The following is a 109898-nucleotide window of genomic DNA, read 5'->3' as shown; positions in this document are numbered from 1 at the left end:
TCACTGTGCCGAAGCGGTTGGCCTCGTCGGCACTCGGAAACCGGCCGAGGAAAACACCGTCGGTGATCTCCACTTGCGGCGCCAGTTGGCGGGCCCATACCCACACATTGATCCGGGCGCCAAGCCGGTAGGGCAGGAGCAGGATACGGTTGGCCAGTGAGACGCTACCATCGGCTGCCTTCTGGAACACTTTGGCGCCGGCCCCAGCATAGCCGAAGGCGACGATGGCCAGCGCCAATGCCGGCCACAACAGGATGAGAAAATCGGCGGAGACCAACGCGCCCTCGGCAGCGCCGGCCAGGGCAAGGGCCGCCCCCAGCCCGTAATAACCCGCCAGCCGCCGCGCCCTTGGGTCGGCGGTCAACCGAAAACCCCAGAAAGGCAATTCGCCCTTGGACGGAAACAGCCACAGCGCAAACAGGCCGAGCAGGGCGCCGGTCGGAATGTCGATGAAATGATGCTGCCAGGTCGTCAGCACCGAAGCGCCGATGAGAAAACACCAGACGTGCCAGACGGGGCGGAGAATGCCGCCGAGACGGTGGCGTGCCAGAACGTGACGCCAATGGTCCCAAATGATCACCAGCAGCGCGATGTGCAGGGACGGCGCCTGGTTGAACGGCTTGTCGAAACCACCGAGAACCGCAAACAGGAAACCCGGCAAGCCGTTGGTTTCCGGCCGCACGAAGGTCGCCGTCAGCGGGAACGCGATGAAGCAGGCGACGGCAATGATCTGCGCCGAGAGATAACGGCCGGCGAGCCGGTCGACACCGCGCCTGGTCGTGTTGAGCAGCAACGATAGGCCATAGAACAGATTGATCGACCAGTAGGGCACGATCGTCCAGGCGACGAACGGGACGGCGTGCTCCCAAGCGTAGACGATGCTGCCGACATGGTCGCGCCGCGATGCCAGCCAGTTGGCAAAGCCATAGGTCGCGTAGAAGAACGGCGCCAGCAGGACCAGCCAAAGGGCTGCCCTCAGCACGATGCCCAAATAGGGTTCCCGCGCCGGGGCAGGGTCAGTGACAGGCAGGGCCATGGTCTCAGACGCGCCGTGCGACCGAGACGGTGAAGATGCCCCATTGGTCGATCCGCTGGTCGATCTTTTCGAAACCGGCAGCAGCCACCAACTGGTCCATCTCGCCTTGCGTGCGCCGCCGCATCACCCAGGCCTGGCCGCCGCGATGCGAAGTCAGGCTGCGCGCGATCATCTCCAGTTGCGGATGCCATGGCTGGTTGGTGTAGACGAGCAGGCTGCCGGGTTGCATGGCGCTCGCCAGCCCGCCGAGCGAGCGGGAAATCATCGTATTGTCGGCGAACAATTCGTAAAGTCCGGAGACGATGGCGAGGTCCGGCGCCGGGGTCAACCCAGCCAGCATGTCGGCATCGAAGGCGTCGGCCTGATGGAAGGTAACGCTGGTCGGCAGACGCCGCTCGGCGATCAGCTTCGAGCCGAGTCCGACATTGAGCTCGGAATAATCCTGCAGCCGCACGCTTGCTGGTGGTTCAGTGCATTTGGTGACGGCATCGAGCACATAGCGGCCGTGACCGGCGGCGATGTCGAGCATGTGGACGGGACGGCCGGCTGCCTTCAGGCTGGCGGCGGCGTTGCCGATCAGCTCTTCCAGATGCAGCTTGCGCTGGCGGATGCCGCGCCAGCCGATCGCGTCGAGGAAGGTGCGGTCGATCATGCGGCCGATGAAGCCGGTGCCGCGCGCGTCGTTCTCGTAGACATAGTCGAGCGTCGAGCCGGAATCGAAGCCGGTGGCGATGCCAATCTTCATGCCCGAAGACAGCCAGGCGCCCATGCGGATCGAGGCGCGACTCATCGCCCAGAAAATTCCCTTGGGCGACAACAGCGTCAGCGGCGAGGCGAGCCTCTCGGCCTCGTCGCGGGTGTAGCCGGCGCGGTCGGCCTGAAGCAAGTCGATGGTTTTCTCCGGCGTGGCAAATTGCTTTTCGAGGAACGGCCGGATCAAGTCCAGCGCCTGCTTGCGATCGCGCTCGCCCAGCGTGTCGTGGAAGAAGCCGGGCAGCACATGCCGCTCCTTGGCGCTGCTGCCGAGATTGACGAAGAATTCGTGCTGCGGTCCATGCCGCACCACCCAATCGCTGCCGGAGATCAAGAGCTGCGTCGGCACGGTGATGGCGCGCGCGTCCGAGACGATGCGGGCAGCGTGGTCGTAAAGCTCGACCAGGATGTTGGAGGCGATCGGTCGCGTGATCAGCGGATCGGCGTCGAAGGAAGCGATGCGCTCGGCATCATGCGTCAGGAACTTCGCCTTGACGTAGGAATTGACGAAGAAGCGGCCCTTGAGCTTCTGCCACAGCGCAATGCCCTCTTTGGCGAAGGGCACGTAGAGCTTGACCGAAAAGGCCGGTGAAGCCACCACAAGCGCGCGGATGTCGGGCGCATAGTCATGCACCCAGGCAGCGGCCAGCACGGCGCCGAAGGACTGCGCGATCAGCGCGATGTCGCGCTGGCCAAAACCATCCCGGCCGATCTCACGCACCAGGCAGTCGATGTCACGAACCAGGGCGGCAAAGGATGGCGCATAGCCGCGATCGCCGGCCGAGCGGCCATTGCCGCGCGCGTCCCAGGCGTAGAAGGCATGGTCGGGCATGGCGAGTTCGTCGACCAGATGCGCCATGCGGCCGCCATGCTCGTGGCCGCGATGGAACAGAAGGATCGCACCCTTTGGCGTCGACTCGGCGGCCGGCCAGTAGCGGTAGAAGATCTCGGTGCCGTCATGGCTCTTGAACGTGCGCTCCTGCGCGATGCGCTCGAGGCTTGCCGGTGCTCCGGCTGCAATGGTCTGGTGGATCATGGTTTCCCTCTGGCGGTCGGGTGCCTGACGCTTTGGCATCATGCGCCGCCCGCTCTAAGGCCGCCGCGTATCCGGTTGATGGCGGTTACGACTGACAGTGTAGCCATGACCGGAAACACAAAGGGCACAATCGCTTGGAACCATAGGCCGCAGGCGATGAGGAAGGCGATGACGCCGAGCACCAGGGCTCGGTCGCTCTTGCCGAACGGCCCGGCATAGTTGCGCCCGCTGCCTGCGGCAACGCCAAGCACGCCGGCGAACTCGACAAGCATGGCGGTAATAGCGAAGGCAACGACACCCCAGGCCGGGAACAAGGTGGCAAAGGCCAGGATCAGCGCCAGGTCCGAGACGACGTCGCAGAGTTCGTTGAGATACATGCCGAGTTTTGATGCTTGCCCATGTTCCCTGGCCAGTATCCCGTCAATGGCGTTGAGCGCCATGCGCACGAACAGCACCACCGGCATCAACAGGAACACCAGGAGATGGAAGGCAAAGGCAGTGACCACCAGGCCGGTGGCGATGGACAGTGCTGCGGCGAGAAGCGTGATCTGGTTGGCGGTGACGCCGGCATCGGCCAGCCGGTCGGCCAGCGGCCGCAGCCTGGCCTGAAAGGCCGGTTTCAGTTGATAAAGCGTTGGCATGTGCGATCCCCCAACCGCGGCTCATGACAGTGTCGGCGAGATTGGTCAATCGGCAGGCAGGGCGCAAGGGCTCGCACCAGCATCCGCACCGTTGCGGGACTCGAAACTCCCGGCATGGATGCAGAGGCGCAGCCGAAGATCTCGGCCAAGCAGGATGTTGCGCGCTACAAACCGCCTCGCAAATGACAACTTTACAAATACTCGTATTTATGTGAAGTAAATCACTGAAAGGTCGATCATGACAAACAGTCGCTTCGCCACCCGCCTGAATTCCTTCGCCTCGCGGCCGCAAGCCGAATGGCCTGATCTCACCGGCAAGCCGTCCATGCTGCAGATGGCCACTCGCGCGGCCAAGGTCGACGGGTTGACCGATCTTGATCTTAATTTCCCCGATCATGTCAGTGAAAAGCCGGCTGAAATCGCCCGAAAGCTCGGCGGTCTCGGGCTTTCCATCAATGGCTTTGCCATGCGTTACTACTCCAATCCGGCCTTCAAGCTCGGCGCCTTCACCAATCCGGACCCGGCGGTACGCCGCGAAGCCATCGATCTGACCAAGGCCGGTATCGATGCGGTGCGCGCCGCGGGCGCCAGTTTGATGACGCTGTGGCTCGGCCAGGATGGTTTCGATTACGCCTTCCAGGCCGACTATGCGACGCTCTGGCAGCACGAGATCGATGGGGTTCGTGAAGTTGCCGCGCATGATCCCGGCTGCCAGATCAGCCTGGAGTACAAGCCGAACGAACCGCGCTCCTACTCGCTGATGCCGGATGCCGCGACCACCTTGCTGGCGATCCGCGAGGTCGGCCTACCCAATCTCGGCGTCACGCTTGATTTCGCCCATGTGCTCTATGCCGACGAACAGCCGGCCTTCGCCGCGGCGCTGATCGCTCGCCACAGCAAGCTGCTCGGCGTCCATCTCAACGATGGCTATGCCAAGCGCGACGACGGCCTGATGCTCGGCGCGGTGCACACGCTGCAGACCATCGAACTGCTGCGCCAGATCCGCCGCGACGGCTACGCCGGCGCCATCTACTTCGACACCTTCCCCGACATGACCGGGCTCGATCCGGTGCGCGAATGCGAAGTCAACATCGCCACCGTCAAGCGCCTGCTGCGCGTTGTCGACCGGCTGGAGAAGGATAACCGCCTGTCCGCCGCCATGGACAGCCAGGACGCCGTGACGTCGCAGGCCATCGTCCAGGAAGCCATGCTTGGGTCGTGACGAGGGACGTGGATGACGTTGAGCAATCTCGATCTGAAAGCCGTGGGGCCGCGCATCCGCATGATGATGCCGCATCTCACCCCGCTTGAGGCCAAGGTGGTGGAAACCGCCTTCGGCCGGCGCGTTTTCGACGAGACCATTCCGCTCAAACAGATCGCCGAGGAGGCCGGCGTGTCGGAGGCGATGGTGGTCAAGATCGCCAAGAAACTCGGCTTCTCCGGCTACCGCGACTTTCGCACCGCCGTCTATGAATATAGCCGCCTGCCGACCGCCGAGATGCACCAGGAACTGTCGGTCGACGACAGCTCGGCCGAGATCGTGCAGAAAGTGTTCCGCACCTCGATCCAGGCGCTGGAGGAGACGCTCGCGATCCTCGACATGGACGATTTCGACCGTGCCGCCGATCTGCTCTACCGCGCCAGGAACCGCGATTTTTATGGTGTCGGCGGCTCCGCCCAGATCGCCCGCGACGTCTCGCACAAATTCCTGCGCATCGGCATCCGCGCGTCTGTCTATGACGACTCGCACATGATGCTGATGTCGGCCTCGCTGCTCGGCGCCGACGACATCGCCGTCGGCTTCTCGCATTCCGGCAATACGTCGGCCGTCATCGATGCCATCCATCTTGCCCGCAAGAGCGGCGCCCGCACGCTGGCCATCACCAACTACGACAACTCGCCGCTGGCGCAGATTGCCGACATCGTGCTGTGCTCGACGGCGCAGGGATCGCCGCTGATGGGCGAGAACGCGGCGGCGCGCATCGCCCAGCTCAACATCCTCGACGCTTTGTTCGTGGCGGTGGCGCAGCGCGACTATCAGGCGGCGGAGCGCAATCTCGGCCGCACCATGTCGGCGGTCACCTCGAAACGAAAAGACCGCGGCACATGACGGTTCCGCTGGTCACCGTCTTCGGCAGCCTGCATTACGACATCATGGTGGACGCGCCCGACCGTCCGCGTAAGGGCGAGACGGTGACCGGCCGTGCCTGGCAGCCGAAATGCGGCGGCAAGGGCGGCAACCAGGCGGTCTCGGCGGCACGCGCCGGCGTGCGCGCGGCGATGATCGGCGCCGTCGGCGACGACGATTTCGGCACGGCGCTGCTGGCCAATCTAGATCGCGCCGGCGTCGATCGCCGCTTCGTGCGCGTGGCGGCAGGCGCAGGCTCCGGCATGAGCGTGGCGATCTTCGACAGCGATGGCGACTATGGTGCGGTGATCGTCTCCGGCAGCAATCTCACGCTGGACGATGATGACGTCGTGGCAGCAAGGGAGGTGGTGGTACAGACGGCAGTGCTGTTGCTGCAAAACGAAGTGCCCGACGCCGCAAACATCGCTGCCGCGCGCGCGGTGAAGGCATCCGGCGGCCGCGTCGTGCTCAACGCCGCACCGGCGCGAACACTGTCGGCCGAATTGACCGCGCTGATAGACATCGTCATCGTCAACGCCATCGAAGCGGAATTTTTGGCCGGCGTTCCGGTCGTCGATACGCTCGTCGGCGCAACCGAAGCCGCGCGGCGGCTGAGCGATACCTACCCCTCGGCGATCGTCACCGCCGGCGGCGAAGGCGTCGCCTATTGCGACCGGACGGGCGCGGCCTTCGCGCTGGGCGCCATTCCGGTAAAAGTCGTCAGCACCCATGGCGCCGGCGACGAATTCGTCGGCGCCTTCGCGGCAGGCCTTGCGCGTGGCCATCCGATGGAAGCGGCGATTGCCACGGCCAATGCCGCCGCCGCCTTGCTGGTGGCGACACCGGAGGGAGAGCGCAGCTCGCGTTGAAAACTCAGGCCGCATATTGCCGCCTCCAAAACTCGTGCCCCCGTCGATGAGCGAAACGGCAAACCGGGCGCGGCGAGAACCTGCTTGGCTTTGCCCTGACGGAGGCGCGGGACCAAGCTGCGTGGTCGAAAGTAGGGAGCTTCAGTCCGCTTCGCCGGCCGAACCTTTGCCGCACTGCGCCAGCACCTTACCGATCGCAGCGCTCGAGCCCGTCAGCGGAAAGCTGTTCTCGCCATATTTGTCGGCCGTAACCGTGACGTCGCCCTTGCCGCGCAACAGGCCGAGCAGTGGATCGTCTTTGCTCAGCTCAGCCGTGAAGTAATTATACATGGCCTCGAGGTCGAGCTTTTTGGTCACGCTCTTGTCACCGCCCTTGAACGTGAAGGAAGCGATGATGCCGGGCTCCAGCTGCTGGCCGGCCGCACCCAGATCGTAGCTCAGCACCGGCTTGTCGAAACAGACGAGCATCAATTGCGCATCGGCCTTCGGTCCGCCGCACACCGAAGCCGTCAGCACGCTGCCGCCTTCGTCTTCTTCCATCTTGGCGCTCCAGTTGCATGACGCGGCAAAAGCCGGCTGCGCGGCTTGCAGCGCGGCCAGAACGGAACTTGCCATGATGAACTTCGCCAATGCACTTTGCATGATCCCCTCCCAAGCTACATTCAACGAGATCATACAGGACAAAGGGCCTGGTGACAGCGGCATGCCGTCTTAGCCCCCGGCGCGCCCCATTGATCAAGCCTTTGAGACCGGCCTCGACGTCCAGGGCGGCTCCGGCGCGAAGCGCTTACCGATCCAGTCGGCGAAGGCGCGTGTCTTGGCGGCTTGTCCCCTGGCCGAGGGCATGACGACATAGACCGCGCCTTCGTCGGCCAGCGTCCAGTCCGCCAGCACCGGCACCAGCCGTCCGTCGGCGAGTTCGCGTCCGACCAGCCAGTCGGTGCTCATCATCAGGCCGAGGCCCTGCACCGCGGCTTCGACCAGCACTTCGGCAAAAACTCGGCCCCCGCAAATTGCCTTTGGCGTTGAATTCCCCGGGCGGCGAGACCGATGCGGCGATGGCGCTTGGCCATATGATCCGCGCCAGCGGGCTCGACACGATGGTTGGCAAGACGGAGTTCTCCGAATGCGCGCCAGACACAAAAGCCTGCGGGCCGGGCGACCTCCGCTTCGGCGTCGCCAACCCCGTCGGCGCAGTCTGTTCGTCAGCTTGTACGATGGTTCTTGCGGGCGGCGTACGGCGCTTGGCAGACAGCCGCGCCTTTGTCGGCATTCACCGGATCATGCTGCCGACCGCCAAGAAAATCCACGGCAAGAAGACCATCGTCCTCGTTCCGATACCCAAATGGTATGAACGCAAGGTCGACAGCTATTTCACCGAGATGAAAGCAGGTTCGTGGATCGTATCGGCCATGCAAAAAATACCCGACGACAGCATACGATACCTCGTGACATACGAACTTTTGGACCTGAATCTGATAACCGAAACCGGTCACGGCGACACGCGCACCTCCATCGATATCTGCAAGACCACGCCGCCGGCGGGCAACTGCCGAACGGTCAGGCAATAGGAATAGCGGGCCACGTAGGTCGTCGAAGCGCCTGTTTCTCAACAGCAACCCTTCACTTTACGCGGCACCCTTCAACAGGTCTTCCGGCCGGCCCTCGACGAGCGCAGCAATATAGCTTTCCAGGCTGGTCGTGCCGCGCTCCGGGTTTTCCGGCTGCATCGGCTTGTCCAGCGTGGCCCCGGTCATGCGGGCATAGGACTCGGCCGCCGCTTTGGAGAAGCCGAGTTTTTCGTAGGTTTCTGTCCAGCGCTCCCGCGGCACCGTGACCACGCGCACGTTTTTGCGCAACGCCGCACTGAAGGCTGCGGCGACATCGGCGGCTGAGTAGCGCCGAGGGCCCTCGATATAGTGCGTGCCGGTCTTGTCCGTCGGCTCCAGCAGACGTCTCGCCGCGGCCTCGCCGAGATCCTGCGGCGCCACCATCGGCAGCTCGAAATCCGCCGGGAAGAAGGAGGTGATGACGCCGTCGCGCCGCGCCGTCTCCAGGGCCTGATCCCAGTTGCTCATGTAATAGGCGGCGCGGTTGATGCTTGCCGGAATGGCCTGGGCCTTCAGCTTCTGCTCGAGGCCGTAAAGGACGGTGAGATCGCCGACACCCTCGCCGGCCTGCGCGCCGTAGGTCGATTCCGCCACCAGCTTTTCGAGGCCGGAGCCCTCCAGCGCCGCCGCAATGGCGCCAACCGTCTTGCGCTCCTCGGCGTCGGTGTCGGTCGATGGATCGGCCGGCGGGTTGAGCAGAAACGCCCGCTTGCCGCGCCGCAAGACTTCACGCAGTGCCTCGACATCGAGCACATCGGCAACCGCGGCCTCCGCGCCCTGTTCAACCAACCATGCGGCCTTCGACTCGTCGCGCGTCACCACCGTGACATCCTCGCCCTGCCGCAACAGCGCCATTGCCGCCGCCGAGCCGACATGGCCGGTACCTCCAAGAATGACATGCATGGTCTCGTCCTTCCCTTGCTGATTCATGCCGGATTAATGGCTGGGGCGGCGAAGGGTTCAAAAATCGGGGGACGATGCTGACAGGAGGTGACGCTGGCTTTCCTCGCAATGCACGGCGCAGGGGTCGTTCGCATCTTGCAAAATTATGGAACGAGGTCGTGCCCAGCGAGTTATATTAGCGCAACCTTGAATAGGAGGCAGCTATGAGAAAGCTCCTGCTTGCTTCGGCTATCGCTATCACTGCGGCGGCGGCGATGATCGCCCCGGCGAATGCCGGCGGGCGCGTCGTGATCGGCATCGGCAACGGCAACGGCTACTATGACGATGACTACAATGACAGCTATGGCGACTATTACGATCGCTACGCTCCTCGCCCCTACTACCAGTATAATGCCTACGATAACGGCTTCAGGTACCACAGGTATCACAGGCACCATCGCCATTGCCGCATAGAGTTGGTCAAGCATTGGCGCCATCATCACAGGACCGTCGAGGAAATTCGCGTTTGCGAACGGTGATCCGATAGGGTGAAACCGGTTCGGCCGGCATCTGCCGGCCGGCCGCTTCACTACGCGGCTGCCGGCCTTATCGCGGCTTCCGCATCAGCATCATCCCGTAATCCACGGCCAAAAGGTCGAGCCCGACCTTCAACAGCTTCACCACCACATCTCGTCCCTCGCCGGTGCGTTCGGCGAGCGCCTTCACCGACTGGCCTTCGAGGCAGATTTTGCGAACCACCTCCGCCACTTCCCAGTGGGCCATGGGGGCGACGGCGTGGGTGTGGGCGCGGCCGGCGTTGAGCACGCGGTCGGGGATGCCGCCATTGATGCGGCCGCCGTCAATGCGCTCTTCCCACGGCATCGGCCGCAGCCCGTCACGCGAGGCGCGCTCAAAATCGTCGCGAAACCGTTGGCCGGCCTCGCGTTGCTGGCGCGTCAGTGAGGTGATGCCGACCAGCGGATCGACATTGCGCACCCGCACGATGCCGCCGGTCGCGGTGTAGCCGTCATTGGAGACCTCGTAGACGCGCCGCGCCTCTTCGGTGCCGACGCTCAGCCGCTTGCGGCCGAAGCGATCGTCCTTCAGCGCGAAATCATGGCCGATCTCGCGGCGGATGCGCACCTGCTCGGCTTCGCCTATGGGGAGTTTTGGTGGCTGCCGTTTCTGCGCGGTTTTTTTGCTCATCGGGGGATCCTTGTGGGATTGGGTTGTTGAGCCGGAAGGTTGGCGTTCCTTCGCGCCCCCCTCTGCCCTGCCGGGCATCTCCCCCACGAGGGGGGAGATTGGATGTCGCGTCGGCTTTCGCCAATCACCACCGCCGTTGGAAGGCAGTGTGGGCGAGCTGCCAATCTCCCCCCGCGTGGGGGAGATGTCCGGCAGGACAGAGGGGGGCGCTGTCCCGCCGGCTTTCGAACATTGGTGGGGTCGTCCGGAGGCGAGGAACGGAGCCCAGCCGCTCACACCACCTCCGCCACAGGTCGGTGGAAACGCGTCTGATGATATTCGCAGTAGCTTTTCAGCGCCCTTGTGCGCAGGCCGCAGCACAGCATCTCGAACCCCGGCCGACTGCCGGGAGCATCGTTGTCGGGGTCTTCCACCAGCGTCAGGTCGAGCGGCGCGCGGCAGCGGTCGAACAGGCAGTCGATGAAGCGCATGGCGGCGACATGCGGCTGACGCCCGAGCGAGGCAGGGCGCGGCGCCGGCACATTGAAGCGGTAGATTTCGCCGTCCACCACCAGCCGTCCTTCGCCCGGGATCGAGGGCGCCGGACGGGCTGGCAACAGAGGCCTGGCCGATGGCTGACGGCTCGGTTTGGCGGCCGGTTTGACCGGCGCGGCCTGCTTCGAAACTCCTACTTCCCTTACGAGCTTGCTTGGCTGCGCCGGCGGATTCCTCTTGGCGGTATTCTCGTTTGCCGCAGTCTTCCCCGTCGCATTCTTCCTCGGTCGGCCGCCGGACCTGCCGCCTCTGGGGTTGGCGAAGCCGATGGTCTTCAACGCGCTGTTGCGGTGGACGATGCCGATGATGGCATTGCGCGAGACCGGACTGCCGCGCAGCGCCGTGAAGCGGACGGCGATCCCTGTGGCCGACAGGCCATCCCTCAGCCAGACGGCGATCTCCTGCAATTCGGTGTCGGTATAGGCAGTCATGTCGGTATCCATTGATTGCGCGCGCAAAGGCCGAGCGCCGGCCCCGAGGGCCCACGGGAAAAAATCAGAGCGGATGGTCGGTGAGGTCAGCCGATACTGGCGGCCGGCAGCGAGCCGGCGAGATGCCGCAAGGCGGCTTCGGCGGCCGCTTTGGTGAGGGCGGAAACCGCCCTGCCCGTCAGCCGGTCGAACAGGATGACGGTGCCATCTTCCGTGCGGATGCAGGAAATACCCTGCCCGCCGGAGACAGCCCTTGGCGCACCGGCGGCGCCATGGGCTGAAGAGGTGGCCGGAGCCGGGAGAGGATCGGCTCCGGCCGTTCCGGTCGATCGGGGGGACGACGGTTCGACCGGATCCGGGGCAGAAGCCCCGGTTTGCGTCCGGACCGGGGAGGAGGACAGCCCGGACGGTGGGAGAAAGCTGAGGATGTCTGCGGAAACGCTTGCGGTTTGTTCGATCATGCGCTAAGCGTACGGTATGTACGAAACGTACGCAAGCGAAATCGTACGTATTGGACGATAAATTTCAGGCAATTTGTACGATGCAGGAACCGAGGCACAGATTGCAGCAGGCACGGGCGGAGGCGGGTTATGCCTCGCCGAGCGACGCCGCGCGGGCATTGCGCGACATCAACAAGAACACGCTGATCAGTCACGAGAACGGCAACCGGCCGCTGTCGCGCAAGGCGGCGGAGAAATACGGCCGCCTGTTCGGCGTCGATCCCGGCTGGCTCTTGTTCAACGGTGACGGCGGCAGCCTTGCGGGGGGCCATTTCGGCTTTGACGAGTCGGGCCGGCAGATCCCGATGCCGTCGCTGGCCACCGTCGATGTGCCCATCGTCTCATGGATCAGCGCCGGCGAACTCGGCAGCCAGGATACGGTGGTCAATCTCAGCGACTATCCGACCATCCCCACCACCGATCTGGAGCAGGGCCAATGGATTGCTCTGCGCGTCGACGGCCCGTCGATGAACAAGATCTCGCCACCGGATTCGATCATCTTCGTCAACCTCAGGGACAAGCGGCTGGTGACCAATGGCTGCTACGTCATTTCGGACGAATCCGGCCAGGCCACCTACAAGCGTTACCGCCCCAACGAGAACCCGCCCTTCCAGCCGGCCTCCTACATGGACATCCCGCCGCCGGCGCTGGAAGGCGCCATCACCATCATCGGCCGGGTGAAGCGCTCGATGATCGATATGTGAGGGAGAAGGCGGTGAGGCGCAATCTCCCCCCTCGAAGGGGAGATGGCCGGCAGGCCAGAGGGGGTCGCCGCGCGTAAGGCGCTGACGTCCTCTGTCCGCGATAGGAAGTCGCGTCAGGACGTACCCACCCCCTCTGTCGCCTTCGGCGACATCTCCCCCTCGAGGGGGGAGATTACGCGCCCAAAAACTCGTTCGTAAAATACCCCCCGAAATCCGGCTTCTCCTTCAGAACCTTGCCATCGCCATCGAGCAATATGCCGGCCCTGAAGAGGTAGGTTCCGATCGCCTCGATCTTGGCCCTGGCGATGGTGCCGATGACGCCGTCCTGGCTGCGCAAGAAGTGTCCGTCGACCAGCATTTTCAGCGAAGCGTGGATCAGCGCCGGGTCGGTCAGCGCATCCCTGTTGGAAGCGATCAGCAGATCGCCGGCTTCCTGCGGGTGATCGCAGGCAAATTGGTAGCCGCGCCGCGTTGCCTCGACGAAGGCCGATGCGGCCTTCGGGTTTGCCTGGAGATATGCATTGCTGGAGGCGATCAAGGTGGTGTGCTCGTCGGGCACGCCGTAGTCGGCGTAGCGGAAGCCGCGCTGCCTGACGCCTCTCAACTCGGCAGCGACGCCTTCCCAGGTCGAGACCTCCAGCGTGAAGTCGACCGAGCCGTTGGCCAGCGCCTCATAGGCCGAGGTGCCTAATGTCACCGTCTCGAAAACGCCCTTGCCGCCATCGTGGCGGATGATGGTCGAGATCAGCGTGTTTTCCCAGGCGCTGCCGAAGCCGCCATAGGTCAGACCGTCAAGGTTTTTCGGGCCTTTAATCTCACTACGGTCCGCGTTGAAGACCAGCTGTCCGGTCTCCTGCTGGACCACGGCGTAGACCGCCTTGAGATCGGCGCCGGCAGCCCGCTGGGTGAACAGGCCGACGCCGGCAATGCCGAAATCGGCGATGCGGTTGGCGACCAGCGTGCCGGCGCCGGTATCGCCATAGGGCAGGATCTCAACATCGAGCCCAGCCTCGCCGTAAAACCCTTTGTCGCGGGCAACGAACAGGCCGACATGGTTGGTGTTGACCGTCCAGTCGAGCGCGACGGTGATTTTTTGCGTAGCCGCATGAGCGCGAGAGGCCAGCGGCAATCCGGCGGCCAGCGTCAGCAGCAAAGCCTGCCGGCGTGTGAATTCGGTCATGAAAAACTCCTTTGAGCGGTCTGCGGAAACAAGCCCCGGTCAGTCCCGGGATTGAGCAGCGTGTCGAGGATGTCGGCTTCGAGCGCGGCGGCCTGGCGCGCGGCATCGCCGCCGGTGGTGCGCGGGCGCGGCAGCGGCACGGCAATCTCGCCGATGATGCGGGCCGGCCGCGCCGACATCAGATAGATTCGATCCGAGAGGTAGACGGCTTCGCGCACGTCATGGGTGATCAGCAGCGCGGTCCAGCGGTGGCGCTGCCACATGCCTTCCAGCCAGCGCTGCACACCCGCGCGGGTCAGTGCATCCAGCGCGCCAAAGGGCTCGTCGAGCAGCAGCATGTCGCGCTGCTGCACCACGGTGCGCAAAAGCGCCGCGCGCTGGCGCATGCCGCCGGAAAGTTCCGCCGGCCAGGCGCGCTCAAAGCCGGCAAGGCCGAACTCGGCAAACAGCGGCGCGACGTGCTCGCGTGCCGCCTTGCGGCCAAGACCCTGAACTTCCAGCCCCAGCGTCACATTGTCGATGACGCGCCGCCACGGCATCAGCGCGTCGCGCTGCGGCATGAAGGCGAAGGGGCTGCCCTGCAATGGCGCGCCGTCGAAGCGCATGTCGCCCTCACCTTTCAGCGCGCCGGTCAGCAACTGGAACAGCGTCGACTTGCCGGCGCCGGAAGGGCCGAGGATGGAGACGAACTCGCCGGCCGCGACATGAAGCGAAATGCCGGCGAGCACCTCAAGCGCGCCGAAGTTCTTCCTGATGTCCCGGAGTTCGAGCCGCGTCATTGACGGTTCTCTTCTGCAGCTTCAACCTTGCCGTCGCGGCTTTCGCTCCCTGCATTCTCCCAAGGCATGGCGAAACGCTGGACGAGCACGACAATGCCGAACAGGATCAGCGTGAGCGCGGCGCTGACGGCGACGGCAGCGAGCACCAGATCGGGCCGAAAGTTGTTCTTGGCATTGAGCATGTAGATGCCCAGCCCCTTCGCCGCCCCCGCATATTCGGCGAAGATCGCGCCGACCACGGCGTAGGTGACGGAGATGCGCAGCCCGGCGAAGAAATAGGGCAGCGCCGAAGGCAGGCGCGCCAGCCAGAAGATACGCCAGCGCCCTGCCCCCATGGCGGCGAGCATCTGCGAAATCTCCTTGCTGGTCGCAGCAAAACCTTCGACCAGCGCGACCATCATCGGGAAGAAGGTGACGAGCGCCACAAGCAGGATTTTTGGCATCAGCCCGAAGCCGAACCACAGCACGATGAGCGGCGCGATCGCGACCAGCGGCAAGGTCTGGCTGACGATCAGCAGCGGAAACAGCGCGCGGCGCAGCGGGGCCAAGAAATCGACCAGCGCCGAAAGCACGAAGGCAGCGACCAACGAGCAGGCGAAGCCGGCTGATGTGGCGCGGACGGTGGGCATGGTGTTGTCGGCGAGTGCGGCGCGATGCTCCCAGGCCTGCTGCAGCACGCGCGACGGCGGCGGCAGCATGATGGGGGCAGCGCCGCCATAGCGGGCGTAGAGTTCCCAGGCCGCGAGGAGCAAGGCGAAGGCGATGGCGGCAGGGATGGTCTTGGCGATGGCTGCGGCTAATCTCCCCCCTCGAGGGAGAGATGTCGCCGAAGGCGACAGAGGGGGTCGTCTCGCATAGGGCGCCCACGCCTTGCCGATGCAAAAAGGGCGTCGGCGCTCCACGCGGTGGGACCCGCTCTGGCCTGCCGGCCATCTCCCGCTCAAGGGGGGAGATTCGTGGGCATCGCGGTCTTCGCCAATCGCCAATGGCTCCCCTCCTCTTTGTGCTGAGGGGTCAGAGGCATCTCCTCCACGCAATGGGTCAGATAAACCAGCCACGGCAACATCCTCGAGGAACGACGCTTGAGCCGCGGCTCAGACCCCGCTCGGGCTGTTCGCCGAAATCGTGATGTCGAGGGTGACGTGGCCGGCGCCGGGGCCGAAGCGGCAGAAGGCCTCGTTGAGCGTGGCAAACACCGCACCGGCATCGCCGCGCAGTTTGGTGCAGAAGTTCTTTGAGCGTTCAAAGACGCCGGACTGTTTCAGGAAATCGATGCAGCCATAGATCTCGTCCATATGGTCGCCTGTGCCCATCACATAGAGCGAGAACTGCGCCGCCACCGGCTGGCCGGTCGACGGCGTGGCCTGGACAGCGCGGATCGCGGCGATCTTGCGCTCGTCCAGCGGAATGGCGGGGCCGCCGGTCTCGTCGGAGCGGCAGATCGGATCGTCGGGCTCGCCCGGACAGCCGCGCGAGACCGCTGCCGAAAGCACGCAGTGCTTGCCGCTTCTGGCCGCCGCGACGAACAGGTCGCGCATGGCGGGAAACAGCACCTCGGGCGGCCCGACCATAAGCGTCGAGATGTCGTCGGTTTCGATCCGCAGCCGGTCGCGCCACGGATCGAGCGCGCCGAGCGCGCCAAGGATGACGCCGACGAAATCGTCGGTCATGGGATAAAGGGAAATCTGTGCGCCTGAAAACATCGCCCGCCTCGCTCCGCTGGTATTATCCAGATCAGCTTTAGGGTCCGAAGGCTTGCCGCCCTCATCTCAGCCCCGACCATACGGAGCACCCCTGTGGATGAGCGGGTTAAAGCATTGTTCGCGACATTGGGGAAGCCGTTTGTTGAAGGCACTGCGGCAAAGTGTTTTGGGCCAGACGGGCCGGGCGCCCGGGCGTTCAGAGCGACTCGTCAGTTCGTTGCGTTATGAGATTTCCACGAATTTCTTATAACTGCGTTGAAATTCAAGCTGATAAACGTAATTACAAGAAAACGGCAGAGCCTCCGCGCAGCCCTTACGGTTTCTGCATTTCCTTATCCGCGACCCCATCCGAACTGTGCTGCTGCGTCGCTAGGGCTTGCCTGTGCTGGTCCCCTCGCCCCAGCGCTACGCCATCCACAAGCTGATCGTCGCCTCGCGACTCGGGCCGAGCGCTGGGGCCAAGCGGGAGAAGGATCTCCATCAAGCGCGCCTGCTGACCCAAGCGCTCGAAGCCACGCGTCGCCAGGACGACCTTGCCTTCGCCTTCATGGACGCGTGGGACAAGGGCGAAAACTGGCGCGAGACGATCCGGCGCGGCCTGAACCTGTTCGACGCCGACACGAGGGAAACAGTCAACACCATCCTGGGAAAATCCCTCCGCGAAATTGGTGCGAGTCCTGAAGGATTCACGATGCGTGATTAGCTGAAGCGACCGCTGCTATATTCATTGTCATCGTCCCAACTGTACGAAATTGGCTTGACGCTCGTTCGTACATAAAGTACGATATCTCTTTTCGCAGAGAGGAATGTCCTTGAGCACAGCGAACCATGTTGCCTTCGCCGATCTCTCTCGTCCTTTGCTGTCACCCCCGTCATTGCCGCCGCCCTTGTTGCCGCCGCCTTTATTGCCGCCCCCTTTGTTGCCCTTGTCATTCGATCAGTGCGAACGCCTCGCCGGGGCCTGGCGAATGGCCAGCCAGGACATCGCCGACGACATCCGCTTCATCCGCCAATATCTGAAAGTCGTTGCCGAGAAGGACGAGAGGCTGTCGACCGGCACCCTTGTTCACAGCCGCGCCTATGTCGAGGCCTGCGCCGGCTGGCTGCCACAGACCGTGACGCGCTATCTGCGCCACCTGCGCCAGATCACCGAATGCGAACTGGCCATGACAGCTGCCGGCATTCGCTTTGCGCTGTCGAGTTATGCCTGGGAGGCATGAGGGCGCCTGTCGCCAAACACAAGGAATTGCGCTGCCCGTCGCAGGCGCAATTCGTCAGGTTGAGAGGCTCGGGCGCGCCTGAACGGCGGGCGCCAAGGATGGCCCGGCCAGCGAATTCCGGCCTTGCTTTATTTCGACTGGCCTTGTTTCAACTTGGCCTTATTTCGATTTGGCTTTGCCGGACTTTGCGGCGGCAGGCTTCGCTGCCTTTGACTTGGCGGCTGCCTTGGCGGGCTTGGCGTCAGCTTTCTTCGCCGCCTTTTTTGGCTTGGCGACCGCGCCATCGACTTCAGCCGTGGCCTGCTCCCAGTGTTCCTGATGCGCGCCTTCAGGCCGGCCGGCCTTTTCCCAAATCTCGTGCGCGCGCTGGCGAATGCGGTCCTGTTTGTCGTCCGTCACTTAAGCCTCCGTGGTTGGGTCCGGTCGGTTGGTCCAGATTCCACGAAAACATTAGCCGAAAATTCGGCCGGCGTCTTGAGTGACGAGACATCTCAGCGCGGGTCGGAAATCACCGCAACGCCGAGCAGCGCCGCTTTCTTGACGATCAGCCCCGCTAGGTCGGCATCCGAACGATCGGTGCCGGTGCGCTCCCGCAGGAGCGCGATGGCTTCCTTCATCGATAACAGCGCCGTGTTGCGCTCGGCCAGCAACTTGTCGCAACACGCCGCAACATTGGCGGAGTTCGGGGTCTCGACATGCGGCAACATGGCAATTCTCCTTTCATCATGTTCGTCATTCGGCCCTGCCGCCCTTTTGGGAAGAACGACAGGGCCGTATCACCGATGAATGGTTAGGTTGTCGAGCGTTACTCGACCACCTCGACAATCCTGCGCGTGCTGGGGTCGACCAACACGGTATGGTTGTCGACGACGGCGTATCTGTACTGAACGTCGGGAACCTCCTGCAGCTCGACAGTGTCAGGCAAGGCAGTGCCGACATTCAATTCGACGCCGAGCAGATTGACCGAGGCAAGCGGATGTTTCTTTACGTACTGGTGCACGACCGTGCGCTGTTCCGGGGTGATGATCACCTGCTGCTGTGCCGGCTGCGTGACGATGACCTCGTCGGCGGCGGCAATGCCGATACCAGCGATCATGGCGAGCCCGGCGACGGCGGGAATAAGGATGGTTTTCATCTTCGTCTCCTGTCGTTGTTGGCGAGCTCCGCCGTGTTCCCGCATGAGGCGAAAACAGCGCAGATCGAGGTGGCGGGCTCCTGGAGGCAAACGCAGCCGGTACGGTCTTGTTCCGCAAGCGGAGACTAAATTGATCGGCTTCTCGGTCATGCCAGCAGAACCCGCACCCGCAAGATTCGCATTGAAGCACAATCCCTCAGGAGACCTTCGACGTGGACGATGCACGGCTCCAAATTCCGGTGGCGATCGCGGCCGGCGCCGGCATTGATCCGGTGACCGCGTCGCCCGGCCAAGACCGGAACCGACCGCCTTCGTGCCACGCCGTGAAGTTTCAAGCAAAGGTCATTGCTTCGGCGGCTGCGCAGGCGCCTCGCCAGGCTTGATCACCGGCGTCTTGCCCTGGTCCGGCGGCGGCTGCGTCATACCCTGGTCACCACTGGGCGGCGGCTGCAGCACGCCGCCGCAGGGACCGAGCGTGCTGGTCGATTCGCCACCGCCATTGGCGACCGGCGGCTTCTGAGCATCGTCCTGAGGCTGCGCCTGGCAAGGCGCGGCAGGGCCGTTCCGGTCGCCATTGTCCTGCGCAGCCGCCGGGTCGGCCAGCGCCAAGAGCAGCACGCATGGGATGAGGGGGAAAGTCTTCATGGTCCAGCTCCTCTGGATTCATCTCCTTGGCAAAGCAGACTAGTCCTTGGCAAAGCAGACTGGCGGCAATTGGTTCCACGGAGATGGAGTGGTTGCCGGAACCTGACAGCCGGAAGTGAGTTCCACCTTCTCCACGCAAAGCCGCCCGGAGGAGGCAATCATGGAAGAACGAAACAGAAAACCCAATGACGAGGTCGAGGCGCCACCGAGCAAAAACGATGCCCGCGACAGGATCGCCAATGACGAGGTGGAAGCGCCGACGCCGGGTCGGCAGGATTGGGATGCGCTGCGTGGCGCAACGGTCCTGCCCGACGGAGCAGATGAGGAAAGCCTGCCGGACACCACCGGTGTCGAGAAGGAAGGCGAATTGCCCGAGGAGGATGACGACAACCCCTACCAGGACAGTGACGATGCCTTGCCCGACGACGCCGAGGAAGCCGCCATTGGTCACGATCTGGCGAGGCGCGGCGGCCCGTTCGACGACGTGTAAGGCAGCGACCGCGGACTTCCGAGAGGTTTCCCGGGACGTCCACGCCGTCACCAGTTGGACCAAGGATGAGCTGAAGGCGATGCCGGAGCATCGCGATATTTCGAAGGATCCGGCTGGCCGGATCCTTCGTTTAAGGCGCCTTGGCGGTTTGGCTTAGCCCTTGTGGTCAAGGGCTGGACGGCGACAATCTCGGCACCTTCGACAGCCGAGAAGCAGCCGAGAAGCACGAACGCGAAGCCCAATATTTCAAGCGCCGTCGAGGCCGCTCGCCTGAAATCTTCAAAGTGCGCAAGAAATCCCCGCCGCGGGCGGTGCAGACACGCTCCGGCATCGCGGCGCTGCGAACCGGGCCATCGACCGCCGGCACTTGAGTGCCGACGGGCTCTGACCTTCAATTCGACCCGGGATCGCCGAGCGCCTCGGTGACGAAGGACGCCGCGATCAGGTCGTCGGCGTCGAGGCGTAGGGAGCCTTCGACACCTCCCATGATGGCTGCGACCTTCTGGAAGGTCTGCATCTCGTGTTCAGTAACGCTGGCGTCTCGCATCCTGGCTTTCAGATCGGCGATGCGTCGGCCCAGTGAGGCCGACGTTCCGATTTCTCTGTTCGACATGGTGGCCTGCTCCTCCCCCAACCCATGCTGTGGACGTACTCAAGGCTGTCTATATATAAGGCAGCGCGAATACAGTCGCCGCAACGCGCGATATCTGGGAAGGTTCCGGCGCCAAATAGTCACGAAATAATACGTGGTGGGACTCGGGTATGTTAAGCGCCCACGCGGCGGTAGACACCGCAAACCAGCGGCTGTCCATCGGGCTGGCCAACCCGCGTCGCGGGTCGCGAACGCGGGTCGGACTTGATCGCTGCGCGAACAGTCAGCGAGAAGCCGGCACCACGCCGGACACCGAGCGCGCCGTTTCGGGCGAAAACACCACGAAAGCAAAAACCAGAACGGCAGCGGCGACGATGAGCGAGCCGCCGGCGACGATCGGTTCAAGCGCCGGGTTTCCCTGCAGCATCACATACAGCGCCGGCAGCATGATCACCAAGCCGAGAGTGTAGAGCCCGTAGTGGATCATGGCGATGCGACGCGCCGCCTTTTGCGGATTGAGCGCGTAGTAGCCGCCGAAGATGGCGCTCGTCACCCAACCGAGCAGATTGATATGCGCGTGCGCCGGAAAAGCGGCGTGGTCACCCGAGATCGCCATCTGCAGGCCGGCCGCAATCCCCAACATCAGGAACAAGATGGCAGTTTTGAAAAAGAGTTCTGAAACCCTCGGCATGTCATTTCTCCCCCTATGCGGTCTTCGACCGCTTGCGACCTGGAGAATACACCCACGCGCAGAACTTTTCCACGCCCCGGTTATGGGGCCATGCCTGCACAGCTTTTTGCACGCTGTTCGACTTTTCTGGCTGCCACAACCCGGCGCCGCCGCGCTACGGCGTCAGCAAGATGTCGGCGCCCGCTCGCTCGTCGAACACCACCGCGCAGCCGCGCCCCAGCGCCACTGCCGACAGCGCGTTGGCCACCGTCTCGTCCGGCGATACGAAATCACCGGTCAGCACTCGCAACTCCTCCACCGCCCTGGCCATTGACACGCAGTGCCCGGCAACGCGATCGCTCGTGCAGGCGTCAATGACGCTGACGAGGTCGATCATCTCGAACTGGCCCATACCGGCCTCCACAAAAACAGCGTCCCGTCGCGGATATGAACGCCGAGGCGAGAGACAATGTTCCGCAGGTCCGATGCCCAGGCGGAGCACTCGACAGCCCGACCTGGAACGGGCCGGCCGGCGACAACCGCTTCGCTTGACAATAGGCCCTGTTTGTTCTCTATTTGTTCGGCAAAAACGCCTCTCACAACAGACGCGGCTAATGCTGCAACGCCGCAAAGGGAACGGTCGGGATGGAGCCCACCATCCTGCATGCGGATCTCGACGCCTTCTACGCCTCGGTCGAGCAGTTGCTCGACCCGGCGCTCAGGGGCAAGCCGATCGCCGTCGGCGGCGGCGTCGTGCTTGCCGCCTCCTACGAAGCCAGGGTTTTCGGCGTGCGCGGCGGCATGCCCGGACGAAGTGCGCGCGAGCTTTGCCCCGGACTGATTTTCGTCGGCGGCCATTTCGCCGACTATCAGCGGCTGGGCGACGCCGCCATCAAGGTGCTCGACGATTTCACGCCGCTGGTCGAGCGGATTTCCATCGATGAAGCCTTTGCCGACGTCGCCGGCTGCACGCATCTGTTCGGGCCGCCGGCCGAGATCGCCGCCACGGTGCGTCGGCGCGTCCGGGCAGAGCTCGGCCTGCCGATCTCGATCGGCGTGGCGCGCACCAAGCATCTGGCCAAGATCGCCTCGCAGGTGGCCAAGCCCGACGGCCTGGTGGTGGTCGATCCGGACACCGAACTTGCCTTCCTGCATGATCTGCCGGTCGGGCTGATGTGGGGCGTCGGCCCGGCGACCAGAGCGCGGCTGGCCGAGATCGGCATCGAGACCATCGGCCAGTTGGCAAAGACGCATAGCGGGGCGCTGCGAAGGTTACTCGGGCCCGCCGCCGGCGAAAAGCTGGCGTCGCTGGCATGGAACCGCGACCCGCGAAAGCTCGAAACCCACAGGCGGTCGCATTCCGCCGGCGCGCAGTCGGCGCTTGGCAGACGGCCGGCCGAGGCGCGTATCTTCGGACCCGTGCTGCTGCATCTGGCAGACCGGGTCGCAAGCCGGCTCAGGGCGAAATCACGGCCCGGGCGCACGGTGACGGTGCGCGTGCGTTTCGCCGATCTGCACGCTGTCACACGCTCGCTGACGCTCGATCAGCCGATTTCGGCAACCGCGATGCTGGCCGAAATCGCCGGGGAGCTGGTGCGCGGCGTGCTGGCCGCCAACCCTCGGGAGAAGACCATCTCGCTGCTGGCGATCTCGGTGTCGCAGCTGGAAGAAAGTGCCGAGCTGCAGTTGGAGCTGCCGCTCGGGCTTGCCGATGAAAAGCAGCGGCCCGGCAGCAGGCAAGGCCTGGCGCGCTTTGGCGCCGACCGCGCCATCGACAAGATCCGCCAGCGCTTTGGCAGAGAGGCTGTCGGCTATGGCGCCGTGGCGCTGGAAGCCCGGCGCTCGGTTCCCGACGCCTTCCGCGAACTGGCGGAGAAGGAACTGTGAGTGCGGCGCGACGGCAAGGCCAATGTTTAGGCTGGACCCCTCCGCGCTGCATTGCCGCTCTGTTTGAGCAGGCCGACCAACCAGGCCAGACCCGCCGCAGTTTCGGACATTTTTCGCACCGCAACCCGGCCACGCCATGCACGCCCAAGAACAACGCTTTGTCGATGAAGGTGGACTTGCAGTTAGCGCATCGGCGCCAAGAAAAACCGGGATGGGACAGCGAGGCCGCGAAGGTTGACAGTGCCGATCCGTCTGGCATTATCGCGTAAGCTTGGAGGATTCACTATGAAGAAAACCTATTCGAAGCCTGTTCTGGTCAAAAAAGGCAAGCTTTCGCAGGTTACGGCGCTCGCCAATGGAGCGGGTTCCGGCCCGATCGAGTGAAGTCGTTGAGTCGGACTGTCGCCTGATCTGGCGGCCTCGCCTGACACTGGAGATGCGGCATGAAGAAGACCTATTCGAAGCTGGTGCTGGTCAAGAAAAGCAAGCTCTCGCAGGTTACAGCCGATAATGGTAACGGCTCCGGGCCGGTCGCCGTCTAGCAGCCGATTATCCGACGCCTCGTGCCGTCTGGCCGGGAACAGGGCTTTGGGTGCCCGACGTGGAGAGTGGAAAATGAGGAAGACCTATTCCAAGCCAGTGCTGGTAAAAAAGGGCAAGCTCTCGCAGATCACCGCGAACGGCGCTTCTGCTCCTATTCCGGGCTAAACTCGTTCCCCGGTAGATCGAGATCCTCCTGGCAGAGTCGGGCGGCTTGATCGTTTCCGGAGCATGATCTCCCGCAGGCGGCGGGACCGTTCAGCGCACAACCACCAGATCGTCGAGCACTAGCTGCCAATAGTGGCTCGTGGAGAGGCGTACGCGCGTCACCGCCGCCAGCATCGGCGCATAGTGGACGGGCGCCAGTGCCGACAGGACGATCGTGTCGCTGGCGATCAGCCGGTCGCCAAGCCAGCTCTCGACCAGTGCGGTTTCGCCTTCGGACTTCAACCATGCCGCCGTCAGCATCACGGAATGGAACCCGAACGGTTTGTCGCTCGAGAATTCGGCCGGGTGTCCGCTGCTCGTATAGCAGACATGGTCTCCCGAGATATTGCCGTTGACGTAGCCTTCGCTGCCTTCGGTATGATCGCGCGCCAGTGCGTTCAGGTTGAACCAGGTCAACCCGGCATAACCGGACGGCACCTTGCGCAGGCCGCGCGTCGTGACATCGTCGAAACCGATGGCCTGCAAGGACGCGGCGCTGTCGACAGCCGCGTTCTCGGGCGACAGCAGGCCGAGCTCGGTCGGGTAGGCCGACAAGGCCAGTCGTCGTTCCATGCCACCGCCGGTGATTTCGATCGCGTCGGCGTCATCGGGCAGATCGAGACGGAAGCCAGCGCCAGCACTTAGCGGATGCACCGCCACCTCTTGCCCTTTCGCCATCACCGAGATGCTCGTCGAAACACCGTCCGCTACGCGGCCGCTGAGCCGGCGTATCGCAAACAGGCCGACCGGCTGCAGCATTGCGTCCGACACCAGCCCGGTGGGCGAGCCTGGCAGCGGCCGGAGGTGCTGCGACTGTACTTCGTTGGCGCTGCTCGAGCGCCAGCCGGGCGGCAGAGACACGGTGAAGCGGTAGCTGCCCGGCACATGGATGAGCGCGGCCCGACGTTTCGTCGACGCCAGGAAATTGGCAAAGCCGCCGCGATTGCTCCGCGCCGCGGCGACGAAGCGGCCGTCGCCATCATGCAGTCTGACCATGATGCCGGCCATCGGGCGGTCGCCGAGCCCGTAGCGGCCGTCGCGATCGGCATCGAAATAGACAAAGGTCGAATGATTGAGCTTGCCGTGGTTGCCCGACCAGTCCCGGCGCACGGCGTAGTCGTTGGCCGGATCTTCACGAAGCCGGGCTCTGCGACGCGACCGCGCCAGCCGCCAGGCCAAAGCCGCAACGACAGCGGCGAGCCCGACAAGGAGTATTGCCTTGATCACGGACGGCTCAAGCAATGCTGTCGGCCCTGCTCATCTGGATCTCCTGCGCATACATCGATCCATATATCGATGCTGCAGGCGCTTGAGCAACCGGACACGGGACCGGCGGACCACGGCATCGGCGTCACATACCCATTTCAGGCAACTATTCCGGCGATGGCACCGGCGGCTTCGTGGTCAGCGCGGCGCCGAAGGCGGCGACGACCACGGCGGCGATGCCCGCGCATTGCAGCGGGCTCAGGGTCTCGTGCAGGAACAGGAAGCCGGCCAGCGCGCCCAGCGCCGGCTCCAGACAAGTCAGCGTGCCGTAGAGCCTGGCCGGCATCCGGGTCAGCGCCACCATCTCCAGCCAGAACGGCAAGGCGCTGGAGAACAGCCCGACCAGCAGCGCGCTGACCAGGATCGCGGGTGCGATCAGGCCGGTACCCGCCTCGGCGAGGCCGAACGGCAGGGCGACGGCAGCGGCTATGACCAGCCCGTAAGCCGTGGTCTGGCTGCCAAGCTCGGCGCCCGCCTTTTGCGCAAAGACGATGTAGAGCGCCCAGCAGCAGCCGGCGGCCAGCGCCAGCATGACGCCGATCGGATCAAGCGCGCTGCTAGAATGGATCAAGGGCGACAACAGCAATATGCCGGCAACGGCCAGCACCACCCAGACGAAGTCGGTGGCGCGCCGCGACGGCAGCGTCGCCACGAGCAGCGGGCCGGAGAATTCGAGCGCCACCGCGACGCCGAGCGGGATTCTGGCGAGCGCTGCATAAAACAGCAGGTTCAGCGCCGCGAGGTTGACGCCATAGGCGATGAGCCAGGGCAGCACGGCGCGCGACGGCCGCACCCGCCACGGCCTCAGCACCGCCGCCAGCATCAGCGCGCCCAAGGCCAGCCGCAGCGCCGTGGTGCCGTTGGCGCCGATCAGCGGAAACAGGCTCTTGGCGAAGGTGGCGCCGATCTGGATCGACACCATGGCGCCAAGCAACGCGCCGATCGGCAAGGCCTTCGCTTCAGCTGCGGCAATCGACGTCGACGTCAATTCCAGTCCCTCCCCACGCGACCAGCAGGCCGTAGCGCAGGCTGGAGATAGGGATAAAGGGCCTGGCTGTCGTGTGGCACGAGCGGGCTGTTGATAGGGCAAGGGTGGGAGGCGAACGCCGACGCATTTCCTCTCCCCCGTCGATCGGGGGAGAGGAAAAGAAGCTAGCTCGCCAGCCCATACACCAGGCTCACACGTCCATCCGAAAGCGCCTCGGCCTTGCGCAGTTCCAGTCCGTGCCGGGCGTGCACCATGCCGAACAGCGCCTTGCCGTCGCCGGCGAGCAGCGGATAGACGATCAGCCGCATTTCATCGACCAGGCCGGCTTCGATCAGGCTGGCGGTGATGCGGGCGCCGCCCATGAGGTAGATGTTCTTGCCGGGCTCGCGCTTCAGTGCCGCGACGTCGTCGAGGCGGCGCAGGAAGCGCGTCGAGGCCCAGGCTGACGTCGTCATGGTGTTCGACAGCACATAGTGCGGGGTTTTCGCGGCAAAGCGCGCCCATTCGAGTTCGGCCGGGTCGACCAGTCTGCCGGTCATCGGCAATGGCTGGTCCGGCTCGTTCTGTTGGATCGCGCTCCAGTAGCGCTCATAACCGGCATACATGACGCCGCCGAGCAGGCAGGCGTCGATCTCAGGCATCAGGCCGTATTCCTCCGACCAGTTGTCGACCCAGTCGGCGAAGCCTTCGGGGCCTTCGATCTTGCCGTCGATGGAGATCTTCATTCCGGTGATCAATTTACGCATGACTTCCTCCTTCGGGCTTGCGGGATGCAAGCACGTTGCCTGGTTTCACTTCCGATGACGCGCCGCGGTGTCTGGCGAAGGCGCGTGTTTCGCCGGCCCTTGCGCCGGCATCCGGCGCAAGGGATCGATGGTGCCCGGTTGGACCGGGCGATGCGTCAGGTCAGGTCAGGCCGGCAGGCGCCGGTCGTAGTCCGCCACGAGACGGCTAAAGCTGTCCCAGAACGGTTCGGGTTTCTCGGCCGCCACGCAGGCAACCAGGAGGTCGAGATGCACGTGCCACCCTGCGGCATGCATCATCAGGCTCGAGCGGTCCGGCAGGCGGCGGTGGACCAGGGTGAGCAGAACGTCGTCGCCGCGCTGCGCCAATTCGAAGGTGACATTGCCGCTGCCGTTCCAGGTGATGGTGAGCTTGCGCGGCGGATCGCACTCGACGATCTGGTTGTGCATCCGCTGCTCGCCGCCACTGAAGCTGGCCGGCCTGTCGCCGGGCGGGTCGGTCAGTTCGTCATTGCGCCAGACCAGATCGAAGGAAGAGCCTTCCTCCATCTGCATGTCGCCGGCCGCCAGCCATTGGCGGCGCAGATCGCTCTGCGTCAGATATTCCCAGACGCGCTCCCTGGTGCCGGGCAAAAGCCGTTCGATCCTCAACGTGGCCGGCTGGATCAGCTGGGCGTAGCCGTCGAAGCTGTTCATCTGGTTCATCGGTCGTCTCCCTCGGATGATGTTGGCCTGGATGTGTCTGGCTTGGGTGATTCCGGCTTGGATGGTTCTGGATTTGCCGGTGCCGGCGTTGACGGCGTTGTCGACGTTTTGCGCCCCGCCTCCTCGCGCAAAAGCTGTTCGAGGACATCGAGGCGGCTGTTCCAGAAACGCGCGTATTGGCCGAGCCACTGATAGGCGGTGGCCAGCGGGCGGGCCTCGAGGCGGCAGACATGGGTGCGCCCGCGCACTTCGCGCCGGATCAGCCCGGCATGCTCCAGCGCCTTGATGTGCTTGGAGGCGGCGGCCAGCGACATGGCAAAGGGTTGAGCCAGCTCGCTCACCGTACGCTCGCCGCCGGCGAGGTGGTTAAGCATGTTCCGGCGCGTGGCGTCGCCGAGGGCGTGAAAAACCTGGTCCATCTGGGGCGCCTCTAATTCAACCATGTAGTTGAATATAGAGGCGAGATTTTAGATAGTCAACTAGTTGGTTGAATGTTTTTTGGGGAGAGGCGCTGGCCCCCTACCTCCCCCTTGTGGGGAGGTCGGACCGTAGGTCCGGGCGGGGGTACTAGCGCTGACCGTGGGGGATGTGGATTTCCTCTTCCCTCACGAAGTCTGGGAGAGGAACCCAAGATGGCGGAGGTCCGCGCAGACCCCCACCCCGATCCGCTTTGCGGATCGACTTGCCGGGGCGAGCCACGGGTCTCGCCCGTCCTTCGGACCCCCACAAGGGGGAGGGTAAAGTGCCCTCACCCCGCCATGGCCAGCGGCACCGCGCTCTTGTTGGGGATCTGGATGTCGATCTCCAGCGTCGACATGGTCTCGCCGCGGTCCATCGAGACCTGGAGATAATCCTGGTCGATCTGCACATGCTTGGCGATCACCGCCATGATCTCCTCGCGCAGGATGGAGACGAGATCGGGCTGGCTGCGGTTGCGGCGCTCATAGGCGAGAAGCACTTGCAGCCGTTCGCGCGCCACCGGCGCGCTGGTGCGCCGCTTGAAGATGTCGAGCAGGTTCATGCCGCCCTCCTTCCCAAAAGACGATCGAGGAAGCCCTTGCGTTCGAAGGGCACGATGACCGGCAGCTGTTCGCCCTCGAGGCGCTTGGCCGCGTCGATGTAAGCCTTGGCAGCGGCGTTCAGCGGCTCCGACAGCGTCACCGGCGAACCGAGGTTGGAGGCGCGCAGCACATCCTGGCTCTCGGGGATAATGCCGAGCAGCGGCACCGACAGGATCTCCAGCACATCGTCGATCGACAGCATTTCGCCCCGCGCGGCGCGTCCCGCATCATAGCGCGTGACCAGCACATGCTTGGCGATCTGCTCGCCCTCCTCGGCTCGCAAGGTGCGGGAATCGAGCAGGCCGATGATGCGGTCGGAATCGCGCACCGACGACACTTCCGGATTGGTGACGATGACCGCCTCGTCGGCAAAGCGCATGGCGAGCTGCGCGCCGCGCTCGATGCCGGCCGGGCTGTCGCAGAAGACGTAGTCGAACACCGAGCGCAGCTTGCCGATGACCTCGGCGACGCCCTCCTCGGTCAGCGCATCCTTGTCGCGCGTCTGCGAGGCCGGCAGCAGGAACAGCGTCTCGACCCGCTTGTCGCGGATCAGCGCCTGCGACAGCTTTGCCGAGCCCTGGATGACGTTGACGAGGTCGAACACCACGCGGCGTTCGGCGCCCATGATCAAATCGAGGTTGCGCAGGCCAACATCGAAATCCACCAGCGCCACCTTCTTGCCGGTCTTGGCGACCGCCGCCCCCAGAGCCGCGGTAGAGGTCGTCTTGCCGACGCCCCCCTTGCCCGAGGTGACCACCACTACCTTGCCCATCAATAAAGCCTCCGTTGTTGTTCGTTATGTCGTTGTCGGGCGAGACGCATTAGCTGAAAGGGGCGATGCGCAGCATGCCGTTTTCGAGAAATGCCTGCACAGGCTTGCCCCGGACTGACGGGTCCATCTCCTCGGCCGTGCAATACCAGCCATCGACCGAGAGAAGTTCGGCTTCGTTCCTGCGGCAGAAGACACGCGCCGCCGTGTTCCCTTGAGCGCCTGCCGAAGCGCGGCCGCGCAGCGTGCCATAGACGTGGATGGAACCGGTGGCGACGATCTCGGAGCCGGACGCGACGGAGCCCAGCACGATGACATCGCCATGCGGATGGAAGATCAGCTGCCCTGAACGGATCGGCGAGCGGATCATCAGCGTGCCAGCGTCGGGTGCGGCAATTTTGGCGTCTTTCGGCTGTGCCTTGGCATCGCTCGCCGGTTTCAAATCGCCCGCCTTCAAATCGCCGGCCTCTGCCTTGATGTCACCGGCCGCCTTCATGTCGCTTACCGCAGTGTCCTCCTCCGCCCTGCCCGCCTTGCGGCTCGGCTGCAGCAGCCCGTCGGTGGTCGCCTCCTTGGCGCCGACCAGCACCGGCGGCAGATGCGTGCCAAGCTCGGCGCCACCATCGAGTTCCATGGCATAGATGCGGATTCCGCGCTGGCCGAGCAGATCGACCAGCGCTTCGATGGCCACGACATCGGGCTTGAGCACGTTCAGGTCGAGCACCACCGGGCGCCCCGCAAAATATCCCGGCGAATTGCCGACCCAGCGATCGAGGCTCTCCAGCCAAACGTCCAAAGGCGCCTCCGGCGTCAGCGTGAATGCGACGAAGGAGCGGGCGCGAAAGCGAATGGATTTGGCCTCGAGGGGAGCGGCAAAGGTCACAGCGGGCGATTCCTTACTGAGAGGTAAACGCTAGCCGTGGTATGGTTAATGAAAGGTTAACGGGAGGGGGTATTCGCGAGCAGAGGGGGCGCCTTTCTTGACAGCCCGGGCCAGGCATCCTGCCACCCTTGCAAGAGCACGAATCGACGCGATCATTCGCCGGCCGCCGGCAAGGCAAGCTGCAATCGTAACGACCGCAACGCAGCAAGTGTCGGCGCAGATTGTTGAAAATAATCATGTATTGCCGAGCGTTGAATACTTGCGCGCCGCCATGCGCCGCGTAATGTCGGCATGGGATGGGTTTAATGGGGGAATAATGAAACGTAGTTTTTGACACTATCGCTGCTGGCTGGCCTCGCAGGGTGTGCCACGCCGCCCGACAAGATTGCAGGCGTTCCGAATTCCGGCCCCTGCACGCCAGCCGAGAGACAACGCCTTGCTGTCATTTCAAACCAGCAGAACAAGTCAGCATCCGGTGATGCGCTTGGTGTCTTCCTGATCGGCGTGCCGATTGCATCCATGTCGGGTGGCGACCACGAGGCCGAGATAGCGATTCTCAAGGGATGCTGCGGGCCGCCTAAGACTTAGACACCGCCGACCACGGCATTTTAACAGCCGGGTCTGCTAGCTGGTAATGCGTCCCCATATCGATATGCTCGGTTTATGCGTTGGAATGTCTCAGGAAGCATCCCGTTAAACTGGCACCATACTGGCAGCAATTAATCATAACAACACTCTGAAATTCGGAAATAGCTCTAATGAGAGTATCTAGGATCAGAATAAAGGGCTTTCAGTCGTTTGAAGACACAGGGGATATATCCTTCACTGATGGAATTAATATCATAATAGGGCAAAATAATTCTGGGAAAAGCGCCCTACTTCGCGCACTGCTGCCTTCTATTCCCGACGACAGACATCGCACACCGGATAAATGGGAGGCATTTCGACTAAAGCGACCCGAGATAGAATTCACTCTGGAAATTAGCGGGGCTGAGATACGAGATTGGATTCTAATATCTGGATCCACTCAATATTTTCCATTGCAAACCCTGCCTGATCTTGATCAGGAGGCATATTTACAACAGCTATTCAATATTGATGAAATGCGTATTGACGTAAAAAGAAATGAAAACACAGAATTCTATTCTTCTTACCCATCCCACAATTTATTTTATTACGGCGATGGAACACCACAAACTTGTGCATCCGCGACACCAACAAACGGCGAAATAACATTTGGTATACAAAGCTCTGGAAATGACACTTTGCCTAACTTGCTTTTTGCAGCATGGCAACGCGAAATGTTCTATTTTGCGGCTGAGCGCCTAACGATCGGTGAGGCGGCATTTGGTTATGCAGGACGCCTCCAATCAAACGCGGGCAATTTGCCGAATGTGCTTCATACTTTGAACAGTGAACGAGGCGACATTTTTCGGCAACTGGTGGATCATCTTCGAGAAGTGTTCCCCACAGTCGCCAATCTCAGTATCAGAACGCGACCAGAGAACAACCAATTAGAAGTCCGGGTCTGGCCGACTGAGGTAATGGAACGAGTTGAACTTAGCTTTCCGCTCAACTCAAGCGGAACAGGCGTATCTCAGGTTATCGCGCTTCTCACTGCGATAATGACGATCGATAAGGCCGTGATTATAATCGACGAGATCAACAGCTTTTTGCACCCCGCAGCGGTTAAGGCGCTGCTCCGAATTTTGCAGACGCGATATGCTCATAATCAATACATAATTTCTACACACGCCCCTGAGGTGATCGGCTTCAGTAACCCCACGACAATTCATCTCGTCAAGCGCGCCGGATACGAATCCTCAGTCGAGCGACTGAACCTCGATGAGGTTGGGAAGTTTCGTGAGGTAGCCGAGCACTTAGGTGTCTCAATGGCAGACGTGTTCGCGGCCGAACGTGTGGTGTGGGTGGAAGGTCCGACGGAGGAGCTGTGTTTCCCTTATCTGTATCAACAGCTGGTTGGACCGCTGCCGCGCGGAACTATTATCACGTCGGTTGCGGCAACGGGTGACTTCAACACGAACAGGCGCGATCCGGCAATCGTGTATGAGGTTTACAGCCGCTTGAGCTCCGCCGCTGCTACGCTGGTTGTGTCGGTTGCTTTCAGCTTCGACACAGAGAAGCTGACCGATGCAGAAAAAACGGAAATGAAGCGGAAGGCCGGCGGCTTGCTGCATTTCTTGCCTAGGCGCCACCTGGAATGCTTCTTTATCGACCCCGCAGCAATTGCGGCCTTTGTCATAAGCAAGGATCCCGGGTCTGTTGCAACCGTTACGCCAGATACGGTCGAAGCAACTTTGAAGGCCGCGGCTGTCAAGCGCCCGCTTCTTGTTCCGGAATGGAGTGACGACATAAGGAACGTGGAGTGGCTTACCCACGTCGACGCGGCCAATCTTATCGCCAGTGTGTGCGGAACCCTCTCCGAGCACCGCGCGCCTTTCGCCAAGAAGAATGACTCTCTATTTCTGCTGAAGCACATACTTGAACATAACCCTGAGCAGCTGACGCCACTGCGGGACTATGTACAGAGCCTTGTTGCAGCGGTAGCAGCAACCTGAAACATAAATCACTATGAAAACTTGCCATTTTCGATCAGGTGTCGTTGCCAACAAGGTGAATGCTGGGGTGGGTGATGAGTGAAGTGGCTGCGGAACTTCCTGAAGATCGACAGGTGTGGCTTCGTGCTTTTTACGGCTTCAGCCCTGAAGAAGCAGGCTATCTTGGCTTTACGTATGAGCCTCAGCGCGAAACCATGCTCGAACGGATGAGGGATGGCGATCTGGTCCTGATCTATGGGGCGGTAGACCATCTGACGGATACATCGCTGAAGCGTCAGGCTTTGGGCTTTCTGGAGGTCACAGGGGAGCGCTGCTCCGATCGGGAACGCTCTGCCCCGCCGGCTATCGATTGGAAGGAGGAACATGGCTTCCTAGACAGATGGACTTTCGGCGTGAAGGTTCGGCGCGTATGGCGGGTGAGGAACCGCGTCCGTATTAACACAATCGCACCCGAAGCATACGCGAATGAGAATCGATTCGAGCGAACAACTCGCGCAATTTTGCTGACGCCTGAAGAGCGCGAACGCGCGCTGAGCCATCCTGTCTTTCAGGTCAACGTATACGGCGAGCCATCAATCTCCGAAGCTGAATTGGCCAAAGGGGTGATGGGCGAACTGCTCAAGCCTTCGCGCGGTTTCCCTCCCAGCCTTGGCACCCGGACGGCAACCCATGAGGACGGCGAAAACAACCTGTATCTAATGATGCTTGAAGGTGGCGCCGAGGCGCTACTCGGCCGAACAGGATCTCATGTCGGCAAGGCTTTGGTAAAGGTCGGACGTTCGAACGACCCTAAGCGGCGGCTTAAGGAGGTTAATGGGGGATTCCCGGAAAATGGAACATGCCGCTGGAAGCTCGTGAATAGTCAGGCCTTTCCGGATGTCTCTACCGCCCATCGCCACGAGGACGAACTGAAGGACCTGTTTAAAGTCCGTTTTAGCTCTCAAGGCGGGGAATTCTTTACAGCGGATAAGCGCGAAATCGAAAACGAATTTATGAGATTTTGCGTATCAAAGATGCCAGCGATAAAGAGCGCGCCTGGAAAGGCCAAGGGCATAAATTAGGCACCAGTTCGAATAGGAGGCCCCGCGCTTAGCGAACGAGTCCCTCAACGTCCATCGTGCAGTTTGGCCGATATCTTGGACACATTCGTCGATGTAGCGCCTCTCGACCGAATCGCCGCACACCAGCCGGATCAGCTTGATCTTCCAAGTGCCCTCGTTCTTTGAAATGAAGCGATAGACCATACCGTCACGACTTCGCCTGGCGTTTCCCCTTGATCCCCCTCGCCGCCTGCTCCACCGCCGCCCTGTTCGTACCAAGCCGGTCAATCAGCTCCTGTGCCTCGTCGCCCGATATGCCGGTGCGCACGGCGAGTTCCTCGACGGTCAGGACGTCGGTGCTGGCGATCTCGCGCGGCAGGGCGTCGTCGGCGGTCAGCGGCAGAGCGGCTTCGCGGTCGATTTCGGCCTCGGCCCGGTGCCAGTGGTGCTCGGGGTCGCCAGTGCCTTCGCGCTCCCAGATCTGGTAGGCGCGCTGCTGTATCTTGTGATGGCGGTCGTCTTCCATGGTGGTTCCTCCCCTGGGCTTCGAGGACGATCCGAACGACCCCAGAAATCGCGCGGTCGCAATCGTTCGCGGCGCCCTTCGCGCTGGCTATTCGCATTGCCGTCTCGGCCCGCCGGAATATGGCTGGTAGCTGTTGTCTTCCGGACGGTAGGAGCGATAGCGGCTGAAGCAGGAGGCGACATGGTCCGGTTCGCCGCCGGCGGCCGCGTAGGCGCCCGCGCCCTCGACATAGCTTGCCTCTCGCGGCGCGGCGAGATAGGGCGATACGCAGGTGCGCTGCTGTCCGCTATAGGACATGTAGCTGTTGTCCTCGGGATCGTAGGAGCGGTAGCGGGTGGCGCACCAGGCGAGATGCGGCGGCGGCAGTTCGGTCCGCGCGATGGCGCCGGTGACGGTGGGATCGGGCTGCTGCCTGGCCGGGTCCTGGGCTGGCTCCTTGGCGGCGATGTCGGCAGGCGCGGACTGCTCGGGCGGCACACGTTCGAAGTCCTGCGCCGTCTTGTCCACCGGCCGCGCTTTCCGGGTCCACAGTTCCGCCACGCTGACGGTCGGCCTTGCCTCCCGCGCTGGCTTGGCGGCAAGCAGCCAGGCTGCGAAAACCAGCCCGCTGCCGAACACCGCAAGGGTCAGCACGAAGCCGCCGACCAGTCCCAAAATCGCTTTCACTCGACACTCCTTGTGTCCCTGCCAATAAAATGCGGGACATCACGGCTTGTTCCAGAAAAGCAGGCGCGAGGGACCTAAGTCTGACCGACCGACAACCGGCAGCTCGCCGAGAACCGGGTGCGGCGCGATTTTTTTCGACGGTGAAAAATCAAGGGAGCGGTCGAGCAGCCATTGGGCCACGTCGCAGCCGCTATTCCGCCGCCTCGGCATAGTGCTGAGGGACATAGTTGAGGATCGCGCCGAGCCAGCGCTCGACATCGGCCAGCGGCATGGCTTTGCGGCGGGCATAGTCCTCGACCTGGTCGCGCTCGACTTTGGCGACGCCGAAAAAATAGCTTTCGGGATGGGCGAGATAGATGCCGGAGACCGAGGAGCCCGGCCACATCGCATAGCTCTCGGTCAGGCTGACGCCGGCATTGCGCTCGCCGTCGAGCAGCCGGAACAAGGTCGCCTTCTCGGTATGATCGGGCTGCGCGGGATAGCCGGGCGCCGGGCGGATGCCGCGATAGGGCTCGCCGACCAGTTCGTCGGGCGCCAGCGTCTCGTCTGATGCATAGCCCCAGAATTCCTTGCGCACTTTCTCATGCATGCGCTCGGCAAAGGCTTCGGCGAAACGGTCGGCCAGCGCCTTGACCATGATCGAGGAGTAATCGTCGTTGGCGCGCTCGAAACGCTCTGATATCGCCACCTCCTCGATCCCTGCGGTGACGATGAAGCCGCCGATGTAATCGGGCTTGCCGATGTCGGCGGGTGCGACGAAATCCGACAGCGCGACATTGGCCTTGCCGTCGCGCTTGGTCAGCTGCTGGCGCAGCGTGAAGAAAGTGGCAAGCTCCTGCGAGCGTGCCTCATCCGTGAACAGCCTGATGTCGTCGCCGACGGCGTTCGCCGGCCAGAAGCCGATGACGGCGCGCGGCGCGAACCATTTTTCCGCGATGATCTTTTTCAGCATCGCCTGCGCATCCTCGAACAGCTGGCGCGCCGCCGGTCCCTGCTTCTCGTCATCGAGGATCTTGGGATAGCGCCCCTTCAGCTCCCAGGTCTGGAAGAACGGCGTCCAGTCGATGTAGCGCGAGAGCTCGGTCAGGTCCCAGTTCTCGAACACTTTCACGCCGGTGAAGGACGGCTTCGGCGGTTCATAGGCGGACCAGTCGACCTTGTGCGCATTGGCCCTGGCCTTTGCCAGCGGCAGCCGCTGCTTGTCGGCCTCGGAGCGGGCATGCGCGTCGGCGACCTTTTTGTACTCGGCCCGCACTGTGTCGACGTAGCCGCCCTTGGTCTCGTTCGACAGCAAGGACGAGACGACGCCGACGGCGCGGCTGGCGTCGTTGACATAGACCGTCTGTCCCTTGGAATAGCGCGGGTGGATCTTCACCGCCGTGTGCACGCGGCTGGTCGTGGCGCCGCCGATCAGCAGCGGAATGTCAAACCCTTCACGCTCCATCTCGGCGGCCATGTGCACCATCTCGTCCAGCGACGGGGTGATCAGGCCGGACAGGCCGATGATGTCGACATTTTGCTCGCGAGCCGTCTGCAGGATCTTCGCCGCCGGCACCATGACGCCGAGATCGATGATCTCGTAATTGTTGCAGGCCAGAACGACGCCGACGATGTTCTTGCCGATGTCGTGGACATCGCCCTTTACAGTCGCCATCAGGATTTTGCCGGCCGTCTGGCGCTCGCCATTGTCGATGCCATTGGCGGCGTTGGCCAGTTTTTCGGCCTCCATGTGCGGCAGCAATCCGGCCACCGCCTGCTTCATCACGCGCGCCGACTTCACCACTTGCGGCAGAAACATCTTTCCAGCGCCGAACAGATCGCCGACGACATTCATGCCGGCCATCAGCGGGCCTTCGATGACATGCAGAGGCCGCTCGGCCGCAAGCCGCGCCTCTTCGGTGTCGGCGTCGATGAATTCGGTGATGCCGTTGACCAGCGCATGGGAAATCCGCTGCTCGACTGTCCAGTCGCGCCAGGCGAGATCGCGCTCCCTGGCGTCCTTGCCGGCCGTGCCCTTGAAACGCTCGGCGATCTCCAGCATGCGTTCGGTGGCAGTGCCGCCGGCCCGGGGCGCGCGGTTGAGCACGACGTCCTGGCACGCTTCGCGCAGCTCCGGCTCGATCGTGTCGTAGACGGCGAGCTGGCCGGCATTGACGATGCCCATATCCATGCCGCGCTGGATGGCGTGGTAGAGGAACACGGCGTGCATCGCCTCGCGCACGGGCTCGTTGCCGCGGAAGGAGAAGGACAGGTTCGAGACGCCGCCCGAGATATGCACATGCGGCAGCGTGGCGGTGATCTCGCCGGTGGCCTCGATGAAGTCGACGCCGTAATTGTCGTGCTCCTCGATGCCGGTGGCGACCGCGAAGACGTTGGGGTCGAAGACGATGTCTTCGGGCGGGAAACCGGCCTGTTCGGTGAGCAGCTTGTAGGCGCGGTTGCAGATCTCCACCTTGCGCGCCTTGGTGTCGGCCTGGCCGGCCTCGTCGAAGGCCATGACGACCACCGCCGCGCCATAGGCGCGCACCAGCTTCGCATGATGCAGAAAGGCTTCCTCGCCTTCCTTCATCGAGATGGAGTTGACCAGTGGCTTGCCCTGCACGCATTTCAGCCCGGCCTCGATGATCTCCCATTTCGAGGAGTCGACCATCACCGGAACACGGGCGATGTCGGGTTCGGCGGCGATCAAATTGAGGTACTCGACCATCGCCTTTTTCGAATCGATCAGGCCTTCATCCATGTTGATGTCGATGATCTGTGCGCCATTGGCGACCTGGTCGCGCGCCACGTCGAGCGCCGGGACATAGTCGCCCGCCGTGATCAGCTTTCGGAACTTGGCCGAGCCGGTGACGTTGGTGCGTTCGCCGACATTGACGAAGGGAATCTCGTCGGTCAGCGTGAACGGCTCCAGCCCGGACAGGCGCATCTTGCGCTCGATCTCGGGGATGGCGCGTGGCGGATATTTCTTGACAGCCTCGGCAATCGCCCGGATGTGCTCCGGCGTCGAGCCGCAGCAGCCGCCGACGACATTGACCAGCCCTTCGCGCGCAAAATCCTCGATCTGCGCGGCCATGAAGTCCGGGCTCTCGTCATAGCGGCCGAATTCATTGGGCAGGCCGGCATTCGGATAGGCGCAGACGAAGGTGTCGGCGGCGCCTGAAATTTCGGCCAGATGCGCGCGCATCGCATTGGCGCCGAGCGCGCAGTTGAGGCCGATGGTGAAGGGGTTGGCATGGCGCACCGAATGCCAGAAGGCGGTCGGCGTCTGGCCCGACAGCGTGCGGCCGGAGAGATCGGTGATGGTGCCCGAAATCATCACCGGCAGGCGCACGCCCTTTTCGAGGAAAATCTCGTTGCAGGCAAAGATCGCCGCCTTGGCGTTCAGCGTATCGAAGATGGTCTCGATGAGAATGATGTCGGCGCCACCGTCGACCAGGCCGCGCAACTGCTCGCCATAAGCCAGGCGCAATTCATCGAAGGTCACGGCGCGATAGCCGGGATTGTTGACGTCGGGCGACATCGAGGCGGTGCGGTTGGTCGGCCCGAGCGCGCCGGCGACGAAGCGCCGCTTGCCGTCCTCCTGCTGTGCCCTCGCCGCTGCCCGACGCACCAGCCGCGCGCCGTCGCGGTTCAGCGCGTAGACGGCATCCTCCATGCCGTAATCCGCCTGGGCGATCGAGGTCGAGGAGAAGGTGTTGGTCTCGAGGATATCGGCGCCAGCGATGGCGTATTGATAATGGATCTCCTCGATCGCCTTCGGCTGCGTCAGGATCAAGAGGTCGTTGTTGCCCTGCTGGTGGCAGGCGCAGCCGGCGAATGCCTCGCCGCGAAAATGCTCCTCGTCGAAACCGAGACCCTGAATCTGCGTGCCCATGGCGCCGTCGAGAATGAGAATGCGCTCGCGCGCCGCTGCCGTGAGCGCCGCAAGCACTTCGGACCCATCGGGTCTGGCCGCGACGGGGCCGAACAATGCGTCCAGCGATGCAGAATTCTGCGACATTTTTTATCCTTGAGGCGACAACCATCACATAAGGATATCTTTATGTCAACATACGGAATGCAGGCGAACGCGTAGTGGCGAGAGTTTGGTGCGATGGTCATCCCGATCGACAATGTGACGGCGACGGTCATTGTCGCCGCTGGGCCGTGCCTACACCACCACGTCCCGATATACCCTCACCTCGCCATCCTGGCCGCGGATGCGCCAATCCTGCCCTTCCCGCCCCTCGACATGGCATGGCCCGAGCGGCACCTTGCCGCCGCCTTCCGGCAGGTCCAGCACATAGACCGGATTGCAGATGCCCGACAGGCGGGCGCGCAGCGCGCCGGCCAGCGCCTGTCCCTGCGCAATCGTGGTGCGCCTGTGCGCCATGCCGCGCGCGAGGTCGCCGTGGTGCAGGTAATAGGGTTTGACGCCGAGCCGGTACATCAGTTCGCGGCAGAGTTCCTCCAGCACCTCGACCGTGTCGTTGACGCCCTTGAGCAGGACACTCTGGTTGAGCAGCACGAAGCCTGCCTGGCGCATGACGCGGCAGGCCAATTCGGTGGCCGGCGTGATCTCCCGCCCATGGTTGAAATGGGTGACGATTGTGACCATCAGCCGGCCCTGCAACGCGCCAACCAGCCCCGGCGTGATGCGCGCGGGCAGTACGACAGGCACGCGCGTGTGGATACGCAGCAGCCTCACATGCGCGATCGCCTCGATACGGGCGCGGATTTCGGCCAGCGCCTTGTCCGGCAGCGAAAGCGGATCGCCGCCGGTCAGGATCACTTCGCGGATTTCGGTATGGGCTTCGATATAGGCAAAGGCGTCTTCGAGCGCCTCGCGCGTGTAGCCGCGGCCGATCGAGGTCAGAGACTCCTTGCGGAAGCAGAAGCGGCAAGAGACCGCGCATTGGTAGGTCGCAAACAACAGCACGCGGTCGGCGTGGCGGTGCGTCAGTCGCGGCACCGGACTGAAGGCATGGTCGGCGATCGGATCGTCGAGCTCGCCTTCCGTTTCCGTCAGCTCATCCGGCGATGGAATGACCTGGGCGCGGATCGGGTCGGCGGGATCGTTCCAGTCGATCAGGTCGAGATAGGTTTTTGGGGCACGCACCTTGTGGCGCGTAGCCGCCTCCTGCGCCGCCGCGTGCTCGGCGGGTGACAGCGGCAGCGAGGCGAGATCGCGGACGTGGCGCACGCCCGCGCGGATGTCGTTTTGCCAGGCGGTGTCGGCATCGCGTCCTTCGTCGGCGATGGCCGCGTCATCGAAAGTTGAGTCTGGGGTCATTGGGGCCTCGGGGCAATTCTGGCGGTGCTATCGGCCGGATGGATGGTTCGGTCAACAGCTGTGGCTCGGCGCGGATTGTCGCTGCGCTGCGATCCTTCGCATTCCCCGACTATCGCCGTAATCGACCAGCGCAGCAATTTCAGGCAATCTGACCGATAAGGCGCTCCAAGGCGAGATGGGCGCCGCCTAGGGAGGACCGCGATGAGCAAAATGCCGCGCTATGAGGATGCCGTTCAGCGCTTTCGCATCGAAGATGAGATCGCGCGGTTGTATGGCAACCCTGGAACCGGCATCAATGCCTATGTCGAATGCTGCGGCCGCTACACCGGAGAAGACCGGCTGGCGCTGCGCGCGATCTCGGCCGGCGGCGAGCTTCGCGAATTCAGCTTCGACGATCTCGCCGACATGTCCGGGCGCGCCGCCAATGTGCTCAAGGCCGCCGGCGTCGGTGCCGGCGATGTCGTCGCCGGCATGCTGCCGCGCGTCCCCAAACTGGTGGCGCTGATCCTCGGGACGTGGCGCATCGGCGCGGTCTACCAGCCGCTGTTCACCGCCTTCGGTCCGAAAGCCATCGAGCACCGCCTCGGCTATAGCGGCGCCAGGATCGTGGTGACCAACCCGGCCAATCGCGGCAAGCTCGACGAGGTCGAGACATCAGCGCAAATCGCCACCATTCTTGGCAATGGCGATGTGCTACCTGCAGGCGACATCGATTTCCGCGCCGCGCTTGCCGCCGCCTCGCCCGAGTGCCAGCCGGTGATGCGCAAGGGCGACGATTTGTTCATGATGATGTCGACGTCGGGAACGACCGGCCTGCCCAAGGGCGTCCCGGTGCCGCTCCGCGCCCTGCTCGCCTTCGGCGCCTATATGCGTGACGCGATCGGCTTGCTGCCCGACGACATCTTCTGGAATATCGCCGATCCCGGCTGGGCCTACGGCCTCTATTACGCCATCACCGGCCCGTTGCAGCTCGGCATCGCCACGACCTTCCATGAAGGCGCCTTCAACGCCAAGAGCACTTACGACATCATCGAGCGGCTCGGCGTCACCAGCCTTGCCGGCTCGCCGACCGCCTATCGCCTGCTGATGGCGGAAGGCGCGGAAGCTGCGGCCCGTGTCAAAGGCAGACTGCGCGTGGTGAGCAGCGCCGGCGAGCCGCTCAACCCGGAAGTCATCCGCTGGTTCGACGCAAATCTCGCCGCGCCCATTCACGACCATTACGGCCAGACCGAGAACGGCATGATGGTCAACAACCATCATGGGCTCTCGCATGTCGTGCGCGCGGGCTCGGCCGGCTTCGCCATGCCCGGATATCGCATGGTGGTACTGGACGAGGCCGGCAACGAGCTCGGCCCCAACCAGCCCGGCATCCTCGCCGTCGACATCGCGAAGTCGCCGCTGCGCTGGTTCGACGGCTATCACCAAGCCGAGACGCCGGCGACCACGGGCGGCTACTACCGCACCGGCGACACGGTGGAGTACGAGCCGGACGGTTCGGTTTCCTTCATCGGCCGCGCCGACGATGTCATCACCTCGGCCGGTTATCGCATCGGCCCGTTCGACGTCGAAAGCGCGTTGATCGAGCATCCGGCGGTCAACGAGGCGGCTGTCGTCGGCGTGCCCGATCCGCAGCGCACCGAGATCGTCAAGGCCTTCGTCGTTCTGGCGCCGGCTTACAAGGGCAATTCGGAGCTCGCCGAAGAGCTGGCCCAGCACGTCAAGAAACGGCTGTCGGCGCACGCCTACCCGCGCGAGGTCGAGTTCATCACGGAACTGCCGAAGACCCCAAGCGGCAAGATCCAGCGCTTCCTGCTGAGGAAGGCGGAGGTGGAGAAGCGCAAGGCGTGATTAGGCGCCAATCTCCCCCCTCGAGGGGGAGATGTCGCCGAAGGCGACAGAGGGGGTCGTTGCGCGTGAAGCGCTAACGTCGTCTCGCGCTGCAAAAGGAGTCAGCGCTTCACGCGCGGCGACCCCCTCTGGCCTGCCGGCCATCTCCCCCTCATGTGGGGAGATCTGCAGCTCCAACGGCGTCTTTTTTCAGCCCAATGTTGTCATGTATCCTTGGAATCGAACGTAGAGCAGGGTTTATATCATGCGGTGGGTCTGGACGTTTCTGTTTGCACTGGTGAGCAGCGTGGCTTTCGCGGCCTCGCCGGAGGACGACTATGTGGCCGCGCGTGACAATGCGATTGCTGATATCGCAGCGCTGAACAGTGCGAACGCGGCAATCGAGACCATCGACGCTGAGAACGAGAAGGCGCTGGCCGACCTCCAGCAGCGTCTTGCCGGCATTATCGGGCCGCTGGCGGTCAAGGACTTTCCGCCAACCGGCACAATCAATATCGAAAGCCTCAGCGACTCCGATATCGGCTATGGCATGCTCGATGGGCTGCGATACACCAAGGGCGACGACGGCCCCAGCCTAGTGGCAACGACGCGAGGGCTGCTGGAGCGCTGGCTCCAGTCCAGAACCGCCGAGACCGACGAAAGTTTCAAACTGCCCGCCGGCATCGATGAGGCGCTTAAGCTGGATGCCTTCTATACCCAGGCGATCAACAGCGACGCCGCCTTCGAGGGAACGCTCGACTTTCCATTGAAGAAACCCGAAGGCGCCGACATCGCCTTCGCACGGCTCGGCGGCTGGACGCAGGACGTCGGGCCGATCTATGAGCAGGAAGTCATCGTTACGCTCGTCAAAGGCAACAGCGTGAGAATTATCGCAGCGCCGGCAGCGCCTGCCGTTCCGAAGATCGCCGCCTGCGACGCCGTGTGGGCTGCTGCGGACGCCGCCGCGCAGAAATTCCAGGAGGCCTACCAGGCATCGGACCTGAAGGACGAAAAAGCGTTCGAGTCCTCCAACGCCGCCTGGGACAAGGGCGACAGCGACTACCGGGCCTGCATGGCGCAGCGCCTGCCGGCTGACCCGGCTTTCCCGGCGCTGCTCGCCCAGGCGCAGGCGCTGGCCGATCAAATGGCTGGGAAGTAAGCCTCCCGCAAGGGCCCGCGCGGCAAGATCAGGCGGCTTGTTGCAATCTGAGGCGAATATGACTTCGCCGCTGGGTTGCAGAACGCTGCAACCTGGCGTCCTACTTTCGGACACTCATTCAGATTTCGGCTGGACCCTGGCAGCCAAAAGCTTACCGTTTGTTCTCGGATTCGTCTCGAAGCTCAAACTTAAGCTTTAGCTACTATGGTCGACCGAAGGACTACTGTCCTGGAAAGGTCTTCGGATCGAGTTGGCAGGTGCAATGCTCAATTCCGGCCGGTTGAAACGGGCCGTTTTTTCTTCCGCCAACTTGCCGGCGGCGATTGCCTTTGTCGTGCTTCTCGTCTGCGCCCTGGTTGCCGACCAGAGGAACAGAGAGGTCTCCGATCAGCTGGCGCGCGCCGACGTCCTGGCGAAGGTCAACATCATACGCGCCAAGCTCGAAGGCAACATAGGCGGCAATCTCCAGCTGGTTCAGGGTCTCGTTTCGACAATCGTTACCGAGCCTTATATGGGCCAGCAAAGATTTGCGGCACTCGCCCGTAATCTGTTCGAGCAAAAATCGCAGTTGCGCGATATTGCCGGCGCCCCCGACCTCGTCATCGCGCTGATGTATCCGCTGGAAGGCAATGAAAAAGCCATCGGGCTGGACTACCGCAAGAGCGATACGCAACGCATGGCCGCGCTTCGCGCCCGTGACCAGCGCGCGCTGGTGCTCGCCGGGCCGGTCAAACTGGCGCAAGGCGGACGTGGCTTCATCGGCCGTATCCCGGTCTTCGTGCCGACGGCGGGTGGCGGCGACCGTTTCTGGGGTATCGTCTCGGCCGTGATCGATGTCGATCGGCTCTACGCTGCCAGCGGACTGACCGACCCTGATCTGGATATCGATGTGGCGCTTATCGGCAAGGATGCGCTCGGCGGCGGCGGGGAACTGTTCTTCGGCGGCGATAATGTCGTGTCCGGCAATCCGGTGATGGCAGAGGTGCAATTGCCTTCAGGCTCCTGGCAAATTTCAGCCATACCGAAGGGCGGCTGGCCGACCGCTCCGAAAAATGAGTGGCTGTTGCGTCTGCTCATGGCGCTTGCCGGCGCGCTGGTGGTGCTGCCGATCCTCGTGGCAGGACGTCTTTTCGGTGAGCGGCAGAAAAGTGACGCCGAGTTGAGGCGCCTGTCCCGGCGGCTGGAGCTGGCGTTGGAAGCCTCTGCTATAGGCGTGTGGGAGCACGATACCGTCAGCAACGAACTCGTATGGGACGACCGCATCAACGAAATCTATGGCAAACCCGGCGGCGGCAAGACCCGTAGCTATGACGACTGGGCGCTGGCGATCCATCCCCACGACTTCGAACGGGCTAAAGCAGATTTCGATTCGGCTGTTGCAACACAAGGCCCCTACTCTTCGCAGTATCGGCTCCTGCGGCCGGACGGCACCATTCGCCATGTGCGCACCCGCGCCAGTTTCTTCCGGGACATCGACGGCACGCCAAAAATGATCGGCGCCGAATGGGATGTGACAGGCGACGTGCTGCTCAACGAGAATCTCGTGCGTGAACGTCGCCTTTCAGAATCGAAAAATGCCGAACTGAACCTGGCCAAAGCCCGCATCGAGCATGTCGCGATGCATGATTCGCTGACCGGTCTGCCCAACCGTCGGTATCTGGACGAGATGCTTGCCGAAAACCGCGAAGCCGACGGCCGTGCGGCGTTGCTGCATCTCGACCTTGACCGGTTCAAGCAGATCAACGACACGCTCGGCCATGCAGCGGGCGATGCATTGCTGGTGCATGCTTCGAAAGTCATCAAGGCCAGCGTCGGCAGTGCCGATTTCGTTGCGCGCATCGGCGGCGACGAGTTTGTCGTGCTGAGCCATGGACGCGACGACAAGGAACTCGCCGCGCTGGCCGACCACATTATCGATGCGATGCGCCAGCCGGTCGACTATCTGGGTCACCAGTGCCGGTTCGGCGTCAGCATCGGCATTGCGGCCAATAGCGGCGTCGATGCAAGGCAGTTGCTTGTCAATGCCGATCTGGCGCTGTACCGGGCGAAAGGCCGCGGCCGCAACCGCTACGAGTTTTTCAACGAAGAGCTGCAGAGCGAGATCGTGCGGACCAAGCAGACCGCCGACGAGATTCTGGGCGGGCTCGAGCGGAACGAATTCATCGTCTACTATCAGCCGCAGTTCGACGCCAAGACGCTGGAGATCGTCGGCGTCGAGGCGCTGTCGCGTTGGGATCACCCGCAACGCGGCATGCTGACCCCCGACGCCTACATCAAGGTGGCTGAAGAACTCAATGTCGTGGCGCTTATCGACCGCACCGTCCTGGAGCAGGCGCTCGATAATTTCGAGCGTTGGTCGCGCAGCCACCTCAACATCCCGCGCGTCTCGGTCAACGTTTCCGCACGGCGCCTGGAAGACAGGGACCTGATCAAGGGTTTGCGCAAGCTTCCCATCAAGGAAGGGACCGTGTCGTTCGAACTGGTGGAGTCGATTTTCCTCGACGAAAACGACGAGCTGGTCAGCTGGAACATCGAACACATCAAGGGGCTCGGCATCGACGTCGAGATCGACGATTTCGGCACCGGGCATGCCTCGATCGTCTCGCTGTTGAAGTTGCGGCCCCGTCGCCTCAAGATCGACCGCCAACTGGTCACCCCCATCACCAGCTCAACCGCACAGCGGCAGCTTGTGTCGTCCATCATCGACATCGGCAAGTCGCTCGGGATCGAAGTGATCGCCGAGGGCGTCGAGACGATGGAGCACGCGCGCATCCTGAAAGAGCTTGGCTGCGACATCTTGCAAGGCTTCCTGTTCGGCTACCCGATGGACGCCAAAGCCTTCAAGGCCTTCGCGCAGTCGCGCAAATGGCTGGCGGCGAGCTGACAAATCCTGGCTTTGCTCGACGCAAATGCGGACGCAGGACCTGCGTCAGGTCCGCAGCCCCGGCGCCTCGTGCCCGGTCCTCTCCACATATTCGGTATAGCCGCCGCCATAGGTGTGGATGCCTTCGGGCGTCAGTTCCAGCACGCGGTTGGAGAGTGCGGCCAGGAAATGGCGGTCGTGCGAGACGAACAGCATGGTGCCTTCGTATTGCGACAGCGCCGTGATCAGCATCTCCTTTGTGGCGATGTCCAAATGGTTGGTCGGCTCGTCCAGCACCAGCAGGTTGGGCGGGTCGAACAGCATCAGCGCCATTACCAGGCGCGCCTTTTCGCCGCCCGACAGCACCCGGCATTTCTTCTCGATCTCGTCGCCGGAAAAGCCGAAGCAGCCGGCGAGTGCCCTGAGCGGCGCCTGGCCGGCTTGCGGAAACGCGTCCTCCAGCGTCTGGAACACGGTGCGTTCGCCCTCCAGCACCTCCATGGCGTGCTGGGCGAAATAGCCCATTTTCACACTCGGCCCCCGCGCAACTGTGCCGGCATCGGGGTCGGACGCGCCGGCGACCAGCTTCAGCAGCGTCGACTTGCCGGCGCCGTTGACGCCCATGATGCACCAGCGCTCGCGGCGGCGGACCTGGAAGTCCAGCCCTTCATAGATCGAGCGGCTGCCGTAACCCTTGTGGACGTTCTTCAGCGTCACGACATCCTCGCCGCAGCGCGGCGCCGGCTGAAAATCGAAATTCACGATCTGACGGCGCTTGGGCGGCTCGACACGATCGATCTTGTCGAGCTTCTTCACCCGGCTCTGCACCTGGGCGGCGTGTGACGCCCGCGCCTTGAAGCGCTCGATGAAAGCGATCTCCTTGGCCAGCATGGCCTGCTGGCGCTCGAACTGCGCCTGCTGCTGCTTGTCGGCGATCGCCCGCTGCTGCTGGTAGAATTCGTAGTTGCCGGAATAGGCGGTGAGCGAACCGGCGTCGATCTCGACCACCTTGTTGACGATGCGGTTCATGAACTCGCGGTCGTGCGAGGTCATCAGCAGCGCGCCCTCATAACCCTTCAGGAACTGCTCCAGCCAGATCAGGCTTTCGAGATCGAGATGGTTCGACGGCTCGTCGAGCAGCATCACGTCGGGCCGCATCAACAGGATGCGGGCCAGCGCGACGCGCATCTTCCAGCCGCCGGACAGCTTGCCGACATCGCCATCCATCATTTCCTGGGAAAAGCCGAGGCCGTCGAGCACTTCGCGGGCGCGGCCATCCAGCGCATAGCCGTCGAGTTCCTCGAAACGGTGCTGCGCCTCGCCATATTTCTCGATGATCTCATCCATCCGGTCGGCCTGGTCGGGATCGGCCATGGCCGCCTCGAGTTCCGCCATTTCGGCCGCCACGTCGCTGACCGGCCCGGCGCCGTTCATCACTTCGGCCACAGCACTGCGGCCGGCCATGTCGCCGACATCCTGGCTGAAATAGCCGATGGTGACGCCGCGATCGACCTGCACCTGGCCTTCGTCGGGCTGTTCCTGGCCGGTGATCATGCGAAACAGCGTCGTCTTGCCGGCGCCGTTCGGCCCGACAAGGCCGACCTTCTCGCCCTTCTGTAGCGAGGCCGAGGCCTCGATGAAGACAAGCTGGCGGCCGTTCTGCTTGCTGATGCTTTCAAGACGGATCATGCGACTGGAAGAACCTTGGAAGATTTTCCCCGGCCCTTACGCGATCGGCCGCGCCAGAGGAAGCGCCCATTTGACGCCGCGCGCAAAAGCCGCTGCGGTCCGCACCTCCAGAATGCAAAACAGCCCGCCGCGCGATTTTGCGCAACGGGCTGTTTTTGAACCAGCTTCTGTACTCAGTTCGGTGCGGGCACTTCCGCTTCTATTGACGGCACCTGCTGGGCGGCGAGCGAGGCGAGCTTGCCCCGTCTGACGAGTGTCGGCTTCTCATAGGATCGTTTCATAAATTCCCCTCTCTTACACAAGCGGAGACTGTTCCGCCGAACTCGCCATGTCAATAAGCAGCGGTAGTGAGGTGCTTTGGCTGTGTCCGACGAATTGTCACTTCGCGTCGTGGAAAATGATCCCCACTGTATGCCGCCTGCCGGAGCGCAGGCGGCTGACGCCGTGCCTGAGGTTGACGCGGTAATGGCCTTTCGTGCCTTGCACCGGGCGGTTGTGGACAGCAAAGATCACCGCATCGCCCCGGGTCAGCGGCACCACTTCGGCACGGCTTTGCATGCGCGGGCGCTGTTCGGTCAGGACGAATTCGCCGCCGGTGAAATCCTCGCCGGGCTGCGACAACAGGATCGCCACCTGCAGGGGAAAAGCGAGATCGCCGTAGAGGTCCTGATGGAGACAGTTGAAGTCGCCGGGGCCATATTGCAGGAGAAGCGGCGTCGGCCGCGTTTGGCCGCTTTCGTGGCAAAGCTGGAGGAAGGCGGCGTGGTCATCGGGATAGCGCCGTGCCGCGCCCATGCGTTCGTTCCAGTCGTTGGCGACGCAGGCGAGCCTGGGATAGAGCGCGGTGCGCAGGCCACCGACCAGATCCGGCAGCGGATAGCGGAAATAGCGGTACTCGCCCTTGCCGAAGCCATGGCGGGCCATCACCACATGGCTGCGGAAATGGTCCTCATGCGGGTAGAGACCGGCGATCTCGGTGCACTCCTCGGGTGAAAGCAGCGCCGGCATGACGGTGCTGCCGTGGCTGTTCAGTTCGCCGATCAGAGCACTCCAGTCCTGCGCTGCGACGCGCGCTTCGGCCGAATGGGCTGCGCGTTTGGTGCTTATCGAATGGATGGTCATCGATGCCTCCTTTGATATGATCAAAGTGGGGCGAACGGCGGGCGTGAACCACCCGATTCCTGCGGAGGTGAAGCGCGATCTTCCCCTTTGCCCCCTGTGGGAGAAGGGAAAACGCGCTTCACCGCTTGCGATACACCTCCAGCTCCGGGTCGAGATCAACGCGCACCGCATTCGTGAACAAGCAGGTCGCCACCATGATGCCGGCGAAGGCGACGAGGTTGACCAGCAGTGTGTCGTCGTAGCGAGCCTTGAGTGCCGCCCAGAGATCGTCGGGAACGGCGTTGGTATCGGCAGCGACTGCCTTGCCGAATTCGATCAGCAAAGCTTCTTCAGCGCTGGGCTCGATCGCCTCGGGATCAAGACCGCTGTCGATCAGCGCGCGGCGGAAGAAGGTGAGCGGAATCTCGGCGCGGCATCTCTCGGAGACCGCCAGCGACAACAGCCAGATGGCGCGGTCGTCGAGCGTGGGCTTCAAGAGATCGCGCAGGGTGAACCATTCGGCATAGATGCGGTGGGCTGCCGGTGAATGCAGCAGGATGCGCTTCATGTTGGTCATGCGCCCGCGCAGGCCAAGTTCCCTGTCGTGCTCGGCGCGGATGTCTTGCGATGCCGAGGCGTAGTCGATCGGCGGGATCATGGCCATGGGACGGTCCTTGGTTGGTGGTAGCGAGGCATTGTGCGACACCCTCACCCAAGCGTCGTATGCAATTGCGGCGCGGCGCGCAGCGTGTTGGACACCGTGCAGATCGCTTCGGCGTCCTCGACGATCCGCTGCTTGGTCGCAGCGTCGAGATCGCCTGAGATGTCGAGCCTGATGTTGAGCCTTTCGACGCGCGACGGTTCGTCCTTCGCCTTCTCGCCGCTGACCTCGGCGCGTACTTCGCCAAGCTCGGCGGCGACGCCGAGGCGTGAGGCGGCGATGCGCGCGCTCAGCACCATGCAGGAGGCGAGCGAGGCGTAGAGCAGGTCGAGCGGATTGAAGCCCGGCGCGCTCACGCCGGTGACGACATCGACCGCGCCGCCGGTCGGCGTCGTGACAGCCGGCAAGCCGCCTGGCTGCAGCGTCGCCGTCGCGCCGGTGACGCGGGTTCTGACCTTCAACTCAGCCATCGCAAATCCTTCTGGCCGGCAGTCCGGCAAAGGGGTAAGGATCGCCCGTGGCGTGTCCTGTCCCGCTATATGGTATGTCCTGGGCCGATGCCGCAAGCTCCGCAGAAGCGGCACCCTGTCAGCAGTCTTCACCGCGCCCGTTTCCTCTCCACCCTGCTCTTTGCTAGGCTCGCGCGATCCGCAACAGGAGCGCGAGAGCCATGATCGTCCAGGCCTGCATCAATGGCGCGCGCGCCGCCGATTTTCACCCCACCCTGCCGCTCGACCCCGACACCATGGCGCGCGACGGGGCGGCTTCGATTGCCGTGGGCGCAGCTGAGCTGCATGTCCATGCCCGCGGCGCGGACCGCCGCGAGAGCCTTGCGCCGGAAGCGATGGACCCGACGATCGCAGCGCTGCGCCGTGCCTGCCCCGGTACGCTGATCGGCGTCTCCACCGGCGCCTGGATCGAGAATGACGATACAAGCACGCTGGTCGCCATCGCCGGCTGGCGCGAATTGCCGGACTATGCCTCGGTCAATCTCAGCGAGGCGGCGGCTCCGATCGTCATGGAGAGCCTGCGCCAGCGCGGCATCGGCATCGAGGCGGGTCTGGCGTCGGTCGCCGACGCCGAGCGGCTGGTCGGCCTCGACCATGGCGGGCGCGTGCTGCGCGTGCTGATCGAGATTTCCGAGCAGACGCTAGACGAGGGTTTTGCGGTCGCCGGCGGCATCGAACAGGTCCTGGAGCGCGCCGGCATTCGCCGTGCCATCCTGCTGCATGGCGAGAACGCGACGGTGTGGCCGTTCGTGCGCCGTGCGGCGGATCGCAACTGGTCGACGCGCGTCGGGCTGGAGGATGGGAAGCATCTGCCGGATGGCACGGTTGCGGCCGGCAATGCCGCGCTGACTGCGGCAGCGGTGGCGATCTTCCAGTCCATTCGATCAGCGTAGCAACAAACTCACCTCTTGCTGTTATTATAAATATCTCGTAGGCTATTTTCATATCAGGAAGAAATTCCACCACATTTTTCTCCTTTATGAAAGCCTTGCCTTTTGCGTGAGCATCTCGATCAAACCGATCGACGGCTGGTAAAGCTGTTGTCGCAGGATGCCCAGCCCGGCATCAACCGGCTCGCCGAGACGATGGCGATCTCGGTGCCGACGGTGCGCTCAAGGCTGCGCAATCTGCTCGACCGCAACCTCTTGAAGATCGTCGGGCTGCTCAATCTGACCGAACGCCCCGAGCTGATCTCGGCCATTGTCGGCATCAACGCTCAGGGACGTGGCCGCGCCCGGGAACTGGCGCAGCGCATTGCCGAACTGCCTTTCGTCAACTCGGCCTCGGTGGTCACCGGGCGCTTCGACATCATCGTCGACGTGACCGTCGCCGGCGATGTCGCCGACCTCTACCGCATCACCAGCGAGCTGATTCCGGGCGCCGGCATTCCCGGCGAAGTCGTGCGCAGCGAAACCTTCGTCGTCATGGCTTCATGCAACAAATGGGTCAGCCTTCCCGAAGGCTGCTGGTCGGAAGAAACACCGTCACGCAAGGAGCCGGCATGAGAATAGCTGTTCTCGGCGGTCTCGGCCTGCAGGGACGGGCGGCCATCGCCGATCTCGTCGCCAGCGCCGGTGTCGAGGAAGTCGTCTGCGTCGATACGTCGGCTGACGGCCCTGCCCGGCTTGCCGGGCTGACCGACCTTTCCCGCGTGCGTTTCGTCATGCCCGAGGGCGCGATCGGTCCGGCGCTTGCCACCGTGCTGGCGGATGTCGACGCCGCCATCGATCTGTTGCCGCAGCCATTGATGCGCGAGGCGGTGCAGGCCGCGATCGCAACGCGCACGCCGCTGGTCACTACCAATTACGGCAAGGCGATTGCCGATCTGGCGCCGGAGGCTGAACAGGCCGGCGTTTCGATCATGACCGAATGTGGGCTCGATCCCGGCATCGACCTCGTGCTCTACGCGCGCGCCGCAAAGCAGTTCTCTACGATTTCTTCGATCGAATCCTATTGCGGCGGCATCCCCGAACCGAAGGCGATGGCCAAGCCGCTCTGCTACAAGGTGAGCTGGAATTTCGACATGGTCCTGGTCAGCCAGAACCGCGACAGCGTGATGATCGAGCATGGCAAGCGCGTCGAAGTGCCGGCCGGCCGACAGCACGACAATGCCTTCATCCACGAGATCGAGGTCGCGGGCCTCGGCCGGCTGGAAGCTTTCCCCAATGGCGACGCTCTGCACTATGTCGAGATGCTGGCAGCCGCCAAGGGATTGCAACGCTCGGGCCGATATACGCTGCGCTGGCCGGGATGGTCGGCGTTCTGGGCGCCGCTGAAGGAACTCGGCTTCCTCTCCGAAGACAAGGTGCCCGGCACCGGCGCCAGCCCACGCGAATTTCTCGGCCGTCTGCTCGGCCCGCAACTGCAATATGGCGCCGACGAGAAGGACCTTTGCGTGATGCGCAATGTCTTTTCTGGTCTCGAAGGCGGCCGCGCCAAAACGGTGACGTCGGACCTGATCATCGAACGCGACCTGGCATCAGGCCTGTTCGGCATGAGCCTTGGCGTCGGCTATCCCGCCAGCATCGTGGCGCAGATGCTGGCGCGGCGCGAGATCGCCACACCAGGGCTTTTGAACCCGCTGCTGCATGTGCCGGACGGGCCGTTCTTCGACGAACTGGCGAGGCGTGGCATCAAGGTTGCCGAGACGGTGGCCTGGGACTGAGGATTTTCGAACGGTAGCTGCCGCCGGCAAACGGTGCCGCCGCTCAAAAAACACCCAAAAGGGTGGAATAACAAAGTGGAACAACAACGATAACAGGAGGAATGCCAAATGAAGATTGCCAGACTTTTCATCGCCGGACTTGCGCTTGCGGGCCTGACGGCTGCTGCCAGTGCCGGAACCCTCGACGAGATCACCAAGCGCGGCGAACTGCGCGTCGCGGTGCAGACGCAGGGACCGCCCTTCTCGCTGGTTGGCGCCAATGGCGAACGCACCGGCAGTTCGGTCGAACTCGCCGAACTGATGGCCAAGGAAATGGGCGTCAAGATCACCTTCCTCGACTATGATTGGGACGGGCTGATCCCGGCGCTGCTTTCGGGCAAGGCCGACCTGCTCGTCGCCGACATGACGCCGACGCTGGCGCGCGGCATGAAGGTCGCCTTCACCACACCTTACATGTATACGGGCAGCACCGTCTTCACGAAGGCCGACAGCAAGTTCAAGACAACCGAGGACTGCAAGGCCAAGGGCACCAAGATCGCCGTGCTGTTGGGCGCCACCGGCGAAAAGGAAGCCAAGAACGCCTTCCCGGATGCCGACATCAAGAGCTACAAGGGCGGCGGCCCGCTGCTGCTCGACGCGGTCAACAACGGCCAAGCCGATTGCGGCGTCAACGACGTCTCGGCGGTCAAGGGTCAATCGACAGCCTATCCCGCCGGCACCTTCACCATCATGCCGGACCTGTTGTCGAAGGAGCCGCTTGCCTTCGCCACCCGCTACGACGAGCCGGACCTGTTGATCTGGATGAACCTGTTCCTCAACCAGGTCAGCATCGACGGCCGCCTGCAGAAGAACCTCGACTACTGGGTCAATTCCGACGCCTGGAAGAAGGATCACTAAGCAGAGGTAAGCAGGGAGTAGTGAGTAGTGAGTAGTGAGTAGGAAGTAGTGAATGGTGAATGGTGAATGGCCATTCCGGACGCCCTTCACTGCTCACCACTCACTACTCACTACTGCCCATTCACCATTCACAATTCACCGCCATGCTCGAAAATTTCAGCTTCCGCACCATCGTCGAATATCTGCCGCTGTTCGGGCAGGGTCTGATCACGACCGTGTGGCTGTCGGCGCTGTCTTTTGCGGGCGCGCTGGCCGTCGGCATCGTGCTCGCCGCCATGAACCTGCAGCGCGGCCAGCTGTTTCGCGTGCTGGCCAAGGGCTATATCGATGCCGTGCGCGCCACGCCGTTGCTGGCGCAGCTCTACTTCCTCTATTTCGGCCTGCCGCGTCTCGGCTTCGTCCTGCCCGAGCTCGTCGTCGGCATCATCGCTTTGTCGCTGAACAGCGGCGCCTATGTCGCGGAAATCATCCGCGCCGGCATCCTGTCGATCCCGCGCGGCCAGGTCGAGGCCGGGGTTGCCTCGGGAATGACCTATGTCCAGCGCATGCGCCTGGTCATCCTGCCGCAAGCCTTCAAGGTGACGATCCCGCCGCTGCTCGGCCAGGCGATCGTGCTGGTCAAGGATTCCGCGCTTTTGTCGCTGATCTCGGTTTCCGAACTGACGCGCGCCGGCCAGTTGCTGGCGTCCGACCGCTTCATGCCGGCGGAAGGCTTTCTCACCATCGCCGCTTTCTATCTGCTGCTCTATTACTGCCTCAAAGGACTGGCGGGGCTGTCCAGTCGGTGGCTCGGTCTGCAGCCGGCAAGGAGCAGCACATGATCTGGCAACAGCTGCAAAGCCTGGCCGGCAGCTACCCCCTCGCCTTGCGCGGCCTTGGCATGACCGTGATCCTGTCGGCGATCAGCCTGGTGCTGGGCACGCTGCTTGGCTTCGGCCTCGGCATATTGCGCACCGGCGGCAACCGGCTGATCTCGAGCGTGATCGGGGCCTGGGTCGACCTGATCCGCGGCACGCCGTTCCTGGTGCAGATCTTTCTGATCTTCTTCATCCTGCCGGAATTCGGCATCGAGCTCGATGCCTTCACCGCCGGCATCATCGCGCTCACCAACCTCGCCGCGTGCTTCATCTGCGAGATCGTCGCCGCCGGCATCCGCTCGGTGCCGACCGGCCAGGTTGAGGCAGCTCTGGCGTCTGGCCTGTCGCGCTGGCAACGCATGCGCCAGGTGGTGCTGCCGCAGGCGATGCGCATCGTGCTGCCGCCGCTGGTCGGGCAATATGTACTCTTGATCAAGGATTCCTCCGTCGTCTCGGCGATCGGGCTGACCGACCTCACCCGCGTCGGCTGGCTTGTGGTGCAGCGTGTGCCCAACGGCCTGCTGGTCTTCTTCCTGGTCGGCGTCGGCTATTTCGTCGTCTGCTATCCGCTGATCATGCTCGCCCGCCGGCTGGAGCGCCGCATGGGCGCGGCGCATGGCGAGGTGCAGCTGTGACATCGAACCCAAAGGGCTGACCGCCATGACCAATCCAAGCCCGACCCAGACAAACCTGACCAAAACGGGCATGATCGACTTTCGCGGCGTCAACAAATGGTTCGGCTCGCTCAATGTGCTGAAGGACATCACGCTCAGCGTCGAGCCGCGCGAAGTGGTCGTCGTCTGCGGCCCAAGTGGTTCGGGCAAGTCGACGCTGATCCGCTGCATCAACGGCCTGGAAGCGATCAAAGATGGCGACCTCGTCGTCGACGGCCAGCGCCTCGGCGACCCCGCCACCAACATGACGCAGCTGCGCACCGAGATCGGCTTCGTCTTCCAGTCGTTCAACCTCTACCCGCACAAGACGGCGCTGGAAAACGTCACGCTGGCGCCGATCCATGTGCGCAAGATCCCCCGCGCCGAGGCCGAGCAGGCCGGGCGCGACTTGCTGGCCAAGGTCGGCCTCGCCGACAAGGTCAACGCCTACCCGTCACAGCTGTCCGGCGGCCAGCAGCAGCGTGTGGCCATCGCGCGCTGCCTCGGCATGCGGCCCAAGATCATGCTGTTCGACGAGCCGACCTCCGCGCTCGATCCCGAGATGATCTCCGAAGTGCTCGACGTCATGGTCGCGGTGGCCGAGGAAGGCATGACCATGATGGTGGTGACGCACGAAATGGGCTTTGCCCGCAAGGTGGCGCAGCGCGTGGTGTTCATGGACGCGGGCGCCATCGTCGAAAGCGGCACGCCGGAGGCGTTTTTCTCCGACCCGAAGACCGACCGCAGCCGGGCTTTTCTAAGCAAGATTCTAAGGCAATAGAGTTTAGCCAAAGCCGGTCGTCCGAAAGGCCGCGGGGCAGGAACTGTCGACGCACAGCGCCAAAAAAACGAGCCGCCGGTAGAGTGGATCGGCTACGTTTAGGTCTCCGGCTACGCCTCTGGGACCTTCCACGTGCCGTCCTGAACCTTCGCGCGTGGTCGATAGAGCCGTACCATCCAGTTCCAGCCGGGCCACCATCGGCTGTACGGTCAAGCCACCGGCGCCGCGCCGCGCCGCTCGAGCGCGGTCCTGCGGATGATTTCCGCGATCTCCGGGCTGCTGCTGCACAGCATCTGGAAATCCGCCGCGTGCAGCGACAGGAGTGAGACCGAAGTTGCGGCAGTGACGGTCGCCATACGCGGTTCGCCGCTGATCAGCGCCATCTCGCCGAAGAAGGCGCCAGGGCCAAGCTCCACCGGGTTCGGCGTCGCGACGCTGACGCGGCCCTCCACGACGAAGAACATCCGATCGCCGGTCTCGCCGCTGCGGCAGATCACGGCGCCCGCCGGCACCGTGCGGGGTCTTAACGCGCGCACGATCTCGACCAGCGTGGCCGGGCCAAGCTTCTGAAACAACGGAACGCCGGCAATCAATTGCCAATTGCGGACGAAATCCTCGCGACGGACTTCTTGATAAAAGCCGGAGGCAAGAATGCCGGCCCAGAGCCCGAAGATGCCGATGCCACACATCATGACAGCCCCGGCAAGGACGCGGCCGGCGAAGCTTTGCGGAATGTCGTCGCCATAGCCGGTAGTGGACAGCGTGACCACCGCCCACCACATTGTCTCGGGGATGCTGCCGAACTTTTCCGGTTGGACGTCGCGCTCGATGACATAGGCCGCGAGTGCGACACCGAACAGAACCAGGCCGAAGACCGTGGTGACGCCGACCAGGTTGCGCGCTTCGTTGGCCAGAACCCTGCCAAGCAGCGGGAAGAAGGTCGAGTCGCGCAGCGGCTTCAGCAGCCAGACAGCACAGTAGAGGCTCCGGTCGGGCGTGCCGTCGAGCAGAAATGCGGCGACTGGAACCAAAACCGCGAGCACATCGATCGCGATTGCCGGCGTCCTGTCCCTGAGGTCTCCCGCCCAGCGCTTGAGCAGGGTCTCGGCCATCTGCAGAAGATAGGCGGCCCAAATGACAGCGAGCACAGCAGCCAGAGCCAGTCTGCTTCGTCCGGACATGTTCGGCATCGTGAGCGCAGCCACCGCCAGAAGCCCAGGCGCAGCGAGCACCGCATTTAGCGGTGCGTAGATTCTCAGAAAAGGCAGTACCGACATTCTATCCCACCAGCGGCCACTGTGCTCCAGAATAGAGGCCTTCCGGGCAAGCGCAAAGGGTGCTTTGCGATCGCAAGATCAGGTCACGCCAATGGCTTTCGGGCGCCGCTATCGGCGCTCCCCGGTCGCACCGCAGGCGACGGATCAGCTCGGGAGCCGCCACATTCGCACGCGACCCGCACCGCGCAATTCCGTTTCCTCGAGTGGGTCGCAAGCAAATTTCGGTCCAAGCAGTTGGTAAGTTGCATCGGAAATACGGATTTCATCGGGCTCCGCGGACGTTTGAATACGTGAGGCGAGATTAACGGTCTCACCCCACAGGTCATAGGCGAACCGCCTCTTGCCTATGACGCCGGCGACGATCGGTCCTGAGTGAATTCCAATTCTCAGCCTTATCGGTTCTCCTGCGAAGCGTTCCCGCTTGACCGCTTTGCGCAGCTCAATCGCATAGCGCGTGAGGGCCTTTGCATGATCGGATCGCGCCGTGGGCAGGCCGGCGACCACCATCACACAATCGCCAATTGTTTTGATCTTTTCGCAGCCGTATCGCTCAGAGAGCCGATCCGCCGCCTTGAAGAAGTAGTTTAAAATAGCGAGCGTCGTCACCGCTCCGACGCTGCGCGCTCGTTCCGTAAAACCGACGATGTCGGCAAAAAGCACACTCACCTCTGCGTGGTTGTCGGCAATTTTCTTTTGCGCTTTCAATCGCTCCGCGATCGACGCCGGGAGAATGTTGAGGAGCAGGTTTTCGGCGCGCTGGTATTCACGCGCCAATCCCTCCTGGCTCTTTCTCAGTGCCTCGTTCGTCGATTGCAATTTTTCGTTGAGTTGACGCTCCCTCTCTTGCAGGAGCGTCATTTCATAGGCCTTCTGTTGAAGCCGCTGCCTGTTGTCTCGTTCGGCAGTGGCGTCCAGAAAAAGCAGCCACACGAACGCATTGTCAGCAAAAAAATGGAGGTCGGCGACACGCCCGCCGGGCAGTTCAACCATATCCATGCGAAACGGAAGCTCCGGGCAAGGCAGCAAACCTTCCATGAATTCAAGCTGCTCCGCAACAGGCTTGCCGATGCGAAGCGATGACAGCCCGTAATGTTCAACATTACCGCCCTTGGCAGCTATGCAAAGCTCAGCGTCGATTTTCAGATAAGCGACAGCGTGCCCGTCGAAGAAGAAATTGAAAAACCAATTTCTGACTTCTTTTGGCAATTCATGCATGGTCTATTTGGTGACCATCAAGGCAAGTTGACGAAAGGCGTCATCGACCTGCTCGCCCGAAAGCGCACTTGTTAGATAGATTTGCCATCCACGTTGCCTCAACTCGTTGATCTCACCATCCGATATCGCCCACCGATCGGCCAGATCGGACTTGTTGAACAGCAATACGAACGGCATGGCGCCGAATTCGGCCTCGACCCGTTCGCGCAGCGTGAGTGCCACGGCAAGAGTAGCAGCGCGGGTTCCATCGACGACTAGCACGAGCCCGGTTGCACCTCGAACATAGCTGACGCGGAATGAGCCGATATCGTCCTCGCCGGCCAAATCCCACAAAATCAGATCCACGGTTTTGTCCGGGAGCGCGACGCTTTTCTTGTCGATTTTCACTCCGACGGTGGTCAAGTAGGTTTCTGAGAAGATGCTCTGCACAAACCTGCGGACCAGACTCGTCTTTCCGACGGCGAAGCCGCCCAGCATGCAGATCTTTTTTTGCAACATGTTGGGCTCCGCTAGTCCAGGTTTACCGTAATCGAAACCCGGCGATTGGTGGAGCTACCGGTTAGACTGTTTTCAGGTACAGCCGGCTCAAAAGTGCCCGCGCCCCGAACCAGCAGCAGTTCGGGAGCAACGCCGCGCTTGTTGAGAAGCGCACGAACTGTCTCGGCGCGGGCGGCGCTGATCGACGCGTTGGCCGTCTCACGGCCCGTGGTGTCCGAATGCCCGGTCAACATGAACCGCGCCGTTACGCCGGAATTGCGGGCACTCTGGGCGAATTCCTTTATTTGATCCGCCAACCTGTCGAGAACCGGCGTCTGCTCCGGTCCCGGCACAACCTTGCCGGAAGAGAAGAAAATATCGGTCGTCTGGATCGCCTGCCTCAAATGATTAAGTTCTGCGAGGTTCAGCTCACGCAGCTGCGAGACATCCAGAACCACTCCGTCCGCCGAAAGTTGTTCAGCGGCGGCCCGCGCGCGGTTGATCCAGCCGGCAGGAGCCTCACCCACGGCCACAATGCGACCCTGGATGATCGAGAGCTGAACGGTTTTCGGCGGGGACAGCGCCGCCGTCAGCCGCTTCACCACAAACTTCGGATCAAGGCTCTGATAGAATTGCCACTGTGCATGAACGCGGGCAGGATCAACGTCCGTTCCGGACAGCAGGGCTTGCGGGTCGGCGGCAAGCGGGTCTCTCAAGCCGGAAATATAGAAATGTCCGCCCCTCGCCGTTTGTTGGGCGACGATGATTCCCGGTTGGGCCTCAAGTCGCGACACATAATACTGCCAGTGCTCCGCCGCGCGTGCTTCGGGGCTCACGTCACGAACCTTGGAGATGTCGAATTCGGGTCCGCCTGCCGAAAGCTGCCGGGCCGCCGCGCGCGCGCGATCGATCCAGGTGTCGGGAGCCTCACCCTCGGCAACGATGCGATCATCGACGATCGAAAGTCGTACTGTTTCCGGCGGATACAGTGACGCCGTCAGCCGCTTCAGCACGAACTCCGGCTCAAGGCTCTGATAGAACTGCCACTGCGCATGAACCCGGGCGGGATCGACCTCTGTTCCCGACAACAGCGACTGCGGATCGGCGCCAAGCGGGTCTCGCAGGCCGGCAATATAGAATTGGCCGTCGCTTATCTTTTGGTCTGCAACGATGATGCCCGGCTGGGTCTCCAGTCGCGACACATAGGCGTGCCAGCGCTCCGCCTCGCGCACTTGGGGACTTACGTCACGAACCCCCGAGATATCGAAGACCGGCCCGCCTGCCGAAAGCTGCTGGGCCGCCGCGCGCGCCCGGCTGATCCAGGTGTCGGGAGCCTCACCCTCGGCGACGATGCGGCCATCGACAATCGAAAGTCGCACTGAATCCGGCGGAGCCAGCGACGCCGTCAGCCGCTTCAGCACGAACTCCGGCTCAAGGCTCTGATAAAATTGCCATTGCGAATGAACCCCGGCCGGATCGACTCCCGTGCCTGACAACAGCGACTGCGGGTCGACGGCAAGCGGGTCCCTCAGGCCGGCAATATAGAACTGGCCATCGCGTACCTGCTGTTCGGCAACGATGATGCCCGGCTGGGCCTCCACTCGCGACACGTAAGCCTGCCAGCGCGACACGTAAGCCTGCCAGCGCTGCGCTGATTGCCAGGAAAGAAAGTACCAACCGCCTGCCAGACTCAAAAGCAGCAGGGCAACGGCCGCCACCAGCCACGGAAATCCGTCGTTTGATTCCTCCTGCTTCAGCTCGACGCAGGTCTGCAACTGCGCCTCTACGCTGGCCAGCTGCGAACCGTCGCCGTCAAACTGCTCTAAGGCCTGTGAGCTTTCCTCATGGATGCGAAGCAACACATCGCGAACGATTTCATGCAATTCCTCCGGCGGATTTCCCCGGATCACCGAAACCAGGGTCGCAAACGGTCCAACTTCCGACCAGAGACGAAGCTCGCCGAAACGGATTGTGTCCAGGCCGCTCTGCTCTTTCTCGTTAAATGAGTCTTTTACAAAATCCTGAATCGCACTGAGCATCGAAGAAATGAGCTGAGGATCTTCGCTCGTTGCATTGTCGGCCGTTACATGCGTTATCAAAAGGCCGGAATTCCGATGAATGAGAAACGCATGTTCCACACGGTAGACAAGGGAATGCTTCAGAACAACTGCCGAGAAGCTTGCCCCTGTTCTCCAGGCTTCAAGTCTCCACTTGAGCCCGTGCCAGGTGAATATGTGCCTTAGAGTTTCATTCAGCGACTGAAAGGTCTGGTCGATCTTTTCGCCGATCGACTTGCGAATTGCCGGCAGAAACACCGGGTACAATATGTCCGTCAGCGTGCGCGGGCTCTTCTGGATCGACCGTTGCACAGCCCGTTCGACAGCTGGCGCAAGCGCCTCGCCGAGTTGCGCGTAAGGCGCTCGTCCGGCAGCACTGGGAAGAACGTCGCCCACGGCCGCCGCAAGCTGCTCGGGTTCGTCGAGCAGATGCGTGACGCGTGAAAGCTCGGAGATTTCGCGGCTGACCAGCAACTGCCGCAGCGTTTCCATGCGCGGATCGGCGGTTGGAACCGCCTCGAACTGCGCACGGTAGTCCGGATCAACGTTCCGGGCAATTTCGATCAAAAGACGAGCCAGAGCCTCGCGATCAATCTCTGTATCGTTCGAGGCTGTTCTTTGCGGAAGGTTGAATGGGTCGACGGTGGACGTCAAGGTCCCATCAACTCACTTTCCAGCTACGGTCCGAGTTGCTCTTGCTCCCGACGGGATCCTGATTGAGACACTTTGCAACCTCGACAAACAGGCCAGCCAAAAGATTTCGGTCGGTCTTGACGTTGCTGAGGTCGGCAAACATCTTCTCGATCAGCATCTGAACGCCTTCATTCTTCTGCTTGATTTCCTCACGCAGCAAATGATCGTTTCTATTTATCCGGTCCGAAACATCGCGCTCGAGCGCGCTTAACTGATCCGACAACGTGCGCACCTGCTTTTCAAGAGCCTGGTTTTGCTCGCGAAGATTCCGGTCGATCTCCTTGTCGGCATCGGCTCGTGAATCTTTTTCGCTCCGCAATTGCCCTGCAAGCGAATCGATCTGCTTCTTTGCATTCGACTCGTACATTTCGAGATTGCGCTTGGCCTCGGATTCAACATCCTTGAAGCGCTGCAACACCCGTTCTTCAAGCTTGGAAAAGCGGCGGTCATAGTCCTGCATCTGGTTGCCGAACAGCAGGTCACGGATCTTGTCGACACCGACGGCGTCGCCGGCGGTTCCGTTTTCGCGGGCCTGAACTCCCATGAAGTTCAGCCCGTTTCCTTCTGTGTTACCTATCAGATTTACGTCCGCCTTCTTTTCTGAAGAAGCGGAATTCGAAGATTCCTTAGCCATCCATATACCCCCATTGAACACATGCCGTCAGGTAAGCATGTCAGCAATCGGGCCGCAAGCCGGATTCGTCTTGACTTATGCCTATTCATGGGGCAGCCGAGCGCGATGGCTAACGGCCCGGCAATGGCAATCAGGGGCGATGCCCTCTTGAAGGCGCGGAGCGTGCGGACGGTTCCGGGTATCCAAAAAGCGGCCTTCAGTCGAACGTCGCCAGCGGCTCGGCATTGATCTCGACCCACTCACAGCGCCGGCTTTCGTGGTAAAAAGACTGAAATGGCGGCGGGAACGACGGGTCGGCGAAGGCGCCGACGGGAATGGCGATCACACCGGTGATGCGATAGTGGACGGCGGCGCCGCACTCCGGGCAGAAATTGTAGATGACGCGGCCGCCCTCGTCGCCGGTGCGCGTGAACTGCTTCGCCCGTCCCTCGATCGATACATCAGCTTGCGCAAACCGGACATTGTAGCTGAAGGCGCTGCCGGTGCGGCGCTTGCAGTCGAGGCAATGACAGACCGAGATGCGCACCGGCTCGCCCGAACAGACGGCTGAAAGCTGGCCGCAGAGACATTGCGCGCGGCGCGTGACCATTGTTTCTTCCTCCCTTCACATCACTGCGTATCGGCGCTGGCCCTCAGTTCCGTCCGCTTCTGTTCCGAAACCATGGCCAGATCCAGCACCTTCTGCAGTTCGGCGGCATGGTGGAATGAAGGCTCGGCCTGCACGCCGCTGCGAACCGCATCGACGAAGCGCTGGTAATTGGTCGGCACCGTGCCGGCGTCGAGCACCTGCCATTTGGCGTTCTCGATATCCTCGCCGACACACGCCTTCAGTTCCGAACCCTCGAGATTGTGCACGACTTCGATGCCGCCCTTGTCGCCATAGATGCGCAGGCGCAATTCGTTGATGTGGCCGGTCGCCCAGCGGCTGGCGTGAACGACGCCAAAGGCGCCGTTGGAGAAATCCAGCGTCATGGCGAAGCTGTCATTGGCGTCGAGGTCGTATTCGCCGATGCGGTTGCCTGGCGCCTTGTCGAAGGTGCGCAGCCGGCAAAACACGTGGTCGACGTCGAGTGCGGCGCCATAGCTGGCGAAATCGAGGATGTGGATGCCGACATCGCCGAGCACGCCGTTGGAGCCGTGGTCGCGCGACAGCCGCCACAGCCATTTCGGGTCGGTGCGCCAGTCGCCCCAGAATTTCGAGACCAGCCAGCTCTGCAGATAGGAGGACTCGACGTGGCGGACGGTGCCGATCTCGCCGACCAGCACCATCTGCCGCGCCTTCTGCAAGGCAGCGACATTGCGATAGGTGAGATTGACCATGTTGACGATGCCGGCCGCCTCAGCCGCTTTGGCCATCTCGCTTGCCTTACCGAAGTCTTCGGCCAGCGGCTTTTCGCACAGCACCGGCTTGCCGGCCGCGATCAACGCCATGGTGGTCGGGTGGTGAATGCGGTCCGGCGTGACGTTGGCGACCGCATCGAACTCGCCCCACGCCAGCGCGTCTTCCAGGGATGTGAACCGCTTCGGTATCTTGAACCCGTCGGCAAATTCGCCAACGCGCTTTTCATCGACGTCGACAGCACCGACGATCTCGACGCCGTCGATACCGCCGAAGCGGCGGGCATGCTCCTGCGCCATCCAGCCGGTTCCCAGTATCAAAAGCCGCATTTTCTGCACTCCGAGCGAATTGGTTCGATTCAATCATATGGCGCAGATACGGTCTAGGAAACCCATGCGGAAAACCGCTACGCCTTTTTTCCTGGATTTTGCTTTAGCGGAAGCCGGCCTCGCCCGAAGCGTGCAGCTTGCCGCCGCGCTCGACGATCGGCTCCAGCGCCTTCTCGACCGGCACGTTCGGCGCCTCAAGGATCGCCGACTTGGTGCCCTGCGGATTGTGCGCCCACTTCACCGCATTGCGCAGCACCTTGTGCACATTGGCGTCGTGATAGGTCGGATAGGTCTCGTGGCCCGGGCGGAAGTAGAAGACATTGCCGGCGCCGCGGCGATAGGTCAGCCCAGAACGGAACACCTCGCCGCCCTGGAACCAGGAGATGAAGACGGTCTCCAGCGGTTCGGGCACGGCGAACTGCTCGCCATACATTTCTTCATTCTCGAGCTCGAAATATTCGCCGACGCCTTCGGCGATCGGATGGCTGGGACTGGTCACCCAGAGTCGCTCGCGCTCGCCCGCCTCGCGCCATTTCAGCGTGCAGGGCGTGCCCATCAGCCGCTTGAAGATTTTCGAGAAATGGCCGGAATGGAGAACGATCAGCCCCATGCCTTCAAAGACCCGGCGGGCGACGCGCTCGACGATCTCGTCGGCAACGGCGCCATGGTCCTTGTGGCCCCACCAGACCAGCACGTCGGTCTCGGCCAGACGGCCGGCCGGCAGGCCGTGCTCCGGCTGCTCGAGCGTGGCGGTCGAGGCGGAGATCGCCTCGTCGGCGTTCAGCGCCTTGGCGATGGTCGTGTGCATACCTTCGGGATAGAGGGCGGCGACCACCTCATTGGTCCGCTCATGGATGTTCTCGCCCCAAACGACAGCGCGTATTGTCATGATGTCCTCGTGGTGAAGCCGACCCGCAGCGGTCACTCATAGTCTGCCTGGGGGTCAAAAGGGAATAGGCAGTGGGGAATAGGCTATAGGGGCAGAAAAACAAGGAACAGGCGATGGACGCTCCTGGGCCCTACTGCCTACTGCCTTACGCTCCCCGGCCTTCCTGAGCGACCCGCGTCAGCGGCTTGGTCAGGCGCGGCACGACGACGAGGCGCTTGATCTTGCCCTTCTTGTAGGCGGCAAGGAAGCGGGCGTAGTCCTTGAAGACGACGCAGCCATTGGACTCCGCACGGCCGCCGCGCAGCATGTAGGTGTGGGCGAGCAGGCCGTCGCGGCCGTACTTGTTGCCGCCGCTGACGGGAGTGAGACGGAGCGCCTCGACGCCATGGAAGCGGGATTCGCGCAGCCGCAGATCATAGGTGTTGGGCGGCGTCGGGCCGACATTCTTCTTGTGCACGAAGCGCGGCTGGTCGACCATCGAGCCCAGCCCCGAATGGGCCTCCAGCCGCGAGCCGTCCGGCATGTAGACGGTCTTGGCCGAGATATCGTAGACGGCGACGCCGCCGCCCATTCCGGGCGTGGCGAACAGATCCTTGAAGGCGCGACCGACACCGCCCGCCGGGACGTCCGGCTTGGCATAGGCCAGCATCTCACCGGCCTGTGTCTTCGACCTTTTGCCAGGCTTGATCCGGCTTGATTGGATGCTCTGGCTGTCTGGCACGCCAGGCAGTGCGGCGACCTCCGAAGTACTGCGTGGCGAGCGCGGCGACGAATTGCCCGGCGACTGGGGTGCGGGGCTCTCGGCCGTCCCGTCGGTCTGTGGCTTGGCTGCCCTGGGCTTGCTGGCTTGCCGAGGCTCTGCAGGCTGAGCGGTTTCGGCGCGTGGACGCCAACCCGGCAACGCAATGTTGTCGGGCAGATCGTCCTGCGGCGGCAGCGAAGCGACCTGAACTTCGGCCTGCTCAGGATCCTGCCCTCCGGCGATTGCTTCAACGGCCGGCGGCGGGGCCAGCATGTCAGCGTCTTCCGGCAAGCTGTTGGCCAGCGCCAGCGCCAGGCGCGACGAGCGTTCGATCTCAGCCACTTCCGGCCCAAAGCGTTCCGAGGCTGGGCCATGCTGATCGGGCAGCCGGACTTCGGCGAAACGGGCAGCGACCGGAAGGCTGGCAAGCATGAAGGGCGCATTCGAGGCCTTGGCGAAGGCGGCAGCCAGCTTTTGCGGCGACAGCTCTGCCTTGGCCACCACGCCGTCGAAGCGCATGCCGCGCGAAGTGGCGAGAGCGATGCTGGTGTTTGGCGCAATGTTTGAGGCGACACTGCTCGGGGCCACAGCGTGCGCGGCCGGCTTCAGCCGCGCCATCTTGCCGTCATGCGCGAAGTTCGCGGCGGCATGCGCGCAGCCGGCGTCGCATTGGCTGAGCAGCGAGGCCTGTGATTTTTGCGCCGAAAGCCGCGGCGCCCACGAATTGGCGAGGCTGCGGCGCGAATCGGCAAGTGCTGCGTTCGGCAGAAGCAGACTGTGCGGAAGGCTGTTGGAGGCTGCGGTGAGCGAGGTACCGAGCGAATAGAGGCCGGCCATGGTTGCCACCGACCACAGCGCCAAGGCCGCGCCGACAACCGGCACCACCACCCAGCGCTGGCCGGATCTCTTCGAAGTCAAACCCCGTTCAGGAGTGTCGCCCCGGTCTTTCAAACGCAAAAACGCCATACAACCACTCTCAATCGGCATGCAGGCTTGCGACCCTCGCATCCGTGACATCCACAGTTCGCTGGTGCCCCCTGCACCTTTCGCGTCTGTTGCCGATTGAATCAAAAGATGGACAAAGTTGGTTAACCAATCCCTCCATCAGCCACCGATTATGCGGCGCCTGATACGAAAAAAAGAGCACTCCATGGTCTGCGCCACGGTAGAATGCTCTCCCTCACCCCCGCCTTGCTGCCCGTTTTTGCGATCCAAGTCAAGGAAACGCTGCGTCAGCCTGCTGCAAGCCTGTGCTGATTGCCCGCTGATCGGCCTTCTCAATCAGTTGACCTTCCGGTGGCTGGAAGGTCTATCCGCTCAGAGACGGAGACTTCCGGCGACGGAAATTTACCGATGAGAACCGGCATCACGACCGAAGAATCCGACTGCAGGTCGAACCCCTGCTGCGGCTGGCTGATCACAGATGGATGGGGCAAGGACATGGCGCCGTGAGATGGACTGTGAAAGCGGCGCTGCTGTGGCTGGTCTGTGCCCTTACGATGGCCGCCTCCGTCGGCGGCGGACCGATGGTCGCGGCCCGGCAGGCGTCGATGAAGGAGATGGCGGCGGCTGCGAAAACCATTGCCGGCATGTTCGACCGCAGGCAAGCCTATGACGCGGCAGCCTTCAAGGCGGCAGCGGACACGCTGCGCGCGCGTACCGGCCCTGCCCTGATTGCCGAATTTCCGAGCGGCTCGCTTGGACCGCCTTCGCAGGCCAGGCTGGAGATCGATCAGTCACGGGCGGAATTCGAGGCCCTGGCAAATCATATCGGAACGCTCGCCGACGCTCTGGCCGCCAAGGCCGAAAGCGCGCCGGCCGTCATCACCGATGACATGCGCATGGGCACCGGCCTGGCGATGGGCGGCGGCAGCCTGCTCGGCAAGCGCTCGATTCCAGAGGAAGCCGATCCGACCAAACTGCCGGCGGAGCATATCCTGCATCTCATCCTGCAGGATTGCTCGACCTGTCATTCGAAATTCCGGCAAAAGGTACAGTGAAGCGACATTATCCGGCGGAGCATTTCTTGCTGGCCTGCGCCACAGTCACTTTGCATACAAGTAAATTCGTTTGTGCTAATATATCGCCGGTCGTGCATATCCATGCATGACGAGCATCGGGAGGATGCAATGAAAACCATGAATCGCAGGTCTGCAATTGCCCTCGGTCTGACGACCGCCGCGGTAGCGCCTTTGTTCCCCTTGGCGGCATCGGCAAAAATCAAGAAATACGGCCCGAAAGAGGGCAAGGAGATTGCGCCCGGTGTCAGGGTGGTGGAGGTCGGCACCGGCAATGCAGACATTCCCGCCTACAAGAGCATCGCAATTATCGACGTTGTGTTTCAGCCCGGAGCACATGCTCCTCAAACCGTGATGGACAACGACATGGTGTGCACCATTACCTCAGGTGCATTCACGATCAAGAAAGCGGACAAGGAATTCAAGCTCAAGACGGGTGATATGTACACCTGCTCCAAGGGCAAGACCGATGAAGCGACGAATACAAGCAAGGAGGTCGGCGTGCATCGCATCGCCGTATTGATACCCGCATAGCAGATGGAACTCCGGCCGGACCACGCCGTCGCGAGTCCGGCCGGCCAGACGAGGCGATCTCGTTCCGTCGTCAGCGCGGCCATCTCACGCCAGCCACTCCCTGATCGCCGGGCGGGCGGGAACGGCGCGCATGTGGTCTTCGCGCTATGGCTTTGTTTGGGCATGATCTTTTGGGGAAGCTGGCTTGGTTTCAAAATCAACGGCTAGGTCGAATGGCTGATCAATCAGCGCATCCACGTGGCCAATACGGAGATCGAAAACCGCACGAGTTTTGCCGGCCACCAGGCGGTGTTCGAGGCGATCGAGCGCCGCGACCCGGAAGCGGCCGGCCAAGCGATGCGGGCGCATCTGGAAAACGCCCGGCGCAAGTTCAATTCAGGTTCGGGCAGATTGGACTAGCCGGCAGACGCGGCAGCGCTCTGGCGCAAAGCAAAAAGCCCGCCGTTCAAAGCCGGCGGGCTCCCTTCAATCATACAGCACGATCCGGTCGTCGATAACCAGGACGACCGAATTTCGGCCTCAGCGGCTGGTTGCGCTCAGGGGGCGGGCTTCGACGGGTTTGAAGCAACCAGCGATCCGAGTTTGCCGGCTTTGGCCAGACTCGGCTTTTCGTAAGTTTTCTTCACAGAATCCCTCCTCTAATGGCATCAATTTCCTCTGCCAGGCCTGTTTTGTCAAATCTGACAGCAGTCCGTCACAGGTCCCGGCGGCAATTCGTGCCCTTACGCCGGCTCGCGCTTGAGCGCCTGCGCCATGCAGTGAATGCCGCCGCCGGTCTTGGAAATCTCGCTCATGTCGACGGCAGCAACCTCGAAGCCGCGTGCCTTGAGCTGGCCGATCAGCGACTGGCTCGACGTCGGCGCGATGACCCTGTCCTTGCCGAGCGACATGAAGTTGCAGCCGAGCGCCATCGTGTCCTGGAAGGGCACGTCGATGATCTCGTGGCCCTTGCCCTTCAGCCAGTCGACAATGCCGGGCTCGGTGCAGGCGAGGCACACCGCGGTGAGCTTTTCAGCGATTGGCACCACCATCAGGTCGATATGGACATAATATTCGTCGATGAAGGCGAGGCGCGTTTCCCAGCCTTCCTTTTCGAACCAGTCCTGCACCTGCCGGGCGCCCTCTTCCTGCGTGCGGGCGCCGCCGCAGCCGATCAGCACCACGCCCTCCTCGATGACGTTGAAGTCGCCGCCTTCGAAGGTGCCAGCCGTGACCATGTCGTAGATGGGGATGCCGAGCTTTTCATAGGTGCGGATGGCGGCATAGTTCTCGCCGCGCCGCCACCAATTGGCCATGGCGGTGATGAAGGCGCCGTAGGGCGTCATGACGCTGGAGTCTCTAGAATAGACCTGCATCGGCAGTTCCGGCGTCGGCTCGTGCCAGTGGATGTTGACGCCGAAATGCTCGTAGGCGGCGACGAGGTCCTTGTGCTGCGCCTGCGCGATCTGGACGTTGCAGGGCGCTTCGCGCAAATGCTTGCGCGACAGCGAGCTGGTCGAGAGGTGGCGCAGGAAGTTTGGCGAGCCGAGCAACACGTCTGTCAGCACGTCGGTCTCGTTGGCAAAGCCCCATGACGTCAGCGGCTTGGTGCCGCCGGCGGGGTTGCGGCGTTGCAGCGAGAACGGCTCGGCGACGATGCGGTCATGGACGGTCATAAGGTTCTCCTCGATTATGCAGCTTGATTGGGTTGGCTGCTCGGAATCCACCAATCGCGCCCCCGCGCGGTGGTGACATATTCCGGCCAGCGGAAATTGATCGGCGGGTCATAGTCGCAAAGCGGCGCGATCCAGTTGGAGCCACCAATGCCGCCGCCGGTGCGGGTGACGAATTCGTCCATGGCCGCATCGCGCGCGGCCTTGTCCTCGAGCAGGCGGAGGGCTGCAAGCGCAACCGTCTTGGCGGCGCAAATGACCATCGGGTCGATGGTGGCCGAGATACCGCCCAGCGCGTTCATCGCCCAGGATGGATAGGCATGGCCATTCGCCGAGCGCAGCGCCGGGCGGGCGACATAGAAGCGTGCGGTCGGCGTGTGCCACGACATGTCGGTGTAGTCGTCGGAGGTCGAGTTGATCTGCGACGGAGGCAAATCGCGGCGCAGGATCGCTTCGGCCTCTTGCGGCGCAACCAGCCGCTCCATCTCGTCGATGAAAGGGTTTTCGGTCGAGGTGCCGCCGGCATTGACCTGGACCTTGCGACCGATCGCTTTCGCCGCATCGTCCCAGTTCGGAGCGCCAACGGTGGACAGCGCCTCATAGGCAATCCCTGCCATGGCGTGATTGGCGAGGCCCGGCCGCGACTTCGACACCCAATAGCGCTCATAGCGACAACCGCTGATCGCCGCGGCCGCGGCCGCATTACGGTCGAGCACCGCGGTGACCTGCTCTGCCATGGCAATGGTCGGCACGCGGATCATGTACTGGATCTCGGCCAGCCCCGCCGGCAGATTGTCGGCGGTCGCCTGCCCGGCGGTGAGGATCGCCTCGCTGATCGACCAGCCGCCCTGGTGGGGTAGCATGGAATCGCGCAGCGCCTTGGAGGCCATGTACATCGTCATCAGCGCGTCATTGGCGCCGGGCGCCCGCACCGCCGAATGCGCCTGCGGGATCGGCGCGCCATCGCTTGCGCGAACCCAGTTTTCGGGTTCGTCGCAGACAAAACGGTAGATCATCGCATAGGCGGCGCCGCAATGCGTGTCCCAGCGCGCCGTGTTGCAGAGCGGCAGCATATAGAAGGGGTGGAAGGAGATCATGCCGGCAAGGCCGTCATAGTAGCCCTTGGCCGCATGGATCGGCTTCGAGCCCCTGACCTTCTCGGCCGGCTCGCCGGTGAAGCGCAACGTCCCCTCGATGCCGTGGCGTTGCATTGCCGCCTTGGTGGCGAGAAGTCCGCCGAGGCCGGCAATGCCAAGCCCGGAATGCGGATCGGTGTGGCCGCCGGCCTCGCTGCCGAGGCCCGGCCGCGATCGCTTCACCGTTGCCGCGTCCTGGCAGTTGCCGGGCACCGCGTCGTATTCGCCGTACATGCCGATGGTCGGCCCCGGGCCATTCGTCCAGTGGGCACAAAAGGCGGTCGGCATGCCGGCCGACCCTTCCTCGACCGAAAAGCCCTCATGCTTCAGCCGCGCGACATACCAGGCCGCCGACTGGTATTCGCGCCAGGCTGTTTCGCCGAAATCGAAAATGGTGCGCGTCCACGCCGACAGCGACGGCTGGATGCTATTGAGACAGGCAAGCGCGGTGGCTTGCGCCGAGGTCGTCACCGGTTTCTCCATGCGGCCCAAGAAAGCAGTGAAGCGGCATTGCAAAAAGTGATATGTTTTTCCGGTTCATGCAAATTCGGTTCACCTGAGGCCTCTTGCGAATACCTTCCACACAGGCGCTGCGCGCCCTCGACAGTTTTGCCCGTCACGGCAGCGTCTGGCGCGCAGCCGATGAACTGCATTTGACCCGCAGCGCCGTCAGCCATCAGTTGCGGCTCCTCGAACGCGACCTCGGCTTCGACCTGCTGGAGCGCATCGGCAAGGGCGTGGCGCTGACACCGCGCGGCCAGCGCTATGCCGCCGATGTGAGAAAGGCGCTGACGGTGCTGGGCGATGCGGTGACGCGCCAGGCCGGCACGGGCGTCGGCGGCTCGTTCGCCGTTTCCTGCACGCCGGGCTTCGCCTCTCTGTTTTTATGCACGCATATCGGCGAGTTCCGGCAAATGTATCCGGACGTGGCGCTGTCGATCCTGACGCCGCGGCGGCTGGACGATGTCAGCAATCCGGACGCCGATGCCTTCATTGCCTTCGGCGTCGGCAACTGGCCGAACCGCTCGGTGGAGTTGCTGTGCGAAATCTCGTTCACGCCACTTTGCAGCCCGACACTGCTCAACAAGGTCGGCGGCTTTTCAAAACCGGCCGACGTGCTGCGCGCCAATCTCCTTCATCTCGGCGACACCGAGGACTGGGCGCGCTGGCTGGCGCTGTCCAAGGTGGAAAACCCCGACACCGAAGGCGGCATCTTCTTCTCGGACATGAACCTCGTTTTTTCCGCGGCGATCGCCGGCCAGGGCATCGCCATGGGCGACGAGCTGACCAGCCGCCGGGCGCTGAGCGAAGGCCGTCTGGTGCGCCCCTTCGACATCGCGATCCCCTCGCCGCGCTCGTATTTCCTGGTGTCGGAACATGCCAAGGCCAGCCACCCGGTGCTGGAAGCGTTCAATGGGTGGTTGAGGTCGAAGCTGTCGGAGAACCGGATCAGCCCGTACTAGCCTCCCATCCGTGAATCAAATTTGCCGATCAGGCGAAAACTATTCGGTTGCGGTGAGCCGGGGCCCTGCCCTACGCTCAAGCCACGACCAAGGAAGAGGCAGGATGCAGCAACCCGGCCGGGCCGCAGAGATCAAGGCAATCGGGATCGGCAAGAGCTTCGGCTCGTTCCGGGCGCTGGACGACCTGACGCTCAATATCGGCCGTGGCGAGTTTTTGACGCTGCTCGGCCCCTCCGGCTCGGGCAAGACCACCTTCCTGATGATCCTGGCAGGCTTCGTGCAACCGACCGCCGGCAAGCTTTTCAGCGACGGTTTCGACATCACCGATCGGCCGGCAGAGCAGCGCGCCGCCGGCATGGTGTTCCAAGGCTATGCGCTGTTTCCGCATATGTCGGTCGAGGCCAACATCGCCTTCCCGCTCAAGGTGCGCAAGAAATCGGCCTCCGAGATCAAACGCCGCGTCGCCGAGATGATCGAGCGCGTCGGGCTGAAGGGCCATGAGACGAAACTGCCGGCGCAGCTTTCCGGCGGCCAGCAGCAGCGCGTGGCACTGGCGCGCGCGCTGGTGTTCGAACCCGGCGTGCTGCTCCTCGACGAACCCTTCTCGGCACTGGACAAGGGCCTGCGCGGCCAGATGCAGGCCGAAATGAAGCGGCTGCATCAGGAGACCGGCACCACCTTCGTCTTCGTCACCCACGACCAGAGCGAGGCGCTGGCGCTGTCGTCGCGCGTCGCCATCTTCAACCATGGCAAATTGCTGCAGGTCGGAGCGCCGGACGAGGTGTATGACCGGCCGGCCAACCGCTTCGTCGCCGAGTTCCTGGGCGAGATCAACATGCTGCCGTTGAAGGGGGTCAAGCCCGCCGACAATGGCTCGACGGGCCTCTGCGAGGACCGCGCGGTCAACATGCTCTGCAAGGCCGAGAAAGTCCGTGGCGATGCGATCCTGGCGATCCGGCCCGAGCATATGTCGATCGCGCGCGAAGCCGCCGCCGGCGAGAATGGCATCGCCGCCACCGCCATCGGCTCGACCTATCTGGGTGCGGCGACCAAACTCGATCTGACGACGCGCCAGGGCGCCAAGGTGACCGTCTCGGTGCCGAACGAGGTCGCGGCGGCGGCGCTGAGCAAAGGCAATTCCGTCTGGCTGACCTGGCCGGCGGAAAAGGGTTTCCTCCTTCCGGACGGAGGATGACGAGGAGAACGGCGAAGTCTTCCAACAAAGAATCTGGAGCGCGCCATAACCACCGGAACCAACAACGAAAAAGGGGAACTAAAATGACAGACCAAAGCAAAAAACAAGCCATGGACGCGCTATCCGCCCGGGCTGTGCGCGGCGAGATTTCGCGCCGGCAATTCACCCAGCTTGCAGCCTTCGTGCTGGCCGGCACGCCGATGCTGCTGCGCTCGACCGACGCGTTTGCGCAGGCCAAGGAACTGGTGCTGGTCAACTGGGGTGGCGATGCCCTCACCGCTTATGACGCCGCCTATGGCCAAGCCTTCACCAAGGAGACCGGCATCGCCGTCAAGATGGACGGTTCGGGCCCGACCGAAGGCGCGATTGCCGCACAGTTCAAGAGCGGCGCGCCGACCTGGGACCTCGTCGACGTCGACCCGTTCTCGGCCATCACGCTCGGCGCGCAGGGTGCGCTCGAGCCGATCGACTACGCCATCGTCGACAAGAAGAAGATGCGCGAGGGGTTCGGCTGGGAATACGCGGCGTCGACCTATTTCTTCTCCTATGTCATCGCCTATGATTCCGAGAAATACGGCAAGGACGCGCCGACCGGCATGGCCGACTTCTTCGACGTGAAGAAGTTTCCGGGCAAGCGCTCGCTCTACAAATGGGGCGTGTCGAGTTGGGAAGCCGCACTTCTCGCAGACGGCATCGCGCCGGCCTCGCTCTACCCGCTCGACCTGAAGCGCGCGCATGACAAGATCGCCGCCTTCAAGGAAAACGTCGTGGCTTACTGGGGCGGCGGCGCCGAGAGCCAGAGCGTGCTGCTCAACGGCGAAGCCTCGATGGCGATCGTGTGGTCGACCCGCGCCTCGCTGATCGAGCAGGACTCGGGCGGCAAGATCAAGTTCATCTGGGATCAGGGCCTGATTTCGCCCGGCGCGCTGGCCGTGCTCAAGGGCAACCCCGGCGGCAAGGACGCAGCGATGAAGTTCATCGCCAGCGCCCAGGATCCGCAAAAGCAACTGGTGATGTTCGACAAGCTCGGACAGGGTCCGGCCAATCCGGCCGCCGATGCGCTGATCCCCGCCGACAAGAAGCGCATCAACCCGGTCGATCCCGAAAACATGAAGAAGCAGATTGCGCTCGACATGGACTGGTACGCCAAGAATTACGGGGCAGCACTCGACGAATACACCAAGATCATCTCGGCCTGACCAGGCCGGGCACGAGCTTCGATGAGAGGCACCCTCTCCGACAGGATGGGCGCGGCGGTGCTGATGGCGCCGCTGCTCCTGTTCCTTGTGCTGGCCTACGCCTGGCCGTTCCTCGGCGTCGTCAAGTGGAGCGTCACCTTGCCGACACCGGGGCTCGGCCAGTATGGCGCGCTCGCCACCGATGCCCTGGTGCAGTCGGTGTTCATCCGCACGCTGCGCATCGCGCTGATCGTCACCGTGGTTTCCGTGGCGGCGGCATACGCCATCACCATGGTGTGGGTGCGCGGCAGCCCGGCACAGCGCATAATCGCTGAATTCTGCATTCTCGTCCCCTTCTGGATCTCGGTGCTGACCCGCGCCTTCGGCTGGGTGGCGCTTTTGTCCAACCGCGGCCTGATCAACACCTGGCTGCAATCGATCGGCTTCATCTCCGAGCCGCTGGCGCTGGTGCGCAACGAGTTCGGCGTCATCGTCGGCATGACGCATTTCCTCATTCCCTTCGCGGTGTTCCCGCTGGCCTCCGCCATGCGCAGCCTCGACGAGCGCGTGCTGCTCGCGGCGCGCGGGCTCGGCTCCAGCCGCATGCGCACCTTCTGGACGGTGTTCGTGCCGATGACGCGCTCAGGCATCATCGGTTCGGCGATGATCGTGTTCGTGTTCTCGCTCGGCTTCTTCGTCACGCCGGCGATCCTCGGCGGCGGCCGCAGCGTGATGATCGCCGAGCTGATCTATCTCCGCATCTTCCAGAGTCCCGACTGGGGACTGGGCGCGGCGATCAGCGTCGTGCTGGTGCTGTTCGTCGGCGCGCTGATGGCGCTGCTGTTCCGCTATGTCAGACCGAAGCAGCTGATCTGATGCCGACCTACCGCCCCGGTCCCGTCTCGCTGATCCTCGCCGTGCTAGTGGCGCTGTTCCTGCTGCTGCCGCTGTTGGCGGTCATCCCGGTGTCGCTGACGCCAAGCCGCATGCTGGCTATGCCGACGGGCGAACTGTCGCTGCGCCACTACCGCGCGCTGATCGAGGATCCGCGCTGGCTCGACGCCATCCTGCTGTCGATCCGCATCGGCATCGTCAGCAGCGTCATCTCCACCGTGCTGGCGCTGTGCTTCAGCCTTGGCGTCTGGATGTTCCAGCCGCGCTTCACGGCCACCCTTGTCGGCTTCGTGCTGTTGCCGATGGTGGTGCCGCCGGTGGTCTCGGCGATCACGCTCTACTTCCTGCTGACGTCGATCTCGGGCATGAGCTCGTTCTTCGGCTACGACACCTGGCTTGGCGTCGCCATGGCGCATTCGGTGATGACGGTGCCTTTCGCCACGGTGCTGATCCTGGTCTCGCTCAGCCAGCTCGACCGCCGCATCGACCTTGCCGCGCGCGGCCTTGGCGCCGGTGTGTGGGAGCGCGCCACGCGCATCATCATGCCCAACATCAAGTTCGGCATCGTCACCGCCGCGCTGCTGTCCTTCGTGCTGTCCTGGGAAGAGATCGGCGTCACGCTGTTCATCACCTCGGTCAACGCCATCACGCTGCCGCGGCTGATGTGGATGGGCCTGCGCGACAACATCGACCCGGCGATCGCCGCGCTCTCGGTGATCCTGATCATCATCACTGTGCTGGTGCTGGCGGTGCGGACGGTGGTGGTGAAGATGCGCGGCGGGCACTGAGCCAAGGTGGCCAACAACGGCGATAGCCCAGCCGCTGTGTGAAGGGCGTTACGGACGGTAAGCGCCGGGTACATTACGCGGCGTCATGGGAAACCTGCCGCTGGTGACATTTGCCTTCGTGTCGGTGCTCGGAATGGCGGTTCCGGGACCGGACGTCGTGCTCGCCATTACCAACGGCTCCCGCTACGGTTTTCGACGCGCGTTTCTCGGCATGGCCGGCGTCGTACTGTCGGATTTCGTTCTTATCAGCATCGTCGCGCTAGGCTTCGGCGCTCTTCTGCTGGCTTCGGAATTCTATCTCTCGGCTCTCAGGATGTTCGGCGCTGGCTACCTGCTTTTCGTCGCCATCGGTACCCTGCGCACCGCATCCCGACCTTCGTTCAACCCTAACCTTCCCGAAACACGCCAGTCAGCCAAGGCACTCATCGGGCGCTGCTTCCTGGTGGCGGTCACAAATCCGGCGGCCTGGCTGCTTTTCCCCGCGATCCTGCCGCATTTTGTCCGCGTGGATGCACCGATCGCGATCCAGTATGGCATCCTGGCCATTATCGCCGCGCTTGCCGATGTGTTTGTGCTGACGTTTTACGCAGCCCTTGGCGCGCGGGCCGCAAGGCTTCTGGCTGGGCCAAACGCCGTGTGGATCGACCGGTTTTACGGTATCGCCCTGCTTGGTCTTTCAAGCACTTTGATCCTGCAATCCCTCGGGCATCTGAGATAGTCGGCACAGGAAAACACAGGGCCGGATTTAGCAATCGGTCCGCCGTCAGCTTGCGAAGAATCTCGACAGCCTTGCAGCCGTGGCTTCGGGCTGCTCTTCCGGGAAGAAATGCCCACCCTTGACCGAGCCGCCTTCGACGTTATCAGCCCATTGCCGCCAGATCGCCAACGGGCCGCCCTCCTCCACATACCAGTTTTCAAGCCCGCCCTCGCCGCTCCAGAGCGCAAGCAGCGGGCATCTGATGCGACAGCCATCAGCCTGGTCCTGCGCGTCGTGCTCGCGGTCCATGCCGGCGGCGGCGCGATATTCCTCGCAGATGGCGTGGGCATGGGCGGGATCACGCAGCGCCTCGATATAGGCGGCCCTGACCTCAGCGGGAAAAGCATCTGGAGCCGAGCCCCAGCCGGCGATCGCATTGTCGACAACTGCGTCGGGTGCTGCGGACAACAGACGCTCCGGCAGCGGATCGGGCTGGGCAAGCAGGCTCCACGGCCAGAAGGCCAGCGCCAACCTGGCATCGGCACGATCCCAGGCGGAGGCCGTGGGGATGACGTCGAGAATAGCGACCTTCGACACGGTTTCGGGATGGTCGAGCGCCAGCCGGTAGGCGACGCGGCCGCCACGGTCATGGCCGGCAACCGTGAAGCGGTCGAAGCCGAGAACGTCCATAACCTGCACCATGTCGCGCGCCATCGCTCGTTTGGAATAGGCGGCATGATTGGCTCCGGAAGCCGGACAGCCGCTTTGTCCGTAGCCTCTCAGATCGGCGGCAACCACGCTGAAGTGCGGCGCCAATGCCACGGCGATGTCCCGCCACATAACATGCGTTTCAGGAAAGCCATGCAGGAGCAGCAGCGGCGGCCCTGAGCCACCGGCCCTGACGAAGATCGATGTCTCCTCCATTTGGACGGTCCTGGCGTCAAAGCCCGCAAACATCAGCTGCCGCCAACCATTCCGTGGCTGGAACGGATTCGCAGCACCTGGACACCCTTCGGCAATTCGATCAGGAACTCCTTGTCGCGGTCGAGATGGTGGATGCTTTGCGGATCGCCGCCCGTAAAGGCGGCCATTGCTTCGACGCTCTCCCAATAGGAGATGGTGATGAATTCCGAATGTGTCGGCGTGTCCTCGCGAAAAGTCTGCACGCCAAGCGCTTTCTCGATCAGCGGCTTGATACCAGCCTCGTAATTGTAGCGCTCATAGGCGTCGGCCCTGTCGGGCGAGGTCCTGCCGCGCCAGATGCGCGCAATGGTCGGGGTTTTCGGTGCCATCTCCTATAACACCCGAAGGCGCGCCGCGTTCCGACTATCCTGACTGGCCGCACAACTGGCTGATAGTCGACGTATGGCAAAGGTTCCGTACAGTAACTTGCACTGGACACGCGGCTATCCTGTCAAGTCCAAACGTGCTCTCTTGTGCTCAACTTGGGAGGGCACAATGAAACTACGTCTAGCTTTCGCTGTATTCACCGCAGGAATTTTCTTCGCATTGTCGGCTGCCTCGGCCGGACAAGGGGAACAGCAAAACATCAACTTCCTGGCTCGGATGTCCGATGCAAGGTTAAATTCGGCCGCCAGAATGGCCGGTGACCTCGTTGGCGTAAGGCAAAGATATCCGGCGTTGAGGCCAACGGAAGACGGAAAAGCAATTTTCGCCGTCCCGGTCCTTTTGTATGATGGGCGGGACAAACACGTGACCCCAGACCCCCGAAAGTTCAACATGGCCATCCATACCTATGAGAGGGCTTTCGCAATGGCGGCCCAGAGATCGGCAAGTTGCCAAAGCGAGAGGGCCAAATACCCGAAACTTTACCGGTAGATGGCTAACAAGGACGACCTTCAGTCTCCGGCGCCGCGACGCCTCACCTGACCATCGGCTTAGAAGGCCGGTGCGCGGAGCTACGGGACCGCTGCCGTCAGCGAACGCGCTCTACCTTCAGGCAGCATGCAGGGTCGGGATGGCGCTAACGTCAACTTCGCGCTCCGCATGCCAGGCATCATACGCGGCCTGCATCCTGAGCCAGATCGCGGCACCATCGCCGAACATCTTGCCAAGGCGGGCGGCCACGGCAGGCGATACCGGCTTCTTCTCACGGATGATATCGTAGAGCTGCTGGGCGCGAGATTCCGAGCAGATTGGCGATTTCCACCTTGGTCTTGCCGGCGGCGGGAACGATGTCGTCGAGCAACGCGCCAGGATGGGAAGGGCAGCGCTCGGTCGTTCTGTTTCGTTCGTACACCTTCAGAGTGCTACCCATATGCCAGGTACAAACCGTAACCTATGTGTCCGGAATGGACCCCGGCAAAATTGGCGATCCCGACAGGATTCGAACCTGTGACCATCGGCTTAGAAGGCCGGTGCTCTATCCAGCTGAGCTACGGGACCGCTGGCCGGCATTTGATATCTTGGCCGGCTGATGTCTATGTGCCAGGCGCTGACCGCCGGTCAATGCGTCCAGGGTATCCTGCGGTCATAGCGGAAATTTTCCGCATAGGAAATCTGCCGGCGCTTGGTCTCTTTCGGCTCCTCGACACGGAAGGCCAGCCCCTGCTTTTCGGCATAGGCCACCGCTTCTTCCCTGGTGTCGAAGGTCAGCCTGATCTGGCTCAGCATGTCGCCCGATGTGGTGTAGCCCATCAGCGGGTCGATCTTCTTGCGTTGGGCGGGATCGAATTCCAGCACCCAATGGCCGGTCTTGGCCTTGCCGGACTGCATCGCGGTTTTGGCTGGGCTGAAAATTCGCGCGGACATGGGCACCTCGTAGCTGCGTTGGCGGTAGCGCCGCCTTATTTCAGTCAATACTGTGCAACACTGCCGACGGCAAGGCCGAAGCGGCCTGCAACCAGGCCGCTTCGGCAGCGGCATCGGCCCGATACACTGGCGTAGCATCAAAAGTCATGGTCATGATGGCGACACAAAGAGGCATGGACGCAGGGATTTTGCACGCCGAGGCCGACAGCCAAGCGATTTTCGACGGCGCGATCGTGATCGGCGCCGGGGCAGCCGGCTTGACCGCAGCCCATGCGCTGCTCAAGACCGGCGTGCCTGTGATGGTGTTGGAAAAGGAAGCCCGGCTGGCCGAGCCATGGCACGGGCGGCACGAGCGACTGCATCTCAACACGCATCGCGACCTTTCGGCGCTGCCGGGCGTTTCCTTTCCTGCCGGCACCCCTGCCTTTCCGCACCGAAACACCATCATCGGCCATTTGAACGAATTCCACGCCATGCACCGGCTGCCGGTCGAGTTCGGCATTGCGGTCGAGGAGATAGGCTTCGAGGGCGACCACTGGCTTGTGCGGACCAGTGCCGGGCCGCGGCTGGCGCGCCATGTCGTCATCGCCACCGGGCGCGACCGGCAGCCCTTCATTCCGGCTTGGAAAGGCATGAAGGCCTTTGCCGGACGCATCATCCATTCGGCCGCATTCGGCGACGCCAAGGCCTATGCGGGCAAGAAAGTGCTGGTCGTCGGCGCCGGCAATTCCGGCTTCGACGTGCTCAATCACCTGGCGGCAGCCGGCACCGGACAGATCTGGCTGTCGGCGCGCAACGGTCCGGCACTGCTGCCCAAGCGCCTCGGCCAGATCGCCGTCCACCGGTTTTCGCCGATCCTGGCGCGGCTGCCGTTCAAGCTCGCCGATGCGGTGATGGCGGCGACGCAGCGGTGGGCGTTCGGCGACCTCACGGCCTACGGCCTGCCGCCGACGCCTTCGGGCGGCGCAAGCCGGCTGGCGTCGGATTATACCGCCATCGCCACCGATGACGGCGCCGTCTATGCCATCAAGGACGGCAGGATCATCGTCTTGCCAACCGTGCGGGAATTTACCCGCGACACGGTCGTTTTCGACGATGGCGCGACGATCCAGCCCGATATCGTCATCGCCGCGACCGGCTACCGCACCGGGCTCGAGGCCATGCTGGGCAAGCTCGGCGTGCTCGACGAAAAGGGCGTGCCGCTGTTCAACGGCGCCGACAGCGACCCGAGACTGCCGGGCCTGTGGTTCACCGGCATGCGGCCAAGCATCCGCGGCTGCTTCGCCAATGCCCGCATCCAAGCCAAAGCGATCGCAGCCAGGATTGCACGGGAGCGCAGACCGCCAAGCCCCGTTTGATGTTTTAGGGGTTGCGCGACAGGGTCCGGAACCGTATACGCCGCAGGGCCTCGGAGTGTAGCGCAGCCTGGTAGCGCATCTGGTTTGGGACCAGAGGGTCGGGAGTTCGAATCTCTCCACTCCGACCATTTTTTCCCACAAAGCCAGTCCTTGCCCAAGGTCACTCCCAAGGTCGCCAATGGCTGCCTCGCCGGTAGCGCATGGCGGCACGCATTGCCCAAGCAGCAGCCGCTCGCCGATCGGACCCTACATTGGAACACCAGTTCGCTCCGAGAGTTGTGTATGTTCAACCCAAGGAGCCAACAATGAAAACCCTTCTCATCGCCTCGATGATCGCGTTCGCCGGAACGGCGGCTTTGATCGCACCGGCGCAAGCCGCCAGTCTGACTATCCAGTCCGATGACGACGATCAATATTCGTCCGACGATGGCGATATACAGATTCTTCGCCATCACCAGCGCCACAAAGACTATAGCGACGACTATGGCGACGACTACAGCGACAACCAGGATGGCCAATGGCGGCGCCACCATCGCCATCACCGCTGCCATATCGAACTGGTCAGGCACTGGCGCCATCACCACAGGGTCGTCGAAGAGGTCAGGGTCTGCGGCTGATCCGATCGCTTTAGACCTGCTCCGGCCGGGTTGGCGGCCGGAGCACCAATCTGACCTAAAGCGCGTCGCTTTGAACGGACTCACGCGACGCGCTTAAGGTGCTTGTTTGATGCATTTTCGTTCTCTCAAAAACCGGGGCCACTTTTTTTGCGACATGCATTAGGCGCCGGTATCATGGACAGCATCCCTTCTGCGGGTTTGGCTGAAAATCCGACGGAGGGATAATCCTCCCGCTTCCACCTCTATCGCCGGTCTAAAATCGCGTCGCGCTGAAACGGATTCAGGCGACGCGCTTTGATTTTTGTTTTGATGCATGTCGTTCTCTCAAACCGGGACCACTTTTGAGCGACATGCATTAAACTCCGGGCAAAGGGGAGATTCTGGATGCTTGGTCTCGAGGCATGGCTTTCGCTGATTGGCCCTGCCTACTTCGCTTACATCGGCATCACGGTTCCGTTCGTCGTCGTCTGGGCCATTATCTGTGCAGCCCTGTGGATCTGGAACAACCGGCCGAGCAAGAGGCAAGGCCCTCCCCGCTCGTGGCCCGCCAGCGTGCTGTTCTTTCTCGTCGTCGCCGCGTGCTACGTGGCAGCGCATACGGTGGTCTATCTGCTGGTCCGGTATTTTGCGGCGTTGTGGGCATAAACGTAGCTCTATAGAGCGCTCTCATATCGGTCTTCGAAAAATCGTCGCCAACATAGAGCAACCGGCAGGCTCGATCCTTTGCCACTTCATAGGCAAAGCAATCGCCGAAATTGAGCCCGGCCGGATGAATACCCTTGCCCCATCGCCCATACGCCTCGGCTATGCGCCGGCCAGAGGCTGGTGTCACCGCCGTGACCTCGAAGCCGAGCCCGTCGATCAGGCCGGCCATTTCCTCACCGACATTGCGCCTATCCGCCACGATCAGCGCCTCGGCCACTGTGCCAGCCGAGATCAGAATATCGTCTTCGGCTTCCAGCGCCGCAATGCAGGCACTGGATTGAGGTTCGGCAAGAACGATCGCCATCAGGGCCGAGATATCGACCACGATCATTCGGGCAGGCCATCAGCGCCATAGAGGAAATCCTGACTGCGCGCTGCATCCGGCCCGGCCTTCGCCTTGGCAGCGCCGGATGCTCGCATTGCCTCCAGCAATGCCCGGCGGCCTTTCCTGTCAGGGGCAGCCTTCACGGGAACAAGGCGCACGGCTGCATGACCATGGCGGGTCAGGATAATTTCATCCCCAGCCTCGCACGACGCACCAGTTCGGTGAGCTGTCCCTTGGCGTCTGTAACGGATACCTGCATTGACCACTCCTTTATGGACCATGCTCTGGTCCATATTCAAAAAGTAGAGCATCTAATGGTCCATTTCAATGCAGGACGATGAGATCTTGCGGCTTGGTGAAGTCTGAATGACAGCTGGCGCGCAATCGTAGGCCTTGCGGCGATTCTATCTGAAGGTAAGCTCGCCGGGCGAGAACCCCAATCATCACTCCCGGCGAGCCTACAACCCGATCAGGAACGCGATCAGGACCGGGGTCAGCCGGCAAACGCAGTGTTGCAAGATGGATGCCAGAGGTTTCTTCTCGAAATGGGACAGGAGCGGAGTCTTCTCCTTCCACTGCCTACACCTCGAACTCGCCCTGCCCTTCGTCCATTGCGCTGACGGTTTCGGCGGCGAGCGCCCTGGTGATCGGCGTCTTGCGCTCGAGCGCGGTGCGGTCGAGGCGTTCGACCACGCGCATGGCGGTGGCCAGTGAGCGCTCGATGCGGCGCACCAGATATTGCACGACGTGCGGCTCGACCTCGACCTGGCGGTCGGCGAAGAGTTTGGTGATGACACCAGCCAGAAGCAAATCGTCCGGCTCATGGATCTCGACCGTTGCCGCCGCCTTCAGCCGCGAGGCGAGATCGGGCAACGTCACCCTCCAGGCGGCGGGGAAGCGCCGCGCCGTCAACAGCAAGGTGGCCCCGGCGCCGCGCACTTCATTGATGAGATGGAACAGGCCCGCCTCGTCGATGGCTGTCTTGTCGACATCGTCGATCAGCGCGGGCCTGCCGCCAAGCCCGGTGATGGCATTGCCGATGCGCTGGGCATCGACCGCCACAGCGTTGGCCCGCGCCTGCCAGATCGAGCCCAGATGTGTCTTGCCGGAACCGGCCGGGCCAGCGAGCACGATCACCGGCGACGGCCAGTCCGGCCAGCGATCGACAAGGGCTGCCGCCTCGCGGTTGGTGGCCGACACCACCAGTTCGTCGCGCGAGTAGCCGGTGCCGTGGCCAAGGTCGAGCGGCAGTTGGCGCGGCGGTTCGGTCTTATGATCCGTCACGTTCAGCCGCGCGGCGACCGGTGGCCGCCTCCGCGAGCGGCGGGCAGCGGCGGGACGGGCTCGGTGGAGTGTCCCTTGTAGAGCGGCGATTCGAGATAGCGGGCAATGGCAAACCGCACCAGCACGGCAACCGCCGCCGAAGCAGGAACGGCGATCAAAAGGCCGACGAAGCCGAACAGGGCGCCGAAAGCGAACAGCGCAAACATCAGCCAGACCGGGTGCAGGCCGACGCTTTTTCCGACCAGCCGGGGCTGCAGGATGTTGCCTTCGATAAACTGACCGATGAAGAAGACCACCGCGACAGCAACGATCATGGTCCAGTCCGGCCAGAACTGGACGAAGGCGACGCCGACGGCCAGCACCAGCCCGGTCAGCGAGCCGACATAGGGAATGAAGGAGATCAGCCCGGCGAAGAGGCCGATCAGGATGGCGAAATTCAGCCCGGTCAGCGTCAGGCCAGTGGCATACATGCCGCCGAGCACCAGGCAAAGCGTGCCCTGGCCGCGCACGAAGCCGGCGGTCGCGGTGTTGATGTCCCTGGAGATCGCCCTGACCGTCCCGACATAATCGCGCGGCACCCAGCTGTCGACGACCGCCACCATGCGATCCCAGTCGAGCAGCATGTAGAAAGCGACAACCGGAGTGACCACGAACAGGCTGACCACCGACACCAGAGCAACGCCGGAACTCCAGATCGAGGTGAAGACGGTGCTCAGCAGGCCGAAACCGGAAGTGAGCAGCGAATTCAGCCCGTCGCGCAGACCATTGGCATTGACGCCGAATTTCTGCTCCAGCCATTTCGGATCGAAGCTGGTGATCAGCGACTGCAGCCGGGTCAGATATTCCGGCAGCTTGCTGGCGAAATCGGCCATCTGCGTGGCCAGTACCGGAACCAGGATGACGAAGGCCAGCACCAAAAGGACGATGAAGGCAATCAGGATGACCACCGTCGCCATCAGCCGGGAGAGGCCGAGGCGTTGCAGCCGGTCGGCGACCGGGTCGAGAAAATAGGCCAGCACCATGCCGGCAACGAACGGCAACAGGATGCTGGAAAAAATGTAGAGGAACAGGGCCAGGAAGATTGCCGTGCCCAGCCAGAAGAAAATCTGGCGGCGAAACGCCAGGGACGCAGCCGCGTCTGCTAACGCGGCAGTCGCGGCATTCTTGTCAACTACCCGGGGTGGAGCCTTCGCCATAGCCGCTCATATGCCTCAGCCAAGCCACGAGATAGGCCGCGGCCGAAGCCACGGTCAAGACCCCGGACAGCAATATGAGCGCAGGCCTGAGCGGGTCGAGGTGGAGGCCAAGGGCAAGTTCGCCCAGCACCACGGCGCCAGCACGATCTGGGCGGCGGTGTTGGCCTTCGACACATAGAGCGGCTTCATCTCGACCGGATGCGCACGGCGCAGATGATCAGCGCATCGCGTGACACCATGGTCACCACCAGCCACAGCGGCAATTGCCCGATGAAGCCCATGACCACGAACACCGAGACCAGAAGCACCTTGTCGGCCATCGGATCGAGGCGCCGAGTTTCGAATGCTGGTTGAAGCGGCGGGCGATGAAGCCGTCGACGCCATCGGAAATTCCGGCAACGAGAAATCCGGCAAAGGCCCAGTCCCAGCGCATGTTCAGCATCGCCAGCACCAGCACGAAAGCGCAGGATGGTGATGAGGTTGGGAATGGTCAAAGGCATGTCCCGCCATGCTTGTTCTGCAGATAGATGATGGAGATGGACTGTGGCTGCAAGGACCAGCGGTGAAGGGGCGACTGTCCACGTATTTATCTTGGGCAAAAGCCCGGTATCCTGTCGTCGTCCTTGCCCCCCGAAACCATTCATGCGAAGAGCCGCCGAGGGAAACAGGGATGCGCCGACGATGAGCAAGGGCGACCGGGCCAAGCGCAAGAACGGGCTCACCTATGCCGAGGCGGGCGTCGACATCGATGCCGGCAACCTCATGGTCGAGAAGATCAAGCCGCTGGTGCGCGCGACGCGCCGGCCGGGCGCCGATGGCGAGATCGGCGGTTTTGGCGGCCTGTTCGACCTCAAGGCGGCGGGTTTCACGGATCCGGTGCTGGTTGCCGCCAATGACGGCGTCGGCACCAAGCTGAAGATCGCCATCGATGCCGGCAAGCACGACACGATCGGCATCGACCTCGTCGCCATGTGCGTCAACGACATCGTCGTGCAGGGCGCCGAGCCACTGTTCTTCCTCGACTATTTCGCCACCGGCAAGCTCGACCCCGACCAGGGGACGGCAATCGTCGGCGGCATAGCAATCGGCTGCCGACAGGCCGGCTGCGCGCTGATCGGCGGCGAGACCGCCGAAATGCCCGGCATGTATAACGACAAGGATTACGACCTTGCCGGTTTCGCCGTCGGTGCTGCCGAACGCGGCCAGTTGCTGCCGACCGACGATATCGTCGAAGGCGACGTGCTGCTTGGCCTGGCTTCCTCGGGCCTGCATTCCAATGGCTTTTCGCTGGTGCGCCGCATCGTTGGCGTCAGCGGGCTTGCCTGGAGCGATCCGGCGCCGTTCAACGATGAGGCGACGCTGGCCGAAGCGCTGCTCGAGCCGACCCGCATCTATGTGAAATCGATCTTGAAGGCGATCCGCAACACGCATGGTATCAAGGCGCTGGCCCATATCACCGGCGGCGGCTTTCCCGAAAACATTCCGCGCGTCCTGCCGAAGGACTTTTCCGCAGAACTCGATCTCAATGCCATCGATGTGCCGCCGGTGTTTTCCTGGCTGGCGAAGACTGGCGGCGTGGCGCCGGAGGAGATGATGCGCACCTTCAACTGCGGTATCGGCATGATCCTCGTCGTCGCCTCCGGCCAGGCCGCACAGGTCGCAGCCGTGCTGCAGGAGGCCGGCGAGACTGTGACGCCGATCGGCCGCATCGTTCCGCGCCGCGACGCCGGCGTCATCTATCGGGGCTCGATCGGCCTATGAGCAGGAAACGCACGGTTGTTCTGATCTCGGGACGCGGCTCGAACATGACGGCGCTGATCGCGGCGGCGAGCGACCCGGCCTATCCCGCCGAGATCGTCGGCGTCATCTCCGACCGAGCCAACGCCGCCGGGCTCGGCATCGCGGCCGCGCGCGGCATCCCGACCAAAGTCATCGTGCGCGCCGACCATGCCAGCAAGGAAGCGCATGATGCGGCGATCGACGCCGCTCTGATTGCGTTCAACGCCGAGATCGTGGCGCTGGCCGGCTATCTGCGCATTCTCTCCCGCGGCCTGGTCGAGAAGTGGCAAGGGCGCATGCTCAACATCCACCCTGCCCTGCTGCCGGCCTTCAAAGGCCTGGACACGCATGCGCGCGCCCTGCGCGCCGGCATTCGCATTCATGGCTGCACGGTGCATTTCGTCACATCAGAGATGGATGACGGCCCGATCATCGCGCAGGCAGCGGTGCCGGTGATGGTCGGCGACAACGAAGACACGCTGGCCGCCAGAGTGCTGAAGGCCGAGCACCGGCTTTATGCGCTGGCACTCGGGCTGGTCGCCGACGGCAAGGCGCACATGGAAGGCGGCCGCACCGTGCTGGCACATTTCGCCGACGATGCCGAAAACGGAACTTCCGTGGTGATGGCGCCCGACCCGCTGCGCGAAGAACGCGATCTCGAACATCTGGCGCGGATCACGCCGTAGGGCCGACATAGCGACACCGAGATACCTGCTCCTGCTGCGCCACGCCAAGTCGAGCTGGGACGACCCGGCGCTTGCTGATTTCGACCGGCCGCTCGGGCCGCGCGGGCTGAAGACGGCGCCGCTGATGGGGCGCGAACTGGCCCGGCGCAGTTGGCAGCCTGACCTGGCGCTGGTGTCGCCGGCGCTGCGCACGCGCGAGACATGGCGGCTGGTCTCGGCGGAACTGTCGGCGAGCGTAACGGTGGAGTTCGCCGAGGCGCTCTTCGAAGCCACGGCGGGCGACATTCTGGCCGAAGTGCGACGGGCAATCTCCTCTGCCGGCTGTCTCGTGGTGCTGGGCCATAATCCCGGCCTGGAGGACTTTGCCCGCCGGCTTGCCAGTCCGCGATCGGGTGTGGCTGCTCTCAGGAAACTTGAAGAGAAATTCCCGACCGCCGCCCTTGCCCGCTTTGTCATCGACGGCGACTGGGCGGATCTCGGCTTCGGCGCGGCCCGGTTGACGCATTGCATCAAGCCGAAGGATCTAAGCTAGACCAAGCTGCCAAAAGGGCTAGCCGCAGGTGACAGCCGCAAACCGTGTTTTGAAAAGACCACGGTCAAACAAGGAGATAGGGCCAATTGCTGGCGGATTGATTCAAGATCTTTGCGGCCCGCAGCAGCGGTAAGTGCGATCTTGGTCATTTCAGGTAATCCAGATTTTTCAGTCCTGTCCGTCAAGTGGCGTGCCTTGGGAGGAATTCGCGTCGCTCGGACCACCCCGAAATGGGTGTGCGTTGCTGCCATTGCCAATCACAAAAATGTGCGAACCGAACCGTTCGGTTCGGTTTGGGAAGGCGCGAAATGGCGTAGTTGTGCTATATTCTATTCTAGGCGGTTCCGACCTCGCAACGCCCCTCGTTGCGTTACCATTGCATCTCAAAAGGCCGTGAACCCCAGTACGTCGCGCATGTCGTATTCGCCGGGCGGCCGGCCAGAGACCCAGCGTGCTGCCGCAATGGCGCCGCGCGCGAACATCGAGCGGTCGCCGGCTGAATGCGAGAGCGTAAGCGTTTCGCCCTCACCGAGGAAGCTCACGCTGTGCTCGCCGACGATGCTGCCGCCGCGCAGCACGGCAAAGCCGATCTCGCCGGCAGGGCGTGGACCTGTAACGCCGTCGCGGATGCGTTTCGCCACATCGTCCAGCCTGACGCCATGTCCGCGAGCGGCCGCCTCGCCCAGCATCAGCGCCGTGCCCGACGGTGCGTCGACCTTCATGCGGTGATGCGCTTCCAGGATCTCGATGTCGGTGGCGGGACCAAGTGCTCGCGCCGCCTGTTCGACCAGCCCAGCCAGCATGTTGAGCCCCAGCGAGTAGCTGCCTGAGCGAACGATGGCGACGGACTTCGAAGCAGCAGCGATGGCGGCGAGATCGGCAGGTTCGAAGCCGGTCGAGCCGATGACCAGCGCCGGGCCGCCGCAGGCCGCGCAAGCTTGTGCAAGATCGACGGAGGCCGAAGGCGTGGTGAAATCGATGATGACATCGGCAAGCGCCAGTGCTTCGTCGCGTTCGACCAGCCCCTCGCCGGCGCTGCCCGGCCTGTGAAAGCGGGCGACGAGCGCCAGCCTGGGATCGGTCTCGACGGCCAGCGCCATCTCCCTGCCCATGCGGCCGAGCGCACCGGCTATGGCTATCTTCAACAGATGCGGCATGGCGGCTTTCACTGGAAATGCGAGTCACAACAATGATCTACCATGCCGCCCTGCCAGATTGATTCAGCCGGCGCCATGCGTCTTGAGCATCATGCCGGCGATCTCCTTGACCAGCTTGGCGGCAACCAGCGCGGTGAGATTGGAGACGTCCTGGCTTGCATTGTATTCGACGACATCGGCGCCGACGATGGGCTGGTCGATCCGCTGGATCAGGTTGATCACTTGCCGGGTTGTAAGACCACCGGGTTCGCGGTGCGACACGCCCGGCGCACAAGCCGGGTCGAGGCCGTCCAGATCGACCGAGAGATAGACCGGCGTCTTGAGATCGAGCTGCAGGTCCTCGCTGAAATGCCGCGCCTCGATCATTTCGACGCCGAAGCGCTTGAGCTGGTCACGAACTTCATAATTGAGGGTGCGCAAGCCGATCTGGACCAGCCGGTCGGCCAGTCCCTCCTCCAGGATGCGCGCGAAGGACGAGGTGTGCGATCGCCTGTTGTCCTGATAGGCATCGTAGATGTCGGGATGGGCGTCGATCTGGACGATCGTTAGCCTGGCATGGCGGCGGCGCACGGCACGCAGCACCGGCCAGGCGATGGCATGATCGCCACCGAGGCTGATCAACGGGTGGCCGGCATCCAGCGCGCGGCCGACCTCGGCCTCGATTCGCTCCCACGGATCGCCGTCGCCTGAAAAGTCGATGTCGCCGTGGTCGACGAAACTGTCCGCCACATCGAAGCCGGTTTCGCTCCACGAGCTGTGCGCGTCGCTTTTGAGTTTGCGCCGGATCAGGGCCGGCGCTGCAGCCGCGCCCTTGAGATAGGACGAGTTCTCGTCATGTGGTATTCCCAGAAGCGAAACCCTGGTCATCGGCGTGCGATCTCCGGCAACAGGCAATCTCCCTAAACCCGGCAGCTGGCTGGCGATAGCAGTGCCGCTTGGGCCAGTTGCGAAGGCGATCAGGCGTCATTTCCCGATCGCGCCGCCCAGTCTTTGCCTGACGATCGCGATATGGAAATCCGTGCCGTGCAACAGCCCGTCATCGTTGAAGTCGTAGCTGGAATTGTGCAGCGGCGGCGAGGTCTCGCCATTGCCGAGAAAGACGAAGCAGCCCGGTACGTGATCGAGGAAGCGGGCGAAATCCTCCGAGGCGGTCATCGGCTCCGCCGCGATGCTGGCGGCGCCATAGGCCAGCACGCGCCTTGCGGCGACAAAGGCCGCGTCCACCAGGTCGGCATCGTTCTGCAGCGGCACGAATTCCCTGCTATAGGTCACGTCGGCGGAAACATTGTAGGCGGCGGCGGTGCCGGCTGCGATGACCCGCATCTGGCGCTCGATCTCGGCGCTGACCTCGGGACGAAAACTGCGGGCGTCACCGAGGATGCGGGCGAGGCCGGGCAATGCGTTGCGGGTGCCGTCGGTGATCAGCTCGGTCACCGAAACCACCGAAATGTCGGCGGGACTCAGCCGGCGCGAGACGATGGTCTGCAGATTGGTGACCAGCGCGCAGGCGGCGACCAAGGTCTCGTTCCCGGAATGTGGCCGCGCCGCATGGCCGCCGATGCCCTTGAGCACGATCTCGAAATTGTCCTCCGCCGACATGAACGGGCCGGCACGGGTCTCGAAATGCCCGACGGGCAGGCCAGGCATGTTGTGCAGGCCAAAAATCTCGTCGAAGGGAAAGCGCTGCAGCAGCCCGTCGTCCAGCATCGCCAGCGCGCCCCTGCCCCATTCCTCGGCGGGCTGGAAGATGAAGCGCACGGTGCCGTCGAAACCGCCCTCGGCGGCCAGCAGCTTTGCCGCGCCGAGCAGCATGGTGGTGTGGCCGTCATGGCCGCAGGCATGCATGATGCCGGGGTTCTGCGAGCGATGGGCGGTCGCGGACTGCTCGGTGATGCGCAGCGCATCCATGTCGGCCCTGAGCGCAATCGCCCGGTTGCCGCTGCCGCGCTTCAATGTGCCGACGATGCCGGTGCCGCCGACCCCCTCTGCAACATCGTCCAGCCCGAATTCGCGCAGCTTCGCGGCGACAAAGGCAGCGGTGCGCTTTTCCTCAAAGCCGAACTCGGGGTGCGCGTGCAAATCGCGCCGCCAGCCGGTCATTTCCTGCTTCAGCACATCACGATCGAGCTCAGCCATTTTCTCCCCGACCTATCTTGCAAGCTCACTGGCGACATCAAGCAGGATGTTGGTGCCGGCGACAAGCTCGGCATCTTCAGTGTGTTCGCGCGGATTGTGGCTGATGCCACCGGCGCTCGGGACGAAGATCATTGCCGCCGGCGCGAGGCGGGCCATCATCTGCGCGTCATGGCCGGCGCCCGATGTCATGCGCCTGACGCCGAGACCGCGGTTCTTCGCGGCCGCCTCGATCCGTTCGACGATGCCGATGTCGAATAGCACCGGTTCGAAGCGGGCGAGCCGCTCGACCGAGATCGATACGTTCTCCAAAACCTCAAGCTCCTCGAGATAGGCAGCAAGGGCCGCCTCATGCGCCTGCAAGCGCTGTTCGTCGGGATCGCGCAGGTCGATGGTGAAGACGGCGCGCGCGGGAATGACGTTGATGGCGTTGGGTTCGAAGCGCATCGTGCCGACCGTGGCCACGGTTGGCCCATTTGAAGCCCTGGCCCGATCGTGCAGGAAGGTGATGATGCGGGCGGCGGCGTGGCCGGCGTCGCTGCGCATCGACATCGGCGTGGTGCCGGCATGGTTGGCGGCGCCGTCGATGGTGATGCGCTGCCAGGAAATGCCTTGCAAATTCTCGACCGCGCCGATCGGCACGCCTTCACGCTCCAGCACCGGCCCCTGCTCGATATGAAGTTCGAGATAGGCATGCGGCTTGAGGAAGCCGGGTTCGCGGTCGCCGGCATAGCCGATGCGGGCGAGCTCCTGGCCGAGCACGCTGCCATCCGTGCCGATGGCGGCCAGCACGGCCTCGGCACTGACGCCACCGGCATGGCATAGCGAGCCCATCATGTCAGGCGTGTAGCGCACACCTTCCTCATTGGTGAAAGAGGCGACCGCGACCGGGCGCGACGGCGAAAAGCCCGAAGCCTGCAGCGTCTCGATCACCTCCAGCCCGGCCAGCACGCCGTAGCAGCCATCATAGATGCCGGCATCGATAACGGTGTCGATATGCGAACCGATGAGCAGCGGCGCCTGCCCGGCATTGTCGGGGCTTTGCCAGATGCCGAAGATATTACCGACCCGGTCGATGGCGACTTCCAGCCTGGCCTGCCTGAGCCAGCCGACAAAGAGGTCACGGCCCTGTTTGTCTGTGTCGGAGGCGGCGAGCCGGATCAGCCTATCCTCACTGTCGCGGCCAACGGCGGCGAGTTCCCGGATGCGGCCAAGCAGACGCTGTGCATCGATCCCGATCATGGCTATGCCTCGGCCTTCAGCTTGCCGGCCAGCACATCGGCGGGGCTCTGCCCGACCAGCTCGGTATAGCGGTGCGGGTCTGTGGCGCCTTCGGTGTTGATTACAAGCACGCGGGATTTGTCGTCGAACCCGAGAGCGGCCTTGTGGTCGGCCACCGCCCGGATCAGCCCGGCCAGACCGACGCCGCCGCTTTCGCCGGCGACGATCACTGGATCATTGCCAGCCGGCCGTGCCAGCCGCCGCATCACCGCGACCGCCTCCTCCTCATCCACCGTCATGAAGGCATCGGCAACCCGCGCCAGAACGCGCCAGGCAACTTGCGAGGCCTCGTAGCATTCGAGCATCGCCATCATCGTCGGCTGGTCGTGTGCGACCTTGACCACGTGGCCCGCCCGGGCGGCTGCGACAACGCAGGCGGCGCGGGCCGGCTCGACGACGATGAAGGTCGGCCTGGCGTCACCGAGCACGATGGCGAGATGGCCGGCCAGGGCGGCGGCAATGCCGCCGACACCGGCCTGCACGAAGACATGGGTCGGCGGCTGCGGCAACTGGCCCAACGCTTCGCGCACGATCGCCGTATAGCCCTGCATGACCAGACCGGGGATGCGCTCGTAGCCCGGCCAGGAGGTGTCGGACACCACGGTCCAGCCTTGCTCCGCTGAAACCTCGGCGGCCTGCCTGACCGAGTCGTCATAATTGCCGTCGACGCGGATCATCTCGGCGCCATAGCGGGCTATTGCTGCAATGCGCGCCTCGCTGACGCCGGCGTGAACGAAGATTGCCGCTTTCGCGCCTACCAACTGTGCACCTTGCGCGACCGAGCGGCCATGATTGCCGTCGGTGGCGCAGGCAACCGTCATGCCGGCAGCGACCGCCCGGACGTCGAACCGGTTGAGATCGGCCACGTCAACGGGCCGATGAAGCGATCGGCTCGCCTCCTCCAGCACCAGTCGAAAAACGGCATAGGCGCCGCCGAGCGCCTTGAAACTGCCGAGACCGAGGCGAAAGCCTTCATCCTTGATGTGGACGGAGCCGAGGCCGAGTTCGCCGGCCAGCGTCGGCAATGCATGCAACGGAGTTGCCAGGTGATTGTCGCGATGGGCAAGAAAGCGCTCGACCGTATCGGCTCCGGCATTCCCCAGCGTTTCGGCATCGACCGGATCGAGCGGCCGACGGTGCAAGGCATTGCTGTTGAGCAGGAACACGGGTGGCCTCCTTTGGGTGTGACGAAATCATATTGCAGCCGAGGCGCAAATAGCGCTGTTATTGGCGCTTCGAAATGCAAGTTTGTTTCGCCAGGATAGCGCTTTGCCTCGATCGCCTTCACTCGACAGTTTCGACCTCGCCATCCTTGCCATCCTGCAGCGGGACAACACGATGCCGCAGCGGCTGATCGGCGAAGCCGTCAACCTGTCGGCGCCGGCGGTGCAGCGGCGCATCAAGCGCATGGAACAGTCCGGCGTCATTGCGGGCAATGTCGCCGTGGTCGACCCGGCGGCGGTCGGCCATCCCATCACCATTTTCGTCGAGGTCGAACTGGAGAGCGAACGCTCGGACCTGATCGACGCGGCCAAGCGGCAATTCTCGGCAGAGCCCGAAGTGCAGCAATGCTACTACGTCACCGGCGAGGCCGACTTCATCCTAGTCATCACCGCGGCCGACATGGGGGCCTATGAGGCCCTGACGCGCAGACTGTTCTTCGACAGCAAGAATGTCCGAAAATTCCGCACCTTCGTTGCCATGGACCGTGTCAAGGTGGGGCTGACGGTGCCTCTGCCGGGATAGCCAGTCTCTTTTACGCAATTCCGGACGGAAAACCGCTCACACTTTTCCTGGAATTGCTTTAGCCCGCCGGCCGCAGCCAGACCTTGTTGTCGTGGAAGGCCGCACCGCCATAGGGCGCTGGTGCGTCGGCGCCGGTGAGCACATTGATGCCTTCGCCACGCTCATGCGCGCTGTTTGGCCAGATGCCCTCGGCGATCACCACGCCGCGCTTGAGGCCTTCGAACAGCTTTGCGTGCAGCACCACCTCGCCGCGCCGGTTGCCGACCTCGATACGGTCGCCGTCGCCCAAGCCAAGCGCGGCAGCGTCGTCCGGGTGCACCAGGAGTTCCGGCCGGCCTTCCTTGGCTCTCGACACAGGTGTCTCGGCGAATGTCGAATTGAGAAAGTTGCGCGCCGGCGATGTGGCGAGCCGAAACGGATGCTCGGCGTCCGCCACCTCGATCAGGTCGACATGGTCAGGGAATTCGGGGAGTTCCGCCACCGGCCCGAACAGGCCCATGATTTTCGGCGGCCGGTTGGGCGCCGCCTGCCCGCTCCAATTGGCGCGGAAGTGAAATTTCTTGTCGGCATGGCCGAAACCATCGATGAAATGCGCCGCCTCGAAATCCGGCTGCAGGTCGACCCATTTGTCTTCCTTGAGGCTGGCGAAGGAGCCCAGCCCGCGCTTGCCGAGGATGATGTCGATATGCTGCTGCTCGGTCAGGCCAAAGCCCGGCCGGTCTGCGACGCCGAGACGCTGCGCCAATTGCTCGATGACGAAATGGTTGGTGCGCGGCCCTTCCGGCGGTTCGATCAGCTTGGGACCGAGCGTGATGTGCTGGTTGCCGCCGGCCTTGTAGACGTCGTCATGCTCGAGAAACATCGTTGCCGGCAAAACGACATCGGCGAGCTTTGCCGTGTCGGTCATGAACTGCTCGTGCACGCAGGTGAACAGGTCGTCACGCAGAAAACCCTGCTTCACCAGCCGCTGCTCGGGCGCGACATTCACCGGGTTGGTGTTCTGGATCAGCATCGCCGTCACCGGCGGGCCGCCATAGAGCGCGTCCGCTGCACCGGTCAGCACCGGGCCGATACGCGACTGGTCGAGATGGCGAATATTGGGATCGCGCATCGCGGCGCCTTCCAGCACATCCTGGTTGAGCTTGAAGATGCCGGAATTGGAATGGAAGGCACCGCCACCCTCATATTGCCAGGCGCCGGTGACGGCGGCGATGCAGGATGCCGCGTGCATGTTGACCGAGCCATTGCGCTGGCGGGCAAAGCCATAGCCGAGGCGGAAATAGGTTTTCTTCGTCGTGCCGACGAGGCGTGCGAAAGCCTCGATCTCGGTGACGGCAAGACCGGTGATGGCAGACGCCCATTCCGGCGTGCGCGTCTCCAGATGGGCTTCCAGCCCCTCCGGATCGTCGGTGTATCTTTCGAGATAGGCGCGGTCGGCCATGCCTTCCCTGAACAGCACATGCATGACCGCGCAGGCCAGCGCGCCATCGGTGCCGGGCTTCAGCACAAGGCCTATATCGGCCTGCTTCATCGTCGCGTTCTCGTAGACATCGATGACGACGATCCTGGCGCCACGCTCCTTCCGCGCCTTGATGGCGTGGGTCATGACATTGACCTGCGTGACCACGGCATTGGTGCCCCAGATCACCACGCAGTCGGACTTCGCCATCTCGCGCGGATCGGGACCGCGCAAGGCGCCCGCTCCCATCATCCAGCCGGTCCAGGCCAGATTGGTGCAGATCGAGCCGAAGAAGCCGGAGTATTTTTTCGCATGGCGCAGCCGGTCGATGCCGTCGCGCTGCACTAGCCCCATCGTGCCGGCATAGAAATAAGGCCAGACGGTCTCGGAGCCGTATTTTTCCTCGGCCGCGATGAATTTCTCGGCGACGAGGTCGAGTGCCGCTTCCCAGCTGGATTCTTTCCAGATGCCGGCGCCCTTGGCGCCGGCGCGAACAAGCGGCTTCAGCAGCCGGTCGGGATGGTGGACACGGTCGGCATAGCGCGCGACCTTGGCGCAGACCACACCAGCCGTATACGTATTGGACTTGGCGCCATGGACACGGCCGATGCGGTTGCCATCGAGCAGTTCGACCTCGAGCGCGCAGGTCGAAGGGCAATCATGCGGACAGGCGGAGTGGCCGATTCTGAGCTTGGCGTGCTGGTTCATGCGGCGTTTTTAGCGGGTTTCGCGGGCGGCGTGTAGGGCCAGATCTTACCCTCCCCTTGATGGGGAGGGTCGGCGCGCAGCGCCGGGGTGGGGTGCGGCGCAGACCCCCGCCCCGCTCGGCTTTGCGGATCGACCCTCCCCACAAGGGGGAGGGTAAATCACTCCGCCGTGCCTTCCTCGTACTCGGCCGACATGGTCAGCCACTTTTCCTCGTGACCGGCAAGCTGCTGTGCCAGTTGCGAGCGCTCCTTGGCCAGCCGGGTCGCCGTCGATGGATCCTTCTCGTATACCGCCGGATTGGCGAGTTCATCCTCGATCAGGTCGATGCGCTTGCGGATGCGGTCCATCAGCGCTTCGGTGGCGCGGATTTCCTTTGCCAGCGGCTCGAAGGCGGCGCGGCGCGCCGCGGCATCGCGGCGGCGATCGGCCTTGGATGCCTTCTCGGCCTCGCGCTTGCCGCGTCGGTCGCCGGACACGCCGGTGACCAGCGTCTTGTAGTCCTCAAGGTCGCCGTCATACGGGTTGACCGCCCCGTCCTTGACCAGCCACAGCCGGTCGGCGGTCGCTTCCAGCAGATGGCGGTCATGCGAGATGAGGATGACGGCGCCGGGAAACTCGTTCAGCGCATGGATCAGGGACTCGCGGCTGTCGATGTCCAAATGGTTGGTCGGTTCGTCGAGGATGAACAAGTTTGGCCCCTCAAAGGCCGACAGGCCCATCAGCAGGCGCGCCTTCTCGCCGCCGGACAGGTCCTTGGCGGCGGTGTTCATCTTCTCAGTGGTGAGACCGAACTGGGCGACGCGGCCACGTACCTTGGATTCCGGCGCCTCCGGCATCAGCCGGCGGACATGCTCATAGGCGTTTTCATCAGGCCTGAGATCGTCGAGCTGATGCTGCGCGAAGATCGCCACCTTCAGGCCCGGCGCCACCGTCATGGTGCCGGTTTCCTGCTTCAGCCGGCCCGAGAGAAGCTTGGCGAAGGTCGACTTGCCGTTGCCGTTGGCGCCGAGCAGCGCGATGCGATCGTCGGCATCGATGCGCAACGTCATCTTCTTCAGGATCGGCTGGCCCTCGGTGTAGCCGACATTGACGTTGTTCAAGGCAATGATCGGCGACGCCACCGTTTTCACCGGTTCGGGGAAAGAGAACGGCCGCACCGTGTCGTTCACGATCGCGGCAATCGGCTTCATCTTCTCCAGCGCCTTGATGCGCGACTGCGCCTGTCTCGCCTTCGAAGCCTTGGCGCGGAAGCGTTCGACGAAGGACTCCATGTGTTTGCGCGCGGCTTCCTGCTTGACGCGGCCCTTCTCCTGCAATTCCTTCTGCTCGGTGTACTGGCGCTCGAACTGGTCGTAGCCGCCGCGCCAGAAGGTCAGCTTCTTCTGGTCGAGATGAACGATGGAATTGACGGCGCGGTTGAGCAGGTCGCGATCGTGCGAGATCAGAAGCACCGTGTGCGGATATTTCGACACGTAGTTTTCCAACCAAAGCGTGCCTTCGAGATCGAGATAGTTGGTCGGCTCGTCGAGCAGCAGAAGGTCGGGCTCGGCAAACAGCACCGCGGCGAGCGCCACACGCATGCGCCAGCCGCCGGAGAAGGACGAGGCCGGGCGGCGCTGCGCGGCGTCGTCGAAGCCAAGGCCAGCGAGGATGGTGGCCGCGCGAGATTCCGCCGAATGCGCATCGATATCCGCCAGCCGCATATGGATGTCGGCAATGCGGTGCGCGTCGGTGGCGGTCTTTTCCTCCTCGAGCAATGCGGTGCGCTCGAGGTCGGCCTTGAGCACGATTTCGATCAGCGGCTCCTCGGTGCCGGGCGCTTCCTGCGCCACCTGGCCGATGCGGGTGTTCTTGGGCAGGCTTATCGAGCCGGTCTCGGAGGGAAAGTCGCCGGTGATGGCCTTGAACAGCGTCGTCTTGCCGGTGCCGTTGCGGCCGACGAGGCCGGCCTTGGTGCCGGCCGGCAAGGTCAGCGAGGCATGATCGAGAAGCAAGCGTCCGGCCATGCGGAGCGAAAGATCGTTGATGATAAGCATGCCGGGGCTTTTGCACGGGAGGGCGGCGCTTCGCAAGGGCCTGGGCGCTGGCGGGGGCATAAGGCATGAAGACGGCGCGCCCAAAGCGCGCCGTCCATCACTGCTAACTGCAGACGGACTTTAAGAGGCTGCCTGGTTCAGGCTTTGGGTTTGCGCTTCGTCACCTTGGCCGCGGCAGCCGGAACGGCCGGCTTGCGGCCGAGGCCCGAGGACTTGGCCAGTGCCGAACGGGTCGCGGAGTAGTTCGGCGCCACCATCGGATAGTCCGACGGCAAGCCCCATTTGCCACGATATTCCTCCGGGCTGAGACCATGGTCGGTCATCAAGTGGCGCTTCAGCGACTTGAATTTCTTGCCGTCCTCAAGACAGACGATGTGATCGGGAAACACCGACCGCTTCGGATTGACAGCGGGGTTCAGCGCGGGGCTTTCCACGGCGGCAATGCTGCCCAGCTTGCGCACCGATGCGCTGACGCTGGCGATCAGATCCGGCAGGCCAGACGCAGGGAGAGGATTGTTGCCGACATAGGCCGAGACGATGTCAGCAGTCAGTTCAATAGCGGTCTTGCTGTCGATGGTGTGCAATTCTGTTTCTCCCGCCGGTCATGAAGTTGCCGGCTTTTTTTAAGACTTCTCTTGATGTATCGACCTAGCTGCACCCCCCAACGGGTCGCTAAAGTCTCAATAAACGATCAAGAATCGGAACAGGAGGATGTTTCCACAACAGGTTGCAACGTTGCAAATTAGAAAATCTAATACTTAGAAACGGCCCACTTCGCGCCAGCAGATTTCAACTGCACGGACGCCGCAGGTTTAGAGTCGGCCAGTATGTCCAGAATGCGCTTCCAGCGGGCGCACCGGCCGAAATCTTTTTGCTCTATCGCCTTTTCGGCCTTCATGGCGGCGTAGAGCGGCGCCTCGGCGCCGAACTCCTTGAGCAGCCAGAATGCTTCCTGTCTGGCGAGGCGTTCATCGTCGTCAAGCATGTTCAGCCTCCGAGCGTTCTATGCCCACCGCAATACAGCTGCCGATGACGAGGACCGCACCGGCTATCGCGGTCAGCGTCAGCCTTTCGCCCGAAAGTGTCAGCAGCAGCGTCGATGCGATCGGCGTCAGATAGGCGATGACCGCAACCTTGCCGCCGCCTTCAAGCTTCAAGGCGCGCGACCAGAAATAATATCCCAGCCCCATCGGGCCGGCGCCGAGATAGAGGCCAAGCAGGAGGTGCTCGCTGGATGGCCAGGCTGCGCCGTCGTGAATACACCACAGCAAGGTCAGGCCGACGCCGACCAATGCCGAAGGCAAAAGCAAACGCTCCGACGGTGTGGCCAGGCGGGCGACCGCAATCGAATAGAAGGCCATGCACAGCGCCGAGCCGAAGGCAGCGAGATAGCCGACGATGCTGCCCTGGAGAAAAGGCTGGCCGCGGCCACCCGAGATCACCAGCGCCACGCCGACAAAGCCGAGCACGGCAGTCAAACCCAGAAGCACGGGGCGTTGCCGCTTGCCCAGCACGATGACCGCCGCCGCGACCATCAGCGGCCAGGTGTAGGCGACGAGATTGGCCTCGATCACCGGCATGGACGCAAAGGCGATGTATTGCAGCACCATAGTGCCGACCAGGCCAATAAAGCCGACCGCGACCGGCGCCAGGGTGCCGTCAGCACCCTTGGAAAAGGCTGCGTCTTGCAGGCCCCTCTTCCGGCTCGCCAGATGGATGACGGCGAACACCAGAGCCGCTCCACAAAATTGCAGCAACTGCACCAGCGACACCGGATGGCTGGCCAGCAGCGATTTGCCGACCAGCGCGTTGGTCGACCACAGGGCGACCGCGCCGGCGGCGAAGACCAGGGCCGATGGCGAGCCCGATCCATCCCGGAATCGCCGAGACGGTGCCTTGTCATTATCGCCGACCATGATGTTACCGACGGCCAAACCGGCGTCCACTTCTATGCTCTGGCTACCAGGATTCCCTTGACCCGCCCGGGACCGGCGCATCGGCCGCCGCCGCAACCGGACGTTCTTCCTCGAAGCGACGATAGGCCGGCAACTGGTTCGTCCAGACGTCTTCGGCCAGTTCGTTGACCCATTCGCGATCGTGATCATTGTCGGCTGCGAGATAGAACATGCGATTGTCGTCGACGTAGGGCTTGGCCACAGAGCGCTGGTTGAGGACCAGCGTGACGCGCGAGCCGAGCTGGATCGGCGCGGTGCGGTGCAGGACGCCGAGAAACTGGCCGAGCGTGGCGTAGTTCATCTTGTGGTCGATGCGCATGACCTGGTTGCGCGGAATCTCGCGGCCGGATTCAAGGATGGCGCGGCCGGTCTCGGAATCGTCGCAGTAGATTTCGAGATGGCCGCCGACCAGCGGATTGCTGATCGACAGCGGAATGAGTTCGGTGACCGGGACACCGTCGCAATGCCAATCGACGGCGCCGTCCTTGGGATTCATGAAAGTGACGGTCGAGCCGACGATCGACAGCGGATAGGGCTCGAGCTTGGTGCCCATCATGTCGGACAGACGTTCCAGGCGCAGCTTGTCATGCAGCAACTCATTGATCTCCGGGATAAAACGGTCGGCGCCGGTGATGAAGGTAAGGTCGAGGTGCTTGTGCACGGCGTGGCTGGCCTTGAGCTTCAACGCCGCCTCTTCGATCGCCGCCAGCAGCGCCGGGTCGTAGCCATGCAGATACTGCGCAACGCCGAAACCCGACACTTTCCAGGCCGTCTCATGGCCGATAATGGCTTCTCGGCTCATCGCGTAGCGCAGTTCAGGTATGGTATGGGCGTTCATTCTACTTCTCCAGGATGGGGGCATCACTTGGTAAACTGTCGATTAATTTCCCCACCCCTGTAAAATTAGGAATGCTGGTGCTAGTGTAAGCCCAGCTTAAGGTCAAAACGCGTGCGTCTGCTCAGTCAGGTCAACCTCAATTCGCTGAAGATTGTCGAAAGTGCCGCCCGGCACCGTAACTTCACGCGCGCGGGCGAAGAGCAGTTTATTACTGCTTCCGCCGTCAGCCAGCGCGTCAAAAGCCTCGAGGAACAGCTGCGCTTCAAGATCTTCCAGCGCGGCGGCAATGCGGTGTCGCTGACACCCGAAGGCGAGACCTATGTGTCGCGCGTTCGCGAGGCGCTGGAGCGCATCGTGGCGGCCAGCATGGAGGCGACCGGACAGTCGCAGGCGCATGTGCTGAAGATTTCGGTGCTGCCGACGTTCGCGGCGCGCTGGCTGTTTGCCCGCCTGCCGCTGTTCCAGCGGCAATATCCCGAAATCGAAATGCGGGTCTCGACCTCCTACGCCACCAATGAGTTCGCCACCTCCGAGTTCGACCTCGAGATCCGCTATGGCGACGGCAGCTTTCCCGACCTCAAGGCGGACCTGCTGTTCAAGGAGGATTTGACGCCGGTGTGCAGCAGGAAGCTGTTCCACGAGGTTCTCGGCGATAGGCCGCCGTCAAAGGTGACGCCCGACGACCTCAGGCATTTCACGCTGCTGCATTCCGACACCTGCACGCAGAACTGGCAGTCGTGGCTGGGTTTTGCCGGCGCGAGTTCCGTGCTCGGCGAGACCAAGAGCATCTATTTCGATTCCTGCATGATGTCCTATGAGGCGGCCAATGCCGGCATGGGCTTTGCAGTCGCCAACCGCGCCTATATGGCGAGCGAGATCCGCGCAGAGCGGCTGGTGGCGCCGTTTGCCGTGCATCACCCCAACACCGCCGGCTGGTATTTCGTCTGCCCGGTCACCGCGCCCTACACGCGCAAGGTGGAATTGTTCAAGCAGTGGATCATGGCCGAGGCGGCGCTGACGCAGTGCCAGCTGGACGCCGGGATTGCCGGCGGCCCGGTGCTGCGCAAGGCCATTGCCTGAGGTCGGATTCTTTCCGCGGCCTTGCGGGATTTGTGGTCTTTTCTGCTGGTTTTGCGCAGACGGCACGAGCAGAACCGGCACGAAAACTGCCACCTCATGACGCAGGCGAGCGACTCAGCTATCTTCGGTTGTTGCGGCGGACCTGATATCCGCCTGGCCGGCGCTATCAGCTCACCTCCCAAGCGGCGCCGGCCTTCTTCTCCTGAAAGCCATTTCTCGTCTCCCGCCGGAAAACGATCATTGCGCCGGCTGATCGCCGCCGGCCGCCGGCTTTGGCGCCGAATCCGACTGCGGGGTTTGATCGAGCACAGGGGCTTTGGTTGGCTGGATGTCGCCGTCGCAGGCGGCGAGCGCCAAGCTGGCGGCCAACAGAATCAGAAGCCTCTTCATGGCGACCTCCTAGGTCTGCCCTCTCCTTCGTAAGGCAACGAGGTGGTTCGGCTTTGGTTGCACGCTCGCAAACGACGCCGCGTCGGCTGGAACCAAACGGCGGCTCTGAGGTTGGTTGCCCAAAGGAGATCGCGCCATGATCCGTCTGTTCATTACCGGCCTTTTCGCTTACGCGACCTATCGCATCGCCAAGGAGATCATCAAGGACGTGCCCGACAATTTCGATCCGTTGCCGGTGCCTGGCGACGAACGCGCCACCTTGCGGCGCCCGTCGGCGGCGACGGGTGTCGCGCCACGGCGATAAGGGCGACTTCGGCCCGTTGCGAACAAAGCGGAAACGATGCTTGATAGGCGATGACCATCGCCATCATTGATTCGTCCTTGCAGCCCGCCTATCTGGCGAAGCTCAACGCCGAGCAGCGGCTCGCCGTCGAACATGGCGACGGCCAGATCGCCGGGCCGCTGCTGGTGATCGCCGGCGCCGGCTCCGGCAAGACCAACACGCTCGCCCACCGGGTTGCGCATCTGATCGTCAAGGGGGCTGATCCCAGACGCATTCTGCTTATGACATTCTCGCGCCGCGCCGCCACCGAAATGGCCAGGCGGGTCGAACGCATCGCCGGCGAGGTCCTGGGCCGAGACGCGTCCGTCATCGCCGACGCGCTGGCCTGGGCCGGTACGTTTCACGGCATCGGCGCCAGGCTGCTGCGCGACTATGCGCTGACGATCGGCCTCGACCCGGCCTTTACCATTCACGACCGCGAGGATTCCGCCGACCTGATGAATCTTGCCCGGCATGAACTTGGATTCTCGAAGACCGAAAGCCGGTTTCCGACCAAGGGCACCTGCCTGGCGATCTATTCGCGCGCTGTCAACGCGCAGGCGCCGCTTGGCGAGGTGCTGGGTTCGGCCTTTCCGTGGTGTGCCGGCTGGGCCGAACAACTGAAGGCTCTGTTCGCCCGATATGTCGAGGCCAAGCAGGCGCAGAACGTGCTCGATTACGACGACCTCCTGCTCTACTGGGCGCAAATGGCCGCCGAGCCGGAGATCGCGGCGCATCTGGGCTCGCGTTTCGACCATGTGCTGGTCGACGAATACCAGGACACCAACCGGCTGCAGGCCTCGATCCTTTCGGCGCTGAAGCCGGACGGCGCCGGACTGACAGTGGTGGGCGACGACGCGCAGTCGATCTATTCGTTTCGCGCCGCGGAAGTGCGCAACATCCTCGATTTCCCGCAACAATTCGCGCGAGCCGCCGATGTCATCATGCTGGAGCGCAACTACCGCTCGACCGAGACCATTTTGGCGGCAGCCAATGCGGTCATCTCGGAGGCATCGGAGCGTTTCACCAAGAACCTCTGGTCGGAGCGCAAATCCTCGCAAAAACCGAAACTGGTCAGCGTGCGCGACGAGGCGGAGCAGGCGAACTATGTCTGCCAGGCCATCCTGGCCGAGCGCGAGGCCGGCACGGTGTTGAAATCGCAGGCGGTGCTGTTTCGCGCCTCGCACCACAGCGGCCCGCTGGAGATCGAACTGACGCGCCGCAACATCCCCTTCGTCAAGTTCGGCGGGCTGAAATTCCTCGACGCCGCCCATGTAAAGGATGTGCTTTCGGTGCTGCGTTTTGCCGAGAACCCGCGCGACCGCGTCGCCGGCTTCCGCGTGCTGCAGCTCTTGCCCGGCATCGGCCCTTCGGCGGCGAGCACCATCGTCGAGACCATGGCGACATCGCTCGACGAGGAAATGGGGCTGGCCCGCTACCGGCCGCCGCAACGCGCGGCTGAGGACTGGCCAGCCTTCGTTGCGCTTTATTCCGGCCTGCGCGCCCGGTCGGGGAAATGGCCGGCCGATCTCGAACAGGTCAGGCTGTGGTACGAGCCGCATCTTGAGCGCATCCACGAGGATGCGACGACGCGGCGAGCCGACCTCATGCAGCTCGAGCAGATCGGTTCCGGCTATGCTTCGCGCGAGCGCTTCCTGACCGAGCTGACGCTGGATCCACCGGATGCGACCAGCGACCAGGCCGGGCCGCCGCACCGCGACGAGGACTATCTGATCCTGTCGACCATTCATTCGGCCAAGGGCCAGGAATGGAAGAACGTCTTCGTGCTCAACACCGTCGATGGCTGCATCCCGGCCGATCTCGGCGTCGGCACCAAGGAAGACATCGAGGAGGAGCGCCGGCTGCTTTACGTCGCGATGACGCGGGCCAAGGACGGCCTGCATCTGGTGACGCCGCAGCGCTTCTTCACTCACGGCCAGGCAGCGCGCGGCGACCGCCACGTCTATGCCTCGCGAACCCGTTTCATCCCGGCCTCGATCCTCGGCGCCTTCGAGCAGACCTCTTGGGCGAGCGTCCACGCAAAGGACGATCCGCGCCACAGACCTGAAGTCCGCGTCGACCTCGGCGCCCGCATGCGCGGCATGTGGAAATAGCCGCAACCGCGGATGCCGGCCGGGGAGTGACCTCAAGAAGCAAATCGGCCTGTCATGGCATCTCTCAGGGAACCTCGGGCCGCCAGCCGCGTTTTCTGGCGTCCAACCCGCGATCGGAGAGCGGCGACCGCCGCCTTTCCGCCCATCCAGAGAGGCCAGAATGCACGATGCGATGTTCTTCACCCCGGTTGCCGTTAGCGTTGGCGCCGGCCACAAACGCATGCTCGCCTCGCTGTTCGAGATGCATGATTTCCTGACCGAATTTCCGCCGTCACGCCGGCGCCTGAGCTATGGCGCGGCGGTGAGGGCCTGCGAGGCGGCACGCGCCGGCGAAATCTCGACCGAGGCCGCACGCGATGCCCTGATCACCTTTGCAGTCACGGCAGGCATCCTCTGGCCCGCGGTCCAGCCGGCCGTCTCGGTCAAGCCGGTCGCACACGGTTATGGCGGCTACGCCGTCTGAGACGGCCGGGACCAGGCCTACCCAGCAAAAAGATCACTCGGACTTGCCGGCAGACGTCGAACGACAAACACGTCTTGGTGATCCCACCAAGCGTCCACTTCATCTTGGAGTAACTCGGCATTGGAAGCGTCTTGAGATAGTTTGATCACGAACCCAAGATCCATGGCCCATGCCGTATTTCTCAACCGCGATGTCGGCCTGTTCACTGTTCAAATGCAAACCGAAAGCCAAATTCACTCGGTGGCGTCTCCATTTGAAGAAAAGGCAGGGTTCGCGAGCCGTGAGTTGTGAAATCGGAATGCCACCAGGCCGCACAAAGCTGAACAGACGAACCAGCCATCGCGACCAGTTGTTATCGGCATGTGGAAAAGAATGAAAGCGCAAAGACTGCATCATAGAGCCGGCCAAAAACTGCCTCCTCCGGTATCGATCGCGACTAAATGGCTTTAACCTTGAATTCGTTCGCCAGGAAAGAAATCGCTTGTGGATCATCGGAACTGACGAGATCGATGTCTTCATCCTTTACAAGGTGCCGCGTCACGCATCCATACCTTGAGGCGAACTCGAGGAGTGAAAAAGGCCCCCGGCCTAGATGCCGTGTTAAAATTCCTTTGAGTTTTTGCATTGCTTGCCCATTTCTGAGATATTAACTGGCCTTTGAGACGTCAGACACAAATCCATTATGGCTGATCAGGAATTGAATATATCATGATCTTGATGAAAGGATGGAACAACGGAAACTCTACGGATTATTTGTTCTCTAAGTAATTGTCGTTCCAACAGTTTAGGCCGACTTCTGGATCACTGACTCATCCGATCTATGAGCAGTGGATAACGGTACAAGCCGCCGAGGCGGGTACCACGCGCGATAGCGAGCGACGCTGCAGCCACCGTTTCGCCATCGGGTTGATCCACACCTCGAAGCAGAAATGGACGGCCAACCCGCAAGCAGCGGCGGACGCAGCAAGCGAGGACTATTTTAGGTACATCTGAAGGCATCATATCGATGCGGCAGGCCAACGGATCGCAGCGCCACCATTAGACCGAAACACTTGCGTTAAGGAACGAGGCCTGCTGCAGTCGACACCATGGAAGCTGACGGCGCCGCTGCGTGTTCCAGGTCGCATTGCCGCGATCCGTTTGAAAAGCGCCTGCGCCCGACCGGAGCCTCGCCTGGCGCCCGCATTTCAATGCAACGTCGGATCACCGGCCAGCAGGGCGCGCGGCCCGGTCGTTTCGAAACTGACCTGGTCGCGGCCGTTGGACTTGGCCTTGTAGAGGTGCCGGTCGGCCGTCAGGAACATGTCGGCATAGGTGGTGGGTCCGCTGAAGGCGACGCCACCGATGCTCACCGAGAGCGGACAGGGCCGTCCATCCGGGGCAAACTCGACCTCGCGGATGCGCCGCCGGATCCCCTCGGCAACCAGCCAGGACTGCGACGGGTCGGCGCCAGGCAGGAAGATGGCGAACTCCTCGCCGCCGATGCGCCCGACGATGTCGGCGCCGCGCAACTGGGCCTTGATCGTCTGCGCAATCAGCTTGAGCGCCTGATCGCCGCAATCGTGGCCCAATCGATCGTTGATGGTCTTGAAATGATCGGCGTCGACGATCAGCAGGGCGCCGGCATCGACGACGGCCTGGCTGCGCGCCTGTTCGAGATAGGCCTCGACCAGCATCGAAAACGCGCCGCGGTTGAACACCGCGGTCAGGCTGTCGGTCGCCGCGACGATGCTCAGATTCTTCTGGGCGATCGCCAGCTGGCGCATCTTGTACATCAGGAAAGAGAAGAACGATCCACCCAGCAAGAGCGGCAGCAACAGGTCGGTGAGCTGCGCCCAGCGCAACGCTTCGGGCGACAGCGACGGAAAATTGTAGGAATCGACAAGGAAGGCCGCCGCGATACAGATCGCCGTGCCGACAACCGTGACTGCTATGACCCTGCCCAAGCTCGTGGGCGAAAGATCGACCCGCATGCCATTTCTCCCACTGTGTTCGCCATTTTGCAGCGGGAACACAAATGAAACCCTAAAATCTTACCTGCAATTCGAATGTGGTTAACCAGATCAATGCCAGCAAAAGCGCTAGCGACTTTCCCGGGAAAAGTGCGCAGCGCTTTCCCTGAGAATTGCCAAGACAAAGGGATAGCGCGTTTCACCGTTTCCGTTAAACGATAAAACGCTCCGGCAATCGAAAGGCGCGATCGGTTGCCTTGTGAGTGGCGACAAAAAGCCCGCCACTTGCGCGGCGGGCTTTCCGACTGGCCGGAGGCTTCTCGTCAGCGCATGTCCCTCGGGAAGTCTGGGCCATGCGGTAGGAGAGTGCCGTAAAGCCTCACGGCTGGCTCGACACTCCCGGCGAAACCTGTCTCAGCGACGCGAGATCATAAGGCATAGCTGCCGCAGATCGCTGTCGTAGGTGCCCTCGCTGGCGAGCACATCGACGCAGCGCTTCTTCATACGTGTCAGCTGGCTGTTCGACATGCTGGCGACGACACCGGGTGTCCCAGGGGTGCCTGGTGTTCCAGGAGTTCCTGGAGTGCCGGGGGTACCGGGCGTGCCCGGCGTTCCGCCAATGCCGACGCCGACACCGACGTTGATGCCGCTGCCGACGTTGACGCCGACACCGGCCTTGATACCTCCGCTGCCGCCGACCGTGGCCCCAACACCGGCCTTGATGCCACCGGCTCCGCCGACCGTCGCGCCAGCGCCGGCCTTGATGCCGCTGCTACCGCCGACTGAGGCGCCGAGGCCCGCAGTAACGCCGCTATTGCCGCCGACCGTTGCGCCAGCACCCGCCTTGATACCGCCGCTGCCGCCGACCGAGGCGCCGGCACCGGCCTTGACCCCGCCGCTTCCGCCGATCGAAGCGCCAACACCTGCATTGATGCCGCCAGCACCGCCGATAGATGCGCCGACACCGACGCCAATTCCGCCTCCTGCATTCGCGGGAGCGGCAAAAATAACGATAATTGCACCCGCCGCCAGTGCTCTAGCGATTTTCTGAGTGATATTAACCATGACACTCTCCTTGTTGCCGTTCTGCTTTGTGCATTGCAACATGTCAGCAAACCAAAGCAGACATATGCTTATGCACTCACAGCTACGCACGAGTCTTCCTTATAGTTTCTTTATTTTTTTCGACATAGGCCGTTGTAGTTCTCAATCAGTGTACTCGGTTTCTAAAAAAAAATATGTTTTTGCTTCAATATTTAAACTTTGTTGAATTTATTAAATAGAAACTCTACTGAAAAATGGAGCAGGTTGTAGCGGCCGGCCGAGCAAGGGGCGGCGCCAAAGGGCGGCACAAGCCACCTGGCAGCGTCGTGCAACCACGGGCTTCAAAAACCCGGCTTGGGATTCAGGCTGGAGGTTGAGGCTTTGGCGCTGTCCGTCGCGTCCAGAGGCGGTTCACTGGTATCGGCGGCCAGGTCGCAGATGGTACAAAGCACCGAGGGATGTCGCGTCCGGCGTCTTCAAACGCAAACCGCGGTCAAGAAATCAGGCGTAGGCGCGGCCTTCGTCGGTGCGTTGGAAAAACGCCAGGTCGAGCTGCACCGAAGGCCGGCCGAGAATGGTCAGGATGGCGTGCGCCTGGCCGCGGTGATGGGTCTGGTGATTGAAGACGTGGCCCAGCGCCGGCGCCAGTCTTTGCGAGACGGTGCGCATGTCGGAAACGGTCATGTAGGAAAAGCGGCCGGACAAGGCCTTGTCGCTCAAGGCGCCCACCCAGTCGGCGATCCGCCTGTCCTCGGCCTCACGCGCCAGCCTGAGGCCAGGCAGCGCCCGGTGCAGGATGGCGTCGAGCTTCGTCGGCGCGTCACCCTCGCCGGTGAAGCGTTTCATCCAGATGCGGTCGGTGGCGAGCAGATGATTGAGCGTGCCCATCATGGAGCCGAAGAAGGCACCGACATTGCGGTTGAACTCTTCCTCGTCGAGCTCGGTCACGGCATCGTAGATGCGGCCATTGGCCCATTGATTGTAGGCCGCGAACATCATGAAATGCTGTTTCATCTTTTTTCCCGCCGACGAGTTCCGCTTCAGCCGCAGGCGACTAATTAGACCGCGAGGGCGCAGCCGCCAATGACCATTCTGTTCCATGAACTCGTCGGACACGACGCGACCCGTCCGTTCAGCCCGCATTGCTGGAAGGAGGCGGCGGCAGCAGCTTAGGGAATAGGCAGTAGGCAATAGGGTCCGAGCGCTGTACTGCCTACTGCC

At 62.9% G+C, this 109898-nt stretch carries 116 protein-coding genes, 2 tRNA genes, 5 pseudogenes and 1 riboswitch (1 of these 124 cut by a window edge); of the genes and pseudogenes, 50 read left to right on the top strand and 73 right to left on the bottom strand.

Going from position 1 to position 109898, the window contains the following annotated elements:
• The 3 genes in view from NKI10_RS20280 to NKI10_RS20270 are tightly spaced (at most 41 nt apart) and all read right to left on the bottom strand, a layout consistent with a single transcriptional unit that may run on beyond the window.
• Positions 1-1036, bottom strand: the 5' portion of a protein-coding gene (locus NKI10_RS20280; protein WP_352861637.1) for a phosphatase PAP2/dual specificity phosphatase family protein. 320 nt of this gene lie to the left of the window's left edge; only the first 1036 of its 1356 coding nucleotides appear in the window; its start codon is at positions 1034-1036; its stop codon lies beyond the left edge, outside the window.
• Between the two features lie 4 nt (positions 1037-1040).
• Positions 1041-2822 carry a bifunctional alpha/beta hydrolase/class I SAM-dependent methyltransferase gene (locus tag NKI10_RS20275; protein ID WP_502897558.1) on the bottom strand — a complete coding sequence of 594 codons (1782 nt, stop codon included), beginning with the start codon at positions 2820-2822 and terminating at the stop codon, positions 1041-1043.
• Positions 2823-2863: 41 nt separating this feature from the next.
• Positions 2864-3466 (bottom strand): CDP-alcohol phosphatidyltransferase family protein, encoded by a 603-nt coding sequence (locus NKI10_RS20270; protein ID WP_352861633.1) that lies wholly within the window; start codon positions 3464-3466, stop codon positions 2864-2866.
• Between the two features lie 238 nt (positions 3467-3704).
• Here NKI10_RS20270 and NKI10_RS20265 point away from each other — a divergent pair, with 238 nt between their 5' ends.
• The 3 genes from NKI10_RS20265 to NKI10_RS20255 are packed head-to-tail and all read left to right on the top strand — an operon-like array spanning position 3705 to position 6463.
• Complete coding sequence (locus NKI10_RS20265; protein ID WP_352861631.1) at positions 3705-4688, top strand: TIM barrel protein; 984 nt, start codon at positions 3705-3707, stop codon at positions 4686-4688.
• A gap of 12 nt (positions 4689-4700) precedes the next feature.
• The gene (locus NKI10_RS20260; protein ID WP_352861629.1) at positions 4701-5576 is read left to right on the top strand and encodes a MurR/RpiR family transcriptional regulator; all 876 of its coding nucleotides are present in this window, start codon (positions 4701-4703) and stop codon (positions 5574-5576) included.
• Positions 5573-6463, top strand: coding sequence for a ribokinase (locus NKI10_RS20255; RefSeq protein ID WP_352740407.1), 891 nt, complete (start codon positions 5573-5575; stop codon positions 6461-6463). The genes NKI10_RS20260 and NKI10_RS20255 overlap by 4 nt, the downstream gene beginning before the upstream one ends.
• A 141-nt stretch (positions 6464-6604) precedes the next feature.
• On the opposite strand, the gene NKI10_RS20250 is transcribed toward NKI10_RS20255, so the two are convergent.
• Both NKI10_RS20250 and NKI10_RS20245 read right to left on the bottom strand, forming a co-directional pair.
• Entirely contained in the window at positions 6605-7105 is a 501-nt protein-coding gene (locus tag NKI10_RS20250; protein WP_352861628.1) for a hypothetical protein, read from the bottom strand.
• Positions 7106-7198: 93 nt separating this feature from the next.
• Entirely contained in the window at positions 7199-7450 is a 252-nt protein-coding gene (locus NKI10_RS20245; protein WP_352740411.1) for a LysR substrate-binding domain-containing protein, read from the bottom strand.
• 86 nt (positions 7451-7536) lie between these two features.
• Here NKI10_RS20245 and NKI10_RS20240 point away from each other — a divergent pair, with 86 nt between their 5' ends.
• Entirely contained in the window at positions 7537-8034 is a 498-nt protein-coding gene (locus NKI10_RS20240; RefSeq protein WP_156941016.1) for a hypothetical protein, read from the top strand.
• 57 nt (positions 8035-8091) lie between these two features.
• Here NKI10_RS20240 and NKI10_RS20235 read toward each other — a convergent pair whose 3' ends face one another.
• Entirely contained in the window at positions 8092-8976 is an 885-nt protein-coding gene (locus tag NKI10_RS20235; RefSeq protein WP_352861625.1) for an NmrA family NAD(P)-binding protein, read from the bottom strand.
• Positions 8977-9179: 203 nt separating this feature from the next.
• Between NKI10_RS20235 and NKI10_RS20230 the strand changes: the two genes are divergently transcribed.
• Positions 9180-9494: a hypothetical protein gene (locus NKI10_RS20230; protein WP_352861623.1), complete on the top strand. Its 315-nt coding sequence runs from the start codon at positions 9180-9182 to the stop codon at positions 9492-9494.
• Between the two features lie 67 nt (positions 9495-9561).
• Here NKI10_RS20230 and NKI10_RS20225 read toward each other — a convergent pair whose 3' ends face one another.
• From NKI10_RS20225 to NKI10_RS20210, 3 genes are all read right to left on the bottom strand, one after another.
• Entirely contained in the window at positions 9562-10161 is a 600-nt protein-coding gene (locus NKI10_RS20225) for a hypothetical protein (protein ID WP_352861661.1), read from the bottom strand.
• A 272-nt stretch (positions 10162-10433) separates the two neighbouring features.
• Positions 10434-11126 carry a GcrA cell cycle regulator gene (locus tag NKI10_RS20215; protein WP_352861621.1) on the bottom strand — a complete coding sequence of 231 codons (693 nt, stop codon included), beginning with the start codon at positions 11124-11126 and terminating at the stop codon, positions 10434-10436.
• An 86-nt stretch (positions 11127-11212) separates the two neighbouring features.
• A complete protein-coding gene (locus tag NKI10_RS20210) occupies positions 11213-11587 on the bottom strand; it encodes a hypothetical protein (RefSeq protein ID WP_352861619.1) in 375 nt (124 codons plus the stop codon).
• Between the two features lie 80 nt (positions 11588-11667).
• Between NKI10_RS20210 and NKI10_RS20205 the strand changes: the two genes are divergently transcribed.
• Positions 11668-12330: a LexA family transcriptional regulator gene (locus NKI10_RS20205; RefSeq protein ID WP_023727016.1), complete on the top strand. Its 663-nt coding sequence runs from the start codon at positions 11668-11670 to the stop codon at positions 12328-12330.
• 172 nt (positions 12331-12502) lie between these two features.
• On the opposite strand, the gene NKI10_RS20200 is transcribed toward NKI10_RS20205, so the two are convergent.
• The 4 genes from NKI10_RS20200 to NKI10_RS20185 form a co-directional block, all read right to left on the bottom strand.
• Positions 12503-13510 (bottom strand): ABC transporter substrate-binding protein, encoded by a 1008-nt coding sequence (locus NKI10_RS20200; protein WP_352744759.1) that lies wholly within the window; start codon positions 13508-13510, stop codon positions 12503-12505.
• A complete protein-coding gene (locus NKI10_RS20195; protein WP_352460521.1) occupies positions 13507-14289 on the bottom strand; it encodes an ABC transporter ATP-binding protein in 783 nt (260 codons plus the stop codon). Before NKI10_RS20195 ends, NKI10_RS20200 begins: the two co-directional genes overlap by 4 nt.
• On the bottom strand, positions 14286-15128 hold the full coding sequence (locus tag NKI10_RS20190) for an ABC transporter permease (protein ID WP_031253609.1): 843 nt from the start codon (positions 15126-15128) through the stop codon (positions 14286-14288). The genes NKI10_RS20195 and NKI10_RS20190 overlap by 4 nt, the downstream gene beginning before the upstream one ends.
• A gap of 255 nt (positions 15129-15383) precedes the next feature.
• A complete protein-coding gene (locus NKI10_RS20185) occupies positions 15384-15992 on the bottom strand; it encodes a YkoF family thiamine/hydroxymethylpyrimidine-binding protein (protein WP_023730345.1) in 609 nt (202 codons plus the stop codon).
• A riboswitch (TPP riboswitch) is annotated at positions 15983-16095 on the bottom strand. Its footprint overlaps the gene before it by 10 nt.
• Positions 16096-16374: 279 nt before the next feature.
• Here NKI10_RS20185 and NKI10_RS20180 point away from each other — a divergent pair.
• Complete coding sequence (locus tag NKI10_RS20180) at positions 16375-16695, top strand: GSU2403 family nucleotidyltransferase fold protein (protein ID WP_023740109.1); 321 nt, start codon at positions 16375-16377, stop codon at positions 16693-16695.
• A 265-nt stretch (positions 16696-16960) separates the two neighbouring features.
• On the top strand, positions 16961-17212 hold the full coding sequence (locus NKI10_RS20175; RefSeq protein ID WP_023684826.1) for a hypothetical protein: 252 nt from the start codon (positions 16961-16963) through the stop codon (positions 17210-17212).
• A gap of 159 nt (positions 17213-17371) precedes the next feature.
• Here the strand turns inward: NKI10_RS20175 and NKI10_RS20170 are convergent, their stop codons facing one another.
• From NKI10_RS20170 to NKI10_RS20155, 4 genes are all read right to left on the bottom strand, one after another.
• Positions 17372-17611: a DUF2934 domain-containing protein gene (locus NKI10_RS20170; protein ID WP_023740111.1), complete on the bottom strand. Its 240-nt coding sequence runs from the start codon at positions 17609-17611 to the stop codon at positions 17372-17374.
• 92 nt (positions 17612-17703) lie between these two features.
• A complete protein-coding gene (locus NKI10_RS20165) occupies positions 17704-17919 on the bottom strand; it encodes a hypothetical protein (protein WP_023670360.1) in 216 nt (71 codons plus the stop codon).
• 98 nt (positions 17920-18017) lie between these two features.
• Positions 18018-18347 carry a DUF1236 domain-containing protein gene (locus tag NKI10_RS20160; protein ID WP_023670359.1) on the bottom strand — a complete coding sequence of 110 codons (330 nt, stop codon included), beginning with the start codon at positions 18345-18347 and terminating at the stop codon, positions 18018-18020.
• Positions 18348-18689: 342 nt separating this feature from the next.
• Complete coding sequence (locus NKI10_RS20155) at positions 18690-18992, bottom strand: hypothetical protein (RefSeq protein WP_352861615.1); 303 nt, start codon at positions 18990-18992, stop codon at positions 18690-18692.
• A gap of 160 nt (positions 18993-19152) precedes the next feature.
• Here NKI10_RS20155 and NKI10_RS20150 point away from each other — a divergent pair, with 160 nt between their 5' ends.
• Both NKI10_RS20150 and NKI10_RS20145 read left to right on the top strand, forming a co-directional pair.
• Complete coding sequence (locus NKI10_RS20150) at positions 19153-19482, top strand: hypothetical protein (RefSeq protein ID WP_352861613.1); 330 nt, start codon at positions 19153-19155, stop codon at positions 19480-19482.
• Positions 19483-19622: 140 nt separating this feature from the next.
• The gene (locus tag NKI10_RS20145) at positions 19623-19853 is read left to right on the top strand and encodes a hypothetical protein (RefSeq protein WP_023702926.1); all 231 of its coding nucleotides are present in this window, start codon (positions 19623-19625) and stop codon (positions 19851-19853) included.
• Between the two features lie 20 nt (positions 19854-19873).
• Here the strand turns inward: NKI10_RS20145 and NKI10_RS20140 are convergent, their stop codons facing one another.
• The 3 genes from NKI10_RS20140 to NKI10_RS20130 form a co-directional block, all read right to left on the bottom strand.
• Positions 19874-20095 (bottom strand): hypothetical protein, encoded by a 222-nt coding sequence (locus NKI10_RS20140; protein ID WP_023670355.1) that lies wholly within the window; start codon positions 20093-20095, stop codon positions 19874-19876.
• Positions 20096-20357: 262 nt separating this feature from the next.
• Complete coding sequence (locus NKI10_RS20135; RefSeq protein WP_023684822.1) at positions 20358-20765, bottom strand: heme-copper oxidase family protein; 408 nt, start codon at positions 20763-20765, stop codon at positions 20358-20360.
• Positions 20766-20919: 154 nt separating this feature from the next.
• Complete coding sequence (locus NKI10_RS20130) at positions 20920-21156, bottom strand: hypothetical protein (protein ID WP_023670353.1); 237 nt, start codon at positions 21154-21156, stop codon at positions 20920-20922.
• A 233-nt stretch (positions 21157-21389) separates the two neighbouring features.
• Here NKI10_RS20130 and dinB point away from each other — a divergent pair, with 233 nt between their 5' ends.
• The 4 genes from dinB to NKI10_RS20110 all read left to right on the top strand — a co-directional run bounded on the left by dinB (position 21390) and on the right by NKI10_RS20110 (position 23339).
• Positions 21390-22631 (top strand): DNA polymerase IV, encoded by a 1242-nt coding sequence (dinB, locus tag NKI10_RS20125; protein WP_352861611.1) that lies wholly within the window; start codon positions 21390-21392, stop codon positions 22629-22631.
• 285 nt (positions 22632-22916) lie between these two features.
• Complete coding sequence (locus NKI10_RS20120) at positions 22917-23015, top strand: hypothetical protein (RefSeq protein ID WP_023670351.1); 99 nt, start codon at positions 22917-22919, stop codon at positions 23013-23015.
• Positions 23016-23074: 59 nt separating this feature from the next.
• Positions 23075-23173 carry a putative RiPP precursor gene (locus NKI10_RS20115; RefSeq protein WP_352861609.1) on the top strand — a complete coding sequence of 33 codons (99 nt, stop codon included), beginning with the start codon at positions 23075-23077 and terminating at the stop codon, positions 23171-23173.
• Between the two features lie 73 nt (positions 23174-23246).
• Positions 23247-23339, top strand: a complete 93-nt coding sequence (locus tag NKI10_RS20110; protein WP_023689018.1) for a hypothetical protein — start codon at positions 23247-23249, stop codon at positions 23337-23339.
• 90 nt (positions 23340-23429) lie between these two features.
• Here the strand turns inward: NKI10_RS20110 and NKI10_RS20105 are convergent, their stop codons facing one another.
• From NKI10_RS20105 to minC, 8 genes are all read right to left on the bottom strand, one after another.
• Entirely contained in the window at positions 23430-24605 is a 1176-nt protein-coding gene (locus NKI10_RS20105; RefSeq protein ID WP_352861607.1) for a hypothetical protein, read from the bottom strand.
• 145 nt (positions 24606-24750) lie between these two features.
• Entirely contained in the window at positions 24751-25632 is an 882-nt protein-coding gene (locus NKI10_RS20100) for an EamA family transporter (RefSeq protein ID WP_352861605.1), read from the bottom strand.
• 164 nt (positions 25633-25796) lie between these two features.
• A complete protein-coding gene (locus NKI10_RS20095; RefSeq protein ID WP_352805447.1) occupies positions 25797-26378 on the bottom strand; it encodes a dihydrofolate reductase family protein in 582 nt (193 codons plus the stop codon).
• A gap of 165 nt (positions 26379-26543) precedes the next feature.
• Positions 26544-27080, bottom strand: a complete 537-nt coding sequence (locus NKI10_RS20090) for an SRPBCC family protein (protein WP_352861603.1) — start codon at positions 27078-27080, stop codon at positions 26544-26546.
• On the bottom strand, positions 27077-27523 hold the full coding sequence (locus tag NKI10_RS20085) for an ArsR/SmtB family transcription factor (RefSeq protein WP_352861601.1): 447 nt from the start codon (positions 27521-27523) through the stop codon (positions 27077-27079). The genes NKI10_RS20090 and NKI10_RS20085 overlap by 4 nt, the downstream gene beginning before the upstream one ends.
• A gap of 305 nt (positions 27524-27828) precedes the next feature.
• Positions 27829-28101 (bottom strand): cell division topological specificity factor MinE, encoded by a 273-nt coding sequence (gene minE / locus NKI10_RS20080; protein WP_023684809.1) that lies wholly within the window; start codon positions 28099-28101, stop codon positions 27829-27831.
• Entirely contained in the window at positions 28098-28913 is an 816-nt protein-coding gene (gene minD / locus NKI10_RS20075; protein ID WP_023670342.1) for a septum site-determining protein MinD, read from the bottom strand. Before minD ends, minE begins: the two co-directional genes overlap by 4 nt.
• Before the next feature lie 49 nt (positions 28914-28962).
• On the bottom strand, positions 28963-29793 hold the full coding sequence (minC, locus tag NKI10_RS20070; protein WP_023695517.1) for a septum site-determining protein MinC: 831 nt from the start codon (positions 29791-29793) through the stop codon (positions 28963-28965).
• Positions 29794-30123: 330 nt separating this feature from the next.
• Between minC and NKI10_RS20065 the strand changes: the two genes are divergently transcribed.
• The 3 genes from NKI10_RS20065 to NKI10_RS20055 all read left to right on the top strand — a co-directional run bounded on the left by NKI10_RS20065 (position 30124) and on the right by NKI10_RS20055 (position 33433).
• Positions 30124-30381, top strand: coding sequence for a hypothetical protein (locus tag NKI10_RS20065; protein WP_352521048.1), 258 nt, complete (start codon positions 30124-30126; stop codon positions 30379-30381).
• Between the two features lie 170 nt (positions 30382-30551).
• On the top strand, positions 30552-32372 hold the full coding sequence (locus NKI10_RS20060; protein WP_352861599.1) for an ATP-dependent nuclease: 1821 nt from the start codon (positions 30552-30554) through the stop codon (positions 32370-32372).
• Positions 32373-32446: 74 nt separating this feature from the next.
• Complete coding sequence (locus NKI10_RS20055; protein WP_352861597.1) at positions 32447-33433, top strand: GIY-YIG nuclease family protein; 987 nt, start codon at positions 32447-32449, stop codon at positions 33431-33433.
• A 187-nt stretch (positions 33434-33620) separates the two neighbouring features.
• On the opposite strand, the gene NKI10_RS20050 is transcribed toward NKI10_RS20055, so the two are convergent.
• The 4 genes from NKI10_RS20050 to NKI10_RS20035 form a co-directional block, all read right to left on the bottom strand.
• Positions 33621-33938 carry a DUF2934 domain-containing protein gene (locus NKI10_RS20050; RefSeq protein ID WP_352861595.1) on the bottom strand — a complete coding sequence of 106 codons (318 nt, stop codon included), beginning with the start codon at positions 33936-33938 and terminating at the stop codon, positions 33621-33623.
• Between the two features lie 87 nt (positions 33939-34025).
• Positions 34026-34604: a BA14K family protein gene (locus NKI10_RS20045; protein ID WP_352861593.1), complete on the bottom strand. Its 579-nt coding sequence runs from the start codon at positions 34602-34604 to the stop codon at positions 34026-34028.
• Between the two features lie 190 nt (positions 34605-34794).
• Positions 34795-38604 (bottom strand): methionine synthase, encoded by a 3810-nt coding sequence (gene metH, locus NKI10_RS20040; protein WP_352861591.1) that lies wholly within the window; start codon positions 38602-38604, stop codon positions 34795-34797.
• Positions 38605-38754: 150 nt separating this feature from the next.
• Complete coding sequence (locus tag NKI10_RS20035) at positions 38755-39876, bottom strand: KamA family radical SAM protein (RefSeq protein WP_352861589.1); 1122 nt, start codon at positions 39874-39876, stop codon at positions 38755-38757.
• Positions 39877-40077: 201 nt separating this feature from the next.
• Here NKI10_RS20035 and NKI10_RS20030 point away from each other — a divergent pair, with 201 nt between their 5' ends.
• The 3 genes from NKI10_RS20030 to NKI10_RS20020 all read left to right on the top strand — a co-directional run bounded on the left by NKI10_RS20030 (position 40078) and on the right by NKI10_RS20020 (position 45746).
• Complete coding sequence (locus NKI10_RS20030) at positions 40078-41724, top strand: acyl-CoA synthetase (protein ID WP_352810929.1); 1647 nt, start codon at positions 40078-40080, stop codon at positions 41722-41724.
• 244 nt (positions 41725-41968) lie between these two features.
• Positions 41969-42862 carry a hypothetical protein gene (locus NKI10_RS20025; RefSeq protein ID WP_352497194.1) on the top strand — a complete coding sequence of 298 codons (894 nt, stop codon included), beginning with the start codon at positions 41969-41971 and terminating at the stop codon, positions 42860-42862.
• Between the two features lie 262 nt (positions 42863-43124).
• The gene (locus tag NKI10_RS20020; protein ID WP_352861588.1) at positions 43125-45746 is read left to right on the top strand and encodes a bifunctional diguanylate cyclase/phosphodiesterase; all 2622 of its coding nucleotides are present in this window, start codon (positions 43125-43127) and stop codon (positions 45744-45746) included.
• A gap of 45 nt (positions 45747-45791) precedes the next feature.
• Here NKI10_RS20020 and NKI10_RS20015 read toward each other — a convergent pair whose 3' ends face one another.
• From NKI10_RS20015 to NKI10_RS20000, 4 genes are all read right to left on the bottom strand, one after another.
• Complete coding sequence (locus NKI10_RS20015; RefSeq protein ID WP_023742361.1) at positions 45792-47414, bottom strand: ABC-F family ATP-binding cassette domain-containing protein; 1623 nt, start codon at positions 47412-47414, stop codon at positions 45792-45794.
• A gap of 378 nt (positions 47415-47792) precedes the next feature.
• Entirely contained in the window at positions 47793-48536 is a 744-nt protein-coding gene (locus NKI10_RS20010; RefSeq protein WP_352459592.1) for a 2OG-Fe(II) oxygenase, read from the bottom strand.
• Positions 48537-48654: 118 nt separating this feature from the next.
• On the bottom strand, positions 48655-49179 hold the full coding sequence (locus NKI10_RS20005; RefSeq protein ID WP_352861585.1) for a carboxymuconolactone decarboxylase family protein: 525 nt from the start codon (positions 49177-49179) through the stop codon (positions 48655-48657).
• A gap of 44 nt (positions 49180-49223) precedes the next feature.
• On the bottom strand, positions 49224-49646 hold the full coding sequence (locus tag NKI10_RS20000) for an OsmC family protein (RefSeq protein ID WP_352459594.1): 423 nt from the start codon (positions 49644-49646) through the stop codon (positions 49224-49226).
• Positions 49647-49846: 200 nt separating this feature from the next.
• Between NKI10_RS20000 and NKI10_RS19995 the strand changes: the two genes are divergently transcribed.
• The 7 genes from NKI10_RS19995 (at position 49847) to NKI10_RS19965 (ending at position 55538) form a co-directional block, all read left to right on the top strand.
• Entirely contained in the window at positions 49847-50578 is a 732-nt protein-coding gene (locus tag NKI10_RS19995; protein ID WP_352861583.1) for a 3-keto-5-aminohexanoate cleavage protein, read from the top strand.
• Positions 50579-50680: 102 nt separating this feature from the next.
• On the top strand, positions 50681-51190 hold the full coding sequence (locus NKI10_RS19990; RefSeq protein WP_023670324.1) for an Lrp/AsnC family transcriptional regulator: 510 nt from the start codon (positions 50681-50683) through the stop codon (positions 51188-51190).
• The gene (locus tag NKI10_RS19985) at positions 51187-52350 is read left to right on the top strand and encodes a saccharopine dehydrogenase family protein (protein ID WP_352861581.1); all 1164 of its coding nucleotides are present in this window, start codon (positions 51187-51189) and stop codon (positions 52348-52350) included. Before NKI10_RS19990 ends, NKI10_RS19985 begins: the two co-directional genes overlap by 4 nt.
• 108 nt (positions 52351-52458) lie before the next feature.
• Complete coding sequence (locus NKI10_RS19980; RefSeq protein ID WP_352861579.1) at positions 52459-53247, top strand: ABC transporter substrate-binding protein; 789 nt, start codon at positions 52459-52461, stop codon at positions 53245-53247.
• A 143-nt stretch (positions 53248-53390) separates the two neighbouring features.
• The gene (locus NKI10_RS19975) at positions 53391-54068 is read left to right on the top strand and encodes an amino acid ABC transporter permease (protein ID WP_023695534.1); all 678 of its coding nucleotides are present in this window, start codon (positions 53391-53393) and stop codon (positions 54066-54068) included.
• Complete coding sequence (locus tag NKI10_RS19970; RefSeq protein WP_352861577.1) at positions 54065-54739, top strand: amino acid ABC transporter permease; 675 nt, start codon at positions 54065-54067, stop codon at positions 54737-54739. The genes NKI10_RS19975 and NKI10_RS19970 overlap by 4 nt, the downstream gene beginning before the upstream one ends.
• Positions 54740-54764: 25 nt before the next feature.
• A complete protein-coding gene (locus tag NKI10_RS19965; protein ID WP_502897556.1) occupies positions 54765-55538 on the top strand; it encodes an amino acid ABC transporter ATP-binding protein in 774 nt (257 codons plus the stop codon).
• Positions 55539-55747: 209 nt separating this feature from the next.
• Here NKI10_RS19965 and NKI10_RS19960 read toward each other — a convergent pair whose 3' ends face one another.
• The 9 genes from NKI10_RS19960 to NKI10_RS19920 form a co-directional block, all read right to left on the bottom strand.
• On the bottom strand, positions 55748-56815 hold the full coding sequence (locus NKI10_RS19960) for a cyclic nucleotide-gated potassium channel (RefSeq protein WP_023684786.1): 1068 nt from the start codon (positions 56813-56815) through the stop codon (positions 55748-55750).
• Between the two features lie 144 nt (positions 56816-56959).
• Entirely contained in the window at positions 56960-58030 is a 1071-nt protein-coding gene (locus NKI10_RS19955) for an adenylate/guanylate cyclase domain-containing protein (RefSeq protein WP_023742354.1), read from the bottom strand.
• A gap of 3 nt (positions 58031-58033) precedes the next feature.
• The gene (locus NKI10_RS19950; protein WP_023670316.1) at positions 58034-58528 is read right to left on the bottom strand and encodes a Rab family GTPase; all 495 of its coding nucleotides are present in this window, start codon (positions 58526-58528) and stop codon (positions 58034-58036) included.
• 11 nt (positions 58529-58539) lie between these two features.
• Positions 58540-61218 carry an OmpA family protein gene (locus NKI10_RS19945; protein WP_031197149.1) on the bottom strand — a complete coding sequence of 893 codons (2679 nt, stop codon included), beginning with the start codon at positions 61216-61218 and terminating at the stop codon, positions 58540-58542.
• 7 nt (positions 61219-61225) lie between these two features.
• A complete protein-coding gene (locus tag NKI10_RS19940) occupies positions 61226-61891 on the bottom strand; it encodes a hypothetical protein (RefSeq protein ID WP_023670314.1) in 666 nt (221 codons plus the stop codon).
• Between the two features lie 196 nt (positions 61892-62087).
• Positions 62088-62480, bottom strand: a complete 393-nt coding sequence (locus NKI10_RS19935) for a GFA family protein (RefSeq protein WP_352861574.1) — start codon at positions 62478-62480, stop codon at positions 62088-62090.
• A gap of 20 nt (positions 62481-62500) precedes the next feature.
• Positions 62501-63559 carry a Gfo/Idh/MocA family protein gene (locus NKI10_RS19930; RefSeq protein ID WP_023670312.1) on the bottom strand — a complete coding sequence of 353 codons (1059 nt, stop codon included), beginning with the start codon at positions 63557-63559 and terminating at the stop codon, positions 62501-62503.
• 103 nt (positions 63560-63662) lie between these two features.
• Positions 63663-64448 carry a ThuA domain-containing protein gene (locus tag NKI10_RS19925; RefSeq protein WP_023670311.1) on the bottom strand — a complete coding sequence of 262 codons (786 nt, stop codon included), beginning with the start codon at positions 64446-64448 and terminating at the stop codon, positions 63663-63665.
• A gap of 145 nt (positions 64449-64593) precedes the next feature.
• A complete protein-coding gene (locus NKI10_RS19920; RefSeq protein ID WP_502897554.1) occupies positions 64594-66156 on the bottom strand; it encodes a DUF2778 domain-containing protein in 1563 nt (520 codons plus the stop codon).
• A gap of 482 nt (positions 66157-66638) precedes the next feature.
• On the opposite strand from NKI10_RS19920, the gene NKI10_RS19915 reads away from it, so the two are divergent.
• The 3 genes from NKI10_RS19915 (at position 66639) to NKI10_RS19905 (ending at position 68141) form a co-directional block, all read left to right on the top strand.
• Positions 66639-67190: a cytochrome c gene (locus NKI10_RS19915; RefSeq protein WP_031244639.1), complete on the top strand. Its 552-nt coding sequence runs from the start codon at positions 66639-66641 to the stop codon at positions 67188-67190.
• A gap of 129 nt (positions 67191-67319) precedes the next feature.
• Positions 67320-67742 carry a hypothetical protein gene (locus NKI10_RS19910; RefSeq protein ID WP_023670308.1) on the top strand — a complete coding sequence of 141 codons (423 nt, stop codon included), beginning with the start codon at positions 67320-67322 and terminating at the stop codon, positions 67740-67742.
• A 237-nt stretch (positions 67743-67979) separates the two neighbouring features.
• Positions 67980-68141, top strand: coding sequence for an FCD domain-containing protein (locus NKI10_RS19905; protein WP_023752549.1), 162 nt, complete (start codon positions 67980-67982; stop codon positions 68139-68141).
• 323 nt (positions 68142-68464) lie between these two features.
• Here the strand turns inward: NKI10_RS19905 and NKI10_RS19900 are convergent, their stop codons facing one another.
• Together NKI10_RS19900 and NKI10_RS19895 are read right to left on the bottom strand one after the other, a co-directional pair.
• A complete protein-coding gene (locus tag NKI10_RS19900) occupies positions 68465-69397 on the bottom strand; it encodes a dimethylarginine dimethylaminohydrolase family protein (RefSeq protein ID WP_023693913.1) in 933 nt (310 codons plus the stop codon).
• Positions 69398-69411: 14 nt separating this feature from the next.
• Complete coding sequence (locus NKI10_RS19895; protein WP_352861570.1) at positions 69412-71013, bottom strand: zinc-binding metallopeptidase family protein; 1602 nt, start codon at positions 71011-71013, stop codon at positions 69412-69414.
• 83 nt (positions 71014-71096) lie between these two features.
• On the opposite strand from NKI10_RS19895, the gene NKI10_RS19890 reads away from it, so the two are divergent.
• From NKI10_RS19890 to NKI10_RS19865, 6 genes are all read left to right on the top strand, one after another.
• Positions 71097-71993, top strand: a complete 897-nt coding sequence (locus tag NKI10_RS19890; RefSeq protein WP_023684774.1) for a LysR substrate-binding domain-containing protein — start codon at positions 71097-71099, stop codon at positions 71991-71993.
• Positions 71994-72096: 103 nt separating this feature from the next.
• A complete protein-coding gene (locus NKI10_RS19885; RefSeq protein WP_352626490.1) occupies positions 72097-73188 on the top strand; it encodes an ABC transporter ATP-binding protein in 1092 nt (363 codons plus the stop codon).
• A gap of 83 nt (positions 73189-73271) precedes the next feature.
• Complete coding sequence (locus tag NKI10_RS19880) at positions 73272-74387, top strand: ABC transporter substrate-binding protein (protein WP_352861568.1); 1116 nt, start codon at positions 73272-73274, stop codon at positions 74385-74387.
• A gap of 21 nt (positions 74388-74408) precedes the next feature.
• On the top strand, positions 74409-75242 hold the full coding sequence (locus NKI10_RS19875) for an ABC transporter permease (RefSeq protein ID WP_023670301.1): 834 nt from the start codon (positions 74409-74411) through the stop codon (positions 75240-75242).
• A complete protein-coding gene (locus NKI10_RS19870) occupies positions 75242-76048 on the top strand; it encodes an ABC transporter permease (RefSeq protein WP_023689053.1) in 807 nt (268 codons plus the stop codon). The genes NKI10_RS19875 and NKI10_RS19870 overlap by 1 nt, the downstream gene beginning before the upstream one ends.
• A gap of 103 nt (positions 76049-76151) precedes the next feature.
• Entirely contained in the window at positions 76152-76766 is a 615-nt protein-coding gene (locus NKI10_RS19865; RefSeq protein WP_352861566.1) for a LysE family translocator, read from the top strand.
• 45 nt (positions 76767-76811) lie between these two features.
• Here the strand turns inward: NKI10_RS19865 and NKI10_RS19860 are convergent, their stop codons facing one another.
• A complete protein-coding gene (locus NKI10_RS19860; protein WP_502897553.1) occupies positions 76812-77702 on the bottom strand; it encodes an alpha/beta fold hydrolase in 891 nt (296 codons plus the stop codon).
• Complete coding sequence (locus NKI10_RS19855) at positions 77702-78037, bottom strand: antibiotic biosynthesis monooxygenase family protein (protein ID WP_031193516.1); 336 nt, start codon at positions 78035-78037, stop codon at positions 77702-77704. Before NKI10_RS19855 ends, NKI10_RS19860 begins: the two co-directional genes overlap by 1 nt.
• A 166-nt stretch (positions 78038-78203) precedes the next feature.
• Between NKI10_RS19855 and NKI10_RS19850 the strand changes: the two genes are divergently transcribed.
• Positions 78204-78584 carry a hypothetical protein gene (locus NKI10_RS19850; protein ID WP_352861561.1) on the top strand — a complete coding sequence of 127 codons (381 nt, stop codon included), beginning with the start codon at positions 78204-78206 and terminating at the stop codon, positions 78582-78584.
• Positions 78585-78701: 117 nt separating this feature from the next.
• Here NKI10_RS19850 and NKI10_RS19845 read toward each other — a convergent pair.
• The 3 genes and pseudogenes from NKI10_RS19845 to NKI10_RS19835 form a co-directional block, all read right to left on the bottom strand.
• Positions 78702-79023: pseudogene (locus tag NKI10_RS19845) on the bottom strand (HigA family addiction module antitoxin).
• Between the two features lie 51 nt (positions 79024-79074).
• Positions 79075-79151: transfer RNA gene (locus NKI10_RS19840), tRNA-Arg, on the bottom strand.
• Between the two features lie 60 nt (positions 79152-79211).
• Positions 79212-79517, bottom strand: a complete 306-nt coding sequence (locus tag NKI10_RS19835; RefSeq protein ID WP_023670294.1) for an ETC complex I subunit — start codon at positions 79515-79517, stop codon at positions 79212-79214.
• Positions 79518-79690: 173 nt separating this feature from the next.
• Between NKI10_RS19835 and NKI10_RS19830 the strand changes: the two genes are divergently transcribed.
• The 3 genes from NKI10_RS19830 to NKI10_RS19820 all read left to right on the top strand — a co-directional run bounded on the left by NKI10_RS19830 (position 79691) and on the right by NKI10_RS19820 (position 81492).
• Complete coding sequence (locus NKI10_RS19830) at positions 79691-80875, top strand: flavin-containing monooxygenase (protein ID WP_352861559.1); 1185 nt, start codon at positions 79691-79693, stop codon at positions 80873-80875.
• Between the two features lie 51 nt (positions 80876-80926).
• A tRNA-Pro gene (locus NKI10_RS19825) sits at positions 80927-81003 on the top strand.
• A gap of 177 nt (positions 81004-81180) precedes the next feature.
• Positions 81181-81492: a hypothetical protein gene (locus tag NKI10_RS19820; protein ID WP_023689055.1), complete on the top strand. Its 312-nt coding sequence runs from the start codon at positions 81181-81183 to the stop codon at positions 81490-81492.
• Between the two features lie 664 nt (positions 81493-82156).
• Here the strand turns inward: NKI10_RS19820 and NKI10_RS19815 are convergent.
• The 5 genes and pseudogenes from NKI10_RS19815 to NKI10_RS19795 all read right to left on the bottom strand — a co-directional run.
• A pseudogene (locus NKI10_RS19815) lies at positions 82157-82528 on the bottom strand (type II toxin-antitoxin system VapC family toxin); the annotation flags it as partial.
• A pseudogene (locus tag NKI10_RS19810) lies at positions 82525-82781 on the bottom strand (type II toxin-antitoxin system Phd/YefM family antitoxin). The pseudogenes NKI10_RS19815 and NKI10_RS19810, both read right to left, overlap by 4 nt.
• 320 nt (positions 82782-83101) lie before the next feature.
• Positions 83102-83806: a DnaA regulatory inactivator HdaA gene (gene hdaA, locus NKI10_RS19805; protein WP_031209584.1), complete on the bottom strand. Its 705-nt coding sequence runs from the start codon at positions 83804-83806 to the stop codon at positions 83102-83104.
• Positions 83807-83808: 2 nt separating this feature from the next.
• Positions 83809-85002 carry an AI-2E family transporter gene (locus NKI10_RS19800; protein WP_023711891.1) on the bottom strand — a complete coding sequence of 398 codons (1194 nt, stop codon included), beginning with the start codon at positions 85000-85002 and terminating at the stop codon, positions 83809-83811.
• Positions 84974-85496: pseudogene (locus tag NKI10_RS19795) on the bottom strand (CDP-alcohol phosphatidyltransferase family protein). Before NKI10_RS19795 ends, NKI10_RS19800 begins: the two are co-directional and overlap by 29 nt.
• 187 nt (positions 85497-85683) lie before the next feature.
• Between NKI10_RS19795 and purM the strand changes: the two are divergent.
• Genes purM through NKI10_RS19780 form a run of 3 tightly spaced genes read left to right on the top strand, consistent with a single transcriptional unit; the run spans position 85684 to position 87999 of the window.
• On the top strand, positions 85684-86763 hold the full coding sequence (gene purM, locus NKI10_RS19790; protein ID WP_023743830.1) for a phosphoribosylformylglycinamidine cyclo-ligase: 1080 nt from the start codon (positions 85684-85686) through the stop codon (positions 86761-86763).
• Complete coding sequence (gene purN / locus NKI10_RS19785) at positions 86760-87467, top strand: phosphoribosylglycinamide formyltransferase (protein ID WP_023689060.1); 708 nt, start codon at positions 86760-86762, stop codon at positions 87465-87467. Before purM ends, purN begins: the two co-directional genes overlap by 4 nt.
• A 7-nt stretch (positions 87468-87474) precedes the next feature.
• On the top strand, positions 87475-87999 hold the full coding sequence (locus NKI10_RS19780; RefSeq protein ID WP_352861655.1) for a SixA phosphatase family protein: 525 nt from the start codon (positions 87475-87477) through the stop codon (positions 87997-87999).
• Here the strand turns inward: NKI10_RS19780 and NKI10_RS19775 are convergent.
• The 6 genes from NKI10_RS19775 to NKI10_RS19750 all read right to left on the bottom strand — a co-directional run bounded on the left by NKI10_RS19775 (position 87996) and on the right by NKI10_RS19750 (position 93736).
• Entirely contained in the window at positions 87996-88148 is a 153-nt protein-coding gene (locus NKI10_RS19775; RefSeq protein ID WP_352861557.1) for a hypothetical protein, read from the bottom strand. The genes NKI10_RS19780 and NKI10_RS19775 overlap by 4 nt on opposite strands.
• Before the next feature lie 234 nt (positions 88149-88382).
• A complete protein-coding gene (gene dapB / locus NKI10_RS19770) occupies positions 88383-89156 on the bottom strand; it encodes a 4-hydroxy-tetrahydrodipicolinate reductase (protein WP_352861555.1) in 774 nt (257 codons plus the stop codon).
• 63 nt (positions 89157-89219) lie between these two features.
• Complete coding sequence (gene speB / locus NKI10_RS19765) at positions 89220-90023, bottom strand: agmatinase (protein WP_352861553.1); 804 nt, start codon at positions 90021-90023, stop codon at positions 89220-89222.
• Positions 90024-90119: 96 nt separating this feature from the next.
• Positions 90120-91292, bottom strand: coding sequence for an amidohydrolase (locus NKI10_RS19760; RefSeq protein ID WP_352861551.1), 1173 nt, complete (start codon positions 91290-91292; stop codon positions 90120-90122).
• Between the two features lie 12 nt (positions 91293-91304).
• Positions 91305-92531, bottom strand: coding sequence for a Zn-dependent hydrolase (locus NKI10_RS19755; RefSeq protein ID WP_031199450.1), 1227 nt, complete (start codon positions 92529-92531; stop codon positions 91305-91307).
• 2 nt (positions 92532-92533) lie between these two features.
• Entirely contained in the window at positions 92534-93736 is a 1203-nt protein-coding gene (locus NKI10_RS19750; RefSeq protein WP_352861549.1) for a diaminopropionate ammonia-lyase, read from the bottom strand.
• Positions 93737-93839: 103 nt separating this feature from the next.
• On the opposite strand from NKI10_RS19750, the gene NKI10_RS19745 reads away from it, so the two are divergent.
• Positions 93840-94316: an Lrp/AsnC family transcriptional regulator gene (locus tag NKI10_RS19745; protein WP_023684753.1), complete on the top strand. Its 477-nt coding sequence runs from the start codon at positions 93840-93842 to the stop codon at positions 94314-94316.
• Positions 94317-94374: 58 nt separating this feature from the next.
• On the opposite strand, the gene NKI10_RS19740 is transcribed toward NKI10_RS19745, so the two are convergent.
• The 6 genes from NKI10_RS19740 to NKI10_RS19715 form a co-directional block, all read right to left on the bottom strand.
• Positions 94375-96483 carry a molybdopterin-containing oxidoreductase family protein gene (locus tag NKI10_RS19740; RefSeq protein ID WP_352861547.1) on the bottom strand — a complete coding sequence of 703 codons (2109 nt, stop codon included), beginning with the start codon at positions 96481-96483 and terminating at the stop codon, positions 94375-94377.
• 158 nt (positions 96484-96641) lie between these two features.
• Positions 96642-98519 carry an ABC-F family ATP-binding cassette domain-containing protein gene (locus NKI10_RS19735; protein WP_023689073.1) on the bottom strand — a complete coding sequence of 626 codons (1878 nt, stop codon included), beginning with the start codon at positions 98517-98519 and terminating at the stop codon, positions 96642-96644.
• 137 nt (positions 98520-98656) lie between these two features.
• Positions 98657-99103 (bottom strand): Ros/MucR family transcriptional regulator, encoded by a 447-nt coding sequence (locus NKI10_RS19730; RefSeq protein ID WP_023670270.1) that lies wholly within the window; start codon positions 99101-99103, stop codon positions 98657-98659.
• Positions 99104-99270: 167 nt separating this feature from the next.
• Complete coding sequence (locus NKI10_RS19725; protein ID WP_352626468.1) at positions 99271-99504, bottom strand: hypothetical protein; 234 nt, start codon at positions 99502-99504, stop codon at positions 99271-99273.
• Complete coding sequence (locus NKI10_RS19720; protein WP_245262692.1) at positions 99497-100465, bottom strand: DMT family transporter; 969 nt, start codon at positions 100463-100465, stop codon at positions 99497-99499. Before NKI10_RS19720 ends, NKI10_RS19725 begins: the two co-directional genes overlap by 8 nt.
• 13 nt (positions 100466-100478) lie before the next feature.
• Positions 100479-101312 carry a hypothetical protein gene (locus NKI10_RS19715; protein ID WP_352861544.1) on the bottom strand — a complete coding sequence of 278 codons (834 nt, stop codon included), beginning with the start codon at positions 101310-101312 and terminating at the stop codon, positions 100479-100481.
• 111 nt (positions 101313-101423) lie between these two features.
• Between NKI10_RS19715 and NKI10_RS19710 the strand changes: the two genes are divergently transcribed.
• Positions 101424-102392, top strand: coding sequence for a LysR substrate-binding domain-containing protein (locus NKI10_RS19710; RefSeq protein WP_023670266.1), 969 nt, complete (start codon positions 101424-101426; stop codon positions 102390-102392).
• A gap of 237 nt (positions 102393-102629) precedes the next feature.
• On the opposite strand, the gene NKI10_RS19705 is transcribed toward NKI10_RS19710, so the two are convergent.
• A complete protein-coding gene (locus NKI10_RS19705; RefSeq protein ID WP_352518948.1) occupies positions 102630-102782 on the bottom strand; it encodes a hypothetical protein in 153 nt (50 codons plus the stop codon).
• 136 nt (positions 102783-102918) lie between these two features.
• Here NKI10_RS19705 and NKI10_RS19700 point away from each other — a divergent pair, with 136 nt between their 5' ends.
• From NKI10_RS19700 to NKI10_RS19685, 4 genes are all read left to right on the top strand, one after another.
• Positions 102919-103086: a hypothetical protein gene (locus NKI10_RS19700; protein ID WP_023701895.1), complete on the top strand. Its 168-nt coding sequence runs from the start codon at positions 102919-102921 to the stop codon at positions 103084-103086.
• Between the two features lie 50 nt (positions 103087-103136).
• Positions 103137-105218, top strand: coding sequence for an ATP-dependent helicase (locus NKI10_RS19695; protein WP_352861541.1), 2082 nt, complete (start codon positions 103137-103139; stop codon positions 105216-105218).
• 160 nt (positions 105219-105378) lie between these two features.
• A complete protein-coding gene (locus tag NKI10_RS19690; protein WP_023670262.1) occupies positions 105379-105681 on the top strand; it encodes a DUF982 domain-containing protein in 303 nt (100 codons plus the stop codon).
• A 162-nt stretch (positions 105682-105843) separates the two neighbouring features.
• A complete protein-coding gene (locus tag NKI10_RS19685; protein WP_280790697.1) occupies positions 105844-105972 on the top strand; it encodes a hypothetical protein in 129 nt (42 codons plus the stop codon).
• Between the two features lie 896 nt (positions 105973-106868).
• Here the strand turns inward: NKI10_RS19685 and NKI10_RS19680 are convergent.
• The 3 genes from NKI10_RS19680 to NKI10_RS19670 all read right to left on the bottom strand — a co-directional run bounded on the left by NKI10_RS19680 (position 106869) and on the right by NKI10_RS19670 (position 109691).
• The gene (locus tag NKI10_RS19680; RefSeq protein WP_023747891.1) at positions 106869-107654 is read right to left on the bottom strand and encodes a GGDEF domain-containing protein; all 786 of its coding nucleotides are present in this window, start codon (positions 107652-107654) and stop codon (positions 106869-106871) included.
• A 393-nt stretch (positions 107655-108047) separates the two neighbouring features.
• Positions 108048-108698 carry a hypothetical protein gene (locus NKI10_RS19675; protein ID WP_023743818.1) on the bottom strand — a complete coding sequence of 217 codons (651 nt, stop codon included), beginning with the start codon at positions 108696-108698 and terminating at the stop codon, positions 108048-108050.
• Between the two features lie 480 nt (positions 108699-109178).
• Positions 109179-109691 carry a DinB family protein gene (locus tag NKI10_RS19670; RefSeq protein ID WP_023747893.1) on the bottom strand — a complete coding sequence of 171 codons (513 nt, stop codon included), beginning with the start codon at positions 109689-109691 and terminating at the stop codon, positions 109179-109181.
• 69 nt (positions 109692-109760) lie between these two features.
• On the opposite strand from NKI10_RS19670, the pseudogene NKI10_RS30930 reads away from it, so the two are divergent.
• A pseudogene (locus NKI10_RS30930) lies at positions 109761-109847 on the top strand (glutathione S-transferase family protein); the annotation flags it as partial.
• Between the last annotated feature and the right edge of the window lie 51 nt (positions 109848-109898).

Origin of the sequence: Mesorhizobium sp. M0802, assembly GCF_040320115.1 — a bacterium.
Classification (GTDB): Bacteria; Pseudomonadota; Alphaproteobacteria; order Rhizobiales; family Rhizobiaceae; genus Mesorhizobium.
Note: the sequence above shows the minus strand (reverse complement) of the source record. Positions and strands in the feature narration are given on the sequence as shown.

Excerpts from the sequence above, each read along its gene's own strand:
- NKI10_RS20270 (WP_352861633.1), bottom strand. The coding sequence starts at position 3,466 with ATGCCAACGCTTTATCAACTGAAACCGGCCTTTCAGGCCAGGCTGCGG.
- NKI10_RS20265 (WP_352861631.1), top strand. The coding sequence starts at position 3,705 with ATGACAAACAGTCGCTTCGCCACCCGCCTGAATTCCTTCGCCTCGCGG.
- NKI10_RS20260 (WP_352861629.1), top strand. The coding sequence starts at position 4,701 with ATGACGTTGAGCAATCTCGATCTGAAAGCCGTGGGGCCGCGCATCCGC.
- NKI10_RS20255 (WP_352740407.1), top strand. The coding sequence starts at position 5,573 with ATGACGGTTCCGCTGGTCACCGTCTTCGGCAGCCTGCATTACGACATC.
- NKI10_RS20250 (WP_352861628.1), bottom strand. The coding sequence starts at position 7,105 with ATGCAAAGTGCATTGGCGAAGTTCATCATGGCAAGTTCCGTTCTGGCC.
- NKI10_RS20240 (WP_156941016.1), top strand. The coding sequence starts at position 7,537 with ATGATCCGCGCCAGCGGGCTCGACACGATGGTTGGCAAGACGGAGTTC.
- NKI10_RS20235 (WP_352861625.1), bottom strand. The coding sequence starts at position 8,976 with ATGCATGTCATTCTTGGAGGTACCGGCCATGTCGGCTCGGCGGCGGCA.
- NKI10_RS20230 (WP_352861623.1), top strand. The coding sequence starts at position 9,180 with ATGAGAAAGCTCCTGCTTGCTTCGGCTATCGCTATCACTGCGGCGGCG.
- NKI10_RS20225 (WP_352861661.1), bottom strand. The coding sequence starts at position 10,161 with ATGAGCAAAAAAACCGCGCAGAAACGGCAGCCACCAAAACTCCCCATA.
- NKI10_RS20215 (WP_352861621.1), bottom strand. The coding sequence starts at position 11,126 with ATGACTGCCTATACCGACACCGAATTGCAGGAGATCGCCGTCTGGCTG.
- NKI10_RS20210 (WP_352861619.1), bottom strand. The coding sequence starts at position 11,587 with ATGATCGAACAAACCGCAAGCGTTTCCGCAGACATCCTCAGCTTTCTC.
- NKI10_RS20205 (WP_023727016.1), top strand. The coding sequence starts at position 11,668 with ATGCAGGAACCGAGGCACAGATTGCAGCAGGCACGGGCGGAGGCGGGT.
- NKI10_RS20200 (WP_352744759.1), bottom strand. The coding sequence starts at position 13,510 with ATGACCGAATTCACACGCCGGCAGGCTTTGCTGCTGACGCTGGCCGCC.
- NKI10_RS20195 (WP_352460521.1), bottom strand. The coding sequence starts at position 14,289 with ATGACGCGGCTCGAACTCCGGGACATCAGGAAGAACTTCGGCGCGCTT.
- NKI10_RS20185 (WP_023730345.1), bottom strand. The coding sequence starts at position 15,992 with ATGTTTTCAGGCGCACAGATTTCCCTTTATCCCATGACCGACGATTTC.
- NKI10_RS20175 (WP_023684826.1), top strand. The coding sequence starts at position 16,961 with ATGGCCAGCCAGGACATCGCCGACGACATCCGCTTCATCCGCCAATAT.
- NKI10_RS20165 (WP_023670360.1), bottom strand. The coding sequence starts at position 17,919 with ATGTTGCCGCATGTCGAGACCCCGAACTCCGCCAATGTTGCGGCGTGT.
- NKI10_RS20160 (WP_023670359.1), bottom strand. The coding sequence starts at position 18,347 with ATGAAAACCATCCTTATTCCCGCCGTCGCCGGGCTCGCCATGATCGCT.
- NKI10_RS20155 (WP_352861615.1), bottom strand. The coding sequence starts at position 18,992 with ATGAAGACTTTCCCCCTCATCCCATGCGTGCTGCTCTTGGCGCTGGCC.
- NKI10_RS20150 (WP_352861613.1), top strand. The coding sequence starts at position 19,153 with ATGGAAGAACGAAACAGAAAACCCAATGACGAGGTCGAGGCGCCACCG.
- NKI10_RS20140 (WP_023670355.1), bottom strand. The coding sequence starts at position 20,095 with ATGTCGAACAGAGAAATCGGAACGTCGGCCTCACTGGGCCGACGCATC.
- NKI10_RS20135 (WP_023684822.1), bottom strand. The coding sequence starts at position 20,765 with ATGCCGAGGGTTTCAGAACTCTTTTTCAAAACTGCCATCTTGTTCCTG.
- NKI10_RS20130 (WP_023670353.1), bottom strand. The coding sequence starts at position 21,156 with ATGGGCCAGTTCGAGATGATCGACCTCGTCAGCGTCATTGACGCCTGC.
- dinB (WP_352861611.1), top strand. The coding sequence starts at position 21,390 with ATGGAGCCCACCATCCTGCATGCGGATCTCGACGCCTTCTACGCCTCG.
- NKI10_RS20120 (WP_023670351.1), top strand. The coding sequence starts at position 22,917 with ATGAAGAAAACCTATTCGAAGCCTGTTCTGGTCAAAAAAGGCAAGCTT.
- NKI10_RS20115 (WP_352861609.1), top strand. The coding sequence starts at position 23,075 with ATGAAGAAGACCTATTCGAAGCTGGTGCTGGTCAAGAAAAGCAAGCTC.
- NKI10_RS20110 (WP_023689018.1), top strand. The coding sequence starts at position 23,247 with ATGAGGAAGACCTATTCCAAGCCAGTGCTGGTAAAAAAGGGCAAGCTC.
- NKI10_RS20095 (WP_352805447.1), bottom strand. The coding sequence starts at position 26,378 with ATGCGTAAATTGATCACCGGAATGAAGATCTCCATCGACGGCAAGATC.
- NKI10_RS20090 (WP_352861603.1), bottom strand. The coding sequence starts at position 27,080 with ATGAACCAGATGAACAGCTTCGACGGCTACGCCCAGCTGATCCAGCCG.
- NKI10_RS20085 (WP_352861601.1), bottom strand. The coding sequence starts at position 27,523 with ATGGTTGAATTAGAGGCGCCCCAGATGGACCAGGTTTTTCACGCCCTC.
- minE (WP_023684809.1), bottom strand. The coding sequence starts at position 28,101 with ATGAACCTGCTCGACATCTTCAAGCGGCGCACCAGCGCGCCGGTGGCG.
- minD (WP_023670342.1), bottom strand. The coding sequence starts at position 28,913 with ATGGGCAAGGTAGTGGTGGTCACCTCGGGCAAGGGGGGCGTCGGCAAG.
- NKI10_RS20060 (WP_352861599.1), top strand. The coding sequence starts at position 30,552 with ATGAGAGTATCTAGGATCAGAATAAAGGGCTTTCAGTCGTTTGAAGAC.
- NKI10_RS20055 (WP_352861597.1), top strand. The coding sequence starts at position 32,447 with ATGAGTGAAGTGGCTGCGGAACTTCCTGAAGATCGACAGGTGTGGCTT.
- NKI10_RS20050 (WP_352861595.1), bottom strand. The coding sequence starts at position 33,938 with ATGGAAGACGACCGCCATCACAAGATACAGCAGCGCGCCTACCAGATC.
- metH (WP_352861591.1), bottom strand. The coding sequence starts at position 38,604 with ATGTCGCAGAATTCTGCATCGCTGGACGCATTGTTCGGCCCCGTCGCG.
- NKI10_RS20035 (WP_352861589.1), bottom strand. The coding sequence starts at position 39,876 with ATGACCCCAGACTCAACTTTCGATGACGCGGCCATCGCCGACGAAGGA.
- NKI10_RS20030 (WP_352810929.1), top strand. The coding sequence starts at position 40,078 with ATGAGCAAAATGCCGCGCTATGAGGATGCCGTTCAGCGCTTTCGCATC.
- NKI10_RS20025 (WP_352497194.1), top strand. The coding sequence starts at position 41,969 with ATGCGGTGGGTCTGGACGTTTCTGTTTGCACTGGTGAGCAGCGTGGCT.
- NKI10_RS20020 (WP_352861588.1), top strand. The coding sequence starts at position 43,125 with ATGCTCAATTCCGGCCGGTTGAAACGGGCCGTTTTTTCTTCCGCCAAC.
- NKI10_RS20015 (WP_023742361.1), bottom strand. The coding sequence starts at position 47,414 with ATGATCCGTCTTGAAAGCATCAGCAAGCAGAACGGCCGCCAGCTTGTC.
- NKI10_RS20010 (WP_352459592.1), bottom strand. The coding sequence starts at position 48,536 with ATGACCATCCATTCGATAAGCACCAAACGCGCAGCCCATTCGGCCGAA.
- NKI10_RS20005 (WP_352861585.1), bottom strand. The coding sequence starts at position 49,179 with ATGGCCATGATCCCGCCGATCGACTACGCCTCGGCATCGCAAGACATC.
- NKI10_RS20000 (WP_352459594.1), bottom strand. The coding sequence starts at position 49,646 with ATGGCTGAGTTGAAGGTCAGAACCCGCGTCACCGGCGCGACGGCGACG.
- NKI10_RS19995 (WP_352861583.1), top strand. The coding sequence starts at position 49,847 with ATGATCGTCCAGGCCTGCATCAATGGCGCGCGCGCCGCCGATTTTCAC.
- NKI10_RS19985 (WP_352861581.1), top strand. The coding sequence starts at position 51,187 with ATGAGAATAGCTGTTCTCGGCGGTCTCGGCCTGCAGGGACGGGCGGCC.
- NKI10_RS19980 (WP_352861579.1), top strand. The coding sequence starts at position 52,459 with ATGAAGATTGCCAGACTTTTCATCGCCGGACTTGCGCTTGCGGGCCTG.
- NKI10_RS19975 (WP_023695534.1), top strand. The coding sequence starts at position 53,391 with ATGCTCGAAAATTTCAGCTTCCGCACCATCGTCGAATATCTGCCGCTG.
- NKI10_RS19970 (WP_352861577.1), top strand. The coding sequence starts at position 54,065 with ATGATCTGGCAACAGCTGCAAAGCCTGGCCGGCAGCTACCCCCTCGCC.
- NKI10_RS19965 (WP_502897556.1), top strand. The coding sequence starts at position 54,765 with ATGACCAATCCAAGCCCGACCCAGACAAACCTGACCAAAACGGGCATG.
- NKI10_RS19960 (WP_023684786.1), bottom strand. The coding sequence starts at position 56,815 with ATGTCGGTACTGCCTTTTCTGAGAATCTACGCACCGCTAAATGCGGTG.
- NKI10_RS19955 (WP_023742354.1), bottom strand. The coding sequence starts at position 58,030 with ATGCATGAATTGCCAAAAGAAGTCAGAAATTGGTTTTTCAATTTCTTC.
- NKI10_RS19950 (WP_023670316.1), bottom strand. The coding sequence starts at position 58,528 with ATGTTGCAAAAAAAGATCTGCATGCTGGGCGGCTTCGCCGTCGGAAAG.
- NKI10_RS19940 (WP_023670314.1), bottom strand. The coding sequence starts at position 61,891 with ATGGCTAAGGAATCTTCGAATTCCGCTTCTTCAGAAAAGAAGGCGGAC.
- NKI10_RS19935 (WP_352861574.1), bottom strand. The coding sequence starts at position 62,480 with ATGGTCACGCGCCGCGCGCAATGTCTCTGCGGCCAGCTTTCAGCCGTC.
- NKI10_RS19930 (WP_023670312.1), bottom strand. The coding sequence starts at position 63,559 with ATGCGGCTTTTGATACTGGGAACCGGCTGGATGGCGCAGGAGCATGCC.
- NKI10_RS19925 (WP_023670311.1), bottom strand. The coding sequence starts at position 64,448 with ATGACAATACGCGCTGTCGTTTGGGGCGAGAACATCCATGAGCGGACC.
- NKI10_RS19920 (WP_502897554.1), bottom strand. The coding sequence starts at position 66,156 with ATGGCGTTTTTGCGTTTGAAAGACCGGGGCGACACTCCTGAACGGGGT.
- NKI10_RS19910 (WP_023670308.1), top strand. The coding sequence starts at position 67,320 with ATGAAAACCATGAATCGCAGGTCTGCAATTGCCCTCGGTCTGACGACC.
- NKI10_RS19900 (WP_023693913.1), bottom strand. The coding sequence starts at position 69,397 with ATGACCGTCCATGACCGCATCGTCGCCGAGCCGTTCTCGCTGCAACGC.
- NKI10_RS19895 (WP_352861570.1), bottom strand. The coding sequence starts at position 71,013 with ATGGAGAAACCGGTGACGACCTCGGCGCAAGCCACCGCGCTTGCCTGT.
- NKI10_RS19885 (WP_352626490.1), top strand. The coding sequence starts at position 72,097 with ATGCAGCAACCCGGCCGGGCCGCAGAGATCAAGGCAATCGGGATCGGC.
- NKI10_RS19880 (WP_352861568.1), top strand. The coding sequence starts at position 73,272 with ATGACAGACCAAAGCAAAAAACAAGCCATGGACGCGCTATCCGCCCGG.
- NKI10_RS19875 (WP_023670301.1), top strand. The coding sequence starts at position 74,409 with ATGAGAGGCACCCTCTCCGACAGGATGGGCGCGGCGGTGCTGATGGCG.
- NKI10_RS19870 (WP_023689053.1), top strand. The coding sequence starts at position 75,242 with ATGCCGACCTACCGCCCCGGTCCCGTCTCGCTGATCCTCGCCGTGCTA.
- NKI10_RS19860 (WP_502897553.1), bottom strand. The coding sequence starts at position 77,702 with ATGTTTGCGGGCTTTGACGCCAGGACCGTCCAAATGGAGGAGACATCG.
- NKI10_RS19855 (WP_031193516.1), bottom strand. The coding sequence starts at position 78,037 with ATGGCACCGAAAACCCCGACCATTGCGCGCATCTGGCGCGGCAGGACC.
- NKI10_RS19850 (WP_352861561.1), top strand. The coding sequence starts at position 78,204 with ATGAAACTACGTCTAGCTTTCGCTGTATTCACCGCAGGAATTTTCTTC.
- NKI10_RS19835 (WP_023670294.1), bottom strand. The coding sequence starts at position 79,517 with ATGTCCGCGCGAATTTTCAGCCCAGCCAAAACCGCGATGCAGTCCGGC.
- NKI10_RS19830 (WP_352861559.1), top strand. The coding sequence starts at position 79,691 with ATGGACGCAGGGATTTTGCACGCCGAGGCCGACAGCCAAGCGATTTTC.
- NKI10_RS19820 (WP_023689055.1), top strand. The coding sequence starts at position 81,181 with ATGAAAACCCTTCTCATCGCCTCGATGATCGCGTTCGCCGGAACGGCG.
- NKI10_RS19800 (WP_023711891.1), bottom strand. The coding sequence starts at position 85,002 with ATGGCGAAGGCTCCACCCCGGGTAGTTGACAAGAATGCCGCGACTGCC.
- purM (WP_023743830.1), top strand. The coding sequence starts at position 85,684 with ATGAGCAAGGGCGACCGGGCCAAGCGCAAGAACGGGCTCACCTATGCC.
- purN (WP_023689060.1), top strand. The coding sequence starts at position 86,760 with ATGAGCAGGAAACGCACGGTTGTTCTGATCTCGGGACGCGGCTCGAAC.
- NKI10_RS19775 (WP_352861557.1), bottom strand. The coding sequence starts at position 88,148 with ATGACCAAGATCGCACTTACCGCTGCTGCGGGCCGCAAAGATCTTGAA.
- dapB (WP_352861555.1), bottom strand. The coding sequence starts at position 89,156 with ATGCCGCATCTGTTGAAGATAGCCATAGCCGGTGCGCTCGGCCGCATG.
- speB (WP_352861553.1), bottom strand. The coding sequence starts at position 90,023 with ATGACCAGGGTTTCGCTTCTGGGAATACCACATGACGAGAACTCGTCC.
- NKI10_RS19760 (WP_352861551.1), bottom strand. The coding sequence starts at position 91,292 with ATGGCTGAGCTCGATCGTGATGTGCTGAAGCAGGAAATGACCGGCTGG.
- NKI10_RS19755 (WP_031199450.1), bottom strand. The coding sequence starts at position 92,531 with ATGATCGGGATCGATGCACAGCGTCTGCTTGGCCGCATCCGGGAACTC.
- NKI10_RS19740 (WP_352861547.1), bottom strand. The coding sequence starts at position 96,483 with ATGAACCAGCACGCCAAGCTCAGAATCGGCCACTCCGCCTGTCCGCAT.
- NKI10_RS19735 (WP_023689073.1), bottom strand. The coding sequence starts at position 98,519 with ATGCTTATCATCAACGATCTTTCGCTCCGCATGGCCGGACGCTTGCTT.
- NKI10_RS19725 (WP_352626468.1), bottom strand. The coding sequence starts at position 99,504 with ATGCTTGACGACGATGAACGCCTCGCCAGACAGGAAGCATTCTGGCTG.
- NKI10_RS19715 (WP_352861544.1), bottom strand. The coding sequence starts at position 101,312 with ATGAACGCCCATACCATACCTGAACTGCGCTACGCGATGAGCCGAGAA.
- NKI10_RS19705 (WP_352518948.1), bottom strand. The coding sequence starts at position 102,782 with ATGAAGAGGCTTCTGATTCTGTTGGCCGCCAGCTTGGCGCTCGCCGCC.
- NKI10_RS19700 (WP_023701895.1), top strand. The coding sequence starts at position 102,919 with ATGATCCGTCTGTTCATTACCGGCCTTTTCGCTTACGCGACCTATCGC.
- NKI10_RS19695 (WP_352861541.1), top strand. The coding sequence starts at position 103,137 with ATGACCATCGCCATCATTGATTCGTCCTTGCAGCCCGCCTATCTGGCG.
- NKI10_RS19690 (WP_023670262.1), top strand. The coding sequence starts at position 105,379 with ATGCACGATGCGATGTTCTTCACCCCGGTTGCCGTTAGCGTTGGCGCC.
- NKI10_RS19685 (WP_280790697.1), top strand. The coding sequence starts at position 105,844 with ATGGCCCATGCCGTATTTCTCAACCGCGATGTCGGCCTGTTCACTGTT.
- NKI10_RS19680 (WP_023747891.1), bottom strand. The coding sequence starts at position 107,654 with ATGCGGGTCGATCTTTCGCCCACGAGCTTGGGCAGGGTCATAGCAGTC.
- NKI10_RS19675 (WP_023743818.1), bottom strand. The coding sequence starts at position 108,698 with ATGGTTAATATCACTCAGAAAATCGCTAGAGCACTGGCGGCGGGTGCA.
- NKI10_RS19670 (WP_023747893.1), bottom strand. The coding sequence starts at position 109,691 with ATGAAACAGCATTTCATGATGTTCGCGGCCTACAATCAATGGGCCAAT.